87 protein-coding genes, 1 tRNA gene and 1 pseudogene (2 of these 89 cut by a window edge) are annotated in these 115343 nt (G+C 43.7%); 51 read left to right on the plus strand and 38 right to left on the minus strand.

What is annotated here, in order from left to right; translation table 11 throughout:
• On the minus strand, positions 1-301 hold the 5' portion of the coding sequence (locus tag EWU21_RS06370) for a DUF4833 domain-containing protein (protein WP_161566484.1). It extends 215 nt beyond the left edge of the window; only the first 301 of its 516 coding nucleotides appear in the window; its start codon is at positions 299-301; the stop codon falls past the left edge of the window.
• A gap of 174 nt (positions 302-475) precedes the next feature.
• Between EWU21_RS06370 and EWU21_RS06375 the strand changes: the two genes are divergently transcribed.
• Genes EWU21_RS06375 through infB form a run of 3 tightly spaced genes read left to right on the plus strand, consistent with a single transcriptional unit; the run spans position 476 to position 5004 of the window.
• Positions 476-955 (plus strand): ribosome maturation factor RimP, encoded by a 480-nt coding sequence (locus EWU21_RS06375; protein ID WP_130895985.1) that lies wholly within the window; start codon positions 476-478, stop codon positions 953-955.
• Between the two features lie 17 nt (positions 956-972).
• Entirely contained in the window at positions 973-2220 is a 1248-nt protein-coding gene (gene nusA, locus EWU21_RS06380; protein ID WP_130895986.1) for a transcription termination factor NusA, read from the plus strand.
• Between the two features lie 39 nt (positions 2221-2259).
• Positions 2260-5004 (plus strand): translation initiation factor IF-2, encoded by a 2745-nt coding sequence (gene infB / locus EWU21_RS06385; protein ID WP_130895987.1) that lies wholly within the window; start codon positions 2260-2262, stop codon positions 5002-5004.
• Positions 5005-5255: 251 nt separating this feature from the next.
• On the opposite strand, the gene EWU21_RS06390 is transcribed toward infB, so the two are convergent.
• The gene (locus EWU21_RS06390; protein ID WP_130895988.1) at positions 5256-6272 is read right to left on the minus strand and encodes a PorP/SprF family type IX secretion system membrane protein; all 1017 of its coding nucleotides are present in this window, start codon (positions 6270-6272) and stop codon (positions 5256-5258) included.
• Positions 6273-6343: 71 nt separating this feature from the next.
• Between EWU21_RS06390 and EWU21_RS06395 the strand changes: the two genes are divergently transcribed.
• Positions 6344-9097: a T9SS type B sorting domain-containing protein gene (locus EWU21_RS06395; RefSeq protein WP_130895989.1), complete on the plus strand. Its 2754-nt coding sequence runs from the start codon at positions 6344-6346 to the stop codon at positions 9095-9097.
• Here the strand turns inward: EWU21_RS06395 and EWU21_RS06400 are convergent.
• From EWU21_RS06400 to uvrA, 3 genes are all read right to left on the minus strand, one after another.
• Positions 9094-11010, minus strand: coding sequence for an amidophosphoribosyltransferase (locus tag EWU21_RS06400; RefSeq protein ID WP_130895990.1), 1917 nt, complete (start codon positions 11008-11010; stop codon positions 9094-9096). The two genes, EWU21_RS06395 and EWU21_RS06400, sit on opposite strands and share 4 nt — an antisense overlap.
• An 85-nt stretch (positions 11011-11095) precedes the next feature.
• Complete coding sequence (locus EWU21_RS06405; RefSeq protein ID WP_130895991.1) at positions 11096-12556, minus strand: NADH-quinone oxidoreductase subunit N; 1461 nt, start codon at positions 12554-12556, stop codon at positions 11096-11098.
• A gap of 8 nt (positions 12557-12564) precedes the next feature.
• Positions 12565-15393, minus strand: a complete 2829-nt coding sequence (uvrA, locus tag EWU21_RS06410; protein ID WP_130895992.1) for an excinuclease ABC subunit UvrA — start codon at positions 15391-15393, stop codon at positions 12565-12567.
• A gap of 43 nt (positions 15394-15436) precedes the next feature.
• Between uvrA and EWU21_RS06415 the strand changes: the two genes are divergently transcribed.
• Together EWU21_RS06415 and EWU21_RS06420 are read left to right on the plus strand one after the other, a co-directional pair.
• Complete coding sequence (locus EWU21_RS06415) at positions 15437-16021, plus strand: hypothetical protein (RefSeq protein ID WP_130895993.1); 585 nt, start codon at positions 15437-15439, stop codon at positions 16019-16021.
• A 78-nt stretch (positions 16022-16099) separates the two neighbouring features.
• Complete coding sequence (locus EWU21_RS06420; protein WP_130895994.1) at positions 16100-17077, plus strand: ribonucleoside-diphosphate reductase small subunit; 978 nt, start codon at positions 16100-16102, stop codon at positions 17075-17077.
• A gap of 60 nt (positions 17078-17137) precedes the next feature.
• Here EWU21_RS06420 and EWU21_RS06425 read toward each other — a convergent pair whose 3' ends face one another.
• On the minus strand, positions 17138-17698 hold the full coding sequence (locus EWU21_RS06425) for a HupE/UreJ family protein (protein WP_130895995.1): 561 nt from the start codon (positions 17696-17698) through the stop codon (positions 17138-17140).
• Between the two features lie 60 nt (positions 17699-17758).
• On the opposite strand from EWU21_RS06425, the gene EWU21_RS06430 reads away from it, so the two are divergent.
• The gene (locus tag EWU21_RS06430) at positions 17759-19345 is read left to right on the plus strand and encodes a GMC family oxidoreductase (protein WP_130895996.1); all 1587 of its coding nucleotides are present in this window, start codon (positions 17759-17761) and stop codon (positions 19343-19345) included.
• A gap of 32 nt (positions 19346-19377) precedes the next feature.
• Positions 19378-19815 carry a nuclear transport factor 2 family protein gene (locus tag EWU21_RS06435; RefSeq protein ID WP_130895997.1) on the plus strand — a complete coding sequence of 146 codons (438 nt, stop codon included), beginning with the start codon at positions 19378-19380 and terminating at the stop codon, positions 19813-19815.
• On the opposite strand, the gene bioA is transcribed toward EWU21_RS06435, so the two are convergent.
• From bioA to EWU21_RS06450, 3 genes are read right to left on the minus strand one after another with little or no spacing between them, the layout of a single operon-like run.
• Complete coding sequence (gene bioA / locus EWU21_RS06440; protein WP_130895998.1) at positions 19787-21064, minus strand: adenosylmethionine--8-amino-7-oxononanoate transaminase; 1278 nt, start codon at positions 21062-21064, stop codon at positions 19787-19789. The genes EWU21_RS06435 and bioA overlap by 29 nt on opposite strands.
• Positions 21057-21656, minus strand: a complete 600-nt coding sequence (gene bioD / locus EWU21_RS06445) for a dethiobiotin synthase (RefSeq protein ID WP_130895999.1) — start codon at positions 21654-21656, stop codon at positions 21057-21059. The genes bioA and bioD overlap by 8 nt, the downstream gene beginning before the upstream one ends.
• Complete coding sequence (locus EWU21_RS06450) at positions 21653-22771, minus strand: aminotransferase class I/II-fold pyridoxal phosphate-dependent enzyme (protein WP_130896000.1); 1119 nt, start codon at positions 22769-22771, stop codon at positions 21653-21655. The genes bioD and EWU21_RS06450 overlap by 4 nt, the downstream gene beginning before the upstream one ends.
• 566 nt (positions 22772-23337) lie before the next feature.
• On the opposite strand from EWU21_RS06450, the pseudogene rho reads away from it, so the two are divergent.
• Together rho and ygiD are read left to right on the plus strand one after the other, a co-directional pair.
• Positions 23338-24486: pseudogene (gene rho, locus EWU21_RS06455) on the plus strand (transcription termination factor Rho); the annotation flags it as partial.
• 16 nt (positions 24487-24502) lie between these two features.
• A complete protein-coding gene (gene ygiD / locus EWU21_RS06460; protein WP_130896001.1) occupies positions 24503-25285 on the plus strand; it encodes a 4,5-DOPA-extradiol-dioxygenase in 783 nt (260 codons plus the stop codon).
• Here ygiD and rocD read toward each other — a convergent pair.
• The 4 genes from rocD to gcvP form a co-directional block, all read right to left on the minus strand.
• On the minus strand, positions 25282-26499 hold the full coding sequence (gene rocD / locus EWU21_RS06465) for an ornithine--oxo-acid transaminase (RefSeq protein WP_130896002.1): 1218 nt from the start codon (positions 26497-26499) through the stop codon (positions 25282-25284). The genes ygiD and rocD overlap by 4 nt on opposite strands.
• Positions 26496-27671 carry an acetyl-CoA C-acyltransferase gene (locus EWU21_RS06470; RefSeq protein WP_130896003.1) on the minus strand — a complete coding sequence of 392 codons (1176 nt, stop codon included), beginning with the start codon at positions 27669-27671 and terminating at the stop codon, positions 26496-26498. The genes rocD and EWU21_RS06470 overlap by 4 nt, the downstream gene beginning before the upstream one ends.
• 11 nt (positions 27672-27682) lie before the next feature.
• The gene (locus tag EWU21_RS06475; protein ID WP_130896004.1) at positions 27683-30088 is read right to left on the minus strand and encodes a 3-hydroxyacyl-CoA dehydrogenase/enoyl-CoA hydratase family protein; all 2406 of its coding nucleotides are present in this window, start codon (positions 30086-30088) and stop codon (positions 27683-27685) included.
• A 130-nt stretch (positions 30089-30218) separates the two neighbouring features.
• A complete protein-coding gene (gene gcvP / locus EWU21_RS06480) occupies positions 30219-33065 on the minus strand; it encodes an aminomethyl-transferring glycine dehydrogenase (protein ID WP_130896005.1) in 2847 nt (948 codons plus the stop codon).
• A 103-nt stretch (positions 33066-33168) separates the two neighbouring features.
• Here gcvP and EWU21_RS06485 point away from each other — a divergent pair, with 103 nt between their 5' ends.
• Complete coding sequence (locus EWU21_RS06485) at positions 33169-34767, plus strand: M28 family peptidase (RefSeq protein WP_130896006.1); 1599 nt, start codon at positions 33169-33171, stop codon at positions 34765-34767.
• Positions 34768-35012: 245 nt separating this feature from the next.
• On the opposite strand, the gene EWU21_RS06490 is transcribed toward EWU21_RS06485, so the two are convergent.
• From EWU21_RS06490 to EWU21_RS06515, 6 genes are all read right to left on the minus strand, one after another.
• A complete protein-coding gene (locus EWU21_RS06490; protein ID WP_130896007.1) occupies positions 35013-37163 on the minus strand; it encodes a DUF4954 family protein in 2151 nt (716 codons plus the stop codon).
• Positions 37160-37555: an SMU1112c/YaeR family gloxylase I-like metalloprotein gene (gloA2, locus tag EWU21_RS06495; RefSeq protein WP_130896008.1), complete on the minus strand. Its 396-nt coding sequence runs from the start codon at positions 37553-37555 to the stop codon at positions 37160-37162. The genes EWU21_RS06490 and gloA2 overlap by 4 nt, the downstream gene beginning before the upstream one ends.
• Complete coding sequence (locus EWU21_RS06500) at positions 37552-38607, minus strand: glycoside hydrolase family 130 protein (protein ID WP_130896009.1); 1056 nt, start codon at positions 38605-38607, stop codon at positions 37552-37554. Before EWU21_RS06500 ends, gloA2 begins: the two co-directional genes overlap by 4 nt.
• A 75-nt stretch (positions 38608-38682) precedes the next feature.
• Entirely contained in the window at positions 38683-39351 is a 669-nt protein-coding gene (locus EWU21_RS06505; protein ID WP_130896010.1) for a LolA family protein, read from the minus strand.
• Positions 39348-40193, minus strand: a complete 846-nt coding sequence (locus tag EWU21_RS06510; protein WP_201738097.1) for an ABC transporter permease — start codon at positions 40191-40193, stop codon at positions 39348-39350. Before EWU21_RS06510 ends, EWU21_RS06505 begins: the two co-directional genes overlap by 4 nt.
• Positions 40190-41101 carry an ABC transporter ATP-binding protein gene (locus tag EWU21_RS06515; RefSeq protein WP_130896011.1) on the minus strand — a complete coding sequence of 304 codons (912 nt, stop codon included), beginning with the start codon at positions 41099-41101 and terminating at the stop codon, positions 40190-40192. Before EWU21_RS06515 ends, EWU21_RS06510 begins: the two co-directional genes overlap by 4 nt.
• Positions 41102-41410: 309 nt before the next feature.
• On the opposite strand from EWU21_RS06515, the gene EWU21_RS06520 reads away from it, so the two are divergent.
• From EWU21_RS06520 to EWU21_RS06535, 4 genes are all read left to right on the plus strand, one after another.
• Positions 41411-44662: a SusC/RagA family TonB-linked outer membrane protein gene (locus EWU21_RS06520; RefSeq protein WP_130896012.1), complete on the plus strand. Its 3252-nt coding sequence runs from the start codon at positions 41411-41413 to the stop codon at positions 44660-44662.
• A 22-nt stretch (positions 44663-44684) separates the two neighbouring features.
• On the plus strand, positions 44685-46463 hold the full coding sequence (locus EWU21_RS06525) for a RagB/SusD family nutrient uptake outer membrane protein (RefSeq protein ID WP_130896013.1): 1779 nt from the start codon (positions 44685-44687) through the stop codon (positions 46461-46463).
• A gap of 124 nt (positions 46464-46587) precedes the next feature.
• Positions 46588-46881 carry a hypothetical protein gene (locus EWU21_RS06530; protein WP_130896014.1) on the plus strand — a complete coding sequence of 98 codons (294 nt, stop codon included), beginning with the start codon at positions 46588-46590 and terminating at the stop codon, positions 46879-46881.
• Between the two features lie 267 nt (positions 46882-47148).
• Positions 47149-47457, plus strand: a complete 309-nt coding sequence (locus EWU21_RS06535; protein WP_130896015.1) for a helix-turn-helix domain-containing protein — start codon at positions 47149-47151, stop codon at positions 47455-47457.
• Positions 47458-47470: 13 nt separating this feature from the next.
• Here EWU21_RS06535 and glmS read toward each other — a convergent pair whose 3' ends face one another.
• Positions 47471-49306, minus strand: a complete 1836-nt coding sequence (gene glmS / locus EWU21_RS06540; RefSeq protein ID WP_130896016.1) for a glutamine--fructose-6-phosphate transaminase (isomerizing) — start codon at positions 49304-49306, stop codon at positions 47471-47473.
• Between the two features lie 239 nt (positions 49307-49545).
• On the opposite strand from glmS, the gene EWU21_RS06545 reads away from it, so the two are divergent.
• The 4 genes from EWU21_RS06545 to EWU21_RS06560 are packed head-to-tail and all read left to right on the plus strand — an operon-like array spanning position 49546 to position 56675.
• Complete coding sequence (locus tag EWU21_RS06545; protein WP_130896017.1) at positions 49546-51405, plus strand: glycoside hydrolase family 13 protein; 1860 nt, start codon at positions 49546-49548, stop codon at positions 51403-51405.
• Positions 51402-54155, plus strand: coding sequence for an alpha-amylase family glycosyl hydrolase (locus EWU21_RS06550; RefSeq protein ID WP_130896018.1), 2754 nt, complete (start codon positions 51402-51404; stop codon positions 54153-54155). Before EWU21_RS06545 ends, EWU21_RS06550 begins: the two co-directional genes overlap by 4 nt.
• 1 nt (position 54156) lies before the next feature.
• Positions 54157-55791: an amidase gene (locus tag EWU21_RS06555; protein WP_130896019.1), complete on the plus strand. Its 1635-nt coding sequence runs from the start codon at positions 54157-54159 to the stop codon at positions 55789-55791.
• A complete protein-coding gene (locus EWU21_RS06560) occupies positions 55791-56675 on the plus strand; it encodes a L,D-transpeptidase family protein (protein ID WP_130896020.1) in 885 nt (294 codons plus the stop codon). Before EWU21_RS06555 ends, EWU21_RS06560 begins: the two co-directional genes overlap by 1 nt.
• Positions 56676-56743: 68 nt before the next feature.
• Here EWU21_RS06560 and EWU21_RS06565 read toward each other — a convergent pair whose 3' ends face one another.
• Positions 56744-57556, minus strand: a complete 813-nt coding sequence (locus EWU21_RS06565; protein ID WP_130896021.1) for an NAD(P)H-hydrate dehydratase — start codon at positions 57554-57556, stop codon at positions 56744-56746.
• Positions 57557-57717: 161 nt separating this feature from the next.
• Between EWU21_RS06565 and EWU21_RS06570 the strand changes: the two genes are divergently transcribed.
• From EWU21_RS06570 to EWU21_RS06580, 3 genes are all read left to right on the plus strand, one after another.
• Complete coding sequence (locus tag EWU21_RS06570; protein ID WP_161566485.1) at positions 57718-59658, plus strand: tetratricopeptide repeat-containing sensor histidine kinase; 1941 nt, start codon at positions 57718-57720, stop codon at positions 59656-59658.
• A gap of 4 nt (positions 59659-59662) precedes the next feature.
• Positions 59663-60250 carry a response regulator transcription factor gene (locus EWU21_RS06575; RefSeq protein WP_130896023.1) on the plus strand — a complete coding sequence of 196 codons (588 nt, stop codon included), beginning with the start codon at positions 59663-59665 and terminating at the stop codon, positions 60248-60250.
• Positions 60251-60638: 388 nt separating this feature from the next.
• On the plus strand, positions 60639-62411 hold the full coding sequence (locus EWU21_RS06580) for a VCBS repeat-containing protein (protein ID WP_130896024.1): 1773 nt from the start codon (positions 60639-60641) through the stop codon (positions 62409-62411).
• Between the two features lie 173 nt (positions 62412-62584).
• On the opposite strand, the gene EWU21_RS06585 is transcribed toward EWU21_RS06580, so the two are convergent.
• From EWU21_RS06585 to EWU21_RS06595, 3 genes are all read right to left on the minus strand, one after another.
• A tRNA-Arg gene (locus EWU21_RS06585) sits at positions 62585-62656 on the minus strand.
• A 12-nt stretch (positions 62657-62668) separates the two neighbouring features.
• Positions 62669-63385: an RluA family pseudouridine synthase gene (locus tag EWU21_RS06590; protein ID WP_130896025.1), complete on the minus strand. Its 717-nt coding sequence runs from the start codon at positions 63383-63385 to the stop codon at positions 62669-62671.
• 259 nt (positions 63386-63644) lie between these two features.
• Complete coding sequence (locus EWU21_RS06595) at positions 63645-64796, minus strand: anhydro-N-acetylmuramic acid kinase (RefSeq protein WP_130896026.1); 1152 nt, start codon at positions 64794-64796, stop codon at positions 63645-63647.
• A gap of 68 nt (positions 64797-64864) precedes the next feature.
• Between EWU21_RS06595 and lhgO the strand changes: the two genes are divergently transcribed.
• From lhgO to EWU21_RS06635, 8 genes are all read left to right on the plus strand, one after another.
• The gene (gene lhgO / locus EWU21_RS06600) at positions 64865-66064 is read left to right on the plus strand and encodes an L-2-hydroxyglutarate oxidase (RefSeq protein ID WP_130896027.1); all 1200 of its coding nucleotides are present in this window, start codon (positions 64865-64867) and stop codon (positions 66062-66064) included.
• A gap of 9 nt (positions 66065-66073) precedes the next feature.
• On the plus strand, positions 66074-67822 hold the full coding sequence (locus tag EWU21_RS06605; RefSeq protein WP_130896028.1) for an ABC transporter ATP-binding protein: 1749 nt from the start codon (positions 66074-66076) through the stop codon (positions 67820-67822).
• 104 nt (positions 67823-67926) lie between these two features.
• Positions 67927-69603, plus strand: a complete 1677-nt coding sequence (gene ilvD, locus EWU21_RS06610) for a dihydroxy-acid dehydratase (RefSeq protein WP_130896029.1) — start codon at positions 67927-67929, stop codon at positions 69601-69603.
• Between the two features lie 83 nt (positions 69604-69686).
• Positions 69687-71429, plus strand: coding sequence for a biosynthetic-type acetolactate synthase large subunit (ilvB, locus tag EWU21_RS06615; RefSeq protein ID WP_130896030.1), 1743 nt, complete (start codon positions 69687-69689; stop codon positions 71427-71429).
• 7 nt (positions 71430-71436) lie between these two features.
• Complete coding sequence (gene ilvN / locus EWU21_RS06620) at positions 71437-71970, plus strand: acetolactate synthase small subunit (protein ID WP_130896496.1); 534 nt, start codon at positions 71437-71439, stop codon at positions 71968-71970.
• Positions 71971-72003: 33 nt separating this feature from the next.
• Entirely contained in the window at positions 72004-73047 is a 1044-nt protein-coding gene (gene ilvC, locus EWU21_RS06625; RefSeq protein WP_130896031.1) for a ketol-acid reductoisomerase, read from the plus strand.
• 68 nt (positions 73048-73115) lie between these two features.
• Positions 73116-74105 carry a threonine ammonia-lyase IlvA gene (ilvA, locus tag EWU21_RS06630; protein ID WP_130896032.1) on the plus strand — a complete coding sequence of 330 codons (990 nt, stop codon included), beginning with the start codon at positions 73116-73118 and terminating at the stop codon, positions 74103-74105.
• A gap of 213 nt (positions 74106-74318) precedes the next feature.
• Positions 74319-75458, plus strand: coding sequence for a 2-isopropylmalate synthase (locus EWU21_RS06635; protein ID WP_130896033.1), 1140 nt, complete (start codon positions 74319-74321; stop codon positions 75456-75458).
• Positions 75459-75741: 283 nt separating this feature from the next.
• On the opposite strand, the gene EWU21_RS06640 is transcribed toward EWU21_RS06635, so the two are convergent.
• Positions 75742-76833 (minus strand): mechanosensitive ion channel family protein, encoded by a 1092-nt coding sequence (locus EWU21_RS06640; RefSeq protein ID WP_130896034.1) that lies wholly within the window; start codon positions 76831-76833, stop codon positions 75742-75744.
• An 83-nt stretch (positions 76834-76916) separates the two neighbouring features.
• Between EWU21_RS06640 and EWU21_RS06645 the strand changes: the two genes are divergently transcribed.
• Positions 76917-78224 carry a hypothetical protein gene (locus tag EWU21_RS06645; protein ID WP_130896035.1) on the plus strand — a complete coding sequence of 436 codons (1308 nt, stop codon included), beginning with the start codon at positions 76917-76919 and terminating at the stop codon, positions 78222-78224.
• A gap of 9 nt (positions 78225-78233) precedes the next feature.
• Positions 78234-78776 (plus strand): LPS export ABC transporter periplasmic protein LptC, encoded by a 543-nt coding sequence (gene lptC, locus EWU21_RS06650; protein ID WP_130896036.1) that lies wholly within the window; start codon positions 78234-78236, stop codon positions 78774-78776.
• Here lptC and EWU21_RS06655 read toward each other — a convergent pair.
• From EWU21_RS06655 to recN, 4 genes are all read right to left on the minus strand, one after another.
• Entirely contained in the window at positions 78773-79144 is a 372-nt protein-coding gene (locus EWU21_RS06655; protein ID WP_130896037.1) for a c-type cytochrome, read from the minus strand. The genes lptC and EWU21_RS06655 overlap by 4 nt on opposite strands.
• A 90-nt stretch (positions 79145-79234) precedes the next feature.
• Positions 79235-79846: an SCO family protein gene (locus EWU21_RS06660; protein ID WP_130896038.1), complete on the minus strand. Its 612-nt coding sequence runs from the start codon at positions 79844-79846 to the stop codon at positions 79235-79237.
• Complete coding sequence (locus EWU21_RS06665; protein WP_130896039.1) at positions 79821-80201, minus strand: hypothetical protein; 381 nt, start codon at positions 80199-80201, stop codon at positions 79821-79823. Before EWU21_RS06665 ends, EWU21_RS06660 begins: the two co-directional genes overlap by 26 nt.
• Positions 80198-81859, minus strand: a complete 1662-nt coding sequence (recN, locus tag EWU21_RS06670; protein ID WP_130896040.1) for a DNA repair protein RecN — start codon at positions 81857-81859, stop codon at positions 80198-80200. Before recN ends, EWU21_RS06665 begins: the two co-directional genes overlap by 4 nt.
• Positions 81860-82002: 143 nt before the next feature.
• Here recN and sucD point away from each other — a divergent pair, with 143 nt between their 5' ends.
• The 12 genes from sucD to priA all read left to right on the plus strand — a co-directional run bounded on the left by sucD (position 82003) and on the right by priA (position 96011).
• Positions 82003-82881 carry a succinate--CoA ligase subunit alpha gene (gene sucD / locus EWU21_RS06675; RefSeq protein ID WP_130896041.1) on the plus strand — a complete coding sequence of 293 codons (879 nt, stop codon included), beginning with the start codon at positions 82003-82005 and terminating at the stop codon, positions 82879-82881.
• Between the two features lie 69 nt (positions 82882-82950).
• Positions 82951-84066 carry a hypothetical protein gene (locus tag EWU21_RS06680; protein ID WP_130896042.1) on the plus strand — a complete coding sequence of 372 codons (1116 nt, stop codon included), beginning with the start codon at positions 82951-82953 and terminating at the stop codon, positions 84064-84066.
• A gap of 93 nt (positions 84067-84159) precedes the next feature.
• Positions 84160-84939 carry a uroporphyrinogen-III synthase gene (locus tag EWU21_RS06685; protein WP_130896043.1) on the plus strand — a complete coding sequence of 260 codons (780 nt, stop codon included), beginning with the start codon at positions 84160-84162 and terminating at the stop codon, positions 84937-84939.
• Between the two features lie 64 nt (positions 84940-85003).
• Complete coding sequence (locus EWU21_RS06690; RefSeq protein ID WP_130896044.1) at positions 85004-85993, plus strand: PorP/SprF family type IX secretion system membrane protein; 990 nt, start codon at positions 85004-85006, stop codon at positions 85991-85993.
• 154 nt (positions 85994-86147) lie between these two features.
• Positions 86148-87287 carry a T9SS ring complex lipoprotein PorK/GldK gene (porK, locus tag EWU21_RS06695; protein WP_130896045.1) on the plus strand — a complete coding sequence of 380 codons (1140 nt, stop codon included), beginning with the start codon at positions 86148-86150 and terminating at the stop codon, positions 87285-87287.
• 33 nt (positions 87288-87320) lie between these two features.
• Positions 87321-88058 (plus strand): type IX secretion system motor protein PorL/GldL, encoded by a 738-nt coding sequence (gene porL / locus EWU21_RS06700; RefSeq protein WP_130896046.1) that lies wholly within the window; start codon positions 87321-87323, stop codon positions 88056-88058.
• Between the two features lie 2 nt (positions 88059-88060).
• Positions 88061-89653, plus strand: a complete 1593-nt coding sequence (gene porM, locus EWU21_RS06705) for a type IX secretion system motor protein PorM/GldM (protein WP_130896047.1) — start codon at positions 88061-88063, stop codon at positions 89651-89653.
• A gap of 12 nt (positions 89654-89665) precedes the next feature.
• Entirely contained in the window at positions 89666-90580 is a 915-nt protein-coding gene (locus tag EWU21_RS06710) for a gliding motility protein GldN (protein WP_236633196.1), read from the plus strand.
• A gap of 99 nt (positions 90581-90679) precedes the next feature.
• Complete coding sequence (gene pyk / locus EWU21_RS06715) at positions 90680-92155, plus strand: pyruvate kinase (protein WP_130896048.1); 1476 nt, start codon at positions 90680-90682, stop codon at positions 92153-92155.
• 233 nt (positions 92156-92388) lie between these two features.
• Positions 92389-92946: a lysophospholipid acyltransferase family protein gene (locus tag EWU21_RS06720; protein ID WP_236633197.1), complete on the plus strand. Its 558-nt coding sequence runs from the start codon at positions 92389-92391 to the stop codon at positions 92944-92946.
• A gap of 6 nt (positions 92947-92952) precedes the next feature.
• Positions 92953-93537: a gliding motility lipoprotein GldD gene (gene gldD, locus EWU21_RS06725; RefSeq protein ID WP_130896050.1), complete on the plus strand. Its 585-nt coding sequence runs from the start codon at positions 92953-92955 to the stop codon at positions 93535-93537.
• Positions 93528-96011: a replication restart helicase PriA gene (gene priA / locus EWU21_RS06730; RefSeq protein ID WP_130896051.1), complete on the plus strand. Its 2484-nt coding sequence runs from the start codon at positions 93528-93530 to the stop codon at positions 96009-96011. The genes gldD and priA overlap by 10 nt, the downstream gene beginning before the upstream one ends.
• On the opposite strand, the gene EWU21_RS06735 is transcribed toward priA, so the two are convergent.
• The gene (locus EWU21_RS06735) at positions 96008-96730 is read right to left on the minus strand and encodes a nitroreductase family protein (protein WP_130896052.1); all 723 of its coding nucleotides are present in this window, start codon (positions 96728-96730) and stop codon (positions 96008-96010) included. The two genes, priA and EWU21_RS06735, sit on opposite strands and share 4 nt — an antisense overlap.
• 92 nt (positions 96731-96822) lie before the next feature.
• Here EWU21_RS06735 and EWU21_RS06740 point away from each other — a divergent pair, with 92 nt between their 5' ends.
• Together EWU21_RS06740 and obgE are read left to right on the plus strand one after the other, a co-directional pair.
• A complete protein-coding gene (locus EWU21_RS06740; RefSeq protein ID WP_130896053.1) occupies positions 96823-97392 on the plus strand; it encodes an adenylate kinase in 570 nt (189 codons plus the stop codon).
• Between the two features lie 13 nt (positions 97393-97405).
• A complete protein-coding gene (gene obgE / locus EWU21_RS06745) occupies positions 97406-98500 on the plus strand; it encodes a GTPase ObgE (protein WP_130896054.1) in 1095 nt (364 codons plus the stop codon).
• On the opposite strand, the gene EWU21_RS06750 is transcribed toward obgE, so the two are convergent.
• From EWU21_RS06750 to EWU21_RS06770, 5 genes are all read right to left on the minus strand, one after another.
• On the minus strand, positions 98492-99403 hold the full coding sequence (locus EWU21_RS06750) for an SDR family oxidoreductase (protein ID WP_130896055.1): 912 nt from the start codon (positions 99401-99403) through the stop codon (positions 98492-98494). The genes obgE and EWU21_RS06750 overlap by 9 nt on opposite strands.
• Entirely contained in the window at positions 99400-100326 is a 927-nt protein-coding gene (gene hemC, locus EWU21_RS06755) for a hydroxymethylbilane synthase (RefSeq protein ID WP_130896056.1), read from the minus strand. The genes EWU21_RS06750 and hemC overlap by 4 nt, the downstream gene beginning before the upstream one ends.
• Position 100327: 1 nt before the next feature.
• Positions 100328-101458: a DNA polymerase III subunit delta' gene (gene holB, locus EWU21_RS06760; RefSeq protein ID WP_130896057.1), complete on the minus strand. Its 1131-nt coding sequence runs from the start codon at positions 101456-101458 to the stop codon at positions 100328-100330.
• A gap of 26 nt (positions 101459-101484) precedes the next feature.
• Positions 101485-102564 (minus strand): hypothetical protein, encoded by a 1080-nt coding sequence (locus EWU21_RS06765; RefSeq protein ID WP_130896058.1) that lies wholly within the window; start codon positions 102562-102564, stop codon positions 101485-101487.
• Between the two features lie 72 nt (positions 102565-102636).
• On the minus strand, positions 102637-102876 hold the full coding sequence (locus tag EWU21_RS06770; RefSeq protein ID WP_130896059.1) for a type B 50S ribosomal protein L31: 240 nt from the start codon (positions 102874-102876) through the stop codon (positions 102637-102639).
• Between the two features lie 532 nt (positions 102877-103408).
• Between EWU21_RS06770 and EWU21_RS06775 the strand changes: the two genes are divergently transcribed.
• The 3 genes from EWU21_RS06775 to EWU21_RS06785 all read left to right on the plus strand — a co-directional run bounded on the left by EWU21_RS06775 (position 103409) and on the right by EWU21_RS06785 (position 109506).
• A complete protein-coding gene (locus EWU21_RS06775; RefSeq protein WP_130896060.1) occupies positions 103409-105859 on the plus strand; it encodes a ribonucleoside-diphosphate reductase subunit alpha in 2451 nt (816 codons plus the stop codon).
• A gap of 80 nt (positions 105860-105939) precedes the next feature.
• Positions 105940-106581, plus strand: a complete 642-nt coding sequence (locus tag EWU21_RS06780) for a lysoplasmalogenase (protein WP_161566486.1) — start codon at positions 105940-105942, stop codon at positions 106579-106581.
• A 3-nt stretch (positions 106582-106584) separates the two neighbouring features.
• Positions 106585-109506, plus strand: a complete 2922-nt coding sequence (locus EWU21_RS06785) for an FAD-binding and (Fe-S)-binding domain-containing protein (RefSeq protein ID WP_130896062.1) — start codon at positions 106585-106587, stop codon at positions 109504-109506.
• Between the two features lie 2 nt (positions 109507-109508).
• Here EWU21_RS06785 and nagB read toward each other — a convergent pair whose 3' ends face one another.
• Both nagB and EWU21_RS06795 read right to left on the minus strand, forming a co-directional pair.
• Positions 109509-111410, minus strand: a complete 1902-nt coding sequence (gene nagB, locus EWU21_RS06790) for a glucosamine-6-phosphate deaminase (protein WP_130896063.1) — start codon at positions 111408-111410, stop codon at positions 109509-109511.
• A 4-nt stretch (positions 111411-111414) separates the two neighbouring features.
• Positions 111415-111630, minus strand: a complete 216-nt coding sequence (locus EWU21_RS06795; RefSeq protein ID WP_130896064.1) for a helix-turn-helix domain-containing protein — start codon at positions 111628-111630, stop codon at positions 111415-111417.
• A gap of 151 nt (positions 111631-111781) precedes the next feature.
• Between EWU21_RS06795 and EWU21_RS06800 the strand changes: the two genes are divergently transcribed.
• Positions 111782-114154: a TonB-dependent receptor gene (locus EWU21_RS06800; protein ID WP_130896065.1), complete on the plus strand. Its 2373-nt coding sequence runs from the start codon at positions 111782-111784 to the stop codon at positions 114152-114154.
• A 1-nt stretch (position 114155) separates the two neighbouring features.
• Positions 114156-115064, plus strand: a complete 909-nt coding sequence (locus EWU21_RS06805; protein ID WP_161566437.1) for a DUF4249 domain-containing protein — start codon at positions 114156-114158, stop codon at positions 115062-115064.
• On the opposite strand, the gene porT is transcribed toward EWU21_RS06805, so the two are convergent.
• Positions 115065-115343 carry the final stretch of a type IX secretion/gliding motility protein PorT/SprT gene (porT, locus tag EWU21_RS06810; protein WP_130896067.1) on the minus strand. The gene runs 408 nt beyond the window's last position, so the window shows 279 of its 687 coding nt (coding positions 409-687); the start codon falls outside the window, past its right edge; it ends in the stop codon at positions 115065-115067.

The following is a 115343-nucleotide window of genomic DNA, read 5'->3' on the forward strand; positions in this document are numbered from 1 at the left end:
GTCCTTCGTAGGTATTAGGTATTCCTGTTACTGCGCTAGTATATAAACCATAGGCCAATGTTCGCTGGATAGCTGTTAATTCCTCTTTTTGGCCTTTTTCTCCAAAACGATACCAATACGTGTGAACCGGGTCTTTCGCGTTCAATTTTCCTGCGATCACGTTAGCGTCGTAGACTACTACATTCGCATTTGTGCTTCGCTGTATGAAGAAAAGGCGGTTAGGGGAATCAGGAGGGCTCGGGAATCGGTCGCCGCCAAGGCTACAAAAGGTAATTAGAAGAAGGAGCGACGTCAGTTTCATTGGAAATAATTTGAACCTGCAAATAACGAAAAAAAATGCAATGTGATTTGCTGCTGACTTTCTATCCTGCATCAAATGCTTGTTTTTACCAAGTTTATGCGTATCTTTGTGGAGAATTAAGGAAAAGAAGAGGGGTTTTAATCCCTCTTTTTGTTTTCATAGCCCTGTAGAAAGATGGATTTAACGAGTAAACTAAAAGATTGGACATTGGAGTATATCGGCGATGGCCCTTTGCTTCTGGTCGATTTTTCGGTGTCTCAGGGTGCTAAAAGAACCTTAATAACGATTCTGGTGGATACACTGGAAGGGGTAACTATTGATCAATGTGCCTTAATGAGCCGTAAATTAGCTCACTTCATTGAAGAGGGCGTGCTGATTGAAGAAGCCTATAATTTAGAAGTATCTTCGCCGGGTTTAGACTTTCCATTAAGCCAAGGCTGGCAATTTCAGAAGAATCTGGGCCGCAAGGTGAAGGTTTGGATGAAAAATAAAGACGCAGAAAATGTAGAAGGGACTTTGGTTTCGAATACAGAAGAGGCGGTGGAAATCTTAACAGAGAAGACCGTCAAGCATAGAAAAATCGTTGCAAAAGAGGCCACATGGTTTCCGTTAGCAGAGGTAGATAAAATAAAAGTACAAGTGTCATTTCAATAAACAAAGAAGAGATAGCAATGAACAGTGTTGAATTAATTTCGTCATTTTCAGACTTTGCTCGGGAGAAAAACATTGACAAGCCGACGATGATCGCGGTTTTAGAAGAGGTTTTTCGTACCATGATTCGCAAGAAATTCGGGGCAGACGAAAATTTTAATGTCATTATCAATGCCGAAAGCGGCGACTTAGAGATGTGGCGTAGCCGCGAGATCGTAGACGATAACTCAGAAGATATCTGGGATTTCGATAAAATACCTTTGAGCGAAGCGAAGTTAATCGAGCCCGATTTTGAAATCGGTGAAGAGGTAGCTGAGTTAGTGAAATTAGAGGATTTTGGTCGTCGTGTTGTTCAAACTGCTCGTCAAACATTGATTCAAAAGATCAAGGATATTGAAAAAGAAGGTTTGTACGAAAAATACAAAGACTTAGTAGGTGAATTAGTGACTTCAGAGGTATACCAAATCCTAGGTCGCGAATTGATCTTATTAGATAGCGATGATAACGAATTAGTCTTGCCTAAGACAGAGATGATCTCGAAGGATCGTTTCAAGAAAGGGGAGACAATCAAGGCCATCATCCACAAAGTGGAAATGGCCAATGGTACTCCTCGTATCATTTTATCTCGTGTTTCTCCGGTATTCTTAGAGCGTTTATTCGAACAAGAAATTCCTGAGATTTATGACGGTACGATTACCATTCGTAAGATTGTTCGTGAACCAGGTGAGCGTGCGAAAGTGGCTGTAGAGTCATTTGACGACCGTATCGATCCAGTAGGTGCTTGCGTAGGTATGAAAGGTTCTCGTATTCACGGTATTGTTCGTGAATTACAAAACGAAAATATTGACGTGATTAACTTCACGGATAATTTAGAATTATTAGTAGCGCGTACGTTAAGTCCAGCGAAATTGAATTCAATGGCGATTGACAAAGAGCGTCGCCGTATTTCGGTGTATTTAAATTCAGATCAGGTTTCTATGGCGATCGGTCGTGGAGGTCAAAACATCAAGTTAGCGGGTAAATTAGTAGGTTATGAAATCGATGTATTCCGTGATGTGCCTAAGGATGAGCTAGATGATGAGGATGTGGAATTGACAGAATTCTCTAACGAGATTGAGGCTTGGATCTTAGATGAGCTTCACAAAATCGGTTTAGATACGGCGAAACAAGTTTTGGCCTTATCTAAAGAAGAGTTAGAGCGTAGAACGGAATTAGAAGAAGGTACGATCGATGAGATCCTAGCGGTATTGCGTTCTGAGTTTGAGTAGTTTATTTAAATAAAAAGAATTTAGTTTTTTGTAATTTTTATGGCAGAAGAAAAAACAATGCGGTTGAGCCTTGTAGCAAAGCAAATAAACGTGGGAACGTCTACGATCCTACAGTTTCTCTCTGCGAAAGGTCACAAAATTGACAATAACCCCAACGCCAAACTGAACTTTGAGCAGTTGACCTTGTTAGCGAAGGAATATGGTGCGAACCATATTTTGGAATCCTCTGTAGAGGCTCCTAAGCCAGCACCAGCACCAGAACCGGTTGTTGCTGCTGCACCTGCGCCTACACCAGCACCCGCTCCAGAGCCAGTGGTGGAAAAGCCAGCTCCTGTAGTGGAGGCTCCTAAAGCGGCAGAAGCACCAGCTCCTGTGGCCGAGGCTCCTGTCGAAGAGAAGCAGATGGGATTGAAGATTTTGGGAAAAATCGAATTGGATAAAAAGGGTAATCCAGTCGCTCCTAAGGCGGAAAAGGCTCCAGAGCCAACTCCTGCTCCAGCGCCTGCACCCACTCCGGCTCCAGCTCCAACGCCTAGCCCAGAGCCAGTGGCTGAAAAGCCGGCTCCAACTCCTGCTCAAGCGCCAGTGGTGCCTGTAGCACCCGTGGTTCCTCCTGTTGCTGAGGTAGCAGATATTCAATTAATTGAGGCCAAAGGCGAGACCCTTAAAGGATTAACCGTTCTAGGTAAAATTGAATTGCCTGCCGCAGGTGATCGCGGAAATAACGCGAAACACAAGCGCAAGCGTATCATCAAGGAGGAGAAAAAACCAGCTCCATCTGTTCCTGGAACAGGCGGACGTCCAGGTGATAAAAAGGATTTCAATAAGAAACCAGCTCCGGGTGCTAAACCAGCACCGAAAGGAGAATTGTCAGATAAAGACATCCAAGAGCAAATCAAAGCCACGATGGCTCGCTTGCAAGGTGCGACCAATAAGCAAAGTTTCGGTGCAGATAAGCGCCGCGAGAAGCGTAAGGGTCGTGCAGAGGCAGAAGAGGCACGTATGATGGCGGAAGATGAGGAAGCAAAAGTACTGAAGGTGACGGAATTTATTTCTGCATCGGATTTAGCTTCCTTAATGGATACTTCTGTGAACGAGGTAATCTCGGCTTGTATGAGCTTAGGTATGTTCGTTTCCATTAACCAACGTTTGGATGCGGAAGCCATTACGGTGATCGCGGATGAATTTGGATTCGAGGTGAGCTTTGTTTCAGCAGAAGAGGAAATCGACGTTGTTGAGGTAGAAGTAGAGGATTCTCCAGAGGATTTAGTGCCGCGTGCGCCTATCGTTACGATTATGGGTCACGTCGATCACGGTAAAACTTCCTTACTAGATTATATTCGTAGGGCTAAAGTAGCCGCAGGTGAAGCGGGTGGTATCACCCAACACATTGGTGCTTACTCAGTAGAAACGAAATCAGGTAAGAAAGTTACTTTCTTAGATACACCTGGTCACGAAGCCTTTACAGCGATGCGTGCCCGTGGTGCGAAAGTAACCGATATTGTTATCATCGTAATCGCAGCGGACGACTCTGTGATGCCTCAAACAAAAGAGGCTATCAACCACTCCATGGTGGCTGGTGTTCCAATCGTTTTTGCTTTCTCTAAGATTGATAAAGACGGTGCAAATTCAGACAAAGTACGTGAGGAGTTAGCAGCCATGAATATGCTTGTAGAGGATTGGGGTGGTAAATACCAATGCCAAGAAATCTCGTCTAAGTCTGGTCAAGGTATCGATGATTTATTAGAAAAAGTATTATTAGAAGCGGAGATGCTTGAATTAACGGCTAACCCTAAGAAGAAAGCGGTAGGTTCGGTTATTGAAGCAGAATTAGATAAAGGACGTGGTTATGTAACTACCTTGTTAGTTCAAGCAGGTACATTAAACGTGGGTGATATGATGTTAGCGGGTGATAATTACGGTCGTGTGAAAGCGATGTTTGACCACCACGGTAACAAAATTAAAAAAGCAGGTCCATCTACTCCAGTTCAAGTGTTAGGCTTAAACGGAGCGCCACAAGCAGGTGATAAATTACTTTGCTTAGAAAACGAGCGTGAGGCACGTGAGATTGCGAACAAGCGGGAGCAAATTCTACGGGAACAAACGTTGCGTACCCGTAAACACATCACTTTGGAGGAGATTGGTCGTCGTAAGGCAATCGGTACTTTCCGTGAGTTGAACGTGATCGTAAAAGGTGACGTGGATGGTTCAGTAGAGGCTCTTTCGGATTCCTTGATGAAGTTATCGACCGAGGAGGTTCAAGTACGAATCATTCACAGAGGTGTAGGTCAGGTTTCTGAATCCGATGTGGCTTTAGCGTCTACTTCTGATGCGGTTATCATCGCGTTCCAAGTTCGTCCATCACAAAACGCTCGTCGTTTAGCTGATACAGAACAAATCGAAATCCGTAACTACTCGATCATCTACCAGGCTATCGACGAAATTAAAGCTGCGATGGAAGGTCTATTAGCTCCTTCATTCGAAGAGGTAATTACATCGAACATCGAAATTCGTGACGTATTTAAGATCACCAAAATCGGTACAGTAGCTGGTTGCTACGTATTAGACGGTACGGTGAAACGTGCTCACAAGATTCGTGTCATCCGTGATTTCGTGGTTGTACACGACGGAGAAATCTCTGCCTTGAAGCGTTTCAAAGACGATGTGGCTGAAGTTAAATTCGGTTACGAGTGCGGTCTATCTGTCAAGAACTTCAACGATTTAGAAGTAGGCGATATGTTAGAGTGCTATGAAATGAAAGAAGTAAAAAGAACGCTGAAATAATCTTTCAAATCAGAAAATGGCCTTCGGCATATTTTCTATGATTTGAAATCTCATTTCAGTGTCTATCTGAAAATAAGTCAAAAAAGGGAGCATTTGCTCCCTTTTTTGTATTTATAACAATAGTAATAAAACATTTCTGAACGTATCCCCGCAGGGGATTCCAACTTTATTCTTTGTGCTCTATGCTTTATTCTTTGTGCTCTCTACTCTTCTCCACTTCAGACTAGTGACTAGTGACTAGCGACTAGCGACTAAAATTTCGGACAAGCGAAACTTTGGCGGTAGCGTTGGAAGGATTTTCTTTGGCCAAAATCCCAGTTTAAGACATAGGAGAAGCTCAATTCGTGTGCTCCTCCGGAACCCAAACCTAAACCTGAGACCGTAAAATCATAGGAATAGCCAAAGGAGTACCGATTGTTTTGATAGCCAACTAATCCAATGAGAGATTCTCGACTCGTCGAGGATTCAGAAGTACCTTTATTCAAGGGCAATCCGCGGTACCACAAACCAATAACTAAGGGGTCTAATTGCAGATAAGTCCCTAGGTCTAGTTGGCTAAAGGTGCCTTGATTTTTAACGTAAAGGGCCGGTTTAAGGCTTTTTCCTTCAGAGATTGGTAGGCTGAGGCCTGCCATGAGCGCGTATTTAGGGGCGATTAAATCATCGCTAGAGCGGATGAGGGATTGGTTAGGTCGGTTTAAATGGTGCACAGATGCTCCGAGCCAGTAATTGGAATGGTTCAATACCAAGCCGGCTGAAATGTCCATATAACTCACGCGGTTCACAAAGGAAAGGGCAGTAGGGTCAAACGTATTTCCTAAGGTACCGTTGACTAAAAATTGGCCTAATTGATCTCCGTAGGTTAAATGGCTATAATCTAAACTGCGGAAAACGCCTGAACCTTGGATGCCCATGGAAAGTAAAGTATTCTCATTTAGGTTTGCGTGGTAGGCGTATTGAAGGCTGATGGAGTTCGTTTGGAGGCTAGAAAATTGCTTGTCTGAGGAGAAAAGTAGTCCGATGCCACTGTTGATTTTTCCCAAGCTGACTTCTACTGCTGCGGCAGAATACTGGTAATTAGCCGATTGATTCGGCCATTGGTTTCGATGCGTTAAATAGACTTTGTTTTGATCTTGCAAACCGGCGAAGGCGGGGGAGTTGAGTAGGGGGTTCGCTAGGTTTTGGGATAATTGCGGATCTTGCGCTGAGAGCGAAAGGGCGCTCAGTAAAAATAAGAAAGTAGAAAAAATGGATAAACGAGTCCACATAGCTCAGCAATTTACATTCATGCAACGCAATAACCAATTTATTGACTTATTTTGTGGTTGATTCTAAAACCATGTACCGGACCTTATTATTTCTCTTCCTATCCCTGACGGCATTCGCTCAAGTTCCCAGAACGATTGAGGTGAGAAACAATTGTATCACTCAATGCAATAATTGTACGGATGCGCCGGCCGGAACGGTTTTTGAAATTCGTGATCATTATCCGTTGTCAGCGACTTATTTATGGGATTTTGGTGAAGCCGGTGCGACCTCTACTGCGCGAACAGGAGTATATCAATATTGTAATCCGGGCGTTAAACGAGTGTCATTGCAAGTCACATCCGGTGGAGTGACTACCGTTTATGGCCCTCAAGACGTGAAAATAGGGGCATTGCCTGATTTTATTTTGGGAAAAGATTCGAATGACACGACCCTAATGATTTGTAAAGGGGATCCGGTGGTGTTGAATGCGTTTGGGTCTGTATCTAAACCGGCCTTTCCGGTGGGCGTTTCTTGGTTCCCGAAAGGTCAGACGACGGACACTATTCGCGTCTCGGAATCAGGGTGCTACTCGGTAGTCGTGACGGATTTAAGTTCGGGCTGTACGGCAGAGGCAAAAATGGAGGTGAAGATCTGCGGGGAGCAACCGAAGGCAGGGGGAGAGGATGGCTGGAATTTTGGCACTAACGTTTCCTTAAAATTTACGGGTGGATCATCCACGCCTTCAGCAGGCAGAGGACCGATGACAACGCCGGAAGGGGTGGCCAAAATGACGGATGAAAATAATGATCTCATTTTCTATACGAACGGTTCGCGTGTATATGCCAAAGATAATTCCCTCGTAGCGCAAGGACTTAATGGAGATACCACACAGATTCAAGGGGTGGCCATTTTGCCTAAAACGACGTGCAAAGGCTGTCAGGCCGAATATTATATCTTTACCCTGCGCAAGAATGCAGCTGGAGAAAACCAGGTGTATTATAGTATCTACGATCGGAAGCTGAATGGTGGTAAGGGTGGTGTCTCCATCAAAAATCAATTCCTGAGTCCAGCGCCGTCTGCGGAACGCTTTGGCGTCGCTGTCAGTGGGGGAGATTATTATTGGTTGCAAACGCAAGATGCAGATTCAACTATTTTAAGAACATTTAAAGTATCTAAAGCGGGCATTGGTGCGCCCATAGAATCCGTTGCTAATTCTCCCGTCAAAGGGCCTTCGGCCTCATCCCATTTTTCTCGGGATGGAAAAGTCTTAGCTATCGCCTATGTAAGTCCACCTTCGAATCAGGTGGATATCTATGATTTTGATGTGGCCACAGGGAAAACTACTTTTCGGTATCGAATTCCCTTAGCGAACAGTCCGTATGGCGTGGAGTTTTCGGCTGATGGTAAAATAGTGTATGCCTCAACGAATGTGGGTCCGAATGCCCAGATTTGGCAATATTCCATCGCATCTAAAGATTCGAGTGCCATGCAAAGATCCCAAAGTCTTTTGTGGTCTGGCCCCGGTAAAATAGGGGCTCTTCAGGGAGATCCATCGAGTGGTTCGATTATTTATGCGGCGTTTCAGGGAAGTTCGAGTCTAGGGAAAATTGTCAATCCGGATATTTCGCTGAAAGATTCAACACGGACGATTAGAGCGACCTTTGTTCGAAATGGGTTGAATTTAGCGGCTGGAACGACCAGTGGTTTGGGCTTGCCTCTATCGATTGTATTAACACCCAAACCTAATTCTACGCCCAGTATTCAGCAAAGTTGTGATGGAACAACCTATCATTTTAAGGTGAGTCAAGATTTGTGCGACCCGATTAAGAATGATCGTTTGGACTGGAAGATTTACCAAAGTACGCTGGATCCGACGCGCAATGCAGACGGGCTACTCGTTCCTTTGAATCCGGCTGGAACCTTGTTGTATTCGTATACAGGAACAGAAATGACCTATGATTTCAAGAAGGCTGGAGATTATGTGGTAACCGTGGCGATTTCTAATGCGTGTTTGACGAATTATATGCTAGATGCTTCCGCCTATCACGTGGAGTTATTGGATCCTTTTGTACTACCTGCTACGTATACCTTAATTTGCAAGGAAGATGCGTTGATAGGTCCTACAGCCATACCTCCGGTCGCTTCTTTCACCTATGCTTGGAGTACGGGAGAGTCCTCGCGTTTTATTACTGTGCCCAAGCCGAGCGGAAACTATACCCTAGAAATTAAGGAGGATGCCTCCGGTTGCTCTATTAAAAAGGAAACGCAAGTCAATTTTACGACGAATCCTTTAGCCGTGAAAAAGGCCGATGGAATTATTTGCAATGATAAACCGCTATCACCTTATTTAGTAACCTTAGTTCCTTCTCCTGCTAATTTACAGGTTTCTTGGCAGGCTAATCCGGGAATTGTTTCGGGTTGGAATTCGAAAGAGCTACAAATCAATCGCAGCGGAATTTACCCGTTTACCCTGCGCGATAGTGATGGATGCGAGCTACAAGATAGCGTGAAGATCGAGGATAAATGTGATGCAGTTTTGATCGCCCCTACCGTATTTACGCCTAATGGCGATGGGCAAAATGATGTTTTTGAGCCGTCCTATAACTGGAATGAACCGAATGCGACCTATCCTAAATCGAGAACGCAGGTGATTTCCTTAGAGATTTATAACCGCTGGGGAGAGCAACTGTATCGCACGAAAGGCCCTGTTTTTAGCTGGGATGGAACCTATAATGGGGCCAAAGTTCCGCAAGAAACCTACGCCTACATCATACGCTACCAAGCGATCGATTATCCTGAAAAGGGAGTGCAAGAAAAACGCGGAGCGGTCGTCGTCGTATATTAATACGCGCGAACTTCGATCCCCTTCATAAAGTTAACGAATGATTTATTCACCACTTGATTACCTCCCGGTGTGGGGAAGTTTCCGGTGAAATACCAATCGCCAAGGTGATCTGGGCAGGCTACGTTCAGGTTCGCTACGGTTTGGTAAACGATCGAAAGTTCTGCTTTTAAGCCTTTAGGACGTACGATTTCTGCGATTTTATTCGAGATTTCTTCGTCTGTGAAGGGTGCATAGATCGCTTTCACAAAGTTCTCTTCTGACGCTGTGCCATTTTCCAAAGCATTCAAGCAACGTAAATTTACTTCGTCTAAGATATTTTCTAAGCCGCGTTCTTTTAAAAGGGCTAATGCCGCACGGAAAGCAACAAATTCCTTCATTTTCGACATATCGATACCGTAGCAATCTGGGTAGCGAATTTGGGGAGCAGAAGAAACAATAACGATTTTCTTAGGGGATAATTTATCCAATAATTTCAGGATACTTTTCTCTAAAGTGGTTCCACGAACGATGGAATCGTCGATAATCACCACGGAATCAACTTCTTTATTGATTACCTCATAGGTGGTGTCATATACATGCGCCACCATGTCGTCGCGCTGAGCGTCAGAGGTGATGAAGGTACGCACTTTCACGTCCTTGGAGATTAATTTCTCGACACGTGGACGGAAGGTTAATAATTCTTCGAGTTCTTGTTCGAAAAGGATGCCTTCCATGATGGCATTCTTCCGTTCTTTGGCCAAATGATCTTCAAGACCATCAATCATGCCTAGGAATGCCGTTTCTGCCGTGTTCGGAATGTAAGAGAATACCGTGTTTTTCAGGTCGTGATGTACCTCCTCTAATATTTGAGGGATTAACAACTGGCCTAATTTCTTACGCTCATGGTAGATATCTGGATCGGAACCGCGAGAGAAATAGATGCGTTCGAATGAACACGATTTTTGCTCTAAACGGTCGATGAATGGTACTTCATTTACATTGCCTTCGATGTCGATGATCAGGGCGTGGCCCGGAGTAATCTCCTTGATTTGATCGTAGGCGCAGTTAAAAGACGTCTTGATGGCTTGTTTTTCAGAAGCCACAACGGCCACTTCCTCATCTACATAATAGAAGGCTGGGCGAATGCCCGCTGGGTCACGCGCCACAAAAGAGGCACCATATCCAGTCATTCCCACCATCGCGTATCCACCGTCAAAATCCTTGCAAGAACGCTCTAAAACGCGTTTTAAGTCAATCTCTTGGGCAATTATATCCGATAATTCTGGGTTCTCGTATTGGTCTTTGTATTTGCCAAATTGGCGTTGATTCTCTTCGTCTAAAAAGTGACCGATCTTTTCCATCACGGTAACGGTGTCCACTTTCTCTTTCGGGTGCTGACCTAAGGAAACTAATTTATCGAATAAATCGTCCACATTGGTCATATTGAAATTACCCGCCATCACGAGGTTACGGCTTCTCCAGTTGTTTTGACGCAACATGGGGTGGCAGTTTTCGATCTCGTTTTGACCGTGTGTTCCGTAGCGTAAATGGCCTAATAGTACCTCACCGGTGAAAGCGACATTTTCTTGCCACCAATCTGCATCGTGAACGGCATCAATGCCGGTTTCGCGTTTGACGGATTTAGCTAGCTTTTGTGCTTTCGCGAATTTCTTATTGATTTTTCCAAAAATATCTGCCACCGCTTGTGGCTCTACCGAACGGTATCTGGAAATGTAGCGATGCCCTGGTTTTACGTTGATTTTGATATTCGCCACCCCGGCTCCATCTTGTCCTCTGTTGACTTGCTTCTCCATCATCAGATAAAGTTTGCTCAGTCCGTAAGTAGGGGTTTTGTATTTGTCTAAGTAGTGCTGAAAAGGCTTTCGTAGGCGGATGAGGGCAATTCCGCATTCGTGCTTAATAGAATCAGACATGGAAACGTGGGGCTATTTTGTAAATCAAGCTCAAAATTAGCCAAAATAAATGACCAATAAGCTGATTTTTTTATTTTTTTATCGACTATTTCCAAAGGTTTGTCAAGACCGCTGGGAATAATAGAGATGCCATCAAAATCGCGGTTAAAAATCCGTAAGAGTAGATTTCGAGCGAAGTCAAATCCGCCCAAAGACGGGTTTTTTCTGTCGATTTTTTGAAATACAATTGGAAGGGAATTTTCAAATAATAAAAGAGTGAAATGGCGGTCACTAAAATAGCTACAATGAGTAAAATGAGCAGGCCGATAGCGGTCGTCGTTTCATAGTTTGACCACAACAAACTGAAGTAGGTCATCTTCGCAATAAAGGTTCCAGCTGGTGGTAATCCCACTAAGGCCACAAGTCCTGTGAGCAAGAAAAAGGAAGGTAAAGGTTTCTCAGAACCTAGCCCAGCAAAAGACGTGATCTTATCCGCTGCCGAATCGTCAATTAGATAGAAAACCAATAAACTGGCGATACTATATAAGAAGCCATAAAATAGAATTGCATCCAATGCCTGAATCGGTTGGAAGAACCAAGCCATCGCTAGAAAGCCGCCATGCGCGATGCTGGAGTAGGCGAGGAGACGTTTGGTATTGTTTTGGCCCAATGCTCCTAAATTTCCCACCAACAAAGTCAGTATCGCTAAAACAGCTAATTCATTCGCATAGGAAATGGGTAAACCGGGTAGCAAACGAACGCCCACAAAGGCTATTGCTAGTTTAGGTGCAGTCGAAATCCAAGTCATCCAGGCGGCCGGCAATTGCTCCATTACGTCTGGATTCCAGGGATGAAAAGGCGCCCAAGACATCTTGAACAATAAGCCCACCGCAAAAAGTCCTAAAGCAAAACCGCGCAAATAAGGGTCTGCCACTGAAATGCCTCGAGAGAAATCTACGCTCGTGAAATCTAAGGTCCCTGTCAGACCATACAGCAAAGAAATGCCGTAAATAAATAGGGCAGAGGACCCAAGTCCGAATAAAACATAGGGTAAACTGGCCCGCGAGGACTCTTTTCGAAGGCTCACTAGTACATAAGTACCCATCGACATCAATTCGATCGACAAGAATAAACTCAAGGCATTCGAGCTCAAACTACTTAATAAAGCGCCCAACAAAATGGAAAGGAAGCCGGTTAATTCTTCGAAGGTGAGGGATTTTTTATGGATTTGATTCATCAAAATGAGTAAAAATCCAATTCCTAAAATCAATGTATTGATGGCATTCGATCCTAAATTCACCTCAAATAAGCCGGAGGCAAAGGAGCCGGTTGAACCTAATTCAGATCGTTGAAAGCTGAGTGATAAGGCTAACAAAAGGGGGATTTGACAGGTAAAATAGCGCCAAGACGTACTAAATTTCTCTGTTTTGCCATGTAAAAATAATTCAATCAACAGGCTAAATAAGATCGTTCCCGCCACGATCAATTCAGGGATCGCTAGGTGTAATCCGGCCGTTATGGACTGGATTCTTTCTGCGAGCTGAGTGAGGTTAGAAAACGTGGACATGTACGAATTTACAGTTTTTGGCTTAAATAATGAGCGGTTGGGTTGTTTTTCAGGCCTTTCATCTCCTCAGGAGTACCTTGGAATGTAATATAGCCCCCATTTTCGCCCCCTTCGGGTCCTAAATCAATAATGTGGTCAGCGCATTTAATCACCTCCATATTGTGCTCAATGATCACCACCGAATCCCCCTGTTCTACTAAATCGTTCATGGCTTTTAAGAGCTTTTTAATGTCGTGGAAGTGAAGACCCGTGGTAGGTTCGTCAAAGATAAACAGGGTCTTGCCTTTGTTTGGATTTCCTTTGCCTAGGAAGCTGGCGAGTTTCACGCGCTGTGCTTCTCCACCGGAAAGCGAGTTCGAGGATTGACCTAATTTGATATAGCCCAAGCCTACTTGGAAAAGGGGATCGATTTTATCGGCGATACGCGGTTGTTTCTCGCGGAAGAATTCCACGGCTTCTTCGACGGTTAAATCGAGGATTTCTGAGATATTTTTATCCTGGAATTTGACGTCCAAAATTTCCTGCTTGAATCGGGATCCACCGCAAGATTCGCAAGGCAGCTTAATATCTGCCATGAATTGCATTTCGATGGTGATTTCTCCCTCGCCTTGACATACCTCGCAGCGTCCACCTTCTACGTTGAAGGAGAAATGGGCGGGTTTGTAGCCACGGGCTTTCGCCACTGGAAGTTCAGAATACAAGGCTCTAATGGCGTCGTAGGCCTTAATGTAAGTAACTGGATTCGAGCGAGATGATTTTCCGATCGGCTGTTGATCAACCATTTCGATGCTCGCCACCTTGTTTGTGCTGCCTTTAATTTCACGGAATCGCCCCGTTTCTTCGGTGCCTTGTTGCAATAAACGAAGCATCGCAGGGTACAAAATTTTACGAATTAAGGTGGATTTTCCAGAGCCACTTACACCCGTTACAACTGTCATGATGCCTAAAGGAATCGCAACGTCCACGTTTTTTAAATTATTTTCAGAAGCTCCGGTGATTTCGATTTGAGCTAATGGTTTACGTCTAAAGTAGGGCACTTCGATGCGATCTTCGCCGCTTAGGAAGCGCAAGGTATGGCTGTCGGTAGTTTTGTTCGCCAAAGCCTCTGTTAAATTCCCCTGAAAGATCAAATTCCCGCCATGGCGACCTGCTTCTGGACCGATGTCGATAATCTGATCTGCCGCGCGCATTACTTCCTCCTCATGTTCCACGACGATGACCGTGTTTCCCATGTTTTTCAACATCTCTAACACCGAAATCAATCGTTCAGTATCCCTAGGATGCAAACCGATGCTAGGTTCATCTAAAATATACATCGAACCTACCAAAGCACTGCCCAGCGATGTCGCTAATTTAATACGTTGAAATTCGCCTCCAGATAAGGTGGAGCTCAATCGATTCAGCGTTAAATAGCCTAAACCCACCCGGTCCATATATTCCAAGCGGTTGTTAATCTCGATTAGAATTCGCCTGGAAACCTGCTGATCGTGCTCGTTCAGCTCCAGTTTTTCAAAGAAAGCTTTCGTTTTCGATAGGGGCCAAAGCACCAAATCGACTAAGGACGTTCCTGCAATCTTCACGTAACCTGCATCCATTCGCAAGCGTGAACCCTGGCATTCTGGGCAATTCGTCTTGCCGCGGTAACGCGATAGCATCACCCGGTATTGAATCTTATAGGTTTCCTTTTCTAGGTGATCAAAGAAATGTGTCAGGCCTGCAAAATACTTATTCCCGGTCCACAGTACTTTTTTCTCTGCCACACTAAGATCCTTGTATGGACGGTGTATCGGAAAATCAAATTGAACCCCATTTCGAAGTAATGGACTAAGCCATTCACTCATTCGCTCGCTTCGCCACGGTGCAATGGCTCCCTCATAAACAGATAAATCGTGGTCTGGAAAAACTAAGTCCGGGTCTAAACCCAGGACTTTGCCATAACCCTCGCAATTGCGGCATGCGCCGTAGGGATTATTGAAGGAGAACAAGTTCAAACTTGGCTCCTCAAAAACCATTCCATCTAATTCGAATTTATTCGAGAAGATGTCGCGCTTTCTGCCTTCGATTTCAATCCAGCAAACGCCTTCTCCCTCGAAATAGGCGGTTTGGACGGAATCACCTACGCGAAATTGCGTCTCTTCATCGTCTTTTTTAGAGACTAACCGGTCAATCAAAATCGCGATCTCCGCCGGTTTCTTCGCGAGCTTTTGTACATGAGCTGGGTCCTCCACTAACTCCTCCAAGGCAATGATTTCGTCTTGGAATTTTAGGCGAGAATACCCTTTCTGGATGAGTAATTGACACTCGTTTTCTAGGCTTCTGTCCTCGTGATGAACGAGTGGGGCTAGGATGAGGATTTTCTTGCCGTCGTTTTGGGCAATAAAATCCACGATATGAGAGACCGAATCTTTGCGCACTTCCTTTCCGGAAACCGGGGAAATGGTGCGGCCGATGCGGGCAAAAAGCAATTTTAAATAATCGTAGATTTCTGTGGTGGTACCTACCGTGGAACGTGGGTTCTTTGTGTTGACCTTTTGTTCAATGGCGATCGCTGGCGAGACACCCTTGATATAATCCACCGCGGGCTTTTCCATACGTCCCAAAAACTGCCGCGCGTAGCTGTTCAGACTTTCGACGTACATTCTTTGGCCCTCCGCAAACAAGGTATCAAAGGCCAAGGAAGACTTTCCGGATCCCGACAATCCCGTAATAACTACGAGCTGATTGCGTGGAATCGCCACATCCACTCCTTTTAAATTGTGCACGCGCGCACCTTTGATGATGATGTGCGTTTTCGGATCACAATTATCTATGTTATGCTTTGCCTGTGGGGAGTTCATTTTACAAAAATATCCTTTAATTTTGGTAATCAATTTAAGCCAAATGAAAAAACTGTTTTTATTCTTTTCACTCCTGACTTTTGTGGGAGTTTCAGAGGTCTTCGCCCAAGAACCGGTGGTCATTAAAGAGGAGGGTGCTGAGGGTGATTTAGATGTGGAAAAGGACGTCCGAGAATTACCTTTTCGCCAACGCTTACATTTTGGTGGAGGAATCAGTGGCCTGAGTTTTGGAAACCCGACGAGCATCGGGGTTTCGCCCATGGTGGGTTATTCACTGACGAATAATGCGATGGTGGGTGTGGGTTTAATTTATCAGTATTATTCTGCGAATTATGGCTCATTAGGCACTTATTCGAGTAATCTTTTAGGTCAAAAAATCTTTATTCGCCAGCAAGTTCCCGCTTTGAGTCAGGTCATTGGCCAAGCGTACCTAACAGGACAAGTGGAGAACTACAACAATCTTTCTAATAACACTGGAATTTCGTATGCTAATCCAGTACTAGTAGGAGTGGGAATAGGATCTAAAATGGGTCTTAATTTTTCGATTATGTATGACTTGAATTATACGGCTGGGCGCTCTCCATATGGCTCAGCGCTGGTTGTTCAAGTAGGCGGATTTTTCTTTTAAAATTTAAAACAATTTAGGCCTGTTATTGGTCTTGTATATCAGGTAGAATTTCTTAATTTCGAGTTCAATTTAATTTATATGTCAACGATAGCAGTAGAACCCTTATTGGTTGAGGATCCCAACCGTTTTGTGCTTTTTCCGATTAAGCACGATGATATTTGGCAATTTTATAAGAAGGCGGAAGCGTCTTTCTGGACAGCTGAAGAGATCGATTTATCTCAAGATTTAGCGGACTGGAAAAAGATGAACGATGGCGAGCGTCACTTCGTTTCACACGTTTTGGCATTCTTCGCTGCATCGGATGGTATCGTAAATGAAAATTTAGCGAATAACTTCTTGAAAGAAGTGCAATACGCAGAGGCGAAATGTTTCTATGGTTTCCAAATCATGATGGAAAACATTCACTCAGAAACGTATTCCCTTTTAATTGATTCCTATATCAATGATCCGAAAGAAAAAGATCACCTTTTACGTGCGATTGAGACAATCGATTGCGTCAAGAAAAAGGCGGATTGGGCTTTGAAATGGATCGAATCAGACAATTTTGTAGAACGTTTAATTTCGTTCGCAGCGGTAGAAGGTATTTTCTTCTCTGGTTCATTCTGCTCTATTTTCTGGTTAAAGAAACGTGGTTTAATGCCTGGTCTTTCGTTCTCGAACGAATTGATCTCGCGTGACGAAGGTTTACACTGTGATTTCGCGTGTTTATTATATGCAGATCACATTAAAAATAAATTACCTCAAGAGCGTATCTACGAAATCATTTTAGATGCGGTAGAGATCGAAAAAGAATTCGTAACCGTGGCATTACCGGTTTCATTGATCGGTATGAACGCGGAGATGATGTGTCAATACATCGATTTCGTGGCAGACCGTTTATTGGTTTCTTTGGGATGCAAGAAGCACTACAATGCGACAAATCCATTCGACTTTATGGAGATGATCTCTTTACAAGGAAAAACAAACTTCTTCGAGAAGCGTGTGGCAGAATACCAAAAATCAGGTGTCATGTCTGATAAGGAGTCTATGTCATTCTCTTTAGATGAAGACTTTTAGTCCTCTGAAATTCCAGGAAAAGGCCTCGATGAAAATCGGGGCTTTTTTTATGGCCAGCGATTATGGCCAACGTTCCAGGATCATGGGAAGGACTAAGCCGATGGTGATGCCTGAAATGACTTGGATGTAGGCCGTTTGCTTCCATTTTAATACGTGAAGCGAAAGGATGGAGGAAGCAAGTATCAGGGCAACTACGACTAATTGACCTATTTCTAGGCCGATATTAAAGGATAATAAAGGCGTAAATAGGGAACTTTCGGCACCTAGCAAACTTTGCAAATAGTTCGAAAAACCTAAGCCGTGGATCAGCCCAAAAAAAGCAACCACGCCGTATTTATAGCGTTGCTCCGTGTGAATCAGATTGCTGATAGCAGCTACTAAAATCGTACAAGGAATCAAGAATTCAACCCAGGCGATATTCACCTGGATCAGCTGTAGAGTGGCTAAAGCTAAAGTAAATGAATGTCCCAGCGTAAAGGCGGTCACAAGCCAAAGTAATTTTTTGTAGTCTGTGACTACATAAACGCAAGTCAGCGATAGAATAAACAAAAGGTGGTCTAATGCGGCCCAATTCAGGATGTGCCCGAGGCCTAAAGAAAAGTAGACAGAAAAATTGCTCACAGAGAATTGTTTATTGGTCAAAAATAGGGATATTCAAAGAGAAAATGGTAGACTTATTCTATGAAATTTGATTACATCATTGTGGGGGCCGGTACGGCAGGCTGCGTTTTAGCTCACCGCTTATCCGAAAATCCCCTGAACCAGGTGCTTTTGATCGAAGCGGGAGGAGATTTTAGGGATCCCCGCATATCCATGCCATCGGCCTACTCCTTATTGAATCATACCTATTTAAATTGGAATTTTTTCACGGAACCGCAGCCGCATTTGGGGGGGCGTCGGATCTACCAGCCTCGGGGAAAAACGGTAGGCGGAAGTTCTGCGATTAATTGCATGGCATATATCCGCGGAAATAGAGCCGATTATGACGCTTGGGCGGCTTGGGGTTGTGACGGTTGGTCTTACCAAGATGTGCTGCCCTATTTCAAAAAGTCAGAGGATAACGAAGATTTTCAAAACGAATACCACGGAAGGGGTGGCCTGCACCGAGTGGCGAAGAATCGGCATTTGACGATTTTTGGGGATGCTTTCATTGAAGGCTGTGCCATGGTAGGGATTCCAGCGAATCCCGATTTCAATGGGGCGAAGCAGGTAGGAGCCGGATTATTTCAGTTCAATATTCAAGACGGCGAAAGGGCATCCGGTGCGAAAGCTTTTATTCAACCAGCACTTTCTCGTAAAAACCTACACATCCAGACCTCTTTTCAGGTCGCTTCCTTAGTGATTCAGGGAGAAAAGGTGACTGGGTTGAAAGGCTATAAATTGGGTTCTAAGAAGCCTATCGAATTCGAAGCTTCTGAAGTGATTTTATCAGCTGGTGCTTTCCAAAGCCCACAAATCTTGCAACTATCCGGCATCGGCGATGCGGCAGAATTGAAAGCACACGGAATCGACTCCCGCCTAGAACTACCTGGTGTGGGGAAGAATTTGTCTGATCACTTGTTTGTGAATATGAACGCGCAGGCCAGTACAAAGGGTCAGTCGTATAACGTGGCTTTGGGGGTGAAAAACTACCTGGATTATACGTTTAATAAACAGGGACCATTAGCCTCGAGTCCTTTAGAGGCCGCGGCTTTCTACGATTCGGTGAATCAATCGGATGTGCCTGATTTACAGTTTCATTTCTCTTCTGCATGGGCGGCCGATATGTACGATTATAGTAAATTGCCGCTAAGCGATGGATTTACCATTCTGCCTACCTTACTAAAGCCCAAAAGTCGTGGAACAGTTAGCCTGCGTTCTGCGGATTACCATGACGCACCGGTCATTGATCCGCGTTATTTATCCGAGAAAGAGGACCTCGAAACCTTGAAGCGTGGAGTGCGCATCGCACGAGATATCGTGTTGTCTACAGCGTTTGACGGATTAAGAAAAGGATCGGAATTGAATTATCCATCAGGACCTTGGAGCGAAGAACTAATCGAAAAACACATCGAGCAAGCCACGGAATGCGTATATCATCCGGTGGGAACCTGTAAGATGGGAACGGATGCGGAGGCGGTTTGCGATCCTACTACATTGCGCGTTCGCGGTTTGCAAGGGTTGCGAGTGGTGGATGCGTCGATTATGCCGGATGTGATTTCGGGGAATACGAATTCCGCGGTGGTCATGATTGCGGAGAAGGCAGCGGATTTAATTTTGAGTAAATAACCCGCGCGAAAGCGTTTTAAAACAAAAAGAAAATGAAGAAAGTATTGATTTTATTTTGTTTGTTGGCACCGATGATCGGCTTTGCGCAAAATGAGGAATCCCTTAAAGAAGCAGAATTAAGTCGATTTAAGTACCTAGTAGCGAAAGACCGTGCGGGTCTAGAATCGGTTATTCACAAGGAACTTGTCTACTTCCACTCGAGTGGTGTACAAGATTCGAAGGATAGTTACATTGCGTCCGTTTTATCTGGGAAATCGATTTATTTGTCTATCACTCCGGAAGAAATGCAACAACGGGTGTATGGCAATACGGGAATTAATACCGGTATCATTGTGATTCAGCAGCCCGCAGCTGACGGAGGCCAAACTCCTTTGCGCGTTCGTTTTACCGATGTGTTCTTGTATGCGGATAAGTGTTGGCAAATGGTTTCTTGGCAAGCCACTAAATTAGCCCCTGCGCAAAAGCCTTAATTTTATCGTAGATATACGCTAAATCCTCGTCTTCAATACAATAGGGGGCGAGGATATAGATGGTGTTTCCTAATGGACGCATTAAAATGCCTTGCTCCAAGAAGTAGCGATAGATATCATCTCGGATGGAGTGTAAATAGCCATCTTTCTCACCCGTTTCTACTTCCATCGCCAGGATACTGCCGTGAATTCGCACATTTTTTAGGATGGTATGATTCTTCAGCGTTTCCGCAAACGCCCGATGACGAGATTCCACGCGCGCAATAGACGCCCAGGTTTCTTCTTTTTCCATTAAATCCATACTCGCATTGGCTGCCGCGCAGGCTAATGGATTTGCCGTAAAGGAGTGAGAATGGAACATCATTTTACGGCGATCATTCGATAGAAATGATTGAAAAATTGTTTCACTGCAAAGGGTTAACCCCATGGCCATCATGCCGCCGGTTAGGCCTTTGGAAAAGCAAACGATGTCTGGTTTTTCTGCCAAATAATCCATGGCAAACCATTTCCCCGTACGACCAAATCCGGTCATGATTTCATCCGCAATGCAGAACATTCCTTTCTCATGTGCCATTCGTATCAACGCATCCAAGGTCGACGCCTCGTACATTTTCATTCCTCCCGCACCCTGAATGAGGGGTTCAAAGATGAAAGCGGCATATTCGTCTGCGTTTATGGCAGACATCGCTGTAAGGCAGTCTTGAGCATTTAAAGGACTAGGCAGGAATTCTACCTCGAAAAGCATATCCTGAAACGGGTCATTAAAGGAACTCGGCGCCCCTAAACTCATCGCCCCAAAGGTGTCACCATGGTAGGCATCTGCAAAAGCGAGAATTTTTCTACGCTTGGTGTTTCCTTGGTTGTGGAAGAATTGCAAGGCCATTTTGATGGCTACCTCCACAGCGGTGGAGCCATTGTCTGAGAAGAAAACGCGCTCAAAATTAGCGGGTAAATGGCTTAATAAACGTTCCGAAAGTCGAACCGCCGGTTCATGGGTAAATCCGGCAAAGATGACTTGTTCGAGCTGTAGGGCTTGTTCGTACACTTTTTGAGCTAAATACGGATGCCCATGGCCGTGTGTATTCACCCACCAAGACGAAATTGCGTCGATGTATTTTTTACCGTCTGTATCAACTAAATACGCACCTTTTCCACTCGCAATCGGAATCGAAATAGGTTCGATTTGGTGTTGCGTAAACGGGTGCCAAATGACCGCCGCATCCCGTAAAGCTAAATTCTCCTTAGACATGGATTTTATTTGCATACGAAGCGATAACCGCTTCATTGATTTCTGATTCTGTATTCACGCGCAAAATAAGTGGCAAACCGGTATGATTCAAAATAAATTTCTCGCCTGACGGATTTTCGGGTCCATTGAACACGATTCCGGCCATTGGAATTCCGTGCTGTTTTAATAGCTCGTAACTTAACAAGGTATGATTCAGGCTGCCTAAATAGTTTTTGCTCACTAAAATGACCGGCAAATTCAGGTGTTTGATCAAGTCTAGATTCGTCTGTTGATCATTCAATGGCACCATAATTCCACCGGCTAATTCGACGATTAAGGTCTGATCAGTGGGGATTTTAAAGCTATCCAGTGAGATTGTTATCCCATCGATCTCTGCCGCTGAATGCGGGGACATGGGTTGGGTTAACGCATAGGTGGACGGGTGAACCGTGGCCGATGGAACCCAATTGCGGATCCAATAGGCGTCTCCCGTATCTAAATCCCCGGCTTGAACCGGTTTCCAATAATCAGCTTTTAATCCAGCTGTTAAAATGGCGGAAACAACGGTTTTTCCGATTTCGGTACCGATTCCGGCGACGATAAATTGTTTCATTCGAGTGCTTGGATGAGGGAAAGTAGTTGTTCTGATGTATGGTTTGCGCTGAGCGTAATTCTGATGCGCTCTTTGCCTTTTGCTACCGTGGGGAAAACAATAGGTTTGATGGCGAATTCGTTGGCGGAGGCTGCTTTGGCTCGCACGGCTTCGTTTCCGGTGACGAAGAAGGTCTGGATGGCGGTTTGGCTATCCCCCCAGGCATCCGAATGGCAGTTTGCGCGGAAGAAAGCGATGTTTTCTTGCAGTTTTTGTCTGGCTTCGTTTTGGGAAGGTAAATAGTGCAAAGTGCTTAAAAGCGCGGAAACGTGTGCGGGCGTGGGTGCTGTGGAATAAATGAACGGTCTAGCGAAGTTCACGAGGTATTCTTTGAGGGCCAAAGACCCCAGGACCACCGCTCCCGCATTTCCCCAAGCTTTTCCAAAGGTGATTACGCGCGCAAATACGTCCTCGCAAAGACCTAACTCAGACACTAAACCTTGTCCTTCTGGACCATAAACTCCTCCAGAATGCGCCTCATCCACGATGAGTTCGGCCTGGTATTTGTTTTTCAATGCCACTAATTCCGGGAGCGGAGCTACGTCGCCATCCATCGAATAAACCGATTCCACGACGATCCACTTGCGTGTTTCGGCAGGGTATTGGTCTAAAAGATGAACTAAGTCATCCAGGTTATTGTGTTTGAAGATGCGACGTTCGGCTTTGGAAAGACGTAATCCATCAATCAAACTCGCATGCAATAGTTTATCACAGAAAATAACTTCCCCTTCTTGTGGTAGAGAGGAGATCAAACCGATGTTTGCATCGTAGCCTGAACTAAATAGTAAAGCGGTTTCCGATCCATGAAAGGCGGCGCATTCTTTTTCGAATTGTTCGATTAAGGATGAATGTCCTGAAATAAGACGTGAGCCAGTAGCGCCATTTTTGCGAGCCTCTGCAGGTAAGGCCTCAAAATCGCGCGCGATAGACGCTGCGAGAACGGGATCACCTGCTAAACCCAGGTAATCGTTTGAGCAGAAATCCGTGCGGCCATCCAGTACGGATAATTGCCTGAACAAGCCCTCTTTACGACGGGATTCCAAAAGGTCAATAAGCTGCTGCTGAATGTTTTCCATAGATTCTTGTGCTGCAAAACTACGAAATAATCGCTGTGGACGTGTATTTTATCATTTAATTGATTTTAAAGCCCAAATTTTGGCCTAAAACCTTGACAATTCCCCGCTAATACCGTAGTATTGTAAGTCGATTCTGACAATTCAACGAGTCAACATCCCCGAACTTTCTCATTTGACACACATTCTGACAGACATGTCTGTTGTCAATCTCAATTAATCATTCCCCCTTTATGGAAGATAAGCCTATCAAAAGAGTAAAAAAAGCACAAGAAGAAGATTCATCATCAAACGAACGACCTAAGCGTCAACGAATTAAGAAGAGCAACGAAGAGGCCCCTTTGTTACCGATGGGAAACCAGACTGAAGCATCACCTGAAGCATCACCTGAAGCGGAGGCACCTATCGAATACAAAGAAGTAGCAGCCCCTGAAGAATTCTTAGTCGATACTTCCTTTATCACCAGCACAGAAAACACAAAAGACGAGGTGTCTCCCACGGATGCACCAGTCGATGTAGATAAATTACCGAAAGAAGAGGCGCCAGCACCGGTGCATCACCACAAACCACGTTCGAATTACAACCAGGTCATCAAGGAATTAGATGGATTGATCGAGAACGAGGGTGTTTTAGAAATTATGCAAGAAGGCGGATACGGATTTATGCGTTCGTCTGATTACAATTACTTGGCTTCTCCAGATGATATTTATGTGTCGCCATCACAAATCAAAATGTTTGGTTTGAAGACGGGAGACACGATTTTAGGAAAGATTCGTCCGCCTAAAGAGGGTGAGAAATATTTCGCTTTGTTGAAAGTGGAATCAGTGAATGGAAAGACGACGGATGAGATTCGCGACCGGATCAATTTTGAATATTTGACGCCTTTATTCCCAGAGGAAAAGTTGAACTTGTCTTCTACGCCGGATAATTATTCGACGCGTATTTTGGACTTATTCGCGCCTATCGGTAAGGGCCAAAGGGGTATGATCGTTGCCCAGCCTAAAACGGGTAAAACGGTATTGTTGAAAGACATCGCCAATGCGATTTCCCGCAACCACCCAGAGGTGTATTTGATCATCTTATTGATCGATGAGCGTCCAGAGGAGGTAACGGATATGCAGCGTTCCGTGCGTGCAGAAGTAATTTCATCTACTTTCGATGAGCAAGCGGAGCGTCACGTGAAAGTGGCTAACCTGGTTTTAGAGAAGGCCAAAAGAATGGTGGAATGCGGCCACGATGTCGTTATCCTATTAGATTCAATTACACGTCTTGCACGTGCCTACAATACAGTGGTTCCATCTTCTGGTAAGATTTTATCCGGTGGTGTGGATGCCAATGCGCTTCACAAACCTAAGCGTTTCTTCGGTGCTGCGCGTAACGTCGAAAATGGCGGATCTTTAACCATCATCGCAACTGCCTTGATCGAAACAGGTTCGAAAATGGACGAAGTTATCTTTGAGGAATTCAAAGGAACGGGTAACATGGAATTACAATTAGATCGCAAGCTTGCGAACCGTCGAATCTATCCATCGATTGATGTGACGGCTTCAGGTACGCGTCGCGAGGATCTATTGATGGATCCAGCGGTGCTACAACGTGTTTGGATCTTGCGTAAGCACATGTCCGACATGAACTCGGTAGAGGCGATGGAATTCTTGCAACAGCAAATGAAAGGAACGAGGAACAACGAAGAGTTCTTAGTGTCCATGAATCGCTAAAGGAATAGATAGTATTATGTCAAACATACAGCCAGTTTGGTTCATTGGGCACGGAAGCCCGATGAACGCACTGGCAGACAATCCATTTACGGCATCATTGAATACGCTAGGGGCCTCTATTGCGCCACCTAAAGCCATTCTAGTAGTATCCGCTCATTGGTTAACGCGCGGTATTACCCAAGTGCAAGCGTCGCCGATGCCGGAGACGATCCACGATTTTGGAGGATTTCCGCGTGCCTTGCACGAATTTCAATACCCAGCACCGGGAAGCCCAGAAACTGCGAAAATGCTCGCTTCCGGCTCCCAAAAAATTCAAGAAACTACCGAATGGGGTTTAGATCATGGCGCCTGGTCGGTCCTTTGTCATCTTTTTCCGAATCACAATATTCCCTGTTTTGAGATGTCTATTGACTATTCTCAACCATTAGCCTACCACGTCACCCTCGCTCAGGAATTACAATTCTTACGGGAAAGAGGTGTTTTGATCGTGGGAAGTGGGAATATCGTACACAATTTACAGGCTAGCATACCGAACCTCTCGATGGGTCAGGAGCATTTCGCCTATGACTGGGCACAGGAATTTGATGCCTGGACCATGCAGAAGTTACTGGATAAGGATATTTCGAGTTTAGTGGATTATGCGCGTGCGCCGGGCGGATTAAAATCTGTACCCACGCCGGATCACTACATTCCGATGTTGTATGCGTTGGCTTTGGCCCGCAAAGACGAGACCGTGCGTTTCACGTACGATGAACTCGTGTACGGCGGAATCTCGATGCGCTGCTTCGAAATCGCTTAATAGCCCAGAAAAACTTTGTCGATGATGCTGCAAGCTTGATCCATCTCTGCACCCGTAATAGTGAGGGGAGGAGCTAGTCTTATTTTATTGCCGTGAGTCGGTTTCGCTAGCAATCCTTTCTTCATCAGATCCAAACAGATTTCCCAAGCCACGTGGCTATCCTCATCCGTATCGATTTCGATGGCACATAAAAGCCCTTTTCCTCTGACTGATTTAATTAAGGCCGTTTTATCACGCAAACTTTCTAGGAAGGTCAATAATTGCTGACCTCGAAGGGTGGCATTTTCGACTAAATCCTCGTCTTCGATGATATCGATGGCTACATTCGTAACTGCGCAGGCTAACGGATTTCCACCATAGGTCGAACCATGTTCACCAGGTTTAATGGTGAGCATAATCTCGTCGTTGCAGAGCACCGCTGAGACCGGCATAAATCCGCCAGAAAGCGCTTTGCCTAGTAATAAAATATCCGGATGAACTAATTCGTGGTGGCAAGCTAACCAGGCACCTGTGCGACCTAAACCGGTTTGGATCTCATCTGCGATGAAAAGTACTCGGTGTTTTTTGCATAAAGCTGCTGCCTTTTTTAAATAACCCGGCGACGGGATAACGACCCCAGCCTCGCCCTGAATAGGTTCCACCATAAATGCGGCCACGTGAGGGTTTTGTAATTTCTCTTCTAAAGCCGCTAAGTCATTGTAGGGAATACGATTGAAACCCGGAACAAAAGGACCGAAGTTGTGATAGGACGACGGATCATTCGAGGAGGAAACCGCCGCGATCGTTCTCCCCCAAAAATTTCCCTCCGCAAAAATAATTTCCGCTTGATTCGCCGGAACGCCTTTCACCTCATACGCCCATTTACGCGCTAATTTGATGGCAGATTCGCCGGCTTCTACACCCGTATTCATTAAGAGAACCTTTTCGTAGCCGAATTTCTCGGCTAATTTCTTCTCCGTTGAACCTAGTAGATTCGTGTGAAAAGCGCGGGAGCTGAGCGTTAAACGCGAAGCCTGCTCTGAAATGGCTTTCACTAACCGCGGGTGGCAATGTCCTTGATTTACCGCACTGTAGGCAGATAGAAAATCCAGGTATTTTTTCCCTGTCACATCATACACATGTACCCCTTCCCCGCGTTCTAAAACGACCGGCAGTGGATGGTAATTATGTGCTCCAAAATCAGACTCTAAATCAATGTACTCTTGTGGGGTCATAGCAATTCGTAAATTCCCGCTACCCCTTGACCGCCACCTACGCAGGCCGTGACCATACCGTATTTTTGGTTGCGTAGACGCATTTCGTTGAATAATTGGATGGATAATTTAGCGCCAGAACATCCTAGCGGGTGTCCTAAAGCAATGGCCCCACCGTTCACGTTCACGATGTTTGGATCAATATCGAGGGTTTTCATGACTGCCAAAGACTGCGCCGCAAACGCCTCGTTCAATTCAATTTGTTGAATATCTTTCAGTGTTAAACCGGCCTTTTTCAAGGCAATCGGAATCGCTTCTACCGGTCCAATGCCCATCAAACTTGGTTCCACACCCGCTGTCGCGTAGGAGACCATCCGAGCGATAGGCTCTAAATGTAGTTCTTTAACTAATTTCTCTGAAACGACTAAAACGAAGGCGGCTCCATCAGAAGTTTGGGACGCATTACCTGCGGTAACGGTTCCGCCCATCGCGAATGCCGGTTTTAATTTACCTAAAGCTTCGATGGTTGTATCTGCACGTGGACCCTCGTCTTCAGACACGGTCCAGCTTCGGGTTTGTTTCTTACCTGATTTGGCATCGAAATAATTCTCCGTTACTTCCACGGGAACGATTTGAGACGTGAATTTTCCCGCTTTTTGAGCTTCCAATGCTTTCATGTGAGAAGCAAAAGAGAACGCATCTTGCTCGTCGCGCGTCACGTTGTATTTCTTACTTACTTCCTCTGCCGTCAGACCCATTCCGATGTAATAATCCGGATGTTCGTTCGCGATTCCGTAGTTCAAGACCGTTTTGTGGCCCATCATCGGTAACATCGACATCGATTCAGTTCCACCAGCGATCACGCAATCGGCCATGCCAGAAGCCACTTTAGCAGAGGCCAAAGCAATCGCCTCTAAACCAGAACCGCAATAACGGTTGATGATAAAACCGGGAACGTTTTTAGGTAATGATAAAAGGGAAATGTAGCGCGCCATTTGCATCCCTTGCTCGGCTTCGGGAATGGCGTTGCCCACGATCAAATCGTCGACACGTGCCGGATCTAAATTAGGCACTTGCTTCATCAAATGTTTAATGACTTCCGCCGCTAAATCATCTGGACGCATCGTTCTGAAACCTCCTCTTTTGGCTTTTGCAACTGCTGTGCGGTAACCTGCTATGATATATGCATTCATCTTCGTACGATTTAATTTCTGAGTGGTTTACCGCCACCTAATAAACTTTGGATTCTGTCCATGGTCTTTTTCTCGCCACATAGTGAAAGGAAAGCTTCTCTTTCTAGGTCGAGTAAATACGTTTCGCTCACGACTTGCGGAGCGTCTAAATCGCCACCGCAGATCGCATAGGCTAATTTATTCGCAATTAAGGCGTCGTGTTCTGAGATGTAACGTCCCATTAACATGCCTTGGATGCCTGCTTTGAATAGGGCCAAACCTTGTTTTCCCTCCACCCAGACATCGTTGCGTCTCGCTTTTTGGACATATCCTGCGTCTGCTAAGGCCAAAGCCTCTCTTTTCGCCTCTGATATCACTTGATTGCGATTCAACACGATGCGATCCTGAGCGCGTAAATAATTCATCTCTCTCGCCTCGTGCGCCGAAGTACTCACGCGCGCCGTTGCGATATTCATAAAGGCCTCTTGCAAACGGTTCAACTCCACATCGCCTGTGCGACGTGCATCGCCCATTCTTAAAGCCATCTCTTTCGTTCCACCACCCGCAGGAATCAAACCGACCCCCACTTCAACTAAACCCATATATAATTCTGCATGAGCGACAATCTTATCTGCGTGTAAGTTGATTTCGCAACCACCACCCAAGGCTAAGGTATGTGGTGCCACCACTACCGGAATACCCGAGTAGCGCACGCGCATCATGGTTTCTTGGAAGGTCGCGATCATGTTGTTGATGTCGTCGAATTTCTGTTCCATCGCGAACATAAACAACATCCCTAAATTCGCGCCGGCAGAGAATGCCTCGTTCGACTCATTTCCGATCACTAAACCTTGGAAATCTTTTTCCGCCGTTGCGATTGCCTCTTGAATGCCTTCCAGCACCCCTTGGCCCATCGTGTTCATTTTCGAGTGGAATTCTAATCCCAAAATGCCATCGCCTAAATCCACGATGTGCATATCGTCGTTTGATGAAACAGTCTTCGTCGGCTTTAAGATCTGCAAATTGATTTGCTTCTCCGCTCCTGCAATCGCTTGGTATTTCTTAGTCGCAATGTCGTAGAACAAGCGCTTACCACCTTCCACTTTGTAGAAAGAAGTATGTCCTGCTGCCACCATCTCCGTTACCCAAGCTGCTGGTGCAAGACCCTCGGCTTTCATTAATTCGATTCCATTCACGACACCGATGGCATCCCAGGTTTCGAAGATCCCCATCTCCCAGCCAAAACCAGCGCAAATCGCTTGGTCAATTTTGACTAGATCATCTGCGATCTCCGGAATGCGATTTGACGCATAACGGAAACCATCTAAGATGGTTTTGCGGTAGAATTCGCCGGCTAAATCTTTTCCCGCTAATAAAAGCGCTAAGCGATCAGCTAGGTTATCGATCGCCTTTGAGCGATCTAAGGTTTCGAAATTCACGCGTTCTGCTGCGCGGTACTCAAATGTATTAAGATCAAGGCTCAGGATGACCGTTTTGCCTTTTTCGTCTTTGGTTTTCTTATAAAATCCTTGACCCGTTTTATCTCCCAGCCATTTGTTTTCCATCAAACGCTGTAACATCACTGGTAGGTTGAAAATCTCTTTGCTTTCGTCGTTTACTAAAGCGGCCTTCAAATTGTTCGCTACGTGAACGGTAGTGTCTAATCCGACTACATCCGAAAGACGGAATGTACCAGATTTAGGACGACCTACGACTTTGGACGTCAATTTATCGACTTGCTCTACCGTTAAGCCTAATTCCTCCACGACTTTCATCGTCTGCATCATCGAATAAACACCGATGCGGTTCGCGATAAAGGCAGGAGTGTCTTTACATAAAACGGCTGTTTTACCTAATTGAGTCTCGCCGTAGCCTAATAAGAATTCGATAATCGATTTGTCCGTTTTAGGACCTGGAATCACTTCGAATAAACGTAGGTAACGGGGAGGGTTGAAGAAGTGGGTTCCGCAGAAATGTTTTTGGAAATCTTCACTTCTACCTTCTGACATCAAATGAATCGGAATGCCCGATGTATTCGAGGTAACTAAGGTGCCCGGCGTGCGGAACTTCTCTACCTTTTCGTAGAGGGATTGTTTGATGGCTAGGTTTTCTACGACTACCTCCATGATCCAGTCCGCTGAACTGATTTCCGAAAGGTTGTCATCGAAGTTGCCTAGCTTGATGTTATTCGCAAAGCCAGCTGCGTAGAGCGATGCGGGCTTTGCTTTTATAGTTTGTTGAAATGCTGCGTTGACGATTCGGTTACGTACCGAAGGGTGTTCTAAACGAAGACCTTTGGCCTCTTCCTCTGGGCTCAAAGTCTGTGGTGCAATGTCCAATAAAAGGACCTGAACCCCAATATTTGCGAAATGACAGGCTATTCTTGAGCCCATAATTCCTGAGCCTAAAATGGCTACTTTTTTAATGGCACGATTCATATCTACGTTTTTAAATCTCGATGCGTAAATATAAATAAAAGGAATTATGTTATGCAAGCATACTAAATTTTATTTGCACAAAAAAAGGCGATCCCAAGGGACCGCCTTCCATGTAACGCGTAACGAAAAATTACATATAACTCTCCATCGGCTCGCAAGCGCAAACTAAGTTGCGGTCACCATACGCAGAGTCGATGCGAGAAACCGTAGGCCAAAACTTGTTCGCCTTCACATACGCCAGTGGGAATACCGCTTTCTCGCGTGAGTAAGGACGATCCCAATCGCCTAGTAAAACAGCTGATTGAGTATGTGGCGCGTGCTTCAACACGTTGTTTGCTTTGTCTGCTTTTCCTTCTTCGATCTCACGAATCTCCGCACGAATGCTTAAAAGCGCATCGCAGAAACGATCTAACTCGTCTTTGTTTTCAGACTCAGTAGGCTCAATCATTAATGTTCCAGCTACCGGGAATGAAAGGGTAGGCGCGTGGAAACCGTAATCCATTAAACGTTTCGCGATATCTTCTGCCTCTACGCCAGCCGAGATTTTGAACGGACGGCAATCCACGATCATCTCGTGAGCGCAACGTCCTTGTGAACCGGTATATAGGATAGGGAATTCTTTTTCCAAACGAGCCTTGATGTAGTTCGCGTTCAAGATCGCCGTTTCTGTCGCAGTCGTTAATCCTTTGCCGCCCATCATCGCGATGTAAGCATAGGAGATGGCCAAAATACTAGCTGATCCTACTGGTGCCGCAGAAACCGCACCCGAAGTTCCGTCATGTACGTGACCTGGTAAGAATGGAACTAACTGTGGCGCTACGCCGATAGGTCCCATGCCTGGGCCACCACCTCCGTGAGGGATACAGAAAGTTTTGTGCAAGTTCAAGTGACAAACATCCGCTCCGATGCGCGCAGGGGATGTTAAACCTACCTGTGCATTCATGTTCGCGCCGTCCATGTACACTTGACCGCCATTTTCGTGAATGATTTCACAAATCTCTTGGATGGTCTCCTCGAATACCCCGTGGGTACTTGGGTAGGTAACCATTAAGCAAGAGAGGTTGTCTTTGTGTTCCAAAGCTTTGGCCTTCAAATCAGCCACGTCAATATTTCCGTTCGCATCGCAAGGGGAAACAATCACCTTCATGCCAGCCATAACAGCTGATGCCGGGTTCGTTCCGTGTGCAGATGACGGGATGATGGCAATGTTACGGTGGTGATCTCCGCGAGAGGCGTGGTAGGCACGGATGGTCATCAAACCAGCGTATTCGCCTTGTGCTCCCGAGTTCGGTTGCATCGACATTTTCGCGAAACCAGTAATCTCACATAACCAATCATTTAATTCAGCGACCATTTGCTGGTAACCTTTCGTCTGAGAAGCCGGTGCGAAGGGGTGAATCTTGCCTAATTCTGGCCAAGTCACCGGAATCATTTCCGTCGTCGCATTCAATTTCATGGTACAAGAACCCAAGGAGATCATCGAATGAACCATCGATAAATCTTTTGATTCCAATGATTTCAAATAACGCAACATTCCGTGCTCGGAATGGTATTTATTGAAAACGCTGTGCGTTAAGAAAGTCGAGCTACGAGTTAACGCTGCTGGGATCGCCCAAGTAACGTTTTTCTCTGCTGTTTTCGCGCCTTTTAATGTCTCGAAGAACGAGATAATTTCGATTACGTCTGCTTCTTGCGTCGTCTCATCTAGAGAGATGCTTGTCGTAGTCGCCGTGTAACGTAAGTTGCGTTGTGCTTTTTCTGCCAAAACACGTAAGTCCGACGTCTGTGCTCCCGTCTGAATCGTCAGCGTATCGAAGTGGTTGGTGTTTTCTAAGGTAAATCCAAGTTTGCGTAAGTTAACCGCTAGTAATTCAGTCAAGCCGTATACTTTTTCGGCGATTTTCTTCAAGCCTGTTGGGCCGTGGTAGATCGCGTAAGAAGCTGCCATGATGGAAAGCAATACTTGCGCCGTACAGATGTTAGAGGTTGCTTTTTCGCGGCGAATGTGTTGCTCACGCGTTTGAAGCGCCATACGTAAAGCGCGGTTTCCTTCTGCATCCACCGAAACTCCGATGATACGTCCCGGAATATTACGCTTGTATTTTTCTTTCGTAGCGAAGAAACCGGCGTGCGGTCCTCCAAAGCCCATCGGTACCCCGAAGCGTTGGGAAACACCCACGACCGCATCAGCTCCCATTTCACCTGGAGGCGTTAATAAAGTCAAGGCTAATAAATCCGCTGCGACTACGACTTGTAAGCCGTTTTCTTTCGCTGCAGCGATTAGAGCACTATAATCAAATACCTCACCGTTAGAAGCAGGGTATTGTAACATCATTCCGTAGAAACGTGCGTCCGTAACGTCGAAAGTGCGGTGGTCACCCACCACGATTTCAATGCCGATAGGTTCAGCACGCGTTTTTAATAAGTCAATGGTTTGTGGCAAACATAATTCAGACACGAAATAAGCCTCAGCTTGATTGCGTTCTGCTGGTCTTTGGCCATATAACATCGTCATGGCTTCCGCTGCCGCCGTTCCTTCATCTAAAAGGGACGCGTTCGCTAATTCCATGCCAGTTAAGTCGATGATCATCGTTTGGTAGTTCAATAACATTTCCAAACGACCTTGTGCGATCTCCGCTTGGTAAGGCGTGTAGGCTGTGTACCAAGAGGGGTTCTCTAAAATGTTTCTCAAAATGACCGTCGGCACAATCGTATCAGAGTAACCTAAACCGATGTGTGATTTGAAGATCTGGTTTTGACCCATGACTTCTTTAAAATCACGCAAGAACGCGAATTCAGATTTCGGTTCTGGCAGGCGAAGACCTTGGGCTAAGCGGATTTTTTCTGGTACAGTTTGTTGAATAAGTGTGTCTAGGCTATCCACACCGATTGTTTTTAACATGGCGGTTATATCAGCCGCTTCTGCATTGTTGTGACGTAACGAGAAGTCTTCCTGATAAGTGTAATTTGGGGTCATAAATTCTGAGAATTTGGATGATAAAATCGCCACAAATTTAATCTTTTTTTAGCGATTTATTTTTAGATTCTTAACTTCGCTTTCTTAAATTTTGTTTCAACAAATGAAAAAAACTAACATCTACGTTTTAGGGCTATTTTTAGCTGCTAAATTTATCCCGATGAGCGCCATCGCTCAGGGAGATCCAGTTCCTTACGCGTTGTCTATTCGCGCGGATGATCTGAAAAAACACTTGACTTTTATCGCCTCAGATAGCCTGAAAGGTCGCAATACGGGTTCGCCAGAGCAGAAAGTGGCGGCGAATTATATTGCAGACTCTTTTAAGAAATCAGGCATTGCGCCAGTGAATGGGTCTTATTTCCAAAAAGTGGACTTAGTCAACCGCGCTTGGACGAACGTTTTCATTTCTGCTAAAGGAAAGAAATACGAATACCTAGGTGAGATGATGGCGAATGCACTTGCGCCTGTTGCAGCGAAATCAAAGTTTCCTTTAGTTTTTGCTGGTTTCGCGGTACAACAAGGAGGGTACACGGATTTTGACAAATTAAATGCTAAAGGTAAATACGTTTTAGCTTTCGAAGGGGAAGCAAAAGACGCATCGGGTAACTATGTATTGTCTGGTTCAAAAGATCCATCCGTTTTCGGGAAAGGCGACGGCTGGAAAGAAAAATTAAAGCGTGCACAAGCAGCTGGAGCGAAAGGTTTGATCTTGATCGCGGATCGCGATACGAAATCTTTTGGCAACCAAGTACGTCAACGTCAAGTGATGATGAAGCGTTTCGGGAATGAGCGCATGGCCTTCGCTGATGCGGCCTCTGCAGCAAACGAAGCGCCGGTCTTGTTAATCTCCTCTGAAGTGGCAGCTGAAATCTTAGGCACTACAGAAGCAGAGTTATTAGCTTACAAGGCATCGTTAGCCACGGCAAAAAAATCAGTTGCCTCGAAATTCAAAGCAGCTCCTATCGAAGTGACGATCGAAAGAACGGAGAAGCCAGTGGATACCTACAATGTCGTGGGTTATTTAGAAGGCACAGATAAGAAAGAAGAATTGGTTGTTTTAACAGCACACTATGATCACATCGGAGTTTCAGCAGATGGCCAAATCAACAACGGCGCAAACGATGATGGTTCTGGAACCGTAACGGTGATGGAATTAGCGGAGGCTTTCGGTAAAGCAGCGGCAGAAGGAAAACGTCCACGTCGTAGCATTTTATTCATGACGGTGACGGGTGAGGAAAAAGGTCTTTTGGGTTCTGAGTGGTACGCAAATCACCCTTTATTCCCGTTAAAGAACACGGTTGTAGATTTAAACACGGATATGACTGGTCGTTATGATGACGAGCACAAAGGCAAGCCGGATTACATCTACGAGATCGGTTCTGATAAATTGTCGTCTCAATTACGTGAGGTGTTAGTGGAGCAAAACAAGAAACACGTAGGTTTGGAATTAGACTACCGGTATAATGACGCGAACGACCCGAACCGTTTCTACTACCGTTCAGATCACTACAACTTCGCTAAACATGGTATTCCAGTGGCATTCTTCTTTAACGGAGTTCACGACGATTACCACATGCCAGGTGATGAGGTAGATAAAATCGAGTTTGACCAAATCCAAAAAGTAGGCCGTCTAGTGTTCTACATGGCTTGGGAAATTGCGAATAGAGAGCAGCGATTGGTTGTTGACTCGAATAAGCCATAATTGTTAGATCAATGGGTTCTGTAAATTATATGGTGAAATAAAATTCTGAAATTGTGCTTCGCAATAATTTCTTGAATTTCATTTCACCACACAATTTGAATCGAGCATTGAATCTAAAAATGGCTTGTTCTCTCTAATTATAATTAGTAGAATAAAAAAAGGGGACCTCGGTCCCCTTTTTGATGTATTCAGAAATGTTTCATAAACGTATCCCCGGAGGGGATTCCAACTTTATTATTTGTGCTTTATGCTCTATGCTTTAATCCTTCTAGATTTTCTCTAAAGGATATCGCGCGCATTTTTGCCTCCTGAATAAACTCATTCTCCTTCACATCACCGATCACCGCATCGAGTTCTGCTGCGTTTCCGAACATGGCTAAGCGGAACGGATCCTCATAGTCTTTTGAACGAGATCGTTCGATACCTGCCGTTAAGAAATCAGCGGTAGCGATGGCGCGATCAATCCAGGCTGGTATATTTTCGAACGCTGAAGGGTTGATCTGTAATAAGCCGTTTAAGGCGTTTTCGAATTTCTGCTCTGGGTACAGCGCCGCTTGTTTTTCGTAGAATTCGTGTACCTGTTTCCAGCGAGTGATTTGGCCTGATTTAATATCCTCTTTCATCTCGTTGATGACGCCGGATGGAATCAATTGTCCACCTAGATTTTCCCAAACTTGAATGGCTGTAGCATTTTTTAAGGTCGCTTGTAAAAGCGCCGATGGAGAAGCGGTGGGGTGGCGCTCGGAAGTGGCTAACCATTCTTTGGCCGCATGATAATATAACAAATCATGGAAGATCTGGTAGGCTTTATGAGCCTTAGCGATGCGCGTTCTGCGTTTCGTGTTCTCGATGCCTGTCGCGTAAACGGCTAACGGATTCGAAGCGTTGGCTGGGTCATTTAACCAAGCTTTGCCATCTCCACCGCCTAACGAATCAGAAACCCATTTCTCTAATAAGTTGATCCCTTGCAAGATTTCCGATACTGTGTCTGGCGCTAAGAAATCAAACTCGAGCAACATGTCTTTGTCGGTTCTTTGATCTCTAGCTGCGAATTTCCAGGCATTGCGGGCCAGGGCGTACATGTTGTATTGGAACCAATAGCCGGCGATGATCAATAATCCGCCTTCGGAATCATCGTTTCCGATTAAGGAGAAGGGAAGTGGATTGTGGATTTCACCTGGGTAATTTCCTTTCGAAATGAGGTTAAAGGAGGCGAACTTCGAGTTGTGTTTTAAGGCCACGGATAAGCCAGGCCAAAATCCACGTCCCGCCTGCAATTCCCCATCCGCTCCACGCGAATTGTGGTTTGAACCAAGGGTCGCGCCGGCGGCCATGTTGCTTTGGCCTTTGACGATTGCTGCGCACAAGAACGAGTTGTTGTGGTGTTGTTCGTGAGCCGGAAAAATGAGTGCATTTAATACCTCGCAACAAGAAATGGTGGAATTGCTTCCTAAGAATGAGTTGATCAAACGCGCACCGTATTTTAGTTGTGAGTGTGCCGCTAATATGAAACGAACCGCCTTCACACCGTAGAAAATGCGGCAGCCTTCGTGGATGATACCGTTCACGATTTCGCAGCCTTCGCCTATTTGGGTGGAGGCCTCGGCGTTCGAGATGATCGTTAAGTTCTTTAATTTATTCGCGCCTTTGATATAGGTATCGGTACCCATATTGACGTCTTTGATGATCCCGGTATTTTTGATGACGGTGCGGTCGCCGATTTGGCCGTAGAATCCGCGTTTAGACGAGAATTCTTGGATGGTCATTTCTTTGTACTTCGCTTGTAATAAGGTGTCATCGCGGTCTTGGGTCCATAAAAAAGCATCGGCAGGTTTCATTCCCACGAATGGAATGACCTTGCGTCCGCCATTTTCGTTGCCTAATTCCATCCAAATTCGGATGCGCTCTTCTTCGCCTTTCTTTACGATACCATTACCAAATTTCGCCGTCGCCGTGGTAGCTAATTCGTTCACTTGGAGGATCATTACTTCGTTTCCGATTTGGTAATGAGACAATAAGTTCACGCGATCGATGGCTACGTTATCGCCAAAATCACACGAGATCAAGGTGCTGTTATAAAGACCCACCGGCATGCGCAGGTTTTTGAATTCTAAATAGCAACTTTCTAAAATACCGATACGGTTAATGCCAAAAAAGCGGCAATTCTTCACCAAGTACGGATTAAAACCCTCTTTCACCCACACGTCTTTCCAGTTCTCTGCCTCGTTCAAGTTCGCTTCTAGGATACTAATCTCCCGCGGCGCTAGCGGACGGTAAGCCCCTAAGTCGATGTTGGAGTTGCGGTGGTCGAATTCGCTTTGGCCCTCTTCTAAGAAAGCGGGTGTTACGAAATCGAATCCTAGTTTTGAAAGTGGTTTTTTATCTATTCTATTCATAATTCATAAAATTCAAGGGGCAAATCATCCGGATCCGCGATAAAGGTAAATCGCTTCCCAGTGAACTCATCGATGCGAATGGGCTCCGATGTGATGCCTTTTTTGGTTAATTCCTGCACCGTCAAGTCCAGGTTATTTACTTGAAATGCCAAATGTCGCAAACCACAACTTTCCGGCCTCGAAGGTCGAGCGGGCGGGTTAGGGAAAGAGAACAATTCAATCACATAGTGATCGTTCAGCGCTAAATCCAATTTATACGAATCGCGTTCAGCCCGATACACTTCTCGGATCATTTCAAGTCCTAAATCCTGCGTATAAAAGGCCTTAGAACGCACATAATCCGAGCAGATGATGGCGATGTGGTGGACGCTATGTAATCCTAGTGAGCTCATTTTTTGATAGAAACAGCGATTTTAGAGTCTGCGGTTCCATAATAGAGGAACCATTTTCCTATAAAGGGTACTAAACCCTCCACGAAACATACTTCATTCACTTCACCTACTTTTTCATAGGGCTGATTAGGCCAAATAAAGGGCTCATTTGTTCGCGCCAAAACTTTATATGGTTTCTGTTCGTCGAACAATACTTGGCCGGCGGCATACGTGAATTTGGGGAAGCGCGCTTCATTGTAATTCGCCGCATTCGAGCTGTTGTAGATTAATACAATTCCTTCTTTGCGAAGTAGGGCATAAGGCCCTGGCTCTACTAATCGGCTATCGAAATAGCCAGCACGTGGTTTTAAAACGGATAAGCGAACGCTCATTTCTGCATTTTCTAAGATGTCCCAATGACGTAAGTTTTTCGAAGTCGCTAGGAATAAATCAGTGTCGCCGAAATACATATAATAGAGCCCTCCGATCTTTTTGGCCACGATTCTCGAACCGTTTTGTTCTGAAACTAGGGCACCTGATTTCGACCAGGTATTCAAATATTTTTCTGAGGTAAAAAGGGGGCCTATTTTCTCCCAGGTTTGTAAATCTTTCGAAAAGGCACCGCAAAGACGGGCCACTTTGCCGTCATAAGAGGTATACGTGAGAAAATAGCCGCCCTCTGAAGTTTCTACAATTCGAGGGTCTTCAATACCACCTGGCCATTCAAAGCCACGGAAGGCATCATTTGCCGGAAATAAAATGGGTTCAGGGCTTTTTTTGAAATGGATGCCATCTGCGCTGGTGGCTAAACCAATGCGGGAAGTTCCAAGTGAATCTTGTGCGCGATAAAGCAAATGAACGAGGCCATCGCGAACAAGGGCCGTGGGATTTAAGACGTTTTTGTTTTCCCAGCCTACTTTTTTCCCGGTGATGGGATCGAGGAAACGCGCTTCAAGGGAGGGGGAGAGAATCGGATTTTCAGCGTCAGCCTTTGTAAATCCGGTCAACTGCCAGTTTTGTGCGTTGCTTGTTAATGACAAACATAAAAGCACCCAACTTATGATTCCTTTCATTTTCGAGTCTATTTAGAAATCTAAATTACGAAAAAAGAACGAAAGCTACCGGTAATATAGTACAAGGAAGGAGTGTTAGTCCTTGAAGATTTTGTCTTCTATTCCTTGGTTAATGACGTAGTTCGTAAGAGACAGGCGAATTTGGCCGGTTTTGCGCGTATTTACCGGTGCGACCGCGGTGCGGTTGATATCGACTACGACGCCTTTCGGGATCTTGAATTTTTTTACGTCGACCGTGATATTCAATTCGGATGGAAGTCCGTAGGCTTTTTCAGCACCATATACATAAGTGGAAAGTACGGTTCCGTTGCTACGAGAGGTGATTTGAGATTTTAAAATCAAATCTAACGTAGGGTCGACCCAGATTTTCGCTAATACTATTTCACCTGAATCGTCTGTGGGCAATAAAGTAATTGACTCTGTTTTTACGCCATCAATAACCTCGAAACCGGTGAACAAGGCATTGTAAGCCGCTTTATTTCGCAATAAGGCAGTTAAGTCGGTGAAACCTTTTTTGGGCAAAATCGCAATTCCTTTTGTAATCATCCGAAATTTTTCCGGCTGTTTGAAATAAATCGTCGCCTTTGCCGGCATAATTCTGACCAGCGGAATATCGGATTTAATCAGAGACTCGACTTTGTAGTCACGCACCTTGTTCATGCGGGCTAACACCTGCATCACCGTCTTGTTCGCATCTTGTGCGAAGAGTGAAAAAGAAAGAAATAGTAAGATTACGCGCATCATGATTGAATATCTTTTCGGTGGAAAGTGTAAAGTGAAACGGAAATCAACACCACATTATGCGCCACTAAAACAGCAATGGATCTCCAAATCGCCGAAAGCGGCAGCGGGTCTTCAAAAAACGAACGCCAAGAAGCCATGTGAGTGGTGAATAGATATGGTTTGATGGGGTCAAAAACACGCACATCTAGGGTCCCGATAATGGTAAATAATAAGATAACAGACATCGTCGCCACGATAGGGCCTATGGAGTTATCCGTGAAACACGACAGGCAAATGGACAAAGAACTCACCGTAAACAGCGCTAAAAATGCCACCGCAAACCCGCCCAAATAACGCCAGTTCACATCTGCTTCCTGCAAAATCACTAATCCATCGGAATTCAGCACCATCATGTCTCCAGTTCCGAAAAGTAATTTTCCGACTACCACAGACATCACACCCATCCATAAAATGACGATTAAGGTATAAATGCCTCCGGCAATAAATTTGGATAACAGCAGTTGAACCCGAGAAATTGGTTTCGTGGCTAGCATTCGAATGGTGCCCATAGCCGCCTCTCCTGAGACTAAATCGCCGGTCACTAAGGCGACTAGGAGGGGGATTTGGACTAATAACATTTGTAAAATAATGAAGGCGACCAGGTTTCCATTCAAGACGTTGCCTTCGAAAGTCAAAGTCTGCTCGAAGGAAGCGGTCACAAAAGAGATGATGGACATTCCATCCGCTTTCAAAGCAAATTGGATGACGGCCACCAAAACGGTGATAGCGGCTAGTCCTAAATAACTTCGGGGCTTCAGCGCAATCTTGATAATTTCGTTATAAATGCTGTTGAAAAGGATCATTGAGATACAATTTTAATGAAATAATCCTCCAGCGTGCGTTTCGCTTCTAGGCTGTATATTTCGATATTTTGTTCAACGAGAAGTTTCGTCAAATAGGGGATTTCTGATTTTTCGATGGGGAATTGGATAGAAGAGTCTCCTACGTTATCCCATAAAAGAGTAGGTTTCCAGGCTAATAACACATTTTTTGCAGCGGGCATAGGACTCGCCTCTAAACGCAGAATCAGGTTTTCGCCGTTCATTAGATCACTCACATTGCCTTCTACGATCGATCGACCTTTATTGATGATGACCATTCGATTGCAAATCAGTTCGATTTCTGCCAAATTATGAGACGACAACAACACCGTTTTATTTTGCTCATTTTTCAGTCGCAAAATCAAGTTTCGAATATCGATAATCCCTTGAGGATCTAAACCTGTGGTGGGTTCGTCTAAAATGATGAGGTCGGGATTGTGCAAGAGCGTTTGGGCGATGCCTAGACGTTGCTTCATCCCGTGAGAGAATCCTGCAAATTTATCTCGTTCGCGACCGCCTAAGCCCACGAAGTCTAACATTTTGTAGATTTCTTGCTTAGAAGAAGGCTTTCCGGAGATGCGAGAGAAAATCTCTAAATTTCGGTAAGCCGATAAATATTTGTAGAAATCAGGTTTTTCGATAATACTACCAATGCGACCCAAAATGGATTCTCGGTGCGTAGTGATGGATTGCCCAAAAATCTCAACCGTCCCGCTGTCCGGTTTAATCAACGAATTCAAGCAACGAATGCTCGTACTTTTTCCGGCCCCATTCGGTCCTAAAAAGCCAAACACATCGCCTTTGTAAACAGAAAAGCTGACGTCTGAGACGGCTTGGAACGATCCAAATTTTTTCGACAGGTGGCGGACCTCAATAATTTTTTCAGGCATATCTTTCAAACACCTAAAAACAGAAAAAGGTTTTATTTTTTAATTAAGGAGTGAGAGGTGCGGATGAATTCCAATACTTTATTCTGCGGTAAATAGCGATTTAGACATTCCTCCGAATCAGGTAGACTTAAGGCAAAATCGCGAAGATCTAAAATGTCCATTTTGAGTCGAATAATAAATATTACAATTTAATAATGAAAAAATTATATAGCATTGTATAGTAGTGTGAAAAAATATTTCTAAATTTTCGCATTACAAGTTAATGATTGCCTGGCGGTTATTGGCTTATCACTCAAACCTTTTATTTATATGAAAAACAATTTCTACGTAAGCAGAGTGGTCTTTCTACTGGCCTTGATGCTCACCTTATCCTGGGTGGCATTTGGTCAAGATCGAAAAGTTGCGGGAACAGTCTCAGACGCCAAGGGCGGAGGGATTCCTGGAGTTTCTGTGGTGATTAAAGGTACAACGACCGGTACTACTACAGATGTGAATGGTGCATTTAGCCTGAATGTGAAAGGTAATGCAGATTTAGTGGTTTCTTCTGTAGGTTACAAAACGGTGAACGTTTCTGTAGGAAACAGAAGTTCTCTAGCGATTACCTTAGATGACGATGTAAGTCAATTAAACGAAGTCATCGTGACTGGTTACGCGTCTCAACGTAAAAAAGATATTACGGGTGCGGTAACAGTGGTAGGTGCGAAAGAATTAACGGCGGTTCCATCCGCTTCGTTAACCCAAATGTTACAAGGTCGTGCGGCTGGTGTGACGGTAGGTAATGATAACTCCCCTGGTGGAGGAACGATGGTGCGTATCCGTGGTTTTGGTTCGATTAATAACAACTCTCCACTTTATGTGATTGATGGTGTACCTACCCAAGGAACCTTAAACCAAATTAACCCAAGTGACATCGAGTCAATGCAGGTACTGAAAGATGCGTCTGCAGCGTCTATCTACGGTGCGCGTGCGGCGAACGGGGTTGTGATCATCACGACAAAACGTGGTGGAGAAGGCGAACCTAAGATCAATTTTGACATGTACACTGGTGTCCAAGATGTAGGAAAAACCTTGGACCTTTTAAATACCAAAGAATTAGGTCAGTATTATTATGAATCGGAGATTGGGGCGGGTAAGACTCCTGGAACGTCTCCTTCAGCTCAATACCGTTTCGGTGCGGATGGTTCTCAAACGATTGCGGATTATATTTATCCAAACGTCTATGGCGACCTTCCTTCTAACTATACGTATACGAACGATATTACAGATCCTGCTTTAGGTAAGACGGCTTTCAATATCACAAAATCGAATAAAGCGGGTACAAATTGGCAACGGGAGATTTTTGGCCCAGCTAAAATCTCTAACTTCCAATTAGGCGCTACAGGTGGCTCTAAATATGGTAAATATGCGATCTCAGGTAGCTATTTTGACCAAGAAGGTATCTTGAAATATACAGGTTATAAGCGTTACTCGGTTCGTGCAAATACCGAATTCAAGAAAGGTAAATTGACTTTTGGGGAAAACTTTACGGTTTCTTATGATGAAAGAATCGGTGTGCCATCAGGTAATAACAACGAATCTAATCCCATCATGTTTGCGATTCGTATTCAACCGATCATTCCCGTATTTGATATCACAGGAGGTCCTAAGGGCTTAGGTGGTACTAATACATCAGACTTAAACGGTTTTGCAGGTTCTCGTGGTTCTAACTTAGGAAATGCGCCTAACCCCTTAGCACGTCAATGGAGAGAGAAAGATAATCCAGTGAGAGCTTCTCATATCTTCGGTAACGTGTTTGCGGAAGTAGAAATCATTAAAGATTTGAAAGCGCGTACTAGTTTAGGTTTTGAATATAACAACTTTAACCAGGCAGCCTATTTAAACCGTGATATCGAAGCGGCAGAGCCACGATCTTCGAACTCATTAACGGTGTCTAACTCCTACGATCGCGCTATCACTTGGTACAATACCTTGAACTACAACAAGACACTGGGTGATCACACGGTGAACGTGTTAGTAGGTACGGAATCTGTTTCTACCTATGGTTTTGGTTTCAATGCCGCTCGTTCTAACTTCGCTTTTGATGATCCTTCGTATCGTTATTTGAATAATGGTTCTGCGGCAGGACTCTCGAATGCAGGTTCAGGTGCAACAATCACTGCCTTATTCTCTCAATTTGGTAAAGTGAACTATGCTTACAAGGACTTCTTGTTAGCTGACTTTACGATTCGTCGTGATGGTTCGTCTCGTTTCTCTTCAGCTTATCGTTATGGAGTTTTCCCCGCCTTCTCTGTAGGAGCTCGCTTAACGGAACTAGCTTTTATGAAAGACCTGACATTTATCAATGATTTGAAAGTACGTGGAGGCTGGGGTAAAACAGGTAACCAATTAATCCCGAACGTATACAATGCTTACACTTTGTTTACACCAGATCCGAATAATAACGCGTATGATATCACGGGTTCGGGTAACTCGATTGCGTCAGGTTTTGATATTTCTCAATTTGGAAACTCAGTAGGTCGTTGGGAAACGAATACATCTACAAACGTTGGTTTTGACGGGGTATTCTTGAATAGCAAATTAGATGTGACTTTTGACTGGTATACACGTACTACATCAGATATGTTAACGCAAGTGCCTATACCTAAGACAGCTGGTTCTGCCACGATTCCTTATGTAAATATTGGTGAAGTAAATAACACAGGTATTGACATTAACGTGACGTACCGTGATCGAATTGGTGATTTCCGATACAGCGTTTCAGCTATGTATTCACAATACAAAAACAACGTGGTTAAATTAAACGACGACCCGAAAGCATCGGTATTTGGATTCTCTACACGTCTTCCTGCTATCTCAGTGACGAAGGCAGGTTTACCAATCGCTAGTTTCTTTGGTTACATCGTAGATGGTGTAATTAAGGATGATGCGGAGGCGGCTTCTGCTCCTAAATTTGGTACGTATACTCGTGCAGGTGTTTTTAAATTCCGCGACGTAAATGGTGACGGTGTGATTACAGCAGCTGATAAAACGATCATCGGTAATCCGCATCCTGATTTCTCTTATGGTTTAAATGTAACTTTAGGGTACAAAAACTGGGAATTAACGGCGTTTGCACAAGGTGTTCAAGGAAACGAATTGTTTAACTATTTGAAATACTGGACAGACTTCAATACGTTCCAAGGTAACCGTTCTAAGGACATGTTGTACAACTCTTGGAAGAAGCAAGGAGACGTGGCTTTATTACCTCGCTTGAACTCTCAAGATGGTACATCACAACAAATATCCTCTTATTTCGTAGAGGATGGATCGTACATGCGTATCAAGAATATCCAGTTAACGTATACGGTACCTAAGAATTTATTGAGCAAGATTAAGTTAAGCAGTGTTCAGGTATATGTACAAGGCCAAAACTTATTAACCTTCACTAAATACAAAGGTTTAGATCCTGATATCAACTTGAGAACTTCTGGAAATGATAACCAAGATATTCACATGGGTATCGATGAAGGTGCATTCCCTGTAGCTAAATCATATAATGTAGGTCTAAGAGTTGGATTTTAATTTGAACAAATCAGATAAAAAAATGAAAAAGTTAATCATCATCAGCGCTTTAGTAGCGACCGTCGGTATCAACTTTTCTTGTACGGATAATTTCTTCGAAATCGAGCCTCAAGGTGCGGCTTCTTTGACATCATTAAGTAACAAGAATGGGGTGAATGCCTTGTTAATTGGAACTTACTCCTTATTAGACGGGGTAGGGGCAGGAAATACGGGACGTCAGTCTACGATTTCAAACTACGTTTTTGGAGGTATCACTTCAGGTGATGCTGTAAAGGGAACGGATATTGGTGACCAGCCAGAGCAAGAGTATATCGAACAATTTAACTGGTTATCAGATAACACGTACTTCTTAGGAAAGTGGCAACACACCTACGATGGAGTGGCTCGTGCAAACGAAACCATCTTACTGGCTAAGAGTACGGATGTGAAGGATATGACAGATGCTGAAAGAGCTCAAGTAGTAGCGGAAGCTCGTTTCTTGCGTGGTCACTACCACTTCGAGGGCAAAAAGATGTGGAACAATGTTCCGTATATCGATGAGACCATCTACAAAAGAGATGACCCTAACTCGACTAAGATTCCAAATGATAAAAATATTTGGGCTAATATCGAGGCAGACTTTTTAGAGGCATCGAAGGTCTTACCAGTCGTACAATCTCAAAAAGGTCGTGCAACGAAATGGGCAGCCTTAACCTACCTAGCAAAGGCGTATATTTTCCAAAAGAAATGGGCTGAGGCTAAGACTATTTTGTTAGATGTATATGCTAACTCTGGCAAAAAATTAATGCCTAATTACCACGATAACTACCGTAACATTACGAACAACAATGCGGAATCTATTTTCGAAGTAGAATTCTCAGTAAATGATGGTTCAACGGGTAACAATGGTAATGTGGGGGATAACTTGAACTGGCCCTACTCTGCGAACTCTCCTGGTCGTGGATGTTGCGGCTTCTACCTTCCATCCCAAAACCTGGTGAACGCATTCAAAACAGATGCAGATGGTTTGCCAATGATAGGTGCTAAAGCCGACGGTACGGATGATACCTACAACACAGTGGACGTTCCCAATGACCAAGGTTTGAAATCTAACGTAGCCTTCGATTTAAAGAAAGATGTACCAGTAGATCCACGTTTAGACTGGACAGTAGGTCGTCGCGGTGTTAAGTTCTTAGACTGGGGTGTGATGCCAGGTAATGATTGGATTCGTAATCAGCTTTACTCAGGTCCATACATTGGTAAAAAATGGATGTATTATTTAGCGGATGAAGGTAGTTCGACGCACTCCACTTCTAGACGTGCGGTGAACAATAATTACCGTTTGTTAAAGATGTCTTCGGTTATCCTTTGGTTAGCAGAGTGCGAAGTTGAGTTAGGTAATTTAGCTTCGGCTGAAACCTATGTTAACTTGATTCGTAATCGCGCTAAAACGGGGTCGGTTCAAGATGCATCCATTACCTATGCAGTTAATCCTTATCCTGCGGGCACGTTTGCTGCGAAAGGGGCTGATTATGCTCGGAACGCCGTACGTATGGAGAGCCGTTTAGAGTTTGCGATGGAAGGTCACCGTTTCTTCGACTTAGTACGTTGGGGAATTGCAGAGCCTTACTTGAACAAGTACTTGAAAGAGGAGTCTGTAAATGCAACAGACTTAGCTGGACGTACGTATAACAAGCGTGGTTATTTAGTAGGAAAAACATACAAAGCGGGTCGCAATGAATATTTCCCTCTTCCTAACGACGAGATCTTAAACTCTCAAAAGAATGGGGCTGCTACTTTAAAGCAGAATCCTGGTTATTAATAACTTGGAATAAATTAATGAGGAAGTCAGGGCTGAAAGGTCCTGACTTTTTTTATATTTGACCTATAAACCTGTCTTAATACTTCGTCCCCTTCGGTATACTACCCCTTATATCTTATGTTTGATGGCTTTTCTTGCCTTCACGAAAACTGGATTCTATAGCTGTGTGCCTTTGCAAATAGGAGCGTTGTATATGTTTTTAACGAGTTTAGATTCTTCTTTGACTTTCTTAGACACTGCAGGTCACATAGTGGCGACGCCGGAGGATCCAAGTACGGCCTTGTTAGAAACCGTGAATTACATTGAGCATTATGGATTGCAGCGTGATTTTGCTAAAACAACCTTCGAACGGGTGAAACCGGCCCATAGGCTATCCATGTATGATTTTACTCGCCTTGTTTCCACCTATCTGATTTAAGGTGATGCATCGGCAGATGGATAGGTTTGGGATTATTCCACGGTACTATTTTATCAATTTACTGGTTTCTAAATTTGGAAACTTTGCATAGCTTTGCTAGGTTTGTAAATGGAAAAAGATGAGGTATTTTGAAACGAGATTTTTAGAAGAGGCGAATCAGTTTTTAGCTAAGTTGGATGCCAAATCTGTAAATAAGATACTTTATAATATCGATCTGGCTGAACTGACGAATGATCCGAAGCTTTTCAAAAAACTGACTACTGAAATATGAAAACTTACTCGCTTGGCGAAATGAAGGACAAGCACATAGGGCCTATTGGTTCTAGTGAGCGAGATGAGTATGAATATGAGCTGCGCATGGAGGTTTTGGGAAAAATGATCAAAACAACTAGACGCGAACGAAATTTAACTCAAGAAGAGTTAGGTAAACTAGTGGGCGTGCAAAAAGCGCAAATTTCTAAATTAGAAAGTAGCACCAATAGTGCGACAATAGATACCATCTTGAAGGTTTTCTCTGCCATGAAAGCAGAGATAAACTTCAATGTGAGACTGGAAGATAATTTTGTGAAATTGTAAGAAAGGCTACATCTTACTCAACTGTCACACTTTTAGCGAGGTTCCTCGGTTTATCCACATCCAATCCTCTCAAGACCCCGATGTAATAAGAAAGAATCTGTGTAGGAATCACCGAAACAAGTGGGGCTAATAATTCGTCTACCTCAGGAACCACCATCACGTGATCCGCCATTCCGCGAATTAAGGTATCGCCTTCAGAAATCACCGCGATCACCATTCCTTTACGGGCTTTGATCTCTTGGATGTTTGAAACGATTTTTTCGTAGTAGGCATCTTTTGTGGCGATGAATAATACCGGTAAGTTTTCGTCTACTAAGGCGATCGGGCCGTGCTTCATTTCTGCTGCCGGGTAACCTTCCGCGTGGATGTAGGAAATCTCTTTTAATTTCAAGGCGCCCTCTAAAGCTACAGGGAAATTGTATCCACGGCCTAAGAACAAGAAGTCACGCGCGTCAGCGTAATGCTTCGCCACTTCTTTGATGGATTCGTGTGTTTCTAAAACGGCTTTGACCTTTTCTGGGATTAAAGCCAATTCTGCTAGGTAGCGATTGTATTCAGCTTCAGTAACGGTCTTCTTCTCGCGACCAATTTTGATGGCCATCATCGCTAATACCGTTAATTGTGCGGTAAAGGCTTTTGTAGAAGCTACTCCGATTTCTGGTCCAGCGTGAGTATAAGCACCGGAGTGAGATAAACGAGCGATGGATGATCCTACCGCGTTTACAACCCCAAAAATAAAGGCACCGGCTTCTTTCGCTTTTTCGATTGCGACCAGGGTGTCGGCTGTTTCACCACTTTGGGAAATCGCAATTAACACATCGCCTTCGCCTACGACTGGATTTCTGTAACGGAATTCAGACGCATATTCTACCTCTACTGGAATGCGGCAAAGGGTTTCGATCATGTATTCCGCGACTAAACCGGCGTGCCAGCTCGTTCCGCAAGCCACGATGATAATGCGTTTTGCTTGTGAGAAAACGGACATGTGTTCTTCGACGCCCGCAAGCGTTAACGTTAGATTTTCCATGTCCAAACGGCCACGTAAACAATCTGTTAAGCTGCCCGGTTGGTCAAAAATTTCTTTCAACATGAAATGGTCGAAACCGCCCTTTTCGATTTGGGCTAATTCCATGTCTAACTGTTGTATATAGGGTGTAATAGTTTCGTTACCTAAGTTCTTTAGAATGATCTCATCCGGCGTAATGATGGCTAATTCGTAGTCGTTTACGTAGATAACTTTTTTCGTGTATTCGATAATCGGGGAAGCATCTGAGGCTAAGAAATGCTCGCCTTCGCCTACTCCGATAACTAAAGGAGAACCTTTTCGAGCTGCGATTAAGCGATTAGGGAAGCCTTCTTCCATCACGATGATCACGTAAGCGCCCACTACGCGTTTTAACGCGATACGCATGGCTTCTTCAAGGGAAGAATTGTTGTTGATTTGGATGTCTTCGATGAAGTTCACTAAAACCTCTGTATCTGTCTCACTCTTGAAAGTGTAGCCTTTTTGGATTAATTCTTGCTTTAGCGAAGCGTAGTTTTCGATGATACCGTTATGTACCAAAGTCAAACGACCACTGTTCGAGCTATGCGGATGCGCATTCGCATCAGATGGCTCACCGTGGGTTGCCCAACGCGTGTGACCGATACCGACTGTCGCTTCTGAAATGATTTCTTCATCCCAAGCTTCCAGCTCCGCTACACGGCCTTTTTTCTTGAATGTGTTCACCGTATCACCGAATAATGCAATACCTGAACTGTCATATCCCCGGTATTCTAAGCGCTTTAAACCCTTTAAAATAACGGGAAATGCTGGCTGTTTTCCGATGTACGCTACGATTCCACACATAAAAGATAAAATTTATATTTGTATTATTTAAATAATCGACTCTGGAAGGCTTTGGGCCTAATTTACCGAGCAAATATCTCCAATTACGGGTATAATACCAAATAAATCGGGTATATTTTACTTATCGGTCAATCTTGTTTATAGGATTCTTCCGGGATGCTTCCGGAGAGTCACTTTTTTTGCCTATTTTCGTTCTACAGCTCACAAAGCTATTCAATCATTCACTACTTTATACATTTATGAAAAAAGTCCTTTTTCTAGGCCTCTTCTTTTGTGCCTCCTTTTCCCTTATTGCTCAAGATTTACGTGTCGAACCCCTGAACTGGTGGGTAGGGATGAAGAACCCGAATTTACAATTATTGATCAAAGGTAAAGACCTGAGCGGAGGCGTAGTAACGTCATCGAAGAAGGGGTTGAGCGTGAGAAAAGTAACGAACGCCGATAGTCCTAATTACCTATTTGTAGATTTGATCGTGGAGGCGGGAGCCCAAGCTGGAACGTATCCATTAGTGATTAAGAAGAATGGCACAGTGATCCATACGGTGAATTATTCACTGGAGGCTCGTGCGAATAATTCAGCGAATCGTCCATCGTATTCCACGAAAGATGTCATTTATTTAATCACGCCAGATCGTTTTGCGAATGGTAATCCAGCAAATGACAAAGTCGCTGGAATGCAAGATATGTCCTTGAACAGGGGCGCGTTGTATGATCGCCATGGTGGGGATTTACGCGGGATTTTAGACCATTTGGACTACATTAAAAATATGGGATTTACCGCTATCTGGAATATGCCGGAGGTGGAAAACGACCAAACCCTAGAAAGCTACCACGGTTACGGGATTACGGATCATTACAAGATTGATCGCCGTTTTGGGACGAATGAAGACTACCGTGAACTGGGGATGAAGACCCAGGCGAATGGGATGTATTTAATCAAAGATATTATTTTGAATCACTGTGGAAATGGCCATTGGTGGATGGAAGATATGCCATTCAAGGATTGGATTAATTTTGGTGGGAAATTCGCCTCCACTACGCACCGCCGAGAGACTGTTCAAGATCCACACGTGTCGAAATACGATGCGAAATTACAGACAGAAGGCTGGTTCGTACCAGCGATGCCGGATTTGAACCAAAAGAATCCGTTTATGCAGCAGTACATTATTCAAAATACCATTTGGTGGATTGAGTACGCACATTTAGGTGGTCTACGCATCGATACCTATCCGTATTCAACGAAGGAATTCGCGACGATGTGGTCTGATGCCGTATTAAATGAGTACCCGAATTTAAATATGGTAGGAGAGGAATGGTCTTCTAATCCCATCATTACTTCGTATTGGCAGCGCGGAAAAGTGAACCGCGATGGCTATAAGTCCTCTTTACCTGCATTAATGGACTTCCCATTACAAAATGCGATTTCGGAGGCGATGAATGAAAACGATAAGGAATGGGGCAAAGGTTTGAATAAAATTTACAGCGTCATTTCGAATGATTTGGTGTACGCGGATCCGGATAATTTGGTCGTTTTTGGAGATAACCATGACATGTCGCGTATCTACACGCAGGTGAAGCATGATCAGGCTTTGTTGAAGATGGCAATGACCTACATTTTTACGACTCGTGGAATTCCGCAGGTATTCTATGGTACGGAAATTTTGATGTCAAATCCGAAATCATCTGAACATGGTGAGATTCGCGGGGACTTCCCCGGTGGCTGGGCTGGCGATGCGAAAAACGCGTTTACAGGTGCGAATATGACAGCAGATGAGAAGGCGATGCAAGCGTTCTTCCAGAAAATTTTAACGTGGAGAAAAGGTGCTGAGGCGATTCATAAGGGCAAATTGTTGCATTTTGGTCCAGAAAATTCAGGCGAAGGAAACGGTGTTTATGTGTATTTCAGATATACAGATAAGGCCAAAGTCATGGTGGTTCTAAACAAGAATGCGGAGGCTCGTGCGATCGACTTAAGCCATTACGAAGAAGTTTTACCGGCAGGAGCGAAAGCGCATAATGTGATGGAATCGACGGATGTCGTTTTTGGTAAAACACTTAGCATTCCAGGTAAATCAGCTCAAATTTTTGAAATCCGATGAGAATTTTATTCTTCCTTTTATTCAGTTTTTCTGCCTTTGCGCAAGTAACGACAGAAGAGATTTTCCCTACGGGAGATAAAGAGATTACCTTGATTTTTGATCTGAAGCTCGCGAAAGATTCGAGGGCTTCTGGTCTTTTAGGGAAAACGAGTGACGTGTTTTTATGGTCCGGAGCCGGCGATGCGGATCCCGGAGATGCGTTTAAATACCAGCCCGATGGCCAAACCAACTTCAGCGCTCCCTTTGAAAAAGGAAAGATGACTGCCTTGGGCAACGACAAGTGGTCCATCAAATTAAACCCGCGCACCTATTTCAATGTACCCGCCGGAAACCCCATCGTTAAGTTGGGCTTGTTATTAAAAAGTGGTGATGGAAAAGCGCAGACAGAGGATTTTGTTCTCAAACTGTACGCAGGTTCTTATGCCTTGAAATGGCTTTCTCCTGCGGAGTCTTTTACCTTAGCAGAGGCGGGATCTTCAGTGAATGTCCGTGCGAAATTTTCCGCGACTTCATCGATTAGTTTGAAAACAGCCGGAACAGTACTTTCCAGTTCGGCATCTTCTGATTCCATTAATTATACGTATTCTTTGGGTTCCGAAAAAGGCAAGTTGCATACGCTAATTTTAGAGGGGACTTCGGGATCTTCGAGTTTAAAAGATTCAGTTAGAATCCTTACAAAACCCGCGGTAGTGACGGAGGCTTTGCCTGCTGGAATGAAAGATGGCGTGAATTATGTAGGGAATAAGGTGGTATTGTGCTTCTATGCGCCTTCGACCTCGTTCGTTTATGCGATTGGGGAATTTTCGAATTGGTCGGCCTTGCCTGCTTATTTGATGAAAAGAACCGCAGACGGCTTGCGCTATTGGATTGATTTAGGGGTGCAAGAGGCGGGGAAAGAGGTGGCCTATCAGTTTTGGGTGGATGGAAAATTAGCCGTGGCGGATCCGTTGACGGAGAAGATTTTGGATCCAAACAATGACACCTACATTTCGGCGACTACCTATCCATCTCTGAAAAAATATCCCACCGGAGCGAAAGGAATTGTATCGGTTTTTGAATCAGGGGCGACGCCTTACGTTTGGAAGACGACTTCGTTTACGCGTCCAGCGTCTTCGAACTTGCACGTTTATGAGCTGTTAGTGCGTGATTTCGTAGCGGATCGACGTTACAAAACGGTTGCGGATTCGCTAGGATATTTGAAGAAATTAGGGATTAATGCGCTGGAATTAATGCCGGTGGCGGAGTTCTCCGGGAATGATTCGTGGGGCTATAATCCGATCTTTTATACGGCGCCGGATAAGGCATATGGGACGAAGAACGACTTGAAGTATTTAATCGATAAATGCCACGAAAATGGGATGGCGGTCATTATGGACATCGTGTTGAACCAGGCGGATTACGAGAATCCCTATGTGAAGATGTATTGGGATGGGGCAAAGCCTACGGCTACGAGTCCGTTTTTTAATCCCTCCGCGACGCATCCCTACAGTGTTTTCTTTGATTTCAATCACGAGAGCGCTCACACACAATGGCTGGTAGATGTGGTGACGAAGTTTTGGCTAGAAGAGTATAAAATCGATGGCTATCGTTTCGATTTGTCCAAAGGTTTCACCCAAACCCCTTCCGGTTCAAATGTCGATCTTTGGGGACAATACGACGCGTCCCGCGTGAAGATTTGGAAAAGAATCTATGATAAAATTCGTTCCTACGATGCGTCCGCTTATGTGGTTTTAGAGCATATCGCGGCAAACAATGAGGAGAATGAATTAGGTAATTACGGAATGCTTTTGTGGGGGAATAGCAAATTTGATATGGCTCGTGTGGCACAGGGTTACACCCAAGATTTGAGTAACGCCTCGTATAAAATGCGTGGTTTTACTAACCCAAGTGTGATGAATTACATTGAGTCCCACGATGAGGAGCGTTTGATGGTCGAAGTGACGAATGGAGGCAAAAAAGTCTTCACAGCACAAGAAAAACTGGAACGAATGAAAATGGCTGCGGCCACTTTCTTGACGATTCCGGGACCTAAAATGATCTGGCAATTTGGTGAATTAGGATATGATGTTTCGATTAATGAGAATGGTAGAACAGGTACTAAACCATTAAAATGGACTTATGTACAGGATTCTGAACGCGCTAAATTGTTGAAAGTGTACCAACAATTAGGGGCTTTGAAGTTATCTAAGCCTGTATTCACATCGACGGACTTTACGGTGGGCGCCGTTGGATCAGTGAAGCGGAATCTGTTGACGAAAGGCTCGGACTACTTGTTAGTTTTAGCTAATCCGGATGTCAATTCTCAAGTTGTTTCAGCTAGCTTCCCTAAAACGGGTGTTTGGTACGACTATTTTAGTGGCAAGTCCTTTGAGGTGAAAGACGCAGAAGCGAAGATGAATTTATTGCCAGGGGAATTCCATTTGTTGACGAATGTGGCGTGGAATACAACGAATTTAGGCCTAGTGCCTTGGTCGATCCCTGATTTTAATATCATGGGGGTGGAGTCAGCATCGATAAACGTAAAAGTATATCCGAATCCTTCGTACGATGTAGTTCAACTAGATTGGGAAGCTGAAATGACTTCCGAAACACAATTGCGTGTGGTGGATGCTGTAGGTCGCGAAGTACTACAGAAAACCTTGCCTCAAACGAAGGGCTCTAATTCCACGACTTTATCTACCCAAAATATCCCTAAAGGACTTTATTATATTCAAATTGACCATTCCAAAGCTAAACTTCTGAAACAGTAATATGAAAAAAATCGCCTTCTTACTGCTATTCGCCAGCCCACTTTTTGCACAAACGAAATCTGATCTTTCTGGTGCGGCAAACTTGTTTGACATTCAATTCACCACCCAAGAATTAGATACACTTTATTCAGATGTGGTGGATAATCTAGCGAATTACAAGGCGATGCACAGTCTTTCGTTGAACAATCATGTGCCATTGAGTCTTTGGCAAAATCCGAAACTACCGGGAATGAAATTTGATCAGACCCAGCGTCCGGTGGTTTGGCCGTCTGTGAAAGCGACGCTACCAGCGAGAAAATCTGATTTAGCTTTCTACTCCATCGATCAGCTCGCTCATTTGATCAAGACGAAACAAATAAGCTCAGTTGAATTAACGCAATTTTTCATCGAGCGGATTAAGACGCACGGTCCTACGTTGCAATGCGTGATTAGTATCCAAGAGGATTTAGCTTTAGCCCAAGCGCGTCAGGCGGACAAAGAAATTGCGGCGGGTAAATACCGTGGTATGTTGCACGGAATCCCTTATGGTTTGAAGGATTTGTTTGCGGTGAAAGGCACGAAGACGACTTGGGGCGCGGCTCCGTACAAGGATCAGGTGATCGATGAGGATGCGTATGTATATGCCAAATTGAAAGAGTCAGGCGCCGTTTTAGTCGCCAAATTTACGTTAGGCGCCTTGGCGATGGGGGATTATTGGTATGGTGGTAGAACGAAAAATCCGTGGAATCTAAATTATGGATCTTCTGGCTCCTCCGCAGGGTCAGCCTCTGCGACAGTAGCCGGTTTAGTTCCTTTCGCGATCGGAACGGAGACCTGGGGTAGCATCGTTTCGCCCGCGACTACGTGTGGTGCGACGGGTTTGCGTCCTACCTTTGGGAGTATTTCTCGTTCGGGAGCGATGGCCTTGAGTTATTCCTTGGACAAAGTAGGTCCTATTTGCCGTTCCGCAAACGATGCGGCAATCGTTTTTCATTACTTGCACGGGACGGATGGAAAGGATTTGGCAGCCGTAAATATGCCCTTTAATTACCAGGCAAATCGCCCCATGAAAGGAATGAAGATTGCTTATGCCAAAAACTATTTTGACAAAATCAAAGACACCACTCGCAGCGAATGGAAGGTGTTAGCGGACCTGAAAAAGCAAGGTGTGCAATTGATTCCGGTAGAATTTCCAGACGAAAAAGCCTATCCCTTTAATATCATGGACGTCGTGATCGGGGCGGAATGTGCCGCGCAATTCGACGAGATGACGCGTAAAAACATCGACGATCAACTCACCCGCCAAACCAAATACGACTGGCCCAATCAATTCAGAACCGCTCGTTTTGTACCCGCAGTGGAATACATTAACGCACAGCGCCACCGCTATTTGTTAATGCAAAAGGTGAACGAAGTCGTTTCCCAATACGATGCGATTATTTGTCCATCGCGCGGAGGCGGAAATCAATCCGCGATTACGAATTTAACAGGCCATCCCGTGGTCTGTGTTCCCACGGGTCTCGATGCGAAAAGTGGCTTGCCCACCGGAATCTCTTTCGTAGGAAAACTCTACGACGAAGGTACCTTGTTGCGTATCGCGCAATTTTACCAGGATCACACGGCCCACGAAGAAGTTCATCCTAAGCCCTTTTTATAGTGAGATATCTTTTCCTACTGCTGTCTTTTACCGCTTTCGCTCAGGAGCCTGATTTCCATTACAAGGGGCTTTCTATGACGCTTGATTCTGTCGAGGCTGGATGGGAAGTGCGCAAAGTGCAAGCACAATTAGCGGTGGAAAAGGATCCAATCAAACGCGCCGTACTTCAAAAATCTGCTAGCAATTATGCCTGGTTAGATGCCCTGCGCAAGGACCGAAAGGTGATTTTAGTGAACATTCCTTCCGCTAGGATGCGCGTTTTTTCTGGAGCAGAGGAAGTCCTGAAAATGAAGGTAATCGTGGGCAAAAAAGAGAATCAGACGCGCACTTTACTGAGCAAGGTAGATCAACTGACGATCAATCCTTATTGGTTCATTACCCGTCGGATGGCCACACTTGAATTATTGCCCAAAATTCAGAAAAACCACCAATTCTTAGAGGACAATCAAATCCGGGTGCTAGATGCAAAATACCGTCTGGTGGACGCGCACTCCATCGATTGGTCGAGTCTACATAAAAATAATTTCCCCTATATTTTACGCCAAAACAGCGGGGAAAACAACGCCCTCGGAGCCTTAAAATTCCATTTCAACAACCCATTCAGTCTCTATTTGCACGATACAGACTCGAAGAAATTATTTGCGGCGCCTGAACGCTTCTTCAGCCACGGCTGTATTCGTTTAGAAAAACCTAAGGAACTCGCCTTGTTGCTATTAGGTGAAAATCGCATCGCCCTTGATACCGTAAAGTTTAACCACCACATCAAGAATCCGAAACCTTTGGCTTTAAAAGCAAAGGAAGAATATATCTTGGTGATTTGGTATTCGTTGCTGGATTTTGATGAGAAAGGGGAGGTGGTGTACTTCAAAGATGTGTACAAGTAGTCGTTCGCCGGAGGCGAAGTCGTCCTGCGGACTTAGTCACGACTGCGTCGTTTGGTCGTCCTGCGGACTTAGTCGAGGAGTCGGGTTTTGCCTAAATTCTTAATAATATCCGAGGCGACTAAGCTCGATTTCGATTGTGTTTCGACGGCTATATCCGCCGCCAAACCATGTACATATACCGCTAAGCACGCTGCATCCGCATTTGCATACCCCTGCGCACAAAGTGCTGCTGTAATTCCCGTCAAGACATCGCCAGAACCTGCCGTCGCCATTCCATCATTTCCGGTCGTATTGACAAATTGTTGACCGGAAGGCAAAGAGACCAAGGTGGGAGAGGACTTTAAAATAAGGTTTGTGCTGTGTGCGTGCGCAAAGGCAAAACTTTGTTGCTCACTGTTGCCGGAGAATTTTTGGATCCGTGCAAACTCTCCTATGTGGGGAGTCAAAATATGTCGCTCATTCAATAAATTCAATAAGTCAGGATTCAAGCCCAGAATACTTAATGCATCCGCATCAATCACTAATGGGCCCAGATAGGTCTGCAATAAATAACGCACATTGTCCACCGCCTCATCTGAAAAACCAATTCCTGGTCCGATTGCAATTGCATCAAAGCTACTGAGGTCTAATTCGCGTAAAGAACCTGTATTATACATGATTTCTGGATTTCCTGCGAGCAAAGCCGCAACACCTTCTAATGGAATCATTGCGGTTACTAGACCACATCCCGCATGCAAAGCCGCGCGCGCGCAAAGAATACCTGACCCTACTTTCCCTGGACTACCCGCAAGGACGAGCACATGTCCAAACGTTTTCTTGTGTCCTTTCGTTAAACGGTGTTTTGTGTGGGCGGCTACCCAGTTAGCGTCGATTTGATTCATTTGATAGGTTGGCTACGTCTTTGTAAGTCCAAATGAAAGTAAAAATAATGGGAAAGCGATAGCTTTAGTCGAAACGCGTAGTGAATAATTTTAACAAATAAATCTATCTTGAGGTTATGTTTTGGATGAATGTAAGATTAAGATTTCTTTTTTTAGGGTGTTTGCTTTTCGTATTGACCATCTATGTGGTTGATGCTCAAGTGGTCTCGCGTCAGAAGCAAGGTCAAATGAGAGAATTAAATGCGTTAGCAAACAGTCAAACAAGGGAAGCTTCTTTAAGAATGTTAGCCATTTGGGATAGTTTAAATACGAATCATCACAATCTGATTTATCATTTAGTTCCTATTTCTTTTTGGGAAAAATCACTTGAAAAAAAAATCCGGCTATCTATCCAAGACAAAGAAGAGGAGATTCGTTTGAAAGCAGCCTATGCCTTAGCCCATGTGTATTACGTGCAATTGAAAATCAAGGAGACCGCTCCCCTGATTGACTTTTTATATTCCCACAAGAAGCAATTGACCCGAAAACAATATGGTTCTGTCTTAATAAAAAAAGAGGAGATACATCGGTTTTATAAAGATATTGCCAAAGCGGTAAAGGTTCGCAATGAGCGCGTAGAGAATGGATTCATCAAAACGTATTGGGAGTTGTATTTTGCTGCCGGCTTGTATAATGAAGCGATTCAGGATTTTAAATCATTTGAAAAGCTTCCCGAGCGGCCCTTTCGGAATCGAATGATGTATTTCGTTCATTTAGGGGATATGTACTTTGAGTCTAAACAATTAGATAGTGCCTTTCACTACTACCGTATTGGGTTGAAAGAGGTTGATATTTATTTGGATAAAATGAAGCGGAAGGAAATAATCGAGGAGGGGAATTTTCCTTATTGGCGTGGTTGGTTCACCGGATTAATGGCTAATTGCCTAGTGGAAAAAGAGCAGTATGCGCGAGCGAGGCCGATGTTAGACTATTATTTGAAGATGAGCCCAGCGGATCAACGCATTAATAGCCTGATCCCTTTAAGTATTTGCTATTTTCATCTAGGGGAAATTGAGAAGGGGAAAGTGTATTTAGACAGTGCACAAGTGCTTTTGCAGCCTACTATGTACGGTCCGAATGAATTTAAATTTCTAAAAGCGAAGTCAGACTATTTTAAGGCCAAAAATGAAATGGATTCTGCCTATTTGTTTTTGGAAGCCTACAATAAGAAAAAGGGATTATATGAAGCAGGACTTTTGAAAAATCAATCGCTGTTACTACTGGGAAGAATGGAAATTGATAAAAGGCGGACGGAACTAAAGTTAACCCAAAAGGACCTGATCAAAACGAAGGAAGATTCGAGTCTTCAGAAAAAGCAATTATTTCTATCTCTGGTAGGCTTGGTTTTATTAGCCATTTCTACGGCGCTTATCTTAATCAATTACCGTCAAAAGAGTAGAAGTAAAAATATCATTGAGAAAAAAAATATAGAACTAGCTGCCTTTGCTGAGATTAATTTGCGTAAAAGTCAGCACAATGAGCAATTAGTGAAGGAATTGCATCACAGGGTAAAGAATAACCTACAAAATATCTACAGCTTGCTGAATATCCAGAAGCGAAGAATTGTAGATGAGGAAACGAAAAATTTTGTCACCTCGATTCAAAACAGAATAAATTCCATGGCAGTTGTTCATGAAAGTTTATATTCTGATGATACCCGCGATTCGGTTAATTTTGAACACTATGTGAAAAATTTAGTCGACCATATTAAACTTACTTACGAAAAAGAAGATCAACGGATCTCACTTTCCTATAGCATAGATTCGGTTCAATTGTCGCTCGAAAAAATCATTTTACTTGGGTTGATTATTAACGAATCGGTTTCAAATGCCTATAAATATTTGACTAGTGAACAGGGGAATCAATTGTTTATTTCCTTGGAAGTGGCAGCAGATACGTGCACCTTAACTATACGGGATGATGGGCCTGGTTTTGACCCTAAAGCGGTCAATCGAACGAGTTTAGGATTAAAACTTGTCCAAATGATGGTTGTGCAATTAGAGGCATCCTATTCCATGTCTTCAGAAAAAGGAGTAGAACATCGTATTCAATTTAAAGCGTAGCAGGATGGCAGAAAAGAGAATTTTAATTTTAGAAGACGAAATGTTACAGGCGCTCGATTTAAGTGAACTGTTGCAAAGTGAAGGCTATGTAACTGAAGTTGCCGATAGTTTTGAAATTGGCATTAAAGCCGTAAAGGAGTTTAAGCCGCAATTAATCATTTGTGATATTAATTTGAAAGCCTCACATACGGGGATTGATTTTGCCAAAGAAGTCAATGCGTTTTACCCTTTGGCAGAAATTATTTTCATCACGGCCATTACGAAACAATCCATTATGGAGGAAGCGCAAGAAACGGAACCCTTAAACTACATTGTGAAGCCCTGGAAGGAAGAACAAATAAAGGTCACTGTTCACTTAGCATTTCAATACATTGAGAGTAAAAATAACGATGTAAAGGAGCTGTTGACTATGTCAGAGTACAAAATTTTAAAACTCGTAGCTAAACAATACTCCAGCAAAGAGATTGCGAACCTGTTATTTGTCTCCGAGAAAACGGTGAAGAATCACCGCCATAATATTATCCAAAAATTGAATTTGACTAATGAGCCCAATAGTTTGTTGAAGTGGGCGATTCATCAGTCGGAGATTTAGATGTAGGGCTAGTTCTATTTTGTGGCCTCGGAAGGAATCGAGTCGTACGCGACCCCGGCCTCATCTTAGGTACCGGAAAACTACATTATTAGAAAACATGTGTTTATTTGATTTAATGACCATATTCAGGTCTTTTTGTGTAGCAAAATGGTTGTTTTTGGGTGGTTTGCTACACAAATGCTGCACAAATATTAACGTTGAAACTTCGTTTAATTTTAAACAAAGCTAACCAAAATGTTAATCCAATCGAATTTTAAGAAAAGTGTTTAAAACTCTATGTGTGCTGTTTTCCTTTTCTGAAAAAGGGGGTACTTACGGATGCTTCTTATTTAATAATCCTCTAACTTTAAACTTAGATGGACTAATTTTCAAATAACACTTCTAAATAATGTTTAAAAACATCTTACTCTTATTTTTCTCATTCCTATTTTTTGCATGTACAAAGGATATAATTCAACAGAAATTAACAGTTGATGTTACTCCAATTAGAGGAGGTGCTGTATCACCACTAACTAACGCTTTCGAAAAAGGTACGGTAGTCACATTGGTTGCAACTCCGGCATCTGAATACATTTTCAAACAATGGCAAGGTAGTTTCACAGGTACAGTTAACCCAACTACCATAACCATGGATACCGATAAAGAGGTTACAGGTGTATTTGAAAAAAGGCAATATCCATTAACTTTGACTATAGAAGGTAATGGAACAGTTAAAGAAGAGATTTCAGCGGTCGCACCTCAATCTCTATATCCACATAATACTTATGTAAGAATAACTGCTCAGCCGGACCTTAACAATGTATTTGTAGGATGGTCTGGTGATTTAATAAGTGGTTCAAACCCATTTGCAGTAGTTGTTGATAAACCTGTCAACCTTAAAGCTACTTTTAAACCATTAGTTTTTCCAGGTTATAAAGTTCAGCCGTTTACAAAATCTGATGAACCTAATTATTGGAGAGATTGTGGTGTCATGTGGGATGTAATTGGTGACAAATTCTTTAAAAAACCAAACGGTACATCAGGGTCTTGCTTCTTTCCTCAGGTCATTGCTGGAGATTTTAATAAAGATGGATGGATAGACATATATAACCCAGGCACAGGCTCCTATAATGGTAAAGTTGTTGATAATAACCAATGGTTAATTTGGAATCCTTCTCTTAAAACCTATGAAAATAAGAACTTGCTTAATAACAATTTAACATCTTTTGGAGGTAATCCAAGAAGAACAATATCTGTAGACCTTAACAAAGACGGATACACTGATGCCATAATTCTTGACCATGGTGATGATGTACTTCCAAATGCACCACTTCAGCCAATTCGAATAGTTCTATCTGATGGAAATGGAGGTTATGACTTAAAGGATATAAGTGTGACACCAAATCTTATGTATAACCACGGAGGAGATATTGGTGACCTTAATAATGATGGAAACTTTGATTTGGTCGTAGCAACGGGTAGTATTGTTTATATCACTTGGGGCATACCTAACTATCCTTATTTTGGAACTAATACTACAATGTTCAATATTTGGGATAATAACAACTCGTTTCCTGAAGCTGCCGGTGGAGTAAATAATATTACAATTGCCGATGTTAATAATGATGGATGGAACGACATATTAGAGGGGAGTAATGAAAACTCCAAAACGATTGAGAAAACGTTACCATTTGACCTTCAGAACCGAGTACTCATAAATCAAGGGAACGGAATTTTCAATAAAAATGGACTTAAGTTATTACAACCATATTTTAGCACGCCTGTAGCAAATAACACCGCGGCCACAAATCATGACATGCGAGCCTTTGATTTTAATGGAGATGGATTGAAAGACATTTTAGTGGCCGGTTCAGTTGCATATGATGATTATTACTTCGTCCTACATATCCAACAAAAAGATGGGTCATTCATTATAGGAAAGGATAAAATTTTTTATTCTAACAACGTAATTCGTAAAGTAGGTAAGTCACCTGGATTTTGGAAACCTTGGTTAGTATTTTATGACTTCAATGGTGATGGGAGAAAAGATTTTTCATACATTGATAGTGAGAATTTTAGTAAAACTCTGACAACGAAATCAGTATTTATTCGGATTGCTGATATATTTTTTGAACAAGACCTATATCAATATGATGAGTATGCAAAAAGTATAAAACCATAATCGATAGTCCTCTAAATCGAGTTCTACCTGTAAGTGTCCCAAAATCATAGACAGTTTAGAGTTATAATTTTCACTTGCTACACAAATCTGCTACACAAGTTCAGTTTTTCCCTAAAATACAAAAGGACATCTCATTGCGAAATGTCCTTTTTTGTTGACCAGAGGTCAGTTTGTAGCCTCGGAAGGAATCGAACCTTCATCTTAGGTACCGGAAACCTACATTCTATCCATTGAACTACGAAGCCAGGGCTGCAAAATTACGAATACTTCTCCAAAGTCTTTACCAGCACATTGAAATCTTTTGGATAGGGTGCCTCGACTGTGATTGGGTCTCCGTTCATCAAGTTGAAAGACAAACTGTGTGCATGAAGAGCTACGCGGCGCATAACGGGTAATTCTTCTGTATCTTTTTTCAAATGGAAATTGCGTTTTAAATCGGAGAGGTAAATTTCAGGGCCGCCGTACATCGCGTCGGAAACGATAGGCGCTTTGAGGCAGGTGAGGTGAATACGGATTTGGTGCATGCGTCCTGTGATGGGCATACATTCGACTAAGGTATAGCCACGGTATACTTTCAGCGTTCTAAACCAGGTTTCGGCGTGCTTTCCTTTGGCACGATCAATCACCACTTTTCCATCTTTCAAAGGCAAAATGGGCAAGTTGACTAAAAATCCATCCCAGTCATGCATTCCCTCCACGACCGCGTGGTAGCGTTTCGCCGTTTCGCGGTGCTCGAATTGCATGGAGATGTGGCGGTAGGCCTCTGGATTTTTGGCGATCACTAAAGCCCCAGATGTTTCTTTGTCCAAACGGTGTCCCACCTGCGCATCAGACGAATATTCCTTCGCTAAACGCAAGATGGCCGGCGCTAAATCATCCTTCCGCTCATCCAGCGTCGAAATGCCCGAGGGCTTGTTAATCACAATAAAATCAGCATCCTCGAAAAGGATGGAATCGGTAAATTTGTATTTCATATGTTTCGCCGCTGCGCGGCGTAGTCAATAGTCGCTAGTCAATAGTCCGGAGGAAATGAGTCGCCGCTGCGCGGCTTAGTCAATAGTTGCTAGTCACTAGTCGATAGTCCGGAGGACATTATCTCTACTCTCTACTCTATAATCTCTACTCTAATTTTTCCACTATACTCATCGCCACAGGCGATTCCAACTTTATTCTTTATGCTCTATTCTTTAAATCTATACTCTCTACTCTATAATCTCTAATCTAAAAAAATCGTCATAAAGATATTTTCCCTAGGCTTTCCCACGGCGAATCCCCCAATCTCTCCGCTCCCGGTGAATCCGCCAACGTTTCGTTCGCTAACAAAGCAAATAAAACTGCCTCTTTCGCCGCCGAAGGCATGCCTAGCTCATCACTTTCACAAACGCGGAAAGGAAGAAGCTCGGCTAATCGGGCCATAATAACAGGATTTTTGCTGCCACCACCACTGACATAAACGGTACCATCAATGCCAGATGGAATATAAGTTTTCATGGCGAGGGCGATGCTTTGGGCGGTGAATTCCGTAAGGGTCGCGACTAAATCAGCTGGGCTAATCGAGGCGTGAATAATATCTAAATTAAAGTATTCGGGGCCGGTGCTTTTAGGGAATGAATCCTTGAAAAAGCTCAGGCTCATGAGTTCTGCTAAAATGCCAGCGTCGATTTTTCCGGAAAGGGCGATGACTCCATTTTCATCATAGGCTTGATTGAAATAGCGGCGAACTGCTGCGTCGATCAAGGTATTTCCGGGGCCAGTATCTGTCACCAAAATGCCAGCTGGATCTCCCGAGGCAGGCAAATAGGTAAAGTTTCCGATGCCACCTATGTTTAATAAAATCCGATGTTCGCCTTTCTTGGAGAACAAGAAATAATCGCCAAACATCGCCAAAGGTGCTCCCTCGCCACCGGCTGCCACATGTTTTTGGCGGAAGTCCGAGAGGGTAATGATGCCAGTTAGTTGGGCGATGTGATCGCCGTCGCCTATTTGCAAGGTTGAATGCGGGAGTTTGCCTGTTCTGTCGGGACGGTGCATCACGGTTTGGCCATGGGAGGCAATCGCGTCTACCTCGGACGGTGAAACACCCCAGCTTGCTAAAACTTCTAAAATGAGCGAAGCGTGCAAACGTCCAATTTGCGCGTTGAGCGTGGACAGGGTGGGGAAATGAATATTCTCTTTGGCAAAAACCGAACGAATCGACTCCTTAAATTCTGCCGGATAAGGGCGGGTGTCGTAATGCAAAATCTCGTACGAGGTATCCAGCCCAAAACCCGTGAAGCGAACTAAGGCTAAATCCAAACCATCCAAGGACGTACCCGACATCAGACCTAAAATGGTCCTTGTAGGGGCTTTGGAAATCTGGTATAGTTGCTCAATCCGCGGGTTCATAGGTCAAAGCTACGAATAATTCTTTTTACCACCGTTTAGCCGTATATTTGTTGTTCAAATTTCATTTTATGGCATTAGACGTAATCATCGTAGGCGGCGGCATCGTGGGCCTCGCAACGGCGCATCACTTATTAGAGGCGAGACCAGATCTTCATATCGCTTTGTTTGAGAAAGAAAGTATGGTCTCCATGCACCAAACAGGCAATAATTCTGGTGTGATCCACTCGGGCTTGTACTACAAACCGGGTTCTTTGAAAGCCAAGAATTGCATTGAGGGTTACCATCAATTGATCGATTATTGCACGAAAGAGAATATTCCCTTCGAATTAACGGGTAAGATTGTCGTCGCAACGACGAACGATCAGCGCGTGCAATTGGAGAATTTGTACCAAAGAGGTCAACAAAATGGCCTGGATGGATTGAAGAAATTGAGTTTAGCGGAAATGCGCGAATACGAACCGCACGTGACGGGGGTTGAGGGGATGTGGGTGCCACAAACTGGTATTGTGGATTACCGAGCAGTCGCTGCGAAATTAGCCGTAGGAACCCAAATCAAGGGTTGCGAGATGCATTTAGGCGAGCAAGTGATTGATATTAAGAAAGGTTTGACTTTCTCGATCGTGGAGACGACGAAGTCAGTCTACGAAGCAAAATTAGTGATCAACTGTGCGGGTCTTTACTCCGATAAAGTTGCGCAGATGACCCAAAAAGAACCTCTGGACGTGCGCATCGTGCCGTTCCGCGGTGAATATTTTAAGCTGAGAAAAGACAAAGAATACTTAGTGAAGAACCTGATTTATCCAGTGCCAGATCCGAACTTCCCATTCTTAGGCGTTCACTTCACCCGCATGATGCGCGGTGGTGTGGAGGCGGGACCGAATGCGGTTTTGGCCTTTAAGAAAGAGGGTTACAAGAAATTAGGGATTAATGCGAAGGAACTTTGGGACACCTTAACGTGGCCTGGATTCCAAAAAGTAGCCATGAAATACTGGGAAACCGGTTTAGGCGAAATGTACCGCAGCTTCTCTAAAGAGGCATTCTCGAAAGCCCTACAAGAATTGATTCCAGAGATTCAAATCAACGATTTAGTCGAAGGCGGTGCGGGCGTAAGAGCCCAAGCTTGCGATAGAAATGGGGGCTTATTAGACGATTTCTCGATCGTAGAAGATGCGAAAGTGATCAATATTTTAAATGCGCCTAGTCCAGCGGCGACCTCGTCCTTATCTATCGGTAAGACGGTGGCGGAAATGGCCCTAAGTAGATTTTAATCAACAAACATGAAATTATTACTGAATTATTTACAAGTATACCGCTGGAGAGTGGTGGGGGCCTTAGCGCTGGCAGCCACAAACCAGATATTCTCCTTGATGGATCCCTATATTTTCAGGAAGATCATCGATGATGTCTCGGCGGTGTACCGCTCGGATACCCACACGATGGACCAGTTCGTGGCGGCGATTTGGCCATTGGCTTTAGCGTCCGTGGGCGTGGCTTTCGTGAGCCGGGTAGCGAAAAACTTTCAGGATTATTTCATCAATACAGTAACCCAAAAAGTAGGGGCAAACCTCTATTCAGACGGTATTCGCCACTCCTTGGAGTTGCCGTATGAGACGTTTGAGGACCAAAGATCAGGCGAGACCTTGGGTAAACTCCAAAAAGTCCGCACCGACGTTGAAAAACTGATCACCCTGGGAATCAACATTTTATTCCAATCCATCATCGCCTTGATCTTCATCTCGGTCTATGCCTTTTCGGTGCATTGGATGGTGATGCCCCTTTTCTTAATCACGGGTCCACTAATCGGCTATGTATCTTCTGTATTAAGTAAGAAGATCAAAGTGATTCAGATCGAAATCGTGAAGGAATCGACGGGTCTAGCCGGATCTACAACAGAATCCTTGCGCAATATCGAGTTAGTGAAATCACTGGGTTTAGCAGAGCAAGAGATCGCCCACTTAAATGCGACGACGGAGAAAATCCTGAAATTAGAGTTAAAGAAAGTGCGTTACGTGCGTTCGATGGCCTTTGTTCAAGGAACCTGCGTGAACTTGTTGCGTATGCTCATGGTGGTCGTTTTGATTTACTTGATTTACGAGGGAAAGATAACGATAGGTCAATTCTATTCATTGAACATCTATTCGTTCTTCCTCTTTAACCCCTTGCAAGAGATTGGTAATGTGGTGAATACCTACCGTGAGGCAGAGGTATCGCTCCAAAATTTCGAGCAGGTATTAAGCATTCCTTCGGAGAAGAAACCTACAAACCCGAAGGCGATTTCGTCTATTCAGGAATTGAAGTTCGATCACGTTTCATTCAAACACCAATCCGCAACGACGGAAGCATTGGACGGAATCACGTTCTCCGTTAAAGGCGGCGAGACGATTGCCTTCGTGGGACCATCGGGTGCAGGAAAATCGACTTTAGTAAAATTATTGGTTGGTCTTTATCGTCCCAAAAAAGGTCAGGTATACTACAACGGCGAACCGAGTGATGCGATTGATTTCGATGAATTGCGCAAGAAGATTGGTTTTGTGACCCAAGACACGCAATTGTTCTCCGGTTCCATACGCGAGAACTTGTTGTTCGTTAACCCGAACGCGACAGACGCACAATGTATGGCCGTGTTAGAAAAGGCTGCTTGCCAAACGTTACTAGCCAGAGCCGACAAAGGCCTTGATTCATTAATCGGTGAAGGTGGTGTGAAAGTATCCGGCGGTGAGAAGCAGCGCTTGAGTATTGCGCGCGCCTTGCTGCGTGATCCTAATTTATTGGTTTTTGATGAGGCGACATCGGCCTTGGATTCTTTGACTGAAGAAGAAATTTCCGAGACGATTCGTTCTTTATCCGTTGATACGGAGCACCTTACGATCTTAATTGCCCACCGTTTATCGACGGTGATGCATGCGACGCGGATCTATGTGCTAGAGAAAGGGCAGATTGTGGAACAGGGCTCGCACGACGATTTAGTGGCGAGCAAAGGATTGTATTTTGCGATGTGGAGACAGCAGGTAGGAGAAAACAAATAATTAATTTTGCTTTTTCTATAATTGCCAAAGATTCTTTGGCATATACTACTCGTCTACAAATCGAATTGCGTATATTTATCGTTTGAAAAAATTTCTTACACCCTATGTCATTAAATAAGTATTCACGGACATTAACTCAGGAAGTATCTAATCCCGCTGCGAAAGCGATGCTCTATGGTATCGGCTTAACATCAGAGGATATGAACAAAGCCCAAATCGGTATCGCATCTACCGGTTACGAAGGCAATACCTGCAACATGCACTTGAATGGCTTGTCTGTTCACGTGAAAAAAGGGATCCAAGAGAACGGAATGGTCGGTTTGATCTTCCACACAATCGGGGTTTCTGATGGAATGACGAACGGAAATGACGGGATGAGCTATTCATTGCCATCACGTGATATCATCGCGGATTCGATTGAAAACGTGGTAGGGGCACAATGGTACGACGGCGTCATCGCAGTCGTAGGTTGTGATAAGAATATGCCAGGTGCCATGATGGCGATGGCGCGTTTGAATCGCCCAGGGATGCTAGTTTACGGCGGAACGATTCGCAGTGGTTCTTACAAAGGAGAAAAATTAGACATCGTTTCGGCATTCGAAGCTTTGGGAAAAAAATATGCAGGAACCATCTCTGACGAGGATTATGAAGGCGTTATTCGCAATTCAATCCCAGGAGCAGGAGCCTGCGGCGGTATGTACACAGCGAACACGATGGCTTCTTCGATGGAAGCGATGGGTTTAGTACTGCCTAATTCATCGACCTATCCAGCCACGCACGAAGGCAAGAAAGAGGAGTGTTTAGCGATAGGCGCAGCGATGAAAGTCTTATTAGAGAAAAACATCTGTACGCGTGACATCATGACGCGCAAGGCATTCGAGAATGCGATGACGGTGGTGATGGCCTTAGGAGGTTCTACGAACGCGGTGCTTCACTATTTAGCGATCGCACACGCGGCTGGAATCACGTTTACATTAGAAGATATTCAAGCTATTTCAGATCGCACGCCTTTGATCGCAGATTTGAAGCCAAGTGGTAAATACTACATGGAAGATGTGTTAGCGATCGGTGGAATGCCAGCGATTTTGAAGTATTTACACAGTGTGGGCTTGTTACACGGAGAGTGTTTGACTGTCACTGGAAAGACGATGGCGGAGAATCTAGCAGAGGCTCCAGACTTGAATTTTGAGACACAAAAAATTATTTTCCCTATTACACAACCATTGAAACCTTCAGGTCACTTGCAGATTCTGTATGGTAATTTAGCTCCAGGCGGTGCTGTGGCGAAGATTACTGGTAAGGAAGGCGAACGTTTTGAGGGTATTGCCAAAGTTTGTGAGCGCGAAGAAGAGGTCATCGAATTCATCTCTAAAGGAGAAATCAAAGCGGGTCACGTCATCGTGATTCGTAATGAAGGACCTAAAGGGGGGCCAGGTATGCCAGAAATGTTAAAACCAACTTCGGCCGTTATCGGTGCAGGATTAGGAAACTCGGTAGCGATGATCACGGATGGTCGTTTCTCTGGTGGAACACACGGATTTGTGGTAGGTCACGTGACGCCAGAAGCACAAGAAGGTGGTCCTATTGGCCTAGTGAAAGACGGTGATAAAATTACGATTGATGCGGTGAATAATACCTTGGTGTTGCACGTGTCGGATGAAGAATTAGCAGAACGCAAGAAGAATTGGAAGCCTATCGAGTCTCCATTCAAGCAAGGTGTTCTACGCAAATACATTAAAAACGTATCCTCTGCTAGCCAGGGATGTGTGACGGATTTATAAGAAATTAATTTTTTTATCTATCCAGAAGGCTTAAATTGAGCTTTCGAAACCATTGAAACAGAATTTTTGAATAATTGTTAACCATGGGACAAACCCAAACTCAAACCGAAGCAGCTAATCAACCTGGCCAAAAGAAATTTTTGTCCGGCGCTCAAGCTATCATGCAATCATTGGTAGAGCAGGGTGTGGATACGATTTTTGGTTACCCTGGTGGGGCCATTATGCCTACCTATGATGCGCTTTACGATTACCAAGATCGCCTAAAACATATTCTCGTACGTCACGAACAAGGAGCTGGTCACGCCGCTCAAGGCTATGCACGTATGCTGAACAAGGCGGGAGTTTGCATGGTGACTTCTGGTCCGGGTGCTACGAATTTAATCACGCCTATCGCGGATGCGATGTTGGATTCTACTCCCTTGGTGTGTATCGTAGGGCAAGTAAAAGGAAATTTATTAGGAACCGATGCGTTCCAAGAATGCGATTTGATCGGTATTTCCATGCCGGTAACGAAGTGGAATTACCAAGTGCTAGATGCCAATGAGATCCCTGAGATCATGGCGAAAGCTTTCTACATCGCGGAAACTGGTCGCCCTGGCCCCGTTTTAATTGATATTACGCGTACGGCTCAAACTGATTTGATGACCGTGCCTTTTGAATACAAACCATGTACTTCGATTATTTCTTACAAACCTCGCGTTGAGCCTAAAGCAGAACACGTGGAGGCGGCTGCGAAATTGATCAACAGTGCAAAACGCCCGTATATCTTAGCCGGTCACGGTATCTTGATTTCTGGGGCGGAGAAAGAATTAAATGATTTTGTGGATAAAACGGGTATTCCAGTGGCAACGACCTTGTTAGGTATGTCAGCCATGGATGCAGATCACCCGCTTTATGTGGGTTGGCCGGGCATGCACGGAAATTATGGTGCGAACGTATTAACGAACTCTTGCGATGTGTTGATCGCGATCGGAATGCGTTTTGATGACCGTATCACGGGAGATTTATCAACGTATGCGAAACAAGCGAAGGTGGTTCACATTGAAATCGACCCGAGTGAAGTAGATAAAAATGTGAAGGCAGATGCTCCAGTGGTGGGGGATGCGAAGGCGGCGCTTCAGGCTTTATTGCCTTTAGTGAACAAGGCAGACCACAGCGAATGGAGAGCTGAATTTAAGAAATACGACGACGAAGAATACGAAAAAATCACGAAGAAGGACTTGTTCCACGAAGGGGATAAGATCAAGATGGGTGAGGCCGTCAATCTGTTGTCGAATAAAACCAAAGGAGAAGCTGTCGTCGTAACAGACGTAGGGCAACACCAAATGATCACGAATCGCTATTACCGTTTCAAAAAGCGCAATTCGATCGTTACTTCCGGTGGCGCTGGAACGATGGGCTTTGCCTTGCCGGCGGCTTTTGGAGCGAAGGTGGCGGTACCAGAGCGTGAAGTAGTGGCGGTGATTGGTGATGGTGGTTTCCAAATGACCTTACAAGAACTAGGTACCATCGCGCAGAGCGGTTTGCCGGTTAAAATTATCATCCTGAATAACAATTTCTTAGGCATGGTGCGCCAATGGCAGCAATTGTTCTTTGAGAACCGTTATTCCTTCGTTGAACTGCAGAATCCTGATTTCATTACGATTGCGAAGGGTTTTGGTATTGCGGGTCACACCGTTTCAGATCGGGCAGAGTTAAGTGATTCATTAGATACTTTATTGAATTCAGATAAGCCGTATCTGTTAGAAATCGTTTGTGAAAAAGAGGAAAATGTATTCCCCATGGTACCTGCGGGTGGCTGTGTAACAAGTATCAGGTTAGAATAATCCTATGTTGACGAATTATACCATATCCATTTTTACAATGAACACGGTCGGTTTATTAAATCGAATCACGATCATTTTTACGCGTCGCCGGGTAAATATTGAGAGTTTGACGGTTTCTGAGACAGAACGTAAGGGCGTATCTCGTTTTACGATTGTGATTAAGCAGGAGAACAGGGAATTTGTGGAGAAATTAGTTCGCCAAATCCGTAAAGTAACCGACGTTCTCGCAGTGTTTGGTTACCTAGATGACGAAATCGTGTTTAACGAAATCGGCTTATTTAAGATTGCCACTCCACTAGGAGGAATTCCAGTGGATGTGAAGACGATTAATTTAGATTGGAATGCGAAAATTGTGCACTTTGGCCTAGATTATGTAGTCGTAGAAAAGAATGGCTCGGAAGAAGAAATTCAAGAGTTTTATACCTATTTGAAAAAATGGGAAATATTAGAGTACGTTAAGTCTGGTCGTGTTGCCGTGGGTAAAACGGAGAAAGGCTTAGTAGAGTTTTTGCCGGAAGAAGGCAATTGGGAAATCGTATAATCGAACAAAGAATATAAATTAAATAACAAAAAAATGGCAAAGATTAATTTCGGTGGAGTTGTTGAAGACATCGTAACAAGAGAAGAGTTTCCATTAGAGAAAGCTAGACAAGTATTAGCAGACCAAACGATCGCTGTGATCGGATATGGAGTTCAAGGTCCAGGACAAGCGTTAAACATGAAAGACAATGGTCTAAATGTAATCGTAGGTCAACGTAAAGGTAAAACTTATGACAAAGCTGTCGCTGACGGTTGGGTTCCAGGTGTAACTTTATTTGAAATCGAAGAAGCTTTGGAAAAAGGAACGATCATTTGTTACCTACTTTCAGATGCCGCTCAAATCGAATTATGGCCTACAGTGAAGAAATATTTGACGGCTGGAAAGTCTCTTTATTTCTCACATGGTTTTGGTATCACGTACAAAGAGAAAACAGGAATCGTTCCTCCAGCAGATGTGGACGTATTCTTAGCTGCACCTAAAGGTTCAGGTACTTCATTACGTCGTTTATTCGTAGCTGGTAAAGGTTTGAACTCTTCGTTCGCTGTTTACCAAGATGCAACAGGAAAAGCGCGTGAGAAATGTATCGCGATGGCTATCGGTGTGGGTTCAGGCTATTTATTCGAAACTGATTTCTACAAAGAAGTAACGTCTGACTTAACGGGTGAGCGTGGAACATTAATGGGAGCTATCCAAGGTATCTTCGCTGCACAATACGACGTATTACGCGCGAACGGTCACTCTCCATCTGAAGCATTCAACGAAACAGTAGAGGAATTAACGCAATCGTTAATGCCATTAGTTGCTGAGAACGGAATGGACTGGATGTATGCAAACTGTTCAACTACAGCACAACGTGGTGCGTTGGATTGGTGGAAGCCTTTCCGCGACGCTACTAAGCCTGTATTCGAGCAATTATACAACTCAGTGAAAACGCAAGCAGAAGCAGAGCGTTCGATCACCTTGAATTCTCAGCCGGATTACCGTGTGAAATTAGATGCTGAATTGAAAGAAATGGCAGATATGGAAATGTGGAGAGCAGGTGCTGCGGTACGTAGCTTACGTCCTGAGAATAACTAATTTTTTCTAGTGTTTGAAAAAGGGTAGACAAGCGATTGTCTACCCTTTTTTTGTTAATTTTGGGGCGCATGGAATTCAACAAACTACAACACGTTCCTAGCGTCACAGAAATAAAACAAGTAGCGGAGCAGCTAAAAGGGGTCATCTCAGAGACGCCTTTAGAATTCTCGACCTCGCTTTCTGCGCGCTATGGGGCCAAAATCTATTTAAAACGCGAAGATTTACAGGTCGTTCGCTCCTATAAAATTAGGGGTGCCTACCACAAAATCTCGAACATCCCTTCGGAGTTAAAATCGAAAGGAGTGGTGGCTGCGTCAGCAGGTAACCATGCCCAAGGTGTTGCTTTAGCCTGTGCTTTACTCGGAATTCAAGCGCACATTTTTATGCCTAAGTCGACGCCTTTGCAGAAGGTGGAGGCGGTCCGTTTTTTTGGAAAAGAAAAGGTGCGTATTTACTTAGTGGGAGAGACCTATGATGAGGCCTTCGCTGCATCACGTAAATTCTGCGAGACGAATGGCGCCATTTATATTCCGCCATTTGATGATTTTGACATTATTGCGGGTCAAGCCACGGTTACTTTAGAGATTTTAGATGCAATGTCTGCTGCTCCTGACTTTCTGTTTGTGGCGATAGGTGGAGGCGGCTTGGCTGCGGGAGCTTCGTTAGTTTTGCCTCCCTCGACATTCCTCATAGGGGTGGAGCCGGCTGGGGCGCCATCCATGCAGCGGAGTTTGACGGCTTCGGAAGTGGTGGTGTTGGAGGAGATTGATCGCTTTGTGGATGGAGCATCTGTGAAGCAGGTAGGTTTGAAGACCTTTGCTATCTGCCAAAAAGGCTTGTCGCGCATGTTGACTGTTTCGAAGAAGGATTTATGCCAAACCATGTTAGATCTCTATGCCCTAGGCAGTATGATCGTAGAACCAGCCGGAGCTTTAAGTGTAGCCGGCCTCGAAGAAATGGCGGAGGAAATCAAGGGAAAAACGGTAGTTTGTGTCATCTCGGGTGGAAATTTCGATCCCAAACGCTTTCCAGAGATCAAATCTCTAGCTTCGGCTTAAAAAAATCCAAAATTTTATATTCTGATGATGTTTTGCAATATAGATTAATTATCTTTTATAGCGCAATTATTTAGATTATTAATAGTAATATGATCTTATTTTCCTGAAGTTTAAGATTTTTAATCTGAACTTTGCTCTTTGCTCTTTGGTCTTTGCTTGTTCGTAAACTGAATTAGGTGTAATTTCACAACGAAATAAAACACCTAAAACAAGATGAGTAACCGCATTCAGATTTTTGATACTACCTTACGTGATGGCGAACAAGTTCCCGGCTGTCAATTAAACCGAGAGGAAAAAGTAGAAGTTGCTTTACAGCTCGAGTTGTTAGGTGTGGATATCATTGAGGCGGGTTTTCCCATCTCATCTCCGGGTGATTTTGCCTCGGTTCAAGCCATTTGTGACGCCGTAAAGGAGCCTACAATTTGTGCTCTGACTCGTGCCAAAAAAGAAGATATCGACGCAGCCGTCGCTGCTTTAAAAACGGCTCGTAAGCCTCGTATTCATACAGGTATCGGTTCTTCAGATGTTCATATTAAACATAAATTCAATTCGACACGCGAAGAAATTATCGAGCGGGGTGTGTGGGCTGTGAAGTATGCCAAATCCTTTGTCGAAGACGTCGAGTTCTTCGCCGAAGACGCAGGTCGGGCTGATTTAGCCTTTTTGGCACAATTAACACGCGAAGTAATCAAGGCGGGCGCAACAGTCGTCAACTTACCAGATACAACGGGCTATCTATTGCCGCACGTCATGCACGAGCGCATCAAGTATTTGTACGAAAACGTAGATAACATTCACCAGGCTACGATTTCCATGCACAATCACAACGATTTAGGTTTAGCTACGGCGAACACCATCGCAGGTATCCAAGCAGGTGCTCGCCAAGTCGAAGTAACGATCAATGGAATAGGGGAGCGGGCTGGAAATACGTCTTTGGAAGAAATTGCAATGATCCTAAACGTGCACAAAGACTTAGGATTTACAACGGGAATTAAGCCTAAATATTTATACCCTACCAGTACCTTAGTGTCTAACTTAATGGGCATGCACGTACAGCCTAACAAGGCAATTGTAGGTGCAAATGCATTCGCGCACTCATCAGGAATCCACCAAGATGGTTTCTTAAAGCACGCACAAAACTATGAGATCATGAATCCGGAAGACGTAGGTGTTTCCTCGTCTGCGATTTTATTAACTTCTCGTTCTGGCCGTGCCGCTTTGCGCCACCGCTTGACGTTATTAGGATTCGATTTTGAAAAACCAGAATTAGACAAGATCTACACGCGTTTCTTGTTGATGGCGGATGAGCGGAAGATGATTCATGATGAAGATCTCCGTGAGTTGATTGGATAAAACAAAATTCTAAATCGTGCTGCGCAATGATTTTTGAATTTTATTTTTTCCAATCTCCTCTCTATAATCTCTAATCTGAGTAGAGCGAAGCGATACGATAATTAAAAAAGGGAACCTCGGTTCCCTTTTTAATTACTATTATGAAATGTGAGCTAGTCAGATGAAAATATTTCTTGATTTCATCCCCGCAGGGGATCCTATCTTTATGCTTTATGCTCTATTCTTTATGCTTTAATCTATACTCTCTACTCTATTATCTCTACTCTGTCGCGGCCTGCGGCCGCTACGACCTAGCCATCACCACCTTCTCCTTCTCTAGCACCTTCAAAATCCCTAAATTAATGGCCTGCTTCGTTGCCTGGAACTTAGCGAAGTCTTTCGTTTGTACGAAATAGGTGACTGAAATATCAATAGAATAGGCTCCAAAGCCTTCAAAAATCACTTTAGGCGCTTTTTTCTTGCACAAGGGTTCTTCTTGAATGAATGTTTCAATCGCAGCAATAGCTGCCTCAATTTGCGCAGGCTTTGTGTTTAACTCGCATTGAATCGTGTATTTTGCCCGTCTATAATCTCGTTCGCTCATATTTTCGAGGGATTGAGACGTTAAGAGGCGATTAGGTACTAAAATTAAATTTCCATCGGCACCTCTTAAGCGTGTGCTTCTGAAACCAATTTTTTCGATATCGCCACTGATAGAACCTATTTGGATGCTATCGCCTACGACAAAGGGAAGATCTAAGAAGATGGTGAAAGAGGCAAACAGGTTTTCTAAGGTTTCCCGAGCAGCTAAGGCAAGGGCTAAGCCCCCAATTCCTAAACCTGTAATGAGGGCAACGACATCCACTTCAAAAATGCGACCTAGGAAAACAAATCCAGCGGCCGTGATAATAAAGACCATAGACAGGTCGTTTAGGAAAGGAATGAATTGCTGTTTGGATTTTTGGTCAGCGCCGTTCCATTTTTCTTGAGCCACTAAAATGACGACCTTCATTAGGCGAATGATGACCCAGGTGACGGTGAAAATGACTGCGGATTCGAAGGCTTTTTCGATGAGGTATAATAGTCCGAAATGATCCTTTGGCTGAATATTCCAGGCCGATGGGACGTGTAGGTTTTGGACAGCAAAATAAAGGAAAATCCAAAAAATGAGTAGTTCAAAAGGTTTTCGAATCAGTTGAACACAATCTTGAATGGAAATGGATTCTTCTGGAATAAAGCGAAAAACGATTTTTGAAAACGAGTTCGAGAAAAAGCGTCTTAGGATAAAACTGATTAAAATGATCCCTCCGAAAAGGAGTAAATCCCATGCTGAATTGTCTAAGTAGATCCCGTTTTTCAATTCCTCCATCGTGTGCTTTATTATTTTTGAGCTCAAATATAGCTAATAACTTAGTCGAATGTGAAATAAAATTACGACCTTTACACACTAGTATTCCCAAAAGGGAGGATTTTAATTGTATGAATTTTATTTCTTTGAATCAGCCTATAACCCTTCTGAAAACGCTTCGTTCTCTACTAATCGTCTTCTTGTTAACCGCAGCTCCTGCCGTTTTTGCGCAAACTATTTTGAATTCGCCCTACTCGTATCTAGGAATGGGAGAGATTCAAAAAAGTGAGAACGTAACTAATATGATGATGGGTGGCATAGGTGTGTCGAACTCGAATGGAATCTATACGAATGTGGTGAATCCCGCTTTATTAGCGCGTAACCGCTGGACAAATTTAGAAGTGGGGATCAATACGGAATACAAAACCTTACAGGATTACCGCCAGCAACAAAAGGTTTTTGGAGGTAATTATCAATCGTTGAATTTAACGTTACCTATTACGTCTCGTTGGACGATGGCTGTGGGAATTCGTCCTCATTCGGCAGTAGAATATGAAACAAGATCTTATCGACGTTTGAATTTATTAGGGGTGGATAGCTTGATTTACAGCTACAAAGGAAGCGGTGGTGTAAGTAAAGTTTCCATTTCGAATGGTGTGCGTATTTACAAGGAGTTCTATGTAGGCTTGCAAATGGATTATTTGTTTGGACAAGTAAACCGCAATGTAGCGACGCAAAACATGTCTGATGGACAGTATTACAAGGTGCAATTAGAGGATTTGACGTCCTATTCTGATTTCCAATTTAAGGCGGGATTTGCCTATAGAGCTAATTTAAAGCCGGATTTGTTTTTGAATCTAGGGGCTACTTTAGATGTAAATTCGACATTGAATGCATCGCAAGTGAAGCGATTTGCAACGATGGATCTTTCCGGATTGACGGTGATTAACGCTGATACTTTGGAAAAATCTACCGCTTTTGTTCAGCAAATTCCAGTAGCGAAACGTTTTGGACTTAGTCTAGAAAAGGCGGCTAAATGGATGGTTGGGGTGGATTATTCGTATACAGATTGGAGTAAGGTGAATAATAATTTAGGTCGTTCGGCGACTTTGCCAGCCTCACATAAAGTAGCGGTGGGCGGCGAATATACACCTGATATCGAGTCTATTTCAAGTTTTATCAAACGAACTACCTATCGTATGGGTGCGTCTTACGAGAAAACACCCTATGACTATTTAGGTAATGGCAATTATGCTGTGGATAAGAATTTGAGTTTTGGAGTTGCGCTGCCTCTTCGTAATTTATCTTTCTTAAATATCGCCTACCAAGTAGGTCGACGTGGCTTGGTCTCAGAAAATGGGATGGAGGAGCAATATCACCGCCTGACTTTAGGTTTGACCTTTAGTGATCTGTGGTTCCAAAAGCAGAAAATCAACTAATTTTTCCCAATGCGCAATTCGAGCTTACTCTTTTTGCTCTTTAGTAGTCTCACTATTTTTTCTTGTCGCGAAAAAGCGGATGATTCAAAGGCGGTCTATGTAGGACCTAAGTCGGAATTATACGGTATCGATATGGTCTATTCTGATTCCGCCAGAAAAGTAGTTCGAATGGTGACGGAAACCCAGTTGACCTTAGCTTCCGAGGATCGGGTCTATCCGAAAGAGATGAAACTTTGGTTCTACGATAAAACGGGAAAGATAACTTCCGAAGTTCGGGGTGATTCTGCCCATTTTTACCGGCAAAAAAATACCTATAAACTCATCGGTCACGTAGTGATCCACAACATTGAAAAAGGGGAAACCTTAAAGACGGACGAATTCAATTGGTTACCAGTCGAAAAACGTATTTTTACAGACAAGGCGGTGCAATTACGCACGCGAACGGAATTAGTGAATGGGGTCGGACTTGATGCCGCTCAAGATTTCTCCTCTTATTCCTTGCGTCAAATTCGAAATTCGGTCGTAGCTGTTGAGGGTATGCCCACTAATTAGCGGCAATTTTGCAAGGCCATTTTTACACTATCTACTGGATAGATTTGCTTCTTGCCTCCCCATTTTTCGCGCATATACGTAACTAACTCTGCGATATCTAAAGCCTGTAGTTTCGCATTAGCTGGCATAAAACCATTTCCCTTCTTTCCGTTTTTGAATAAGCAGGCCAAAGCCTCGGGGCTCAATTTCGTCTGTTGAATCGACGGATATAAATCCCGTAACCCTGCTCCATCTGCCTGATGACAATTTTCACAATGGGTTTTATACAGTGCCATACCTTCAACGGAATATTGTTGTTGGGTGATTTCCTCTTTGCTTGAGCAAGAGAAAAAGAAAAATGCGATGAGTATTGGAGCTAGTTTTTTCATATTCTGTATTCAATGGTAAATGGTAAGTGGTAAATGGTGAATAAAAAAATCATTTACCATTCACCATTTACCACTCACCATTCCTTTTTATCATTCTTTTAAAAGCACCTCCATATCCTCCAGCAAATGATTCACCTCTGTTTCCACGGTGCCATCATAAATGCCTCGAACATGTCGGTTTTTGTCTACTAAAATAAAGGCGCCACTGTGGACAAATCCACCAGCCTCGTTCGGGTCTTCTTGTGCAGAAACCATATAACTTTTCTGGCCTAGTTTATAAATGGCCGCTTTGTCACCAGTCAACAAATTCCATTTAGGGGCTTTCACCTGTAATCGAGTAGCATAGTCATGCAGAACTGAAGTGTTGTCGAAATCTGGGTCTATGCTGTGTGAAATGATTCGAACTTCGTCGCGCTCTTTATAGCGCTCATAAATGCGAAGCATTTGTGTTTTCATTTTAGGGCAAATAGTAGGGCAAGTGGTAAAGAAAAAATCAGCTACATAGACTTTCCCTTCGATGTCTTTCTGAGAAACGAGTACCGAATCTTGATTTAGAAATTGAAAATCAGGAATCTGATGATACACGGTATCACCCGTTGCATTGACTGTTTTAGGGCCTAGAAACGGCAGTTTCTTCTCTTGGGAGCAGGAAAATGCGACTACAGCAAATAATAAACTAAGGACGGTATTTTTGAGCAGCATGTAAAGTAGAATCTGTCAGTTGTTGAAGTTCAGTTAATTGGGTGTATTGGTTCTTGAGGTAAATGACCTTGGTGTTTACATCCATTTTGCTCAAGCTATCGATGGAGAATTGGTGCATCCAATCCATCATTGATTTATCAGCTTTATCTAAAGAACTTATCAATTTACGAACGTGAGTAGAATCTGCCCCAGTTGAAAGGCTGTCTAATTTCGATTTTAACGAAACGAGTTGTTCGGTCTTAGGCATCAAGACATCGTGTAATCCGAGGACTTTTGCTTGTAATTCTTCACTGAGTTTTTCTTCTGCTTGAGAACAGCCTAGCAATAGAAGGCTGAGCGCGATATACTTTTTCATTCGTGTGATTGGATTAAATTTCGAACATTATCGAGTAAATCACGGTAGCCTTGTTGCCCACCGATCATTTTAGCGATTTCTTCTACACGTTCCTCTTCTTTTAACTCACGAAGGTTCGAAACAGTTTTCGTTCCCGCGTGATCTTTATAAACAAACCAGTGTGTGGAACCCGCAGCCGCGATCTGAGGAAGGTGGGTGATGGCGATGATTTGGTGGCCTTGACTCATTTGGCTGAGCATTTGTCCCATTTTGATGGCAATCTCACCCGAAACACCCGTGTCAATCTCATCTAAAATAAGGGTAGGCAAAGCTCTTTTCTTCGCTAACAAATGCTTGATCGAAAGCATTAAGCGACTCATTTCACCTCCAGAGGCAATTTGTTTGAATGGTTTAGGGGCCAAACCTTTGTTCGCAGAGAAGAGTAGTTGGATTTTGTCCGAGCCATTGGCTGCTACTTCTTTGGCCGTCATCTCCCAAGCCAAATTCGCATTTGGAATGCCTAAGGATTGCAAAGAAGCGACGAGGGCAGTGGATATGGTATCTAAAACCGCGGAGCGAGACGAGGACAAGGCAGCAGCTGCAGAAGTGAGGATTATGAAATCAGCGTCCACACGCTCCCGCGCGTCTGCTATCAACATGTCCATCGATGAAAATTGAGATAGTCGCAAATCGAGCGATTCGACTAATGCCACTAATTCACCCACGTTAGCCACTTGGTATTTTTGCAATAAGCGATTGAGCAAATCTAATCGTTTCTGTTTTTGTTCTAATTCTAACGGATCGTAAACGAAATCTTCCGCCTCGCCTTCGACTTCAGCACCTAAATCTTTTAATTCGATCCAAATGGATTCAATACGTGTTTTCCAATCCGCAAAATTCTCACCCCATTTACTCAGCGCGGTGGCTTGTTGCAAAGCAATTCTGCTCTGATGAAGGGCGGAAACCTCTGAAATGCTGAGTGCCTGAGCTAAAACGGCCAGTTTCTCCTGGATTTGTTCAGCGTTTTGCAGTTTTTGGACAGCGGTATCTAAAGCTTCATATTCACCCTCTTTTAGCTGTGCCTTACTTAATTCATCAAATTGAAATTGGATGAAATCTAATTCTTGGGTCCCTTTAGTGGATTCTTGTTCCAAGGCACGCAAGGCGGAAACACTAGAAGACCAAGCGGAATAGGCAGTAATGTAGGCCTTTCTCAACGCTTCATTTTGCGCATAAGCATCCACCATATCCAGCGTAAAATCCGGATGGGACATCCACCACGTATCTTGCTGGGAGTGTATATCGACTAATTCGTTTCCGATTCGTTTTAAGGTTTCGAGTGTAACAGGCGTGTCATTGACGAAACTGCGAGATTTTCCTTGTGGATTGATTTCTCGGCGGATCAAGCAAGGTTCCTCGAAATCGATTTCTTCTTCCTCGAATAGGGTTTGTAAATGCGGGAAGCTCTCTAGCGAAAATTGGCCTTCGATGATGCATTTTTTGGTGGCATCGAAAAGGCTTTTGCTGTCCGCTCTTTGGCCTAATAATAAGGAAATGGCACCTAATAAGATGGATTTTCCAGCACCCGTTTCCCCTGTAATCACCGTCAATCCACCTGTCAAATGCAGGTCGAGTTGTTCGATCAACGAGTAGTTTTGGATATGAAGGTGCTTCAACATAGGAAAGGCATCAAAGTTCGAATTTACGCAAAAAAAATTGTTCGCATTTTTATTTCGTCTATCAATCAGGATTTTGATAATTTTTATCAATATTTTGTACCTTTGGAAAAATTTTTCGCCTACGTTATTATAACCCCTACGAAATGAGTGTTTTAGTAAATAAGAATTCAAAAATTATTGTTCAAGGTTTCACCGGAACTGAAGGATCTTTCCACGCGGAGCAAATGATCGCTTACGGAACCCAAGTGGTAGGTGGTGTTACACCCGGAAAAGGTGGCGCTAAGCACTTAGATCGCCCTATTTTTAATACAGTAGCAGATGCAGTTGCTTCTACAGGAGCTGACACATCGATCATTTTCGTTCCACCAGCGTTTGCTGCGGATGCGATTATGGAAGCTGCGGATGCAGGAATTAAAGTCATTATTTGTATCACGGAGGGTATCCCTACGAAAGATATGATCGTGGCGAAAGAATATATCTCGAACTTCGAGACTCGTTTGATCGGACCTAACTGCCCAGGCGTTATGACGGCTGACGAATGTAAAGTAGGTATCATGCCAGGCTTTATCTTCCAAAAAGGTCGCGTAGGTATCGTTTCTAAATCAGGAACGTTAACGTATGAAGCAGTAGATCAATTAACAAAAGCAGGTTTAGGCCAAACAACGGCGATCGGTATTGGTGGTGACCCTATCATCGGGACAACCACGAAAGAAGCGGTTGAATTATTAATGAACGACCCAGAAACAGAAGGTATCGTGATGATCGGTGAGATCGGTGGCGGTATGGAAGCAGAAGCGGCTCGTTGGATTAAAGCAGATGGTAACCGCAAGCCAGTCGTTGGTTTTATTGCTGGCCAAACAGCTCCCAAAGGACGTCGTATGGGTCACGCAGGTGCGATTATCGGTGGTGCTGATGATACAGCAGAAGCGAAGATGAAGATCATGCAAGAGTGTGGAATCCACGTGGTTTACTCTCCAGCTGATATTGGCGAGACGATGATCAAAGCTTTGGCATCTAAATAAATCGAAATAAATCAAGGAATGATTCCTTTCTTTTTAAAATCTGCTCATCTGATTCCTTCGCGGAAAACGATGAGCAGATTTTTTTTATGGGCTTTATTACTCCTTGCGGGAACCAGTCAGGCCGCTTGGAAGAAGGTGTATTCCTTTGAGCGCGATTGGTTAGTGTACCAGGAAGCTTGGAAAAGTTTCTTGCCCTACATCACCTCGAAGCATTATACGTACCATTCGAAGTCCTTAGAATTAGATCCGCAGGCTTTTCCCAAAGCCTATCTAGCCATTTACCCTCAAGAAAATTACCACCTCTTTCTGCAAGGCACCTTGTTTAAGGCTTTAAAGAAAGGGGAGATCTATCGTTTGCCGCTGGATAGTTTGAAGAGCCAGGTTATTTTAACGGTGTACTCCGAGAATCTGGAGGGATTGCCAAGCGAATTTGTCTTAGAGCGGGATGAGCCTGTTAGCACGCAAGGGAAAGCGGATTTTTTCTCGCTTGAAACGCGCTCCGGTTCGGTCTATTCGAATTTTTTTCTCTTGAGTTTTTTAGTGCTTCTTTTTTGCTTAGGTCTGCTCTATGCGGCTTATCCTCGTATTTTTGCCTCTTTTTTCCGCTATTCCGATTGGATTCGTTGGGAAGTAAAGGATGAAGTATGGATGCGGCGGCCCTTTGCCTTGCCTAATTTATTAGTCTTATTTACCCTCAGTTTGCTGATCAGTTGCCTCGCCTTTTTAACTGGAATGAAGTCGAATGTGAAAGAGGAGTTTTTTAGTAACTCGGAGAATTTTATCCATATAGGCCCTAGTCTGTTTTTTATTTTTTCGACATTAGGTCTTTCCTTTTTACTTTTCCTTTCTCGCTTCTTTGTTTATTACCTTTTTACGGACTTGTTCAAATTGAAAGGTCTAGCCAATGTCCACTATTTTAAATCGCTGCAAACGAATCTGCAATTCTTTGTGGGTTTATTTGTCTTTTTGAGTTTTTACGCCATCTATTTAGGGCCTGCGGCTCCTATTGATTTTACTTACGTGCGCTATTTAGTAGACGCGTATTTTGTGATACGTTTCTTTTATTTTTTCCAATCTTTTCGTCGGAGTTTTTCCTACAACGCGTTGTTCTTATTTACCTACCTGGTGATCATCGAAGGACAGATTATCTTGTTTGGTATCAGGGAATTAATTTTTCCAGGTTAACATTTAACGCAGGATAATCTTCTGTGAAAAAATGTCGTATATTTGCATTCTGAATTTTAAGGCTGGTGTTTTTCCGGTCCAAATTGAATGATTATGAGTAAAACTGCAACCGAAGAAACGAGTCGTTTAAAGAAAGTAAAGAGTATTTTAGTCACGCAATCTGCGCCAGCAGATGCGAAATCACCTTACTTTGAGATTGAAAAAAAGTATAATGTAAAGGTTGATTTCAGACCTTTCATCGAAGTACAAGGTATTGCCTATAAGGATTTTAGAAAGCAAAAAATTGAAATCCTTCAACACACAGCTATCATTTTTACGAGTCGTCACGCGATTGATCACTTCTTCCGTATGTGCAAGGAGGCGAAAATCGAGGTGCCTACCGATATGAAATACTTCTGTATTACGGAGCAAACGGCTAATTATTTGCAAAAATACATCGTTATCCGTAAGCGTAAGGTGTTTACAGGTACGAAGACAGCTTTAGATTTATTAGAAATTATTAAGAAGCACAAGACAGAGAAATTCTTGTTCCCTTGCTCTAATAAACGCCAAAAAGACCTTCCTGACTACATGGGCACCAATGACTTCCAATTAACGGAGGCGGTCATGTACGAAACGGTTTCTGCGGATCTATCTGATTTAGAAGAGGTTTTCTATGATGTGATTGCTTTCTTTAGCCCATCTGGAATTACGTCTCTTTTCCATAACTTTCCAGACTTCAAGCAAAATAACACGCGTTTAGCTGCTTTTGGTCCTACAACGGCGCAGGCGGTCGTCGATGCGGGTTTAGTCGTGGACATTCAGGCGCCTATGCCGAATGCGCCATCCATGACCGGTGCCCTCGAGCATTACATCAAGCAAGTAAATAAATAATAAAAAAGCCTCCTTCGTTGAGGCTTTTTTATTATTTTTAGACATCCTATTTTTCATCCAACGAATGACGCGTAAAATGAGCCAAAAAAAGCGGTGCTTTTCTCTACCTGTAGGGCTGCTCTTACTATTCATTTCTGTTGCTTCATTTGCTCAGCAAAGTCCTCAATTCAGTATTTTTTCGGCGAATTCGAATATCGTCAATCCGGCTTTCTCGGGTTGGAAGTCGAATAATTATGTGGCTCTTCAGTTCAGAGACCAATGGTCAGGTTATACCACTTCCACGGATGGATCTGGTACATTAGGGACCACTTGGCTATCAGGATCTTTCGGTATCACCTCGAAAGGGGGACTAGGAGTTCAATTTTACAGTGATATAACACCTTCTGGTGTTTCGCAACAATTAATTCAATTTCAAGGAGCCTACCACCTGACTAAAGGCAATGGACTTTGGTCTTTTGGTCTGTCACTTGGATTACAAACAAAATCCTTTGATGGTCGTAGCTTCCGGGTGAGAGATCCGAATGATCCTTTGGCCAATCTTGTTTCAGGATCTGCCGTAAATCAAACGCAACCAGATTTTGGTTTAGGCGCCGTTTATTCAACGGATAGTTGGCAAGTAGGCCTCACCGCGGATCATATAACAGCACCAAAATTCGATTTCAATGGTGGGACGGCTTCGATGCCACTAGATCGCATATTTGCCCTGCATGGAAGTGCTGAAATTCCGTTAAGTGATTATTTTGACATAGTGCCTTATGCTTTAGTTCGCTATTACAGCGGTCAAATTGTGCCTGAAGGAGGCGCTAGGGTCTACTACAATAAACTAATTTATGCGGGCGCGGCTTATCGGAATGGGGATGCTGCGATGGGTTTGGTAGGAGTTTCAGTACTCCAAAACAAGCTGGATATCGGATATGCCATTGATATTACAACGGCTAATGCCTTGAATAAGAAGCCCTTGTCGCATGAGGTATTTGTAAGGTTTCGAATTCCAGAAAGAACGATTCGCCAGAAGCCAGCTCCTATAAGAACACCACGGTTTAGGATTTTGTAGCGGGTCGCTTGAAAATTATTTTGAAACCTATCCGAATGTTAGAATATTCCTTTAAATTTGAGGAATTTGTTAATTCTGTGAGGGGATTATTTTTGATTATCGGCAATTTTTAGAGGGCCATAACGTTTAGAAAAACAGAAATTTAAAAAGGTATATGAATTTTCATAATCTGAATAAGAAAGTAGTCTGGCTTTTATCCCTGGTTTTAATAACCAGTCTTTTAGCTAGCTGCGGTTCTAAAAGCAATACAGGTGGGAAGACGTTAAGTTCTTCTAAGTCAACGAAGTCGAAGGGTTTAAAAGGTTTATTCTTTAAGCCTGCAACCGAAGATCCAGGTGTTTTCAATGGTGAAATCGTCGCGGTTAATCGCAAGGGTTGGTCTCAACCCACGCCATTTGGAATGGTCTTAGTGCCTTCAGGTAGTTATTTAATGGGTCAAGGCGATGAGGATCCCTCGCGTTCAGCTATCAATTTTCCACGTAGAGTGACCGTTTCAGCTTTTTTCATGGATGATACGGAGATTACAAACTATGAATACCGTCAGTTCGTGGAGTCTATCTTGCGTGACTCTTTGTCTGTTTTAGGTGAGACGAAAATTATGTCAGATTATTACCCTGATACGACGCGTTGGGCAGAAGATTTAAAAATGCCAGGTTATCAGACGCGTGACTTTACGTATGGGGATCCGATGACGGAGAATTATTTTTCTAGTCCTGCTTTTGACATGTATCCAGTAGTGGGTGTTAATTGGTCTGCAGCGAAGTATTTCTGTGATTGGCGTTCTAAATTGATGAATAGCTATCGTAAAACACAAGGTTTGGCTAATTTACCTCGTTTCACTTTACCTACTGAGTCAGAGTGGGAGTGGGCAGCGCGTGGTGGACGCGCCTCAGCGAAATACCCTTGGGGAAATCCTTATTTATCGAATGCGAAAGGCTGTTTGCTAGCAAATTTCAAGCCACATCGGGGTAATTACGATGCGGATGGTTACGAATACACGGCTCCAGCAAATGCTTACAGTCCGAATGATTATGGCTTGTACAATATGGCCGGTAATGTGGCGGAGTGGTGCGAAGATGCATTTGAAGAAAATGCGTCAGCAGTTACTTGGGATTTGAACTCCATTAACCGAGATGCGAATAATCCACGTAAAGTAGTGCGTGGTGGTTCTTGGAAGGATATTGGCTACTATTTAGAGACGGGTACACGTACCTTTGAATTTGAGAAAAACAAAAGATCCTACGTAGGATTTAGATGTGTAATGCGTTACTTAGGACGCCCAGCATCCAGATAATTAAACCGAAATCTACTATTAAGAATTAACAAAATGGAAAAGTCGATTAATGTAATTGCCAGTTTTGGTGCCGCTATCGTTATTGTAGGAGCACTTTTTAAAATTTTGCACTGGACTGGTGCGAATGAGATGTTGATGGTGGGGATGTTTACGGAGGCCGCTATCTTTATTTTGTTTGGTGTTCTTTATTTGAAATCAAAAGAGGAAAAGCATTACGACTGGGAAAAAGTATATCCTGAATTGATGGGTGAAGCTCCTCGTCCCGCTGCGGCACGTCACACGGGTGATGTTCCTGGCTTAGATGCAGAGGCGGTGGCTCATTTAACGAAGAGCTTGAAATCTTTAACGGACACAGCGAACAGCTTGTCTGAAATTTCTAAAGCGACAGGTGCGACACAGGATTTTGTTAAATCATTAACGACTTCAGCAGAATCATTAGGTGGCTTGAACAAGTCGGTTTCTGAAGCATCTCAATCTTTAGCGACCATTTCAGCTTCTTCTACTGAAGCAGCTAAGTATACACAGAATTATGCGAAGGCTGGAGAATCTTTGGAAAAATTAAAAGCAGTGTACGAGGCGGAAATTCAAGAAGCCAGCAAGCACATGAAAGCGATCAACGGATTCTACGGTAACGTGAATGCGAGCGTAGAGCACATTGCTGCAACTCAAAAAGATGCAGAATTATTCAAGGCAGAATTAGCGAAATTAAACGCGAATATTCAATCCTTGAACCAAGTATATGGTAGTATGTTAACAGCTATGAAAGGCTAATTATGGCAAGTTTAAAAGAGACCCCCCGGCAGAAAATGATCGGGATGATGTATTTGGTATTAACGGCCTTGCTCGCGTTGCAGGTTAGTGATGCCTTATTACAGAAATTTGCCCTTTTGAATAGTAGTTTGGAAATGGCAAATCAATCATCCCTGAACAAAAGTAAAGGTATGGTGCAAGGAATCGAGGAACGGATTAAAGACCTTCCTAATCCGGCTGCCTATGCAGATGTATTAAAGAAAGCCAATGAAGTACGTCGTTTAACGGATGCTTTAGTAGGACATATCGAGAATGTGAAAGGTCAAGTGCTAGAAGCGGCTGGAGGTATTGATCCTGAAACGGGTAATATTAAGAATCCGAAAGAAGAGGAAAAGATTTATGAAATTATGGTAGGTGGCGCTAAACAAGGCGAAGCTTACAAATTAATTCCGATGTTCGATAGCTATGTGAAGCAATTGATGGCATCTGCTGATCCTGGAACAAAGTTTGCCTCTTTGGCATTGGAAGCGAAAGATATTCCTTCTGCTCAGAAAGATCCGAATCAAGCGAACAAGGATTTCGCGGAATTTAATTTTGAGCATACACCTGTGGCTGCGGCTTTAGCCACCTTATCTCAAAAGCAATCAGAAATTCGCCGCTATGAGGCGGAAGTTCTCAATCAATTAGCGGCTAAAGTAGGAGCGAAAGAAATTAAGTTTGACAAAGTATTTGCCCAAGTTTCTGCGAATGCCAATACGGTAGTAGCCGGGATGGAATACCAAGCGGAGGTATTTATCGCAGCGACTTCCAGTGGTTTTACCCCGCGCATGAGCTATAACGGTTCTCCGCTACAAGTAGTGGATGGTCGTGGTCAAATCAAATTCAAGACTTCAGGTGGTGGATATGATGCGAATGGTTTAGCGAAGAAGACCTATACGGCATCTGTTTCTTACATGAGCCCAGCGGGTCCTAAGACAGAATCAATTACGAAAGAATACTTTGTTTTAAAACCTACTTACAACATCGAAACGGGAACGTTGCCAGCGCTTTATTTAGGCTGCGCTAACCGTTTAAGTGTGGCGAGTGCGGGTTTAGGAGCGCTTTGGAACCCAAGCTTTACGGCTGAAGGTGGAGAAGCAATTGCTGGTGCTAATAAGGGTAAAGTGACCATTGTTCCTACCGCAGCTTCGGTAACCTTGAATGTGAATAATGCGGGGACCTTATTAGGTAAGGAGACTTTCCGTGTGCGTCGTGTCCCTAGACCAGATATTAAGATCGTGGGAAGTAGCGGTGCGGAGTTGAATGATAAGAGTGGGGAGAATTCTGCCAGTCTGCGTTTTGTGAATGCAAAGGCGATTGCGGATGAGTCATTTGCTGCGACGAATCCAGAAGATGCGAATTACCGTGTTTCTGAAATTGAAGTGGCACTAGCCCGTGGAACGAAGCGTGTGGCATCTATCACGTTGCCAGGTGGAGGATCTATTTCTTCTTTAGCAGGTCAAGCGCAAGCGGGTGATCGCTATCGCATTGAAGTAAAAGGAGTACAACGTAAGAATTTCAAAGGAAGTGTGGAGACGATACCATTCTCATTCGTTAAAGTTATTCCATTGAATTAATCGGATTGATTTATGAAGTTGAAGCCTATTTTATTTGTCGTATTTTGTCTGATGTCATTCGGTGCTTGGGCACAAGAAACATCACTTAATCCGAACCCTAATTCTGCGCATCCAATCGATGAGGCAGATATTCAATACCGTGCGCAAATTTGGCGTAGAATGGATTTGAATGAGAAGATTAACCAGCCCTTCTTTGCGGAGAATAACCAAATCTCTAAATTTCTAATTGATGGAGTGAAGGCCGGGGTATTAACCCCCTATTCAAATGACTCTCTAAATACGAAATTAAGTCTGGAGCAGTTTTTGGATCGCTTGAAGCTGAAAGGTAAGTTAGAAAATGGAGGATTGACAGCAGAGGAAATTGCGGCCGGTTTTGGCGGTGATGCAAAACCAGCGTCAGCACCTGCCACTGGTGGTGCAGATGATGGTTGGGGAACGAAAAAGACCGAGACATCTAACGCCGAGAAGCCAGCTGTCGATGATTTTGATAAAGGACCTATTGTCGCAGGAGTTGAATACTATATTCCGAAGCAATTGTCCATTCTTGAAATTAAAGAAGATGCGATCATTGATCGTAAACGCTCTCGTTTGTATTTCGATATTCAAGCGATCACGCTAAAAATTCCAGCTTCTGCTTCGGATGCGGGTTTAGAAGATGCTGTTGCTTCATTCCGTTTTAAAGACGTATATAAGTTCTTTAAGAATAACCCGAACTGTATTTGGTTTAATTCTACCAATGAAATGCAACACAGAAACATGGCTGATGCTTTTGATTTACGCTTTTTCAGTGCTCGCATTATCAAGAAAGGAAATGCGGCGAATAAAGATATTTTTGATCAATTCCCTAATGAAAAAGAGGCCTTAAAGAAATCGCAAAAATTAGAGCAACAGCTGCAAGATAAAGAGGCTGAAATGTGGGAGAATTAAACCCCATAATCTTATTTTAATACAATTTAAACCACCTTTTGGTGGTTTTTTTTGTGTAATAGATGTAACTTGCAATGTTAATAGAATCTAATCCATATTATGTCGTATCAACGCAAGACAAAAATTGTAGCCACAGTAGGTCCCACATCAGAATCAAGAGAAGCATTAATCCAATTAGCTCAGGCAGGCGTTAACGTTTTCCGTTTAAACTTTTCTCATGGAACACATGAGGATCATTTAGAGCGGTTAAAAACAATTCGTTCTATCTCTGAGGAGATGGGTCTAAACCTAACAATCCTTCAGGATTTGCAAGGTCCTAAAATTCGTACGCAACTAGTGGAGAACAATGGTGTGCCTTTAGTAGCTGGCCAACAATTAATCTTTGCAATGGACGAAAACCTATTAGGTACATCAGAAAAAGTGGGAACAACCTACACGTCTATGTACTTAGATGTAAATCCAGGTGAGCGTATTTTGATGGATGATGGTAACCTAGAGGTGAAGGTGCTTACGGTAGATAAGGTGAAGAAAGAGGTAGTGACAGAGGTGATCTACGGCGGTATATTAAAATCGAAAAAAGGAATTAACCTTCCAGGTACGAAGGTTTCTTTACCTTGTTTGACACCAAAGGATGAGGCTGATTTGTATTTTGGCCTTGATCATGGCGTGGATTGGGTAGCGTTATCTTTCGTTCGTAAGGCGAGCGATATTTGGGATATTAAAGAGAAAATTAAAGCATACGGTAAGAATACACGCGTTATCGCGAAAATCGAAAAGCCGGAAGCGATTGATAATTTAGATGAGATTATCGCAGCAACAGATGCCATTATGGTAGCTCGTGGTGATTTAGGTGTGGAAATGGACGGTGCGGTTGTGCCTTACTTACAAAAAGTAATGGTAGAGAAGTGTACGGCGGCAGGTAAACCTGTTATCGTAGCGACTCAGATGTTAGAGTCAATGATCACGAATCCTGTTCCTACACGTGCAGAAACTTCTGACGTTGCTAATGCGGTATTGCAAGGTGCTTCGGCGACGATGTTGAGTGGTGAATCTGCTTCTGGAGCTTACCCAGTGAAAGCCGTAGAAACAATGGCGCACATCCACGAAGTGGTGGAACAACAACAGAATGAAATTGAAATTGTACAAGGAAATGAAGCGGCGATTTACTTTAAGAATCACTCGTTAAGTGCATCTACCTCTGAAAATGTAGGTTTACAAGATCGTTTAATCGCAGGTGCATGTCGTTTAGCGCGTGACTCGAAAGCAAAAGCGATTTTGTGTATCACGAATTCGGGTTATACAGCGTTCCGTTTATCCGCTCACCGTCCTAAGGCAGATTTATTCGTGTTCACATCGAACAAAGAATTGATGTCTACGATGGGCTTATTGTGGGGAGCGCGTGTGTTCTTCTACGATCCAGGTACGGGTAACGCAGAGAAAACAGTAGCAGCGATGGTGGACAAATTAAAGCAAGATAACTTGTTGTCTAAAGGAGATATCTTCGTGACGACATTATCTGTTCCAGCGAATCAAGACAAGAAAACAAATACAGTTCAATTAGGTGTAGTAGAGTAATTCCTATTTTTAGGGCGCTCGTTTAGATTATGAAAAACAAAAGTTCTTTGCTTTCATCTCTTTTAAAAGGGCTATACACTTTTTGGGCAGGATTGGTTTTTGTACTGATCTTTTTGTTATTATATCCATTAATCTTTGTCTTTTTACAAAGACGATCTTGGAAAAGAGTTGCTCATCGGCTTGTCGGGCTGTGGGGGCAACTCTTTTTTCTTTTTGCCGGAATTCGCATTAAAGTGACGCATCACTTTAAACCAGATCCCAAGCAGACCTATGTGTTTTGTGCGAATCACTTTTCGTATGTCGACATTGCGGTGGTGGTAGTGATTATTCGCCATTATTTCTCCTTTGTGGGAAAGAATGCGATGAAGAAGATTCCGCTATTTGGCTACCTCTATGCTCGATTGAATATCCTGGTGGATAGAGGTGATAAGAATAGTCGTGCGAGTTCATTAAGTCGTTCGATTCGCGCACTTCAGTCTGGCAGAAGTATTATCATCTTTCCGGAAGGAGGAATCATTTCGAAGCAATTCCCCTACATGGCGAATCCCTTGAAGGATGGTGCCTTTATCATGGCCATTCAGCAGCAGGTGCCTATTGTTCCCATGAGCTTTCATAATAACCACCAAATCATGGACGAGAATACCCTAATGATGCGTCCGGGTACCTTGCATGTGGAGATGCATCCACCCTTTGATACGAAGGGGTTGACGATGGAAGATTTACCTGTTTTACGGGAAAAAGTGTTTGAATCCATACAAAATCCTATCTTAGCGTATTACGGTTTAAAATAAGCGAATATGCGTCTTTTTCTCCTAGGTTTTATCTTGACCTTGTTTTCCTGTGGAACGGCCTCAGAGGAAGAGAATACGGCTATGCCGCGCCCTAGAGGATTTCCTGCGATGGAGATTCCATCCCATCAATACCAATCTTTGGAAAAAGGGCATCCGTTCAGCTTTGAATTATCGAAGCAAGCAGTAATCAAAAAAGATACGTTTGCGTTGGCCGAACCCCATTGGATGTATATCTATTATCCACGTTGGGATGCATTTATCCAGTTAACGTATAAATCGGTGGAAGGTGATCGGAAACGATTGGATAAGATGATCCGAGATTCCTATGTTTTAGCCTCTAAACACCAGATGAAGGCGAACCGCATTGAGGATGCGATTTTGACCACACGTGATGGTCGTAAAGCTACCGTCATCGAATTAGAGGGTGAAGTGGCTACTCCTTTTCAGTTTTTTGCCACGGATAGTACGACGCATTTTTTACGTGGCGCAGTCTATTTAAACACGGCGACGAAAAATGATTCATTGGCTCCCGTTATTCGATATCTGAAGCAAGATGCGATTCACCTGATTCAGACTTTGCGATGGAAATAGGGGAAGAGAGAACGGTTTTTGTGGATGCCTTGCTTCCGCTTCCTATCCCTCGGTATTTTACGTACCGGGTGCCTCGGGAATGGGCAGGTTTTGTCCAAGCTGGATTGCGGGTGGTGGTGCCTTTTGGGACGAAGAAAGTCTTGACGGGTGTTATTGTCACGGTTCATCACAATCCACCCAAGCAATACCAAGCTAAATATGTATTGGAGATTTTAGACGATGCTCCCCTGGTGACCTCTTCTCAAATCGCTCTTTTTCAATGGGTAGCAGATTATTATATGTGCTATCCGGGGGAAGTATTTCAAGTCGCTTTACCGGCGGGTTTGAAGATTTCAAGCCAATCAAAGGTACAAGCGAATCCAGAATTTTCGAGCCCTGAAACGTTGACAGAAAAAGAGTTAGCTCTGTATGTCGAGATCCGCGATAAAGGTGCTATGAGCTATGATGAGCTGGCCAAATTTGCCGAAGTCAAAAGCCCTTATCACCTCATTAAAGCCTTAGTGGGCAAGGATGCGGTGATTATTTTTGATGAGCTAAAAGACCGCTACACCCCTAAAGTGCAGCGCAAGGTGCGGCTTGCCTCTGCTTTTGAGGATAAATTAGTATTGACGGATCTAATCCAATCGCTAGAGGAGAAACCGAAGCAGATGGCGATATTATTGCATTATCTGCAATATATTCCAGTGCTCAGAAGCCCAGAAATGAATCAAAAAGGCCTCGCTAAAAACAGTTTTAGTCAAGCCGGATTATCAGAGAGTTCATTGCAGACCTTAGTCAAGAATCAGGTCTTTGAAATTTTCGATGTCGTTGTTTCACGCTTCGATGAAGCGGATGAAAATTTTGTGCCTTCAAGCTTTACCTTGAACGCTCCACAAGAAAAGGCCTACCAGTCTATTTTGAGTCAATTTCAAGAGAAAGATGTCGTATTGCTTCACGGAATCACAGGTTCGGGAAAGACCGAGATTTACATCAAACTGATTCAAGAAGCCTTGGCGAATGGAGATCAAGTCTTGTATTTGCTTCCTGAGATTGCGTTAACAACCCAAATAGTCGTTCGATTGAAGCGGATTTTTGGAGAGCAAGTAGGTATTTATCATTCCAAATTCTCAGATAACGAGCGAGTGGAAGTATGGAAATCCATCGTGGAAGGAAAATATCCGTTCGTGGTAGGAGTTCGTTCCTCCGTATTCTTACCGTTTAAGAATTTAGGGCTGATCATTATCGATGAGGAACACGAAACTTCCTTTAAGCAAGCGGATCCGGCTCCTCGCTACCATGCGCGGGATGTGGCGATCGTCTTAGCGCACCAGCAAAAGGCAAAAGTTTTGCTCGGCTCTGCGACACCATCGATGGAGACCTATTATCAGGCCAAACAAGATAAGTACGGTCTAGTAGTCTTGAAAGAGCGTTTTGGGGCAGCACAATTGCCTGCGATGCATTTGATTGATACGAAATATGCAAACCGGATGAAGCAGATGAAAGGCGGATTTTCGGTGGATTTGATTGAAGTGTTGGCGGAGAATTTAAAGCAAGGAAAACAGAGTTTATTGTTCCAAAACCGCCGCGGCTATTCCCCTTATCTCCAATGCCAGGACTGCGATTGGATTGCGACCTGCCATCAATGTGATGTCTCGTTAACTTACCACGCCCGAGAACAAGAGTTGCGTTGCCATTATTGTGGTCACCATGAATCCTTGCTTCATCGTTGTGGAGCTTGCGGTTCAGCCCAGTTGAAAACGATGGGCTACGGAACGGAAAAACTCGAAGAAGAATTGCAATTACACCTTCCGGATGCGCGCGTAGCCCGGATGGATTTAGACACGACGCGTTCGAAGACTGCCTTCACAAGTTTGATCACCGAAATCCAGAAAGGTCAGGTAGACGTTTTAGTGGGAACGCAAATGGTGGCTAAAGGCCTCGATTTCGACGGACTATCCTTAGTCGCTATCTTCGATGCAGATAAGATTATCAACTTTCCAGACTTTAGGGCCCATGAACGTGGATTTCAATTAATCACCCAAGTGGCTGGTCGTGCTGGCCGCCGTGAAGTGCAGGGACAAGTGTACATTCAAACGAATCAACCCACGCATCGCCTGTTTACCTATATTCAGGAGGGAAATTACGAGCAATTGTATGCAGACGAGATGATCGAGCGGGAAGGCTACCATTATCCCCCATTTACGCGCTTAATTAAGTTAGTGATGCGCCATTTCGAAGCGCGCAATGTGGAAACCGCGGCAAAGGATTTAGGTCAATTGTTGAAGGCCAAATTTGGCAATGGACGCGTCCTAGGACCAGAAAAGCCCTTGATTGAACGCATTCGGAATCAATATGCCATGGAGATTCTGATCAAGCTAGAGAAAGGTGTGGCGTTAGCCGCCTTCAAAAAGCAGCTCCGCGAAGAGTTAGATACCCTTAGCACGAAGCCTGCTTTTAAAGGTGTTCAAATTATTGTAGACGTTGACTGCAATTAACGCACGTGTACCACTTCCTCGTAAGGAACTCTGAAGCGAGGTCCCCACACGCCTTCTTCTGTTCCCTTACCCACCGAAATGATCATGTTGATTTCTGCTCCAGCAGGGAGATGTAAGTGTTTCTTCACACGCTGTGCGTCAAATCCTTCCATTGGACAAGATTCGAAACCTTCAGCGGCGATTGATAACATAAAGGTTTGCGCGGCTAAAGCACAAGATTTGTGGACCATCACGCGTTGATCAGCTTTTCCTCCAAAACGCATCATCGGTTTTCTTAATCCCATCCAGAAACAGATGTTCCAACGAATGAACGTAGAAATACCCAAGATATCGTTGCGGTATAAAAGCGGAATAAGCTTGCCATAATACTCTAGGCCTCTCTTTTGCATCTTCGTGGGCTCTCCTTCGATGGAATCTTGCACTAATTTTAAGTTCCAAGCCGCTCTTTGTTTCCAAAGATCCTGACGTGTCACAAATACGACCAAGTGGGCGGTGTCTTTAGCGGCAGATTGTCCTAGACAAAGCTGATGGAATGCTTTCTTTTCTTCTTCACTTTTGATCCAATAGAACTCCCAAAGCTGCATATTGCTACTATTAGGGGATAAAATGGAACGTTGTAAGCTGCGTTCAATGATGGCGTCGTCCACTTTTACGGAGGGGTCAAAGCGTCTATTGGAACGTCTTTTCTGTATTATTTCTTCAAATTGGGTTGAAAGCATTTCTCTTTTTTATGCCAAATATAGCAGAAAATCCCTGCTTTTGCCTCTGATTTGATTACCTTTGTGGTTCGAAATAATTAACCCACATTTATATGCTTAATCTTGTTTTATTTGGGCCTCCAGGGGCAGGCAAAGGCACTCAGTCCGCAAAATTAATTGCGAAATACGGTTTAATCCATTTGTCTACAGGTGATTTACTACGTGCTGAAATTTCTGCAGGTACGACTTTAGGCTTGGAAGCAAAGAAATTAATGGATCAGGGAATCTTGGTGCCGGATGCAGTTGTGATCGGAATGATCGAGAATAAATTGAACGAGAATAAGGAGGCAGCGGGTTTTATTTTTGATGGTTTTCCTAGAACGGAGGCGCAAGCTCAAGCTTTGGATAACTTATTAGCGGGTCATCAACTGGCGATTAATCACATGATTGCCTTAGAGGTGAGCGAAGAAGAATTAACACAACGCTTGTTAGAGCGCGGTAAGACTTCTGGACGTCCAGATGATCAGAACGAAGAATTAATACGCAAACGCGTACAAGAATACGGCGAAAAAACAGCTCCAGTGGCTGGTTATTACGCTGCACAAAACAAATTCTCAGGAATTAATGGTATTGGCGAAATTGAGGAGATTTTCTCTCAAATCATCGCCATTATCGAAGCTTAATTAATACAATAGAATGACATCTAACTTCATTGACTACGTCAAAATCAATTTACGTTCCGGCCGAGGAGGAAGCGGTTCATCCCATTTTCGGAGGGAAAAACACGTGCCTAAAGGGGGACCAGATGGAGGTGATGGCGGTCGTGGAGGTCATATATACCTAGTAGGAAGTACGCAACTTTGGACCTTGATTCACTTAAAATACCAGAAGCATATTATTGCTGATAGTGGAAACGGTGGCGAAGGTGGACGTCGTTCCGGTGCAGAGGGAGAAGATGTTTTCATCCAAGTGCCTTTAGGAACCATCGTGAAAAATGCGGAAACGAACGAGTTTATTGCGGAAGTAACCGAAGAAGGCCAAAAGATTTTAGTCCTTCCTGGTGGTCGTGGAGGTCTAGGTAATCACAATTTTAAGTCATCCACTAATCAATCCCCACGCCATGCCCAGCCGGGTGAAGCGGGTTTAGATGTGTGGGTAGTGATGGAATTGAAAGTATTAGCGGATGTAGGTTTAGTGGGTTTCCCAAATGCGGGAAAGTCAACGCTTTTATCCGTTCTTTCTGCTGCCACTCCTGAAATTGCAGACTATCCTTTCACCACGTTAGTTCCTCAATTAGGGGTAGTCGAATACCGGGACGAAAAGTCCTTTGTGGTGGCTGATATTCCTGGTATTATTGAGGGGGCTTCTGAAGGTAAGGGTTTGGGATTGAGATTCTTACGACATATTGAGCGTAACTCGATTTTATGTTTTTTGATACCATCGGACGCGGAGAATTGGGGTGAAGAATACCGAATTTTGACAGGCGAATTAGAGAAATACAATCCAGAATTATTAGGAAAACGTCGCGTGATCGTGGTCTCTAAGATGGACCTTTCGATTCCGGAAATGGAAGAGGAAATGCGCGAAAGTTTGCCTAAAGATATCCCGGTTTTATTGATTTCTTCGGTGACTCAGGAAGGAATTCAAGAATTGAAAGACTTGCTTTGGGCGACCTTATTAGATGAAAATAAAGATTTTGGAAAGATAAAGGAGGCACCTCTTCTTTTAGATCTGCCCGTGGTAAATCCGATGGCAGATGAAATGATGGAAGATCCTGAAGCTTTAGACTAAATCAGCTACTTGCTGCGCCATTAAGGTGATACCTTCTTGAAAAGTTCTAGGTGCATAACCTAGGACTTTTTTTGCTTTATCGAGCACAAAGCCTGTGCGAGCTGGTCTTTTTGCCGTTTGTTGGAAGGTGGAAGAATCGGCTTTTTGCAATAAGGATTTGTCCAAACCATAATAATCTGCCGTCATCACTGCCATTTCATAGGGAGTTAAGAAATCAGATCCGGAGATGTTAAAAATGCCTTCCACTTCGTCTTTTGCTAGTAACCAGCAGCCTATTGCTAAATCTTCCGCTAGGGTAGGCGTACGGAACTGATCTGTCACGACTTGGATTGTTTTTCCTTCTTCGAGAGATTTTTTCACCCAAAGCACAATATTAGAACGGCTCATGTCCGGCACAATGCCATACACTAAAACGGTACGCGCAATGCTCCAGCGAATGGTAGAATCAAATAATAATTGCTCTGCTTTCAACTTACTTTCGCCATAATAGGAGATGGGGTTTGCGATGCCCTCTTCCGTATAGGGTCCATCTGCACCGTCAAAAATAAAGTCAGTCGATAGATGGCATAAATAACTGTTATGCTTTTCGCAGGCCTGAATGATAAAAGCCACCGCATCTACGTTTAATAAATCACAACCTTCCTGATCCGTTTCGCAGGTGTCGACATTCGTCATGGCAGCCGTGTGAATCACTATTTCTGGCTTGAATTGATCGAAAACGGCGTTTACTTCCTCTTGATCGGTAATGTCTAGGGACGCATAGGTATAGCCATCGGTAACAGGCAAACGATTAACTCCACGAGCGGTAGCGATTAAATCGACATTCGCTTGTTTGCGTAGAAGTTCGACGAGTTTTTGGCCTAATAAACCATTAGAACCTGTGATTAATAGGCGTTTTTTCATGACCCTAATTGCTGTCTGATTTTTCGTAATAATTGATGAGCTCCTAAATGGATTAACTCCATTGCGACTTCTTTTCCTAGTAAAGTAGGATCTATTCCTGCTGCGGAATGGAAAATATTTTCGATTCCATCGAGGCTAAGTACGCCCGCATGCAAACTTAGTTTATCTCCCACCAGCTGTGCGTGCCCATACACGGGTACGCTACAACCGCCTTCTAAATGCGCTAATAAATGCCTTTCAGCTAATAAGGCAGCCTCTGTTGCGGGGTGGTTGCAAGCTTTACGTACGAGAGCTTTAATGCTAGCGTCTAATGACACGGCACATTGAATCGCCACCGACCCTTGCCCCACTGCCGGGACAAATTGATCTAAGCTCAGGTGTTGTGTGATATACGATTCCATTTCCATTCGATGGACTCCAGCGTATGCCAAAAGCATCGCATCGCAATCCCCGTTTTTTAATTTCTCCAAACGCGTCTGCAGATTGCCCCGCATTTCTACTGCGGTATGCTGTGGGTAGAAATGGCTCAAGAAGGCGCGTCTGCGCGTGGAAGAAGTGCCGATGCGCAAAGGTTCGCTTGAGGCTAAGGTTTTTGCTGGATCTAGGCTTAAAACGACATCCTGGGCCGCCTCGCGCTCCGTGAAGGCGATTAACTCCAGTTCTACTGGTAGATGCGAAGGCAAATCCTTCGCGGAATGCTGTGCGATATCGATTTCACCCGCACAAAGCATCGCCTCTAATTCTTCTGTAAATACTCCCTTTGATCCGATTTTAGACAAGGAACGATCCAAAATCTGATCCCCTTTCGTCGTTATTGCCACGATTTCATAGCCCAATCCCTGCGTAGCGAGTAAGGCACCCACATGGTGTGCCTGCCAAAGCGCCAAAGCCGAATTTCGAGTACCAATGCGAATCGTTTTCATATTAGGAGTTTTTCGCGTGGAAAACGCGTAATAAATAAAGGGATAGATCGAGATGCACCATCTTAGCCCGCGCATTGCGTTCTAAATGGTAGTGCACTTCGGATATTTTCTCCGTCATCGCCGCAATCTTATCCGTACTCAAGGTCTTGGAGAAATTATCCACAAAGGCTTTTTCTTTTTCTAATGACTTGATCAGGCTGCTCGCATCCGAAATTTGGTACAAACATTGTCTGAAAATATGGAGGCTATAACTTAAGATGCCTTTCTGGTTTTCCTTGGCTAAACCGTCGAATTGGTCCGCTAATTGCACTAATTTGGATAGATTTCGGGCATAAATGGCGCGCATCCACTCCGCAAACCAGGTTGTGGTACTTAAGTTGTCAGAGTTCGATTTCTCCAAAGCCTCGGAGATATTTCCCTCGCAATTCACGGCAATTTGATGGGCTTTTTCGGCGTCAATGTCTGCTTTTTGGACTAAATAATCGGCTAAATCTTCTACCTCCACGGCACCCACACTGAGGCGCTGCGTTCTAGAGATAATAGTCGTCAATAATTTGTCCGGTTCCGCGCAAACTAAGATAAACAAGGTCGAACTAGGGGGTTCTTCCAAGGTCTTCAATAAGGCATTTCCGGCTGAAGCATTTAGGGTCTCTGGGTTCCAAAGCATCACCACCTTAAAGGGCGCCTCAAAGGGTTTTAAGCTAATTTTTTGGACTAATTTCCGGGTCTCCTCCACCGGAATATTTCCTTGGCGATTCCCCTCTGCTCCCATATAGCCGAGCCATTCAGGCAAGGTTCTAAAGTAAGATTCTTGAATAAATTTCCGCCAATCGGGCAAGTAAGCATCCGATTCGGCCTCTTTGATTTTTTTCGTGATGACGGTGGGGTAGACGTACACTAAATCGGGGTGAACGCCGCGTTGCAATTTCTGGCAACTGGGACAAACGCCACAGGAATCGGTGTCTGTTCGATTCGTACAGAATAAATAGGTAACAAAAGCATGCGCCATCGCGAGCTGAGCTCCTCCCGGAGGACCAACGAATAATTGTGCATGGGCGATGTGTTGATTTTGCACCGCTTGCGATAAAGTTTTCTTGGTTTTTTGAAGACCTGGAATGTCTTGAAATCGCATGAATAGGGCTTTTGTAAAAGAAAGAACTAATTTCGGAAAGATGTGTCCGCTTTCCAAATTTCTTCCATGCTTTGGCGTAGATTTTCGGGGATTTCCTGATTTTTCAATTTGATCCAGGCACAAGCAGAAGCAAAGGCTTTTTCGAAATCAAAAGCACGTAACGCAGGATACTCTCCAAAGCTAAACGACGGGATGTAACGCGGCGGAAAACCGATGCTGGAAAGATTGCAATGACTTCCGATAACGGTTCCGGTGTTCAGATTCGTTCCTACGCCGGTGGTGACATAGTCGCCGATGATTTGGCCTACAGATTTAATTCCTGTATTTCGCGGCGCTTTCAACAAATAGTCATACAAAGAAACCGGTAGGATATCATTGCGCAGGTTAGAGCCGTTCGTTAGAGCCCCTAGATTTGAGAAGGATCCCACGATTGAATTACCTAAATACCCATCGTGTGCCTTATTGCTGAAGGGAAAGAAAATGCTATGGTTAATTTCTCCACCTACTTTGCAGCCTGGGCCTATCGTGGTGTTCGGGCGGATCTTTGCTCCCATATTCGTCGTTGCGCCTTTTAGAAGCGCCGCAGGGCCCTGAATAAGCGTCCCTATTTGTATGTTTACGCCTTCTCCTATGTGTATGGGTCCATGGCTGGCATCTAAGATACTTCCCTGCACCTGAGCAGTCGGATGAATATAGATGTGCTCCGCTGAGATAAAGGTGTTGTTTCCGGGAGCGGGGTTATTCCCATTTATTTCTGCTCGTAAAAAATCGGCTTGGTACGTGAGTAATTCTTCTGGATGCTGTAGGAAAGGGAGCGGTTGTTCTATGGGTAGGGTGCCTTTTCCTTTTTTGGCCAAAATACGACCTGCTGACACATAGCAACTATCCTGCGGCAATCGGTCTAAAAGGGCAAAAGTGGATGCCAAAGGAAGCACAGCGCTAAGCACCTCAATTTCCGCTTGATCAGTGTTTGAAACACGTGTAGGCCATTTGCTTTCTAGGCTACTAGTGCCCACCCACAATTCAGCGACCGAACGGTGTTGTGTGAGTGGCTGGAGCGCCTGTTTTAAGGCTACATCTTCGAATAAATAGACCTTGAGCTGCATAGGACAAATCTAGGATAAAAAAAGCCTTCCCCCAAAAATGGAAGAAGGCTTTTCGTATGGGCGCTGGGAAAATTACTTCGCGTAACGCTTGTTGAATTTGTCCACACGTCCTGTTGTATCTAACAATACGTTCTTACCTGTATAGAATGGGTGAGATTGAGATGAAACCTCTAATTTGTATACTGGGTACGTAGCTCCTTCGAATTCTGTGGTTTCCGTAGTGGCAACACATGAACGAGTTAAAAACTTGTAATCAGCTGATAGATCGTGAAATACAACTTCTTTGTATTCTGGGTGGATATCTTTTTTCATGATAATGGATAATAGACGATTCCCTGCCGTCTTGTTTACATTTGTTTTCCAAAGGGGATATTTGGACCTTACAATAAGGGATGCAAAATTACAAAATGAATTCTATTTTCCAAGTATTTACCTTAACAAAATTTTAGAGATTTCCATCGCCTTTTTTGCGAGATAAAATTTTACAAAATATTTTTTTAGTACTTTTCTAAGAAGCAATCCCGCTAATGAATTGAGAGGCGGGGGTTTGCATGTGGTATTTCAAATACGTCCTTTTTTTATATTTTTTTGGGCTAAAAATAGTTTGCAAGACGGCTGCTTTTTTTCTAATTTTACCAAGAGCACAATCAGCCAAAGATGCTTCAATTTTTGGTTTAGGAAAGCATAAAAACAAAACCGCCACGCACTCAATTTGTTAGCACAAAAAGAGGCATAAAGCTAAGAAAAAACTTCTCTTAACACGGGAGATCTTTTGCCTTAATTTTAACTGGCAGTTTTTTATATACTAGTTCTGAAAGTTTTAAAATATAATAGATAGATACACATGTACGTAGTAAAAAGAGACGGTCGTCGCGAATCAGTAAAGTTTGACAAAATCACCGCCAGAATAGAAAAGCTGAGTTACAGCTTAGATCCATTTTTTGTTCAGCCTTTAGAGGTTGCCAGAAAAGTGATCACTGGTTTGTTTGATGGCGTTAAAACCACTGAGTTAGATAATTTAGCGGCTGAAACGGCTGCCTCTTTGACGACAAAACATCCAGATTATGCAGTCCTAGCGGCTCGTATCGCGGTTTCTAACTTACACAAGAACACATTGAAGTCCTTTTCGGCTACGATGAAGCGCTTGTATACGTATGTAGATCCTAAGACGGGTTTGAATGCTGCCCTCCTTTCGAAAGAGGTATATGATATCATTAAAAACAATGCCGTTGAATTAGATGAAGCAATTATCTATGATCGCGACTTTGGCTACGATTATTTCGGTTTCAAAACCTTAGAGAAATCCTATCTATTAAAACTGGACGGTCAGATCGCAGAACGCCCTCAACATATGTTGATGCGTGTGGCGGTAGGTATCCACGGAGCTGATATTGCAGCGGCGATTGAGACCTATAATTTACTATCTGAGCGTTGGTTCACTCACGCAACTCCGACCCTCTTTAATGCGGGTACTCCTAAGCCTCAATTATCGTCTTGTTTCTTGCTTACTATGCAGGATGATTCGATCGAAGGAATCTATGATACATTGAAGCAAACAGCTAAGATATCACAGTCTGCAGGAGGTATTGGATTAAGCATCCATAACATCCGTGCAACAGGCTCTTATATCAAGGGTACGAATGGTACTTCAAATGGTATTATCCCAATGTTACGCGTATTTAACGATACAGCTCGTTATGTGGATCAAGGGGGTGGAAAACGCAAAGGAAGCTTCGCTATTTACTTAGAGCCATGGCACGCAGACGTGTTTGAATTCCTAGAATTGAAGAAGAATCATGGTAAAGAAGAAATGCGTGCGCGTGATTTGTTCTACGCCCTTTGGATTCCCGATTTATTCATGAAGCGTGTAGAGAATAACGAAGAGTGGTCTCTATTCTGCCCTCACGAGTGTCCAGGTTTAGCGGATACACACGGAGCTGAATTCGAAGCCTTGTACGAGAAATACGAATTAGCTGGTAAAGCTCGTACAGTTGTAAAAGCACAAGAATTATGGTTTAAGGTATTAGAATCTCAAACAGAGACAGGGACGCCCTACATGTTGTTTAAAGACCATGCGAACAACAAGTCAAACCAAAAGAACTTAGGTACTATTAAGTCTTCGAACTTATGTACAGAGATCATAGAGTATACAGCGAAAGATGAAGTAGCGGTTTGTAACTTAGCTTCTTTAGCACTACCTAAATATGTGAACGCTGACGAAAACGGTGTTTTACGTTTTGATCACAAGAAATTATACGATGTGACGAAGATTGCAACACGCAATTTGAACAAGATCATCGATGTGAACTACTACCCAGTAAAAGAGGCGGAGAACTCTAATATGCGTCACCGTCCGATTGGTTTAGGTGTTCAAGGTTTAGCAGACGTATTCATTTTGTTACGTATGCCATTTGAATCAGCTGAAGCGCAACAATTAAATAAAGATATCTTCGAAACTATCTATTTCGCAGCGATGGAAACATCGATGGAATTAGCGAAAGTAGAAGGTCCGTATTCTACTTGGGAGGGTTCACCTATCTCGAAAGGAGTATTCCAATTTGATATGTGGAATGTAACTCCATCTTCAGGAAACTGGGATTGGGAAGATTTACGTTCGAAAGTAGTAGAGCACGGTGTGCGTAATTCCCTTTTAGTGGCTCCGATGCCTACGGCTTCTACTAGCCAGATTTTAGGAAACAACGAATGTTTCGAGCCTTATACATCGAACATTTATGCGCGTCGTGTATTGTCAGGTGAATTTGCGATCGTGAACAAGCACTTATTGAAAGACTTGATCAAATTGAACTTATGGAACGATTCCATGAAGAATAAGTTGATCATAGCAAACGGGTCAGTTCAAAACATTCCAGAAATTCCTCAAAACTTGAAAGAGTTATACAAGACGGTTTGGGAGATTAAGCAAAAGACCATTTTAGAGATGGCAGCTGATCGTGGAGCGTATATTTGCCAATCGCAAAGTTTAAATATCCACATCCAAGATGTGAACTTCGGTAAATTAACTTCGATGCACTTCCATGCTTGGAAGTTAGGCTTGAAAACAGGTATGTATTACCTACGTACGAAAGCTGCAACGGATGCGATCAAGTTCACTGTGGAGAAGCAAGCAGAACCAGCTATTGAGCAAACTAATTTAGTGAACGAGACGGAATTAGTGTACTCAGAAGCAGCAGCGAAAGCGGCGGCCGCTAGTTTTGATAATAGCGTAGATCAAAATAAAGCAGATATGACATGCTCTTTGGATAATCCAGATGCTTGTGAGGCTTGTGGATCTTGATCCACAACCGATCTGAACGGGAAAAATCACTTGACCATTTGTGTTGAGTGATTTTTTTTTGCCACCTAAAATCGTTGATGATGAAAAATATGTTTTTGAAATTGTTCTGGCTTGATGCAATCGTTGAGTTACTATCTCCCTTGCTTTTTGCCTCTCACCCCGAGGTACGTCTGGTCACCAAGCCCCTGCTGATGATCTTATTAATGGGTCATATCGCACAAGTAAATCCGAAGCCTGCTCTCTTTTTTACGGCCTTTTTCGCTCTGTTAGGCGATGTGTTTTTGATGCTTCCGGATAGCCCGCTGTATTTTCAGCTTGGTTTAGGTTCTTTTTTAATTATGCAGTTAAGCTATATTCGCTTATTCGCTAAAGAAGCCTCAGATGAGACTTGGGTGCCGGCCCATGCGCGAAAGCCTTTAGCTGGCATACTTATTTATGTGTTCTCGTTTTTAGCCTTTTTAAATCCTTATTTAGCCGGTGGAATGAAGATTCCGGTGACCTTGTACGCGTTTGCGTTAGGTTCCATGATGTACTTTGCGGTACGTATGCGAAACCAAACGATTGTCTTAGGGGCCTTTTTGTTTGTGGTTTCTGATAGCGTTTTGGCTTTTGGAAAGTTTTATTATTCTTTTCCTGGGATTTCCGTCGTGGTAATGGGTACTTATATAGTGGCTCAATTGCTACTAATCAGTGCTTTGTGTAAATTGCAACTTAAGAAATAAACCATGGCAACCCAAATCACCGACTCAATTCTCTCTTCTCTAGGTAGCACCTTACAAGGAACGCTTCATACGGATACCGTGATGAAGACTTTGTATGCGACGGATGCGTCAGCTTATCGCGAGATGCCTTTAGGGGTGGCGATTCCGGAGACTCAGGGAGATATAGAGAAAATTATTCGCTTTGCGGATAAGCACGCTATTCCTTTGATTCCACGTACAGCCGGAACCTCCTTAGCAGGCCAAGTGGTGGGAAAGGCCTTAGTGGTCGATGTGTCGAAGTTTTTTAACCGTATTTTAGAAGTAAATGCGGCCGAATCCTATGTGTGGGTAGAACCTGGGGTAGTGCGGGATGTCTTGAATGTGGAGCTGAAGAAACAGGGTTTGTTTTTTGGTCCAGAAACTTCTACGGCTAATCGTGCCATGATAGGTGGAATGGTAGGGAATAATTCCTGTGGCTCAAATTCTGTCGTCTATGGTTCCACCAGAGACCACATATTAGAGGTGGAAGGCTATTTGTCTGATGGTACACCTGTTCACTTTAAGTCGGAAGATCCCTTTGAGACGATAAAAACACTTACGCCAGGTTCTCGTTTGCATGGTATTTATGAGAAGACCCTAGCTGCCTTATCTGATCCGAAGCATCAGAAAAATATCACGGAGGAGTTTCCAAAACCAAGCATTGATCGTCGTAATACAGGTTATGCCGTGGATATGTTGTTGCATACGAATGCTTTTGAGCAGACAGATGCACCATTTAATTTCTGTTCGCTTTTGGCGGGCTCTGAAGGTACGCTTTGCTTTGCCACACGCATTAAGTTGCATGTCGATGTCTTGCCTCCCGCACATTTAGGCTTAGTTTGTGGTCACTTTAATACCATCGATGAAGCTTTACGTGCAAATTTAATTGCCTTGCAATTCAATCCATCTGCCTCCGAGTTGATGGATCATTATATTTTAGAGTGTACGAAAGCGAATCCAGAACAACGCCAAAACCGCTTCTTCGTGGAGGGCGATCCCGGAGCCATTCTGGTCGTGGAATTGCGTTCTGATTCAGCCGAAGATTTAGCCTCACAAGCGCAAGCCTGCGAGGCAGCGATGCGAAAAGCGGGTTTGGGCTATCATTTTCCGTTTGTGACAGGTGGGGATGTGAAGAAGGTTTGGGATTTGAGAAAAGCAGGTTTAGGTCTACTCTCTAATTTGCCGGGCGACGAAAAAGCGGTAGCCGTAATCGAAGATACAGCGGTAGATGTGAATGATTTGCCGGCCTTTATTGCTGAATTCAACGAGATTTTACAAGCGAATAACCTGTATTGTGTGCACTATGCACATGCGGGATCAGGGGAGTTGCACTTGCGCCCCATTATTAATTTAAAAACCAAAGAAGGGCATCAGCAATTCCGCCATATTGCAGAGGAGATCGCTCGACTTGTGAAGAAATTTAAGGGTTCTCTTTCTGGGGAACACGGCGATGGACGTCTGAGAGGAGAGTTTATCCCTTGGATGGTAGGAGAGGAGAATTACCAATTGATGCGGGAATTGAAGTCTTGGTGGGATCCGAAAGGAATATTTAATCCCAATAAGATCGTAGATACACCTCCGATGGATACGTTTTTGCGTTACGAAGCCGGTCAGCAAACTCCTGAATTTAAAACCGCTTTCCGTTTCAAGGATCAAGATGTTTTGCAGCATGCGGAGCAATGTAATGGATCTGGAGACTGTCGCAAAACGCCTATTTCAGGGGGGACGATGTGTCCATCTTTTATGGCGACCAGAAATGAAAAAGAAACGACACGTGCCCGCGCAAATATTCTTCGCGAGTTTTTAACACGCTCAGAACAGCCTAATCGCTTTGCTCACGAGGAGATAAAGGAAGTGATGGACCTATGTTTGGCCTGCAAAGGTTGCAAGGCTGAGTGTCCATCGAATGTGGACGTGGCGAAATTAAAGATGGAGTTCTTGTACCAGTACCAAAAAGAAAAGGGGCTTCCTTTGCGTTCTTGGTTAGTGGGCAACTTTGCGAAGCTATCTAACATAGCCTCTTATGTTCCTTTCTTGTATAATGTGGTGATGGGGACGCCGGCGATTCGACGTATTTCTAACGCCCTAGTAGGTTTCCACCCGGATCGCACGATGCCTCTCATGGCAAAGCAGACTTTGTGGTCTTGGTTAAAGGCGCGTACTAGCCCAGTTCAATCAAAATCGGTTTACCTGTTTGTCGATGAGTTCACGAATTTCAATGATGCTGAAATAGGTCGCACGGCCGTTTTGTTGTTAGAGCGTTTAGGTTATGAAGTTAAGACGATTCCACATCCGATTTCAGGCAGAGCCTACTTGTCCAAAGGTATGCTGGACGAGGCGCGTGTACTAGCCATGCAAAATGTGCGCTTATGGTCATCGTTGATCTCAGAAAATACGCCTTTGGTAGGTATTGAACCATCTGCCATATTGACCTTCCGTGATGAATATCCGGATTTAGTGTCGGATGAATGGGTAGTGAAGGCGCAGGATTTAGCCAAAAATACCTTATTGCTCGAAGAATTTATTGCAAGAGAGGCGGATGCCAAACGGATCACATCTGCGGCATTTAACTCAGATAAGAAGCTGATGAAATTGCATGGGCATTGTCAACAAAAGGCGATTTCATCCCTTGTAGCAGCTAAGAAAGCACTATCCTTGCCAGAGAACTTCGAGGTGCAATTAATTCCTTCAGGATGTTGTGGAATGGCCGGATCTTTCGGTTATGAGAAAGAACATTACGATTTATCGATGCAGATAGGGGAATTAGTTTTATTTCCTACCGTGCGTGCTCAGCCGGAAGAGGTAGATATTGTGGCATCTGGAACCAGTTGTCGCCATCAAATTCATGATGGAACTAAGCGGCATGCGAAGCATGCCGCGGAGATCCTGTATGCCGCTTTAAAATAAGATTAAAATTTCCAGCGTACGAAGGCTTCCATAGCCTCGTATTCCGCTAGGCCTAGCGCGTTGTAGATGGAAGCCGTTGCCCGGTTTCTCTCTTCAGCGCGTTGCCAAAACTCCCTGGAATCATCCCCTTGGAACACGACTCCATCTTTTTGGGACTGATGTTTGAATATACCCATTCTCTTTTTGAACACTTGGTCAGGGGACATGGGCACGGCCATTTCGATTTGGTCAATATCCCACTCTGCCCAGGCGCCCTTGTAAAGCCATACCCAGCAGTTTTTCATATATTCGCGGTGCTTCAGTCGTGTAACAGCCTCCATTATGGCGTCCAAACACACTTTGTGTGTCCCGTGTGGATCAGCTAGATCCCCCGCTGCATAAATTTGGTGGGGTTGAATTTCTTCGATCAGATCCATGACGATTTGGATGTCCTTTTCACCAATCGGTTTTTTGCGAATGGTCCCCGTTTCATAAAAAGGTAATTCTAGGAAGTGAGCATTTTCTTTTTTAATTCCGACAAAGCGGCACGTATTTTTCGCTTCCCCTTTACGTATCAAGCCTTTGATTTCTCTAACGGCTGGAATATCGATTTCGGAATCTGGCTTATTACGTAAAAATTTGATGGCTTCTTTATAGATGCGGTTCGCTTTCGCGTTTGGACTTTCAAATTTTTCGTTGAAATCAACGACAAATTCGGCAAAACGAAGTGCCTCGTCATCCGCTACGGCAATGTTTCCTGTTGTTTGATAGGCAACATGAACTTCGTGTCCTTGATCATGCAAGCGTTGGAAAGTTCCACCCATGGAGATGATATCATCATCCGGGTGTGGGCTAAAGATGAGTACTTTCTTTTTTGCTGGAAAGGCACGTTCAGGACGATGGGTGTCATCCGCATTAGGTTTTCCGCCTGGCCAGCCCGTAATCGTATGTTGTAAATAGTTAAATACTTCGATGTTGATTTCATAGGCCTGTCCATACAACGAGAGTAGTTCGGATAAGCCATGCTCATTATAGTCTTTTGAGGTTAACTTTAAAACGGGTTTTTGTAGAGATAAGGACAGGTGAGTTACGGCCTTTTTGATCATATTGCGATCCCATTTGACAGAGTCGACCACCCAGGGGGTTTTGATACGCGTAAGCATCGAAGCAGCTGTCTCATCTAAAATAAAGGACGCGTTCGGATGTAACTGTAGGTAGGAAGCGGGGATGTCTGAAGTAACAGAGCCTTCCACCGCTTTAGCCACACTAGCTGCTTTATGTTCCCCCCAAGCGAGCAAGACAATCTTCTTCGACTTCATGATGCTGTCGATTCCAAGTGTGATCGCTTTTTTAGGGACCTTTTGTAATCCTCCAAAATCAGGCGATGCATCGATTTTGGTCGCAATATCTAAGGTCATCAAGCGCGTTTTGGAATTGATGGTCGATCCAGGTTCGTTGAATCCAATATGTCCATTGCGGCCAATACCTAATAGATAATAATCGAAGCCACCTAGTCGCTCAATCTTTGCTTCATAGTCTCGGCAAAACTCTGGAATTTTGTCTAAAGCCAAGGTTCCATCTGGTAAATGGTAATTTGTTACCGGTATATCAATATGGTCAAAGAGTTGTTCCTTCATGAAACGAACATAACTCTGGATCGAATCGGGTTCCATCGGATGGTATTCATCGAGATTAAAGGTGATGACATCTTTAAAACTCAAGCCTTCTTCTCGGTGAATTCTGATTAATTCCTGGTAGACTTTTTTAGGCGAGGAGCCTGTCGCAAGACCCAAAATGGTGGGTTTGCTAGCTTGGTTATTTTTGCGAATTAAATCGGCAATTTCCTTTGCAACAGACTTAGAGGCTGAATCGGAGTCTGAAAAAATATGTGTTGGAATGCGTTCAAAGCTGATTTCTTGTTCCATAATCTTATTTTTTTGCGTTTTTGCCTGCTACAATCAGGAGGTCGAGTGAGAGGGCATCGAAAATGCGAAGGATGGTTTTGATGGCTGGGTTGCCTTTTCCTAATTCGATGCTGTGAATCGTTTTGATGGCTACGCCACTTCTTTGGCTTAATTCTTCTTGTTTTAATCCGATGGCATTTCTTTTTTCTCTTACGATTTGCCCGAATACTATTAAATCCATTGTTGCTAGGTTTTTGACAAATGTAAAGAAAATTATAATATAAAAAACAAATCGGAATTATATTACAGATGTATTGAAAATTATCCCAAATATCCGTTTATCATAATTTAACAGTTAGAAAAAACAATTCCCGTATCTTTGGGTTTTTAATATGATGCGCAAACTATTATTCCTTATTTTTCTGCTTTCATCTGGGCTATTAAATGCACAGAAATCAACGATTAGTGGCTACGTGAAAGAAGCTTCTAGTGGCGAAGGCCTCATTGGGGCGAGTGTCTATGTGAAAGAGCTGAAGACCGGAAATGTAACAAACACCTATGGTTTTTATAGCTTAACGCTTCCCGCAGGTAAGTATACCCTTGTTTTTTCTTCGTCTGGATTTAAAAAACGGGAGCAATCCGTTGATGTTGCGGCTAAATCTCAAGAGATTTCTGTGGAATTAGTTGCAGATTCTCAAGAATTAGCTGAAGTAATCGTTAAAGCGCGCGCAAACGATGAGAATGTCAGAGGAATAGAGATGTCCGTTAATAAGGTGGATATCAAAACGATTCGAAAAATTCCTGCCTTATTGGGAGAAGTTGATTTAGTTCGAGCTATTCAATTGTTGCCAGGCGTCTCTACGGTGGGGGAGGGTGCCTCCGGGTTTAATGTACGTGGAGGTGGAGTAGATCAAAATTTAGTGTTATTAGATGACGCTCCGGTGTACAATTCCTCCCATCTTTTTGGTTTCTTTTCGGTGTTTAATCCGGATGCGGTAAAAGATGTGAAATTATTTAAGGGCGGAATTCCTTCCATGTATGGTGGTCGGGCCTCGTCTATTTTGGATGTGAAGATGAAGGAGGGAAATGCGAAGAAATTGGAAGTGAATGGGGGTGTAGGGGCGATTTTCTCTCGCTTATCCATTGAAGCGCCTATCGTGAAAGACAAAGCTTCTTTTATTGTAGCAGCGCGTCGTTCTTATATTGATATTTTAGCAAAACCTTTTTTAACAGGGAATAATGCGAACTCGAAATTTAGTTTCTATGATTTGACGGCCAAAGTTAATTATACCATCAATCAAAAGAACACCGTTTTTATGTCAGGTTATTTTGGGCGTGATGTGTTTGGGACAGGTTTTGGTTTTGATTGGGGGAATACGACTTTAACCACGCGTTGGAATCACGTCTTTTCTAATAAATTGTTTTTAAATGCCACCGCATTCTATAGTAATTACGATTACATGTTAGATTCCGATATTGAAAACAAACGTCCCAATGATGCCTTCAAATGGACTTCAAATATCGAAAACCTAAGTATCAAGCCCGACTTTACCTATTATTGGAGGCCGGATAATACCATCACTTTTGGAGGTCAACTACTTACCTATGACTTTACTCCGGGAAAAGCGAACGCGACTTCGAATGGCGAGAAAAGAGAGTTTGGCCAAGCAAATAAACAAGGGGTAGAGGCCTCAGCCTATGTGGGTCACGATTGGAAAATTAATTCCCGCTTGACCATTCAATACGGAGTACGTTACTCTCATTATGACTATAAGAGTTTGAATGGAGAATATTATGATCGAATTCCGGTACCTGAGAGCACGGAAAATCCATCCGGTTATGTGTTAAAAATTAACCAAACAGACCCGAATGCAGTTGTTGCTTCCTATGGTAATTGGGAACCACGATTTGCCTTAAATGTGACGGCTAATGAATCATCTTCCTTAAAATTAAGTTATAATCGCCTCGTGCAGTACATTCACTTAATGTCGAATACGGCTGCTTCTACACCATTAGATGTGTGGACGTCTTCCACCAATAACATTAAACCTCAGATAGTAGATCAGGTGGCTTTGGGTTTGTTTAAGAATTTTGGCCCAGATGGAAATAATTACGAATCTTCCATTGAGATCTATTACAAGGATATGCAAAATCAAATCGATTATGCGGATCGGGCGAATCTCTTCTTGAATCCCTATTTTGAAAAAGATTTGCTTTTCGGAAAGGGGCGTGCCTATGGAATTGAATTCTTCTTAAAGAAGAATGTGGGCAAACTGACGGGTTGGGCAAGTTATACCCTGGCTAGAACGGAACGTAAAATAGAAGGCTTAAATAACAATGAGTGGTACGCGAATCGCTACGATCGAACACATACTTTGAATTTAGTGGGTCAATATTCGCTATCTGACAAATGGTCATTTGGGGCTAATTTCGCCTACATCACGGGAGTTCCGTACACGGTACCTTCCCAAAAATACATTTTTGATGGAATCGCCTATCCACAAACGGTTCCAGGTACGCGGGGAAATATTCGGGTGCCTGATTACCATCGCTTGGATATCTCGGCTACGAAGAAAAATAAGAAAGCTTTGTTTGGGAAAGGAAGTTCAGAGTGGGTATTCTCCGTGTATAATGTATACAACCGGAAAAATCCTTTCTCCATTTACACGCGACCTAATGAAGATAATTCAGTCCAAACAGAGGCCGTTCAACTATCTATCATCGGCTCCTTTGTTCCAGCCATCACCTATAATTTCTCCTTTTAAGATGAAGCCGATCTATTTATTCTTACTTCTTGTGGCCTTATCTTCTTGCGAAGAAGTGGTTACTTTACCTAGTCCAGCCTCGGATCACTACATCGTGGTAGAGGCGAACTTGACGAATCAGAACAAAGCTCAACAAATTATTTTGTCTCGTTCTCAGGATTATTTTGACCAAACGGCTGCGCCTAAACTTTCAGGAGCTCAGGTTTCTGTATCAGATAGTCTAGGTAATCAGTTTATGTTTACCGAAAAAGTAGCGGCTAGTGGTCTGTATAGCTGGGAGCCCACGCCGCAACAGCCTAGCATCGGGAAAGTAGGAACCACCTTTACCTTACAGGTGAAGTGGCAGAATGAAATAATTACCGCGAAAGCTAAAATGAATCGGGTTCCAGCTATTGATTCTGTTTTATATCAATACGATGAGGCATCTAATCGACAGGCAGCGGATGGACAACCTAAAAATGGGTATGATGCGCAGTTTTATGCACGAGATATACTAGGTGCGGGAGATTGTTATCGGGTGAAGACTTACCGAAACGGCGTACTATTTAATGACCCCATCAATTTAACGCTAGCGTATGACGCCGGTTTTCAAAAAGGAGCTATGACGGATGGACTTATGTTTATCTTACCCTTACGCCGTTCTATTTCTCCTTCCCTGTACCAGGAAAATGATAAAATTCGGGTGGAAATTTGGTCAATTTCAGAGGATGAATTTAATTTTTACTCACAAGCTCGATTAGAGCTCAATAATGCGGGTCTGTTTTCTCGTCCTGCAGCTAATATCCCTACCAATATCAAGAACACGAATCCTGCCTCGAAATTACAAGGAACAGGCTGGTTCGGAGTTTCCGCTGTGAGCGCATTCGAAACGGTAGTAGATCCTAAGAAAGCAAAAACAGGGTTGAAGTAATTACTCGAAATTGAAGATTAAGCTAATCGTGTGCGAATTCAATTGACTCAATTTTGAATAGCTATTGGTTGTTCCTGGCGGTACAAATAGGTTATTCAATCCGTGAGAGATACGAATCTCTGGGGAAAATTTGAAGAAACGGTAGAAGCGTTCGAACCCAATTCCATATTCTAACGAGAGTTCGGAAGTATTAGCCGTAACGGCTGTATTCTTTTTCTTGACGTTCGCCTCTAAGCCTAATTTTAGACCTGAGATTAAGTACATACGGTGATTTTGGCG

The organism is Aquirufa antheringensis (genome assembly GCF_004307425.1).
Lineage (GTDB): Bacteria > Bacteroidota > Bacteroidia > Cytophagales > Spirosomataceae > Aquirufa > Aquirufa antheringensis.

What these genes read in the sequence shown, in the direction of transcription:
- EWU21_RS06375 (WP_130895985.1), top strand. Translation starts at nt 476, where the DNA reads ATGGATTTAACGAGTAAACTAAAAGATTGGACATTGGAGTATATCGGC.
- nusA (WP_130895986.1), top strand. Translation starts at nt 973, where the DNA reads ATGAACAGTGTTGAATTAATTTCGTCATTTTCAGACTTTGCTCGGGAG.
- infB (WP_130895987.1), top strand. Translation starts at nt 2,260, where the DNA reads ATGGCAGAAGAAAAAACAATGCGGTTGAGCCTTGTAGCAAAGCAAATA.
- EWU21_RS06390 (WP_130895988.1), bottom strand. Translation starts at nt 6,272, where the DNA reads ATGTGGACTCGTTTATCCATTTTTTCTACTTTCTTATTTTTACTGAGC.
- EWU21_RS06395 (WP_130895989.1), top strand. Translation starts at nt 6,344, where the DNA reads ATGTACCGGACCTTATTATTTCTCTTCCTATCCCTGACGGCATTCGCT.
- EWU21_RS06400 (WP_130895990.1), bottom strand. Translation starts at nt 11,010, where the DNA reads ATGTCTGATTCTATTAAGCACGAATGCGGAATTGCCCTCATCCGCCTA.
- EWU21_RS06405 (WP_130895991.1), bottom strand. Translation starts at nt 12,556, where the DNA reads ATGTCCACGTTTTCTAACCTCACTCAGCTCGCAGAAAGAATCCAGTCC.
- uvrA (WP_130895992.1), bottom strand. Translation starts at nt 15,393, where the DNA reads ATGAACTCCCCACAGGCAAAGCATAACATAGATAATTGTGATCCGAAA.
- EWU21_RS06415 (WP_130895993.1), top strand. Translation starts at nt 15,437, where the DNA reads ATGAAAAAACTGTTTTTATTCTTTTCACTCCTGACTTTTGTGGGAGTT.
- EWU21_RS06420 (WP_130895994.1), top strand. Translation starts at nt 16,100, where the DNA reads ATGTCAACGATAGCAGTAGAACCCTTATTGGTTGAGGATCCCAACCGT.
- EWU21_RS06430 (WP_130895996.1), top strand. Translation starts at nt 17,759, where the DNA reads ATGAAATTTGATTACATCATTGTGGGGGCCGGTACGGCAGGCTGCGTT.
- EWU21_RS06435 (WP_130895997.1), top strand. Translation starts at nt 19,378, where the DNA reads ATGAAGAAAGTATTGATTTTATTTTGTTTGTTGGCACCGATGATCGGC.
- bioA (WP_130895998.1), bottom strand. Translation starts at nt 21,064, where the DNA reads ATGTCTAAGGAGAATTTAGCTTTACGGGATGCGGCGGTCATTTGGCAC.
- bioD (WP_130895999.1), bottom strand. Translation starts at nt 21,656, where the DNA reads ATGAAACAATTTATCGTCGCCGGAATCGGTACCGAAATCGGAAAAACC.
- EWU21_RS06450 (WP_130896000.1), bottom strand. Translation starts at nt 22,771, where the DNA reads ATGGAAAACATTCAGCAGCAGCTTATTGACCTTTTGGAATCCCGTCGT.
- ygiD (WP_130896001.1), top strand. Translation starts at nt 24,503, where the DNA reads ATGTCAAACATACAGCCAGTTTGGTTCATTGGGCACGGAAGCCCGATG.
- rocD (WP_130896002.1), bottom strand. Translation starts at nt 26,499, where the DNA reads ATGACCCCACAAGAGTACATTGATTTAGAGTCTGATTTTGGAGCACAT.
- EWU21_RS06470 (WP_130896003.1), bottom strand. Translation starts at nt 27,671, where the DNA reads ATGAATGCATATATCATAGCAGGTTACCGCACAGCAGTTGCAAAAGCC.
- EWU21_RS06475 (WP_130896004.1), bottom strand. Translation starts at nt 30,088, where the DNA reads ATGAATCGTGCCATTAAAAAAGTAGCCATTTTAGGCTCAGGAATTATG.
- gcvP (WP_130896005.1), bottom strand. Translation starts at nt 33,065, where the DNA reads ATGACCCCAAATTACACTTATCAGGAAGACTTCTCGTTACGTCACAAC.
- EWU21_RS06485 (WP_130896006.1), top strand. Translation starts at nt 33,169, where the DNA reads ATGAAAAAAACTAACATCTACGTTTTAGGGCTATTTTTAGCTGCTAAA.
- EWU21_RS06490 (WP_130896007.1), bottom strand. Translation starts at nt 37,163, where the DNA reads ATGAATAGAATAGATAAAAAACCACTTTCAAAACTAGGATTCGATTTC.
- gloA2 (WP_130896008.1), bottom strand. Translation starts at nt 37,555, where the DNA reads ATGAGCTCACTAGGATTACATAGCGTCCACCACATCGCCATCATCTGC.
- EWU21_RS06500 (WP_130896009.1), bottom strand. Translation starts at nt 38,607, where the DNA reads ATGAAAGGAATCATAAGTTGGGTGCTTTTATGTTTGTCATTAACAAGC.
- EWU21_RS06505 (WP_130896010.1), bottom strand. Translation starts at nt 39,351, where the DNA reads ATGATGCGCGTAATCTTACTATTTCTTTCTTTTTCACTCTTCGCACAA.
- EWU21_RS06510 (WP_201738097.1), bottom strand. Translation starts at nt 40,193, where the DNA reads ATGATCCTTTTCAACAGCATTTATAACGAAATTATCAAGATTGCGCTG.
- EWU21_RS06515 (WP_130896011.1), bottom strand. Translation starts at nt 41,101, where the DNA reads ATGCCTGAAAAAATTATTGAGGTCCGCCACCTGTCGAAAAAATTTGGA.
- EWU21_RS06520 (WP_130896012.1), top strand. Translation starts at nt 41,411, where the DNA reads ATGAAAAACAATTTCTACGTAAGCAGAGTGGTCTTTCTACTGGCCTTG.
- EWU21_RS06525 (WP_130896013.1), top strand. Translation starts at nt 44,685, where the DNA reads ATGAAAAAGTTAATCATCATCAGCGCTTTAGTAGCGACCGTCGGTATC.
- EWU21_RS06530 (WP_130896014.1), top strand. Translation starts at nt 46,588, where the DNA reads ATGGCTTTTCTTGCCTTCACGAAAACTGGATTCTATAGCTGTGTGCCT.
- EWU21_RS06535 (WP_130896015.1), top strand. Translation starts at nt 47,149, where the DNA reads ATGAAAACTTACTCGCTTGGCGAAATGAAGGACAAGCACATAGGGCCT.
- glmS (WP_130896016.1), bottom strand. Translation starts at nt 49,306, where the DNA reads ATGTGTGGAATCGTAGCGTACATCGGAAAACAGCCAGCATTTCCCGTT.
- EWU21_RS06545 (WP_130896017.1), top strand. Translation starts at nt 49,546, where the DNA reads ATGAAAAAAGTCCTTTTTCTAGGCCTCTTCTTTTGTGCCTCCTTTTCC.
- EWU21_RS06550 (WP_130896018.1), top strand. Translation starts at nt 51,402, where the DNA reads ATGAGAATTTTATTCTTCCTTTTATTCAGTTTTTCTGCCTTTGCGCAA.
- EWU21_RS06555 (WP_130896019.1), top strand. Translation starts at nt 54,157, where the DNA reads ATGAAAAAAATCGCCTTCTTACTGCTATTCGCCAGCCCACTTTTTGCA.
- EWU21_RS06565 (WP_130896021.1), bottom strand. Translation starts at nt 57,556, where the DNA reads ATGAATCAAATCGACGCTAACTGGGTAGCCGCCCACACAAAACACCGT.
- EWU21_RS06575 (WP_130896023.1), top strand. Translation starts at nt 59,663, where the DNA reads ATGGCAGAAAAGAGAATTTTAATTTTAGAAGACGAAATGTTACAGGCG.
- EWU21_RS06580 (WP_130896024.1), top strand. Translation starts at nt 60,639, where the DNA reads ATGTTTAAAAACATCTTACTCTTATTTTTCTCATTCCTATTTTTTGCA.
- EWU21_RS06590 (WP_130896025.1), bottom strand. Translation starts at nt 63,385, where the DNA reads ATGAAATACAAATTTACCGATTCCATCCTTTTCGAGGATGCTGATTTT.
- EWU21_RS06595 (WP_130896026.1), bottom strand. Translation starts at nt 64,796, where the DNA reads ATGAACCCGCGGATTGAGCAACTATACCAGATTTCCAAAGCCCCTACA.
- lhgO (WP_130896027.1), top strand. Translation starts at nt 64,865, where the DNA reads ATGGCATTAGACGTAATCATCGTAGGCGGCGGCATCGTGGGCCTCGCA.
- EWU21_RS06605 (WP_130896028.1), top strand. Translation starts at nt 66,074, where the DNA reads ATGAAATTATTACTGAATTATTTACAAGTATACCGCTGGAGAGTGGTG.
- ilvD (WP_130896029.1), top strand. Translation starts at nt 67,927, where the DNA reads ATGTCATTAAATAAGTATTCACGGACATTAACTCAGGAAGTATCTAAT.
- ilvB (WP_130896030.1), top strand. Translation starts at nt 69,687, where the DNA reads ATGGGACAAACCCAAACTCAAACCGAAGCAGCTAATCAACCTGGCCAA.
- ilvC (WP_130896031.1), top strand. Translation starts at nt 72,004, where the DNA reads ATGGCAAAGATTAATTTCGGTGGAGTTGTTGAAGACATCGTAACAAGA.
- ilvA (WP_130896032.1), top strand. Translation starts at nt 73,116, where the DNA reads ATGGAATTCAACAAACTACAACACGTTCCTAGCGTCACAGAAATAAAA.
- EWU21_RS06635 (WP_130896033.1), top strand. Translation starts at nt 74,319, where the DNA reads ATGAGTAACCGCATTCAGATTTTTGATACTACCTTACGTGATGGCGAA.
- EWU21_RS06645 (WP_130896035.1), top strand. Translation starts at nt 76,917, where the DNA reads ATGAATTTTATTTCTTTGAATCAGCCTATAACCCTTCTGAAAACGCTT.
- lptC (WP_130896036.1), top strand. Translation starts at nt 78,234, where the DNA reads ATGCGCAATTCGAGCTTACTCTTTTTGCTCTTTAGTAGTCTCACTATT.
- EWU21_RS06655 (WP_130896037.1), bottom strand. Translation starts at nt 79,144, where the DNA reads ATGAAAAAACTAGCTCCAATACTCATCGCATTTTTCTTTTTCTCTTGC.
- EWU21_RS06660 (WP_130896038.1), bottom strand. Translation starts at nt 79,846, where the DNA reads ATGCTGCTCAAAAATACCGTCCTTAGTTTATTATTTGCTGTAGTCGCA.
- EWU21_RS06665 (WP_130896039.1), bottom strand. Translation starts at nt 80,201, where the DNA reads ATGAAAAAGTATATCGCGCTCAGCCTTCTATTGCTAGGCTGTTCTCAA.
- recN (WP_130896040.1), bottom strand. Translation starts at nt 81,859, where the DNA reads ATGTTGAAGCACCTTCATATCCAAAACTACTCGTTGATCGAACAACTC.
- sucD (WP_130896041.1), top strand. Translation starts at nt 82,003, where the DNA reads ATGAGTGTTTTAGTAAATAAGAATTCAAAAATTATTGTTCAAGGTTTC.
- EWU21_RS06680 (WP_130896042.1), top strand. Translation starts at nt 82,951, where the DNA reads ATGAGCAGATTTTTTTTATGGGCTTTATTACTCCTTGCGGGAACCAGT.
- EWU21_RS06685 (WP_130896043.1), top strand. Translation starts at nt 84,160, where the DNA reads ATGAGTAAAACTGCAACCGAAGAAACGAGTCGTTTAAAGAAAGTAAAG.
- EWU21_RS06690 (WP_130896044.1), top strand. Translation starts at nt 85,004, where the DNA reads ATGACGCGTAAAATGAGCCAAAAAAAGCGGTGCTTTTCTCTACCTGTA.
- porK (WP_130896045.1), top strand. Translation starts at nt 86,148, where the DNA reads ATGAATTTTCATAATCTGAATAAGAAAGTAGTCTGGCTTTTATCCCTG.
- porL (WP_130896046.1), top strand. Translation starts at nt 87,321, where the DNA reads ATGGAAAAGTCGATTAATGTAATTGCCAGTTTTGGTGCCGCTATCGTT.
- porM (WP_130896047.1), top strand. Translation starts at nt 88,061, where the DNA reads ATGGCAAGTTTAAAAGAGACCCCCCGGCAGAAAATGATCGGGATGATG.
- EWU21_RS06710 (WP_236633196.1), top strand. Translation starts at nt 89,666, where the DNA reads ATGAAGTTGAAGCCTATTTTATTTGTCGTATTTTGTCTGATGTCATTC.
- pyk (WP_130896048.1), top strand. Translation starts at nt 90,680, where the DNA reads ATGTCGTATCAACGCAAGACAAAAATTGTAGCCACAGTAGGTCCCACA.
- gldD (WP_130896050.1), top strand. Translation starts at nt 92,953, where the DNA reads ATGCGTCTTTTTCTCCTAGGTTTTATCTTGACCTTGTTTTCCTGTGGA.
- priA (WP_130896051.1), top strand. Translation starts at nt 93,528, where the DNA reads ATGGAAATAGGGGAAGAGAGAACGGTTTTTGTGGATGCCTTGCTTCCG.
- EWU21_RS06735 (WP_130896052.1), bottom strand. Translation starts at nt 96,730, where the DNA reads ATGCTTTCAACCCAATTTGAAGAAATAATACAGAAAAGACGTTCCAAT.
- EWU21_RS06740 (WP_130896053.1), top strand. Translation starts at nt 96,823, where the DNA reads ATGCTTAATCTTGTTTTATTTGGGCCTCCAGGGGCAGGCAAAGGCACT.
- obgE (WP_130896054.1), top strand. Translation starts at nt 97,406, where the DNA reads ATGACATCTAACTTCATTGACTACGTCAAAATCAATTTACGTTCCGGC.
- EWU21_RS06750 (WP_130896055.1), bottom strand. Translation starts at nt 99,403, where the DNA reads ATGAAAAAACGCCTATTAATCACAGGTTCTAATGGTTTATTAGGCCAA.
- hemC (WP_130896056.1), bottom strand. Translation starts at nt 100,326, where the DNA reads ATGAAAACGATTCGCATTGGTACTCGAAATTCGGCTTTGGCGCTTTGG.
- holB (WP_130896057.1), bottom strand. Translation starts at nt 101,458, where the DNA reads ATGCGATTTCAAGACATTCCAGGTCTTCAAAAAACCAAGAAAACTTTA.
- EWU21_RS06765 (WP_130896058.1), bottom strand. Translation starts at nt 102,564, where the DNA reads ATGCAGCTCAAGGTCTATTTATTCGAAGATGTAGCCTTAAAACAGGCG.
- EWU21_RS06770 (WP_130896059.1), bottom strand. Translation starts at nt 102,876, where the DNA reads ATGAAAAAAGATATCCACCCAGAATACAAAGAAGTTGTATTTCACGAT.
- EWU21_RS06775 (WP_130896060.1), top strand. Translation starts at nt 103,409, where the DNA reads ATGTACGTAGTAAAAAGAGACGGTCGTCGCGAATCAGTAAAGTTTGAC.
- EWU21_RS06780 (WP_161566486.1), top strand. Translation starts at nt 105,940, where the DNA reads ATGAAAAATATGTTTTTGAAATTGTTCTGGCTTGATGCAATCGTTGAG.
- EWU21_RS06785 (WP_130896062.1), top strand. Translation starts at nt 106,585, where the DNA reads ATGGCAACCCAAATCACCGACTCAATTCTCTCTTCTCTAGGTAGCACC.
- nagB (WP_130896063.1), bottom strand. Translation starts at nt 111,410, where the DNA reads ATGGAACAAGAAATCAGCTTTGAACGCATTCCAACACATATTTTTTCA.
- EWU21_RS06795 (WP_130896064.1), bottom strand. Translation starts at nt 111,630, where the DNA reads ATGGATTTAATAGTATTCGGGCAAATCGTAAGAGAAAAAAGAAATGCC.
- EWU21_RS06800 (WP_130896065.1), top strand. Translation starts at nt 111,782, where the DNA reads ATGATGCGCAAACTATTATTCCTTATTTTTCTGCTTTCATCTGGGCTA.
- EWU21_RS06805 (WP_161566437.1), top strand. Translation starts at nt 114,156, where the DNA reads ATGAAGCCGATCTATTTATTCTTACTTCTTGTGGCCTTATCTTCTTGC.